Origin of the sequence: Gemmobacter sp. (assembly GCF_046292685.1) — a bacterium.
Lineage (GTDB): Bacteria > Pseudomonadota > Alphaproteobacteria > Rhodobacterales > Rhodobacteraceae > Wagnerdoeblera.
On the sequence record NZ_JBKBQM010000005.1, the window covers coordinates 1 to 94,466 of the forward strand.

The 94,466-nt window shown below is 69.9% G+C and carries 82 protein-coding genes, 1 tRNA gene and 5 pseudogenes; 40 read left to right on the forward strand and 48 right to left on the reverse strand.

Features of this window, described 5'->3' with window-relative positions:
* Nucleotides 1–152 precede the first annotated feature (152 nt).
* Entirely contained in the window at nt 153–416 is a 264-nt protein-coding gene (locus ACK4S2_RS02255; protein ID WP_409619900.1) for a M24 family metallopeptidase, read from the forward strand.
* On the opposite strand, the gene ACK4S2_RS02260 is transcribed toward ACK4S2_RS02255, so the two are convergent.
* From ACK4S2_RS02260 to ACK4S2_RS02285, 6 genes are read right to left on the reverse strand one after another with little or no spacing between them, the layout of a single operon-like run.
* Nucleotides 413–634: a formate dehydrogenase subunit delta gene (locus ACK4S2_RS02260; RefSeq protein WP_409619902.1), complete on the reverse strand. Its 222-nt coding sequence runs from the start codon at nt 632–634 to the stop codon at nt 413–415. The two genes, ACK4S2_RS02255 and ACK4S2_RS02260, sit on opposite strands and share 4 nt — an antisense overlap.
* Nucleotides 624–1,424 (reverse strand): formate dehydrogenase accessory sulfurtransferase FdhD, encoded by an 801-nt coding sequence (gene fdhD / locus ACK4S2_RS02265; RefSeq protein ID WP_409619904.1) that lies wholly within the window; start codon nt 1,422–1,424, stop codon nt 624–626. The genes ACK4S2_RS02260 and fdhD overlap by 11 nt, the downstream gene beginning before the upstream one ends.
* Complete coding sequence (gene fdhF, locus ACK4S2_RS02270; protein ID WP_409619906.1) at nt 1,424–4,315, reverse strand: formate dehydrogenase subunit alpha; 2,892 nt, start codon at nt 4,313–4,315, stop codon at nt 1,424–1,426. Before fdhF ends, fdhD begins: the two co-directional genes overlap by 1 nt.
* Nucleotides 4,312–5,832: an NADH-ubiquinone oxidoreductase-F iron-sulfur binding region domain-containing protein gene (locus tag ACK4S2_RS02275; protein ID WP_409620052.1), complete on the reverse strand. Its 1,521-nt coding sequence runs from the start codon at nt 5,830–5,832 to the stop codon at nt 4,312–4,314. Before ACK4S2_RS02275 ends, fdhF begins: the two co-directional genes overlap by 4 nt.
* Complete coding sequence (locus ACK4S2_RS02280) at nt 5,832–6,311, reverse strand: formate dehydrogenase subunit gamma (protein ID WP_409619908.1); 480 nt, start codon at nt 6,309–6,311, stop codon at nt 5,832–5,834. Before ACK4S2_RS02280 ends, ACK4S2_RS02275 begins: the two co-directional genes overlap by 1 nt.
* 46 nt (nt 6,312–6,357) lie before the next feature.
* Entirely contained in the window at nt 6,358–7,296 is a 939-nt protein-coding gene (locus ACK4S2_RS02285; RefSeq protein WP_409619910.1) for a LysR substrate-binding domain-containing protein, read from the reverse strand.
* Nucleotides 7,297–7,408: 112 nt separating this feature from the next.
* Between ACK4S2_RS02285 and ACK4S2_RS02290 the strand changes: the two genes are divergently transcribed.
* On the forward strand, nt 7,409–7,789 hold the full coding sequence (locus ACK4S2_RS02290) for a hypothetical protein (RefSeq protein WP_409619912.1): 381 nt from the start codon (nt 7,409–7,411) through the stop codon (nt 7,787–7,789).
* Here the strand turns inward: ACK4S2_RS02290 and ACK4S2_RS02295 are convergent.
* Genes ACK4S2_RS02295 through ACK4S2_RS02330 form a run of 8 tightly spaced genes read right to left on the reverse strand, consistent with a single transcriptional unit; the run spans nt 7,780 to nt 14,212 of the window.
* A complete protein-coding gene (locus ACK4S2_RS02295) occupies nt 7,780–8,085 on the reverse strand; it encodes a hypothetical protein (RefSeq protein ID WP_409619913.1) in 306 nt (101 codons plus the stop codon). The two genes, ACK4S2_RS02290 and ACK4S2_RS02295, sit on opposite strands and share 10 nt — an antisense overlap.
* A 55-nt stretch (nt 8,086–8,140) precedes the next feature.
* Nucleotides 8,141–9,400 (reverse strand): ABC transporter substrate-binding protein, encoded by a 1,260-nt coding sequence (locus ACK4S2_RS02300; RefSeq protein WP_409619915.1) that lies wholly within the window; start codon nt 9,398–9,400, stop codon nt 8,141–8,143.
* Entirely contained in the window at nt 9,397–10,377 is a 981-nt protein-coding gene (locus tag ACK4S2_RS02305; RefSeq protein ID WP_409619917.1) for a branched-chain amino acid ABC transporter permease, read from the reverse strand. Before ACK4S2_RS02305 ends, ACK4S2_RS02300 begins: the two co-directional genes overlap by 4 nt.
* The gene (locus ACK4S2_RS02310) at nt 10,374–11,288 is read right to left on the reverse strand and encodes a branched-chain amino acid ABC transporter permease (protein ID WP_409619919.1); all 915 of its coding nucleotides are present in this window, start codon (nt 11,286–11,288) and stop codon (nt 10,374–10,376) included. The genes ACK4S2_RS02305 and ACK4S2_RS02310 overlap by 4 nt, the downstream gene beginning before the upstream one ends.
* Nucleotides 11,285–12,010 (reverse strand): ABC transporter ATP-binding protein, encoded by a 726-nt coding sequence (locus ACK4S2_RS02315; protein ID WP_409619921.1) that lies wholly within the window; start codon nt 12,008–12,010, stop codon nt 11,285–11,287. The genes ACK4S2_RS02310 and ACK4S2_RS02315 overlap by 4 nt, the downstream gene beginning before the upstream one ends.
* Nucleotides 12,007–12,774: an ABC transporter ATP-binding protein gene (locus ACK4S2_RS02320; protein WP_409619923.1), complete on the reverse strand. Its 768-nt coding sequence runs from the start codon at nt 12,772–12,774 to the stop codon at nt 12,007–12,009. The genes ACK4S2_RS02315 and ACK4S2_RS02320 overlap by 4 nt, the downstream gene beginning before the upstream one ends.
* Complete coding sequence (locus ACK4S2_RS02325) at nt 12,771–13,844, reverse strand: aldo/keto reductase (RefSeq protein ID WP_409619925.1); 1,074 nt, start codon at nt 13,842–13,844, stop codon at nt 12,771–12,773. The genes ACK4S2_RS02320 and ACK4S2_RS02325 overlap by 4 nt, the downstream gene beginning before the upstream one ends.
* A complete protein-coding gene (locus ACK4S2_RS02330; RefSeq protein WP_409619927.1) occupies nt 13,841–14,212 on the reverse strand; it encodes a TIGR04076 family protein in 372 nt (123 codons plus the stop codon). Before ACK4S2_RS02330 ends, ACK4S2_RS02325 begins: the two co-directional genes overlap by 4 nt.
* Nucleotides 14,213–14,296: 84 nt before the next feature.
* Here ACK4S2_RS02330 and ACK4S2_RS02335 point away from each other — a divergent pair, with 84 nt between their 5' ends.
* Both ACK4S2_RS02335 and ACK4S2_RS02340 read left to right on the forward strand, forming a co-directional pair.
* Nucleotides 14,297–14,950 (forward strand): GntR family transcriptional regulator, encoded by a 654-nt coding sequence (locus tag ACK4S2_RS02335; RefSeq protein ID WP_409619929.1) that lies wholly within the window; start codon nt 14,297–14,299, stop codon nt 14,948–14,950.
* A gap of 3 nt (nt 14,951–14,953) precedes the next feature.
* The gene (locus tag ACK4S2_RS02340) at nt 14,954–16,399 is read left to right on the forward strand and encodes an aldo/keto reductase (RefSeq protein ID WP_409619931.1); all 1,446 of its coding nucleotides are present in this window, start codon (nt 14,954–14,956) and stop codon (nt 16,397–16,399) included.
* Nucleotides 16,400–16,408: 9 nt separating this feature from the next.
* Here ACK4S2_RS02340 and mdoH read toward each other — a convergent pair whose 3' ends face one another.
* The 3 genes from mdoH to ACK4S2_RS02355 are packed head-to-tail and all read right to left on the reverse strand — an operon-like array spanning nt 16,409 to nt 19,907.
* On the reverse strand, nt 16,409–18,118 hold the full coding sequence (gene mdoH, locus ACK4S2_RS02345; protein WP_409619932.1) for a glucans biosynthesis glucosyltransferase MdoH: 1,710 nt from the start codon (nt 18,116–18,118) through the stop codon (nt 16,409–16,411).
* 29 nt (nt 18,119–18,147) lie between these two features.
* Entirely contained in the window at nt 18,148–18,330 is a 183-nt protein-coding gene (locus ACK4S2_RS02350) for a hypothetical protein (RefSeq protein ID WP_409619934.1), read from the reverse strand.
* Nucleotides 18,327–19,907: a glucan biosynthesis protein gene (locus ACK4S2_RS02355; RefSeq protein WP_409619936.1), complete on the reverse strand. Its 1,581-nt coding sequence runs from the start codon at nt 19,905–19,907 to the stop codon at nt 18,327–18,329. Before ACK4S2_RS02355 ends, ACK4S2_RS02350 begins: the two co-directional genes overlap by 4 nt.
* Before the next feature lie 438 nt (nt 19,908–20,345).
* Here ACK4S2_RS02355 and ACK4S2_RS02360 point away from each other — a divergent pair.
* Nucleotides 20,346–20,817 (forward strand): annotated as a pseudogene (locus ACK4S2_RS02360) (ParA family protein); the annotation flags it as partial.
* A 1,196-nt stretch (nt 20,818–22,013) separates the two neighbouring features.
* Here ACK4S2_RS02360 and ACK4S2_RS02365 read toward each other — a convergent pair.
* From ACK4S2_RS02365 to ilvD, 4 genes are all read right to left on the reverse strand, one after another.
* A complete protein-coding gene (locus ACK4S2_RS02365) occupies nt 22,014–22,940 on the reverse strand; it encodes a sugar kinase (RefSeq protein WP_409619938.1) in 927 nt (308 codons plus the stop codon).
* Complete coding sequence (locus ACK4S2_RS02370) at nt 22,940–24,427, reverse strand: UxaA family hydrolase (RefSeq protein WP_409619940.1); 1,488 nt, start codon at nt 24,425–24,427, stop codon at nt 22,940–22,942. Before ACK4S2_RS02370 ends, ACK4S2_RS02365 begins: the two co-directional genes overlap by 1 nt.
* Nucleotides 24,428–24,430: 3 nt before the next feature.
* Nucleotides 24,431–25,645 (reverse strand): mannonate dehydratase, encoded by a 1,215-nt coding sequence (gene uxuA, locus ACK4S2_RS02375; protein ID WP_409619942.1) that lies wholly within the window; start codon nt 25,643–25,645, stop codon nt 24,431–24,433.
* A 160-nt stretch (nt 25,646–25,805) separates the two neighbouring features.
* Nucleotides 25,806–27,644: a dihydroxy-acid dehydratase gene (gene ilvD, locus ACK4S2_RS02380; protein WP_409619944.1), complete on the reverse strand. Its 1,839-nt coding sequence runs from the start codon at nt 27,642–27,644 to the stop codon at nt 25,806–25,808.
* Nucleotides 27,645–27,811: 167 nt separating this feature from the next.
* Between ilvD and ACK4S2_RS02385 the strand changes: the two genes are divergently transcribed.
* From ACK4S2_RS02385 to ACK4S2_RS02395, 3 genes are read left to right on the forward strand one after another with little or no spacing between them, the layout of a single operon-like run.
* Nucleotides 27,812–28,858, forward strand: a complete 1,047-nt coding sequence (locus ACK4S2_RS02385) for a TRAP transporter substrate-binding protein (RefSeq protein ID WP_409619946.1) — start codon at nt 27,812–27,814, stop codon at nt 28,856–28,858.
* A 53-nt stretch (nt 28,859–28,911) separates the two neighbouring features.
* Nucleotides 28,912–29,436 carry a TRAP transporter small permease gene (locus tag ACK4S2_RS02390; RefSeq protein ID WP_409619948.1) on the forward strand — a complete coding sequence of 175 codons (525 nt, stop codon included), beginning with the start codon at nt 28,912–28,914 and terminating at the stop codon, nt 29,434–29,436.
* Complete coding sequence (locus tag ACK4S2_RS02395; protein WP_409619950.1) at nt 29,433–30,743, forward strand: TRAP transporter large permease; 1,311 nt, start codon at nt 29,433–29,435, stop codon at nt 30,741–30,743. Before ACK4S2_RS02390 ends, ACK4S2_RS02395 begins: the two co-directional genes overlap by 4 nt.
* Before the next feature lie 144 nt (nt 30,744–30,887).
* On the opposite strand, the gene ACK4S2_RS02400 is transcribed toward ACK4S2_RS02395, so the two are convergent.
* Nucleotides 30,888–32,147 (reverse strand): flavin-dependent oxidoreductase, encoded by a 1,260-nt coding sequence (locus tag ACK4S2_RS02400; RefSeq protein WP_409620054.1) that lies wholly within the window; start codon nt 32,145–32,147, stop codon nt 30,888–30,890.
* 219 nt (nt 32,148–32,366) lie between these two features.
* Nucleotides 32,367–32,900: pseudogene (locus tag ACK4S2_RS02405) on the reverse strand (NADH:flavin oxidoreductase/NADH oxidase); the annotation flags it as partial.
* A 263-nt stretch (nt 32,901–33,163) separates the two neighbouring features.
* Here ACK4S2_RS02405 and ACK4S2_RS02410 point away from each other — a divergent pair.
* The 8 genes from ACK4S2_RS02410 to ACK4S2_RS02445 all read left to right on the forward strand — a co-directional run bounded on the left by ACK4S2_RS02410 (nt 33,164) and on the right by ACK4S2_RS02445 (nt 41,833).
* The gene (locus ACK4S2_RS02410) at nt 33,164–35,455 is read left to right on the forward strand and encodes a DUF6044 family protein (RefSeq protein WP_409619952.1); all 2,292 of its coding nucleotides are present in this window, start codon (nt 33,164–33,166) and stop codon (nt 35,453–35,455) included.
* Between the two features lie 72 nt (nt 35,456–35,527).
* Entirely contained in the window at nt 35,528–36,583 is a 1,056-nt protein-coding gene (rfbG, locus tag ACK4S2_RS02415; protein ID WP_409619954.1) for a CDP-glucose 4,6-dehydratase, read from the forward strand.
* Nucleotides 36,580–37,665, forward strand: a complete 1,086-nt coding sequence (locus tag ACK4S2_RS02420) for a Gfo/Idh/MocA family oxidoreductase (protein WP_409619956.1) — start codon at nt 36,580–36,582, stop codon at nt 37,663–37,665. Before rfbG ends, ACK4S2_RS02420 begins: the two co-directional genes overlap by 4 nt.
* A gap of 30 nt (nt 37,666–37,695) precedes the next feature.
* Nucleotides 37,696–38,955: a class I SAM-dependent methyltransferase gene (locus tag ACK4S2_RS02425; protein ID WP_409619958.1), complete on the forward strand. Its 1,260-nt coding sequence runs from the start codon at nt 37,696–37,698 to the stop codon at nt 38,953–38,955.
* Between the two features lie 3 nt (nt 38,956–38,958).
* Nucleotides 38,959–39,933 (forward strand): glycosyltransferase family 2 protein, encoded by a 975-nt coding sequence (locus ACK4S2_RS02430; RefSeq protein WP_409619960.1) that lies wholly within the window; start codon nt 38,959–38,961, stop codon nt 39,931–39,933.
* Nucleotides 39,930–40,703, forward strand: coding sequence for a glucose-1-phosphate cytidylyltransferase (gene rfbF / locus ACK4S2_RS02435; protein ID WP_409619961.1), 774 nt, complete (start codon nt 39,930–39,932; stop codon nt 40,701–40,703). Before ACK4S2_RS02430 ends, rfbF begins: the two co-directional genes overlap by 4 nt.
* A gap of 1 nt (nt 40,704) precedes the next feature.
* On the forward strand, nt 40,705–41,415 hold the full coding sequence (locus tag ACK4S2_RS02440; RefSeq protein WP_409619963.1) for a class I SAM-dependent methyltransferase: 711 nt from the start codon (nt 40,705–40,707) through the stop codon (nt 41,413–41,415).
* Nucleotides 41,408–41,833 (forward strand): GtrA family protein, encoded by a 426-nt coding sequence (locus tag ACK4S2_RS02445; protein WP_409619965.1) that lies wholly within the window; start codon nt 41,408–41,410, stop codon nt 41,831–41,833. Before ACK4S2_RS02440 ends, ACK4S2_RS02445 begins: the two co-directional genes overlap by 8 nt.
* 23 nt (nt 41,834–41,856) lie before the next feature.
* Here ACK4S2_RS02445 and ACK4S2_RS02450 read toward each other — a convergent pair.
* The 9 genes from ACK4S2_RS02450 to ACK4S2_RS02490 form a co-directional block, all read right to left on the reverse strand.
* A tRNA-Ser gene (locus ACK4S2_RS02450) sits at nt 41,857–41,944 on the reverse strand.
* A gap of 367 nt (nt 41,945–42,311) precedes the next feature.
* On the reverse strand, nt 42,312–43,409 hold the full coding sequence (locus ACK4S2_RS02455; protein WP_409619967.1) for an FAD-dependent oxidoreductase: 1,098 nt from the start codon (nt 43,407–43,409) through the stop codon (nt 42,312–42,314).
* On the reverse strand, nt 43,393–44,052 hold the full coding sequence (locus ACK4S2_RS02460; protein WP_409619969.1) for an ATP-binding cassette domain-containing protein: 660 nt from the start codon (nt 44,050–44,052) through the stop codon (nt 43,393–43,395). The genes ACK4S2_RS02455 and ACK4S2_RS02460 overlap by 17 nt, the downstream gene beginning before the upstream one ends.
* The gene (locus ACK4S2_RS02465) at nt 44,049–45,761 is read right to left on the reverse strand and encodes an ABC transporter permease (protein ID WP_409619971.1); all 1,713 of its coding nucleotides are present in this window, start codon (nt 45,759–45,761) and stop codon (nt 44,049–44,051) included. Before ACK4S2_RS02465 ends, ACK4S2_RS02460 begins: the two co-directional genes overlap by 4 nt.
* Nucleotides 45,758–46,954 (reverse strand): ABC transporter substrate-binding protein, encoded by a 1,197-nt coding sequence (locus ACK4S2_RS02470; protein ID WP_409619973.1) that lies wholly within the window; start codon nt 46,952–46,954, stop codon nt 45,758–45,760. Before ACK4S2_RS02470 ends, ACK4S2_RS02465 begins: the two co-directional genes overlap by 4 nt.
* Nucleotides 46,955–46,985: 31 nt before the next feature.
* Nucleotides 46,986–47,609 (reverse strand): CDP-alcohol phosphatidyltransferase family protein, encoded by a 624-nt coding sequence (locus tag ACK4S2_RS02475; RefSeq protein WP_409619975.1) that lies wholly within the window; start codon nt 47,607–47,609, stop codon nt 46,986–46,988.
* Nucleotides 47,606–49,771 carry an FAD-dependent oxidoreductase gene (locus ACK4S2_RS02480; protein ID WP_409619976.1) on the reverse strand — a complete coding sequence of 722 codons (2,166 nt, stop codon included), beginning with the start codon at nt 49,769–49,771 and terminating at the stop codon, nt 47,606–47,608. The genes ACK4S2_RS02475 and ACK4S2_RS02480 overlap by 4 nt, the downstream gene beginning before the upstream one ends.
* Nucleotides 49,772–49,894: 123 nt before the next feature.
* Nucleotides 49,895–51,346, reverse strand: coding sequence for an amidohydrolase family protein (locus ACK4S2_RS02485; protein WP_409619978.1), 1,452 nt, complete (start codon nt 51,344–51,346; stop codon nt 49,895–49,897).
* A complete protein-coding gene (locus tag ACK4S2_RS02490; RefSeq protein ID WP_409620056.1) occupies nt 51,343–51,639 on the reverse strand; it encodes an FCD domain-containing protein in 297 nt (98 codons plus the stop codon). The genes ACK4S2_RS02485 and ACK4S2_RS02490 overlap by 4 nt, the downstream gene beginning before the upstream one ends.
* Between ACK4S2_RS02490 and ACK4S2_RS02495 the strand changes: the two are divergent.
* The 10 genes and pseudogenes from ACK4S2_RS02495 to pcaF form a co-directional block, all read left to right on the forward strand.
* Nucleotides 51,600–52,256 (forward strand): annotated as a pseudogene (locus ACK4S2_RS02495) (ABC transporter substrate-binding protein); the annotation flags it as partial. The gene ACK4S2_RS02490 and the pseudogene ACK4S2_RS02495 overlap by 40 nt on opposite strands.
* Before the next feature lie 330 nt (nt 52,257–52,586).
* Entirely contained in the window at nt 52,587–53,570 is a 984-nt protein-coding gene (locus ACK4S2_RS02500; protein ID WP_409620058.1) for an ABC transporter permease, read from the forward strand.
* 12 nt (nt 53,571–53,582) lie between these two features.
* On the forward strand, nt 53,583–54,500 hold the full coding sequence (locus tag ACK4S2_RS02505; protein WP_409619980.1) for an ABC transporter permease: 918 nt from the start codon (nt 53,583–53,585) through the stop codon (nt 54,498–54,500).
* Between the two features lie 4 nt (nt 54,501–54,504).
* Nucleotides 54,505–55,473 (forward strand): ABC transporter ATP-binding protein, encoded by a 969-nt coding sequence (locus ACK4S2_RS02510; RefSeq protein ID WP_409619982.1) that lies wholly within the window; start codon nt 54,505–54,507, stop codon nt 55,471–55,473.
* Nucleotides 55,470–56,489: an ABC transporter ATP-binding protein gene (locus tag ACK4S2_RS02515; protein WP_409619984.1), complete on the forward strand. Its 1,020-nt coding sequence runs from the start codon at nt 55,470–55,472 to the stop codon at nt 56,487–56,489. Before ACK4S2_RS02510 ends, ACK4S2_RS02515 begins: the two co-directional genes overlap by 4 nt.
* Complete coding sequence (locus tag ACK4S2_RS02520; RefSeq protein ID WP_409619986.1) at nt 56,486–57,136, forward strand: flavin reductase family protein; 651 nt, start codon at nt 56,486–56,488, stop codon at nt 57,134–57,136. The genes ACK4S2_RS02515 and ACK4S2_RS02520 overlap by 4 nt, the downstream gene beginning before the upstream one ends.
* Nucleotides 57,136–57,861, forward strand: coding sequence for an aspartate/glutamate racemase family protein (locus ACK4S2_RS02525; RefSeq protein WP_409619988.1), 726 nt, complete (start codon nt 57,136–57,138; stop codon nt 57,859–57,861). The genes ACK4S2_RS02520 and ACK4S2_RS02525 overlap by 1 nt, the downstream gene beginning before the upstream one ends.
* Nucleotides 57,861–59,054, forward strand: a complete 1,194-nt coding sequence (locus tag ACK4S2_RS02530) for an amidohydrolase family protein (RefSeq protein ID WP_409619990.1) — start codon at nt 57,861–57,863, stop codon at nt 59,052–59,054. Before ACK4S2_RS02525 ends, ACK4S2_RS02530 begins: the two co-directional genes overlap by 1 nt.
* A gap of 1 nt (nt 59,055) precedes the next feature.
* Nucleotides 59,056–60,528 carry an amidohydrolase family protein gene (locus ACK4S2_RS02535; RefSeq protein ID WP_409619992.1) on the forward strand — a complete coding sequence of 491 codons (1,473 nt, stop codon included), beginning with the start codon at nt 59,056–59,058 and terminating at the stop codon, nt 60,526–60,528.
* Between the two features lie 86 nt (nt 60,529–60,614).
* On the forward strand, nt 60,615–61,814 hold the full coding sequence (gene pcaF / locus ACK4S2_RS02540; protein WP_409619994.1) for a 3-oxoadipyl-CoA thiolase: 1,200 nt from the start codon (nt 60,615–60,617) through the stop codon (nt 61,812–61,814).
* Between the two features lie 4 nt (nt 61,815–61,818).
* Here the strand turns inward: pcaF and ACK4S2_RS02545 are convergent, their stop codons facing one another.
* Entirely contained in the window at nt 61,819–62,502 is a 684-nt protein-coding gene (locus tag ACK4S2_RS02545; RefSeq protein ID WP_409619996.1) for a DnaA N-terminal domain-containing protein, read from the reverse strand.
* Between the two features lie 435 nt (nt 62,503–62,937).
* Here ACK4S2_RS02545 and ACK4S2_RS02550 point away from each other — a divergent pair, with 435 nt between their 5' ends.
* The 4 genes from ACK4S2_RS02550 to ACK4S2_RS02565 all read left to right on the forward strand — a co-directional run bounded on the left by ACK4S2_RS02550 (nt 62,938) and on the right by ACK4S2_RS02565 (nt 68,119).
* A complete protein-coding gene (locus ACK4S2_RS02550) occupies nt 62,938–64,245 on the forward strand; it encodes an AAA family ATPase (RefSeq protein ID WP_409619998.1) in 1,308 nt (435 codons plus the stop codon).
* On the forward strand, nt 64,242–65,321 hold the full coding sequence (locus ACK4S2_RS02555; RefSeq protein WP_409620000.1) for a ParB/RepB/Spo0J family partition protein: 1,080 nt from the start codon (nt 64,242–64,244) through the stop codon (nt 65,319–65,321). Before ACK4S2_RS02550 ends, ACK4S2_RS02555 begins: the two co-directional genes overlap by 4 nt.
* 176 nt (nt 65,322–65,497) lie before the next feature.
* Nucleotides 65,498–66,115, forward strand: a complete 618-nt coding sequence (locus ACK4S2_RS02560; RefSeq protein ID WP_409620002.1) for a heme NO-binding domain-containing protein — start codon at nt 65,498–65,500, stop codon at nt 66,113–66,115.
* Between the two features lie 3 nt (nt 66,116–66,118).
* Nucleotides 66,119–68,119: a putative bifunctional diguanylate cyclase/phosphodiesterase gene (locus ACK4S2_RS02565; protein ID WP_409620004.1), complete on the forward strand. Its 2,001-nt coding sequence runs from the start codon at nt 66,119–66,121 to the stop codon at nt 68,117–68,119.
* Nucleotides 68,120–68,126: 7 nt separating this feature from the next.
* Here the strand turns inward: ACK4S2_RS02565 and ACK4S2_RS02570 are convergent, their stop codons facing one another.
* Together ACK4S2_RS02570 and ACK4S2_RS02575 are read right to left on the reverse strand one after the other, a co-directional pair.
* On the reverse strand, nt 68,127–68,519 hold the full coding sequence (locus ACK4S2_RS02570) for a diacylglycerol kinase (protein ID WP_409620006.1): 393 nt from the start codon (nt 68,517–68,519) through the stop codon (nt 68,127–68,129).
* Nucleotides 68,519–70,168 carry a phosphoethanolamine transferase gene (locus ACK4S2_RS02575; RefSeq protein WP_409620008.1) on the reverse strand — a complete coding sequence of 550 codons (1,650 nt, stop codon included), beginning with the start codon at nt 70,166–70,168 and terminating at the stop codon, nt 68,519–68,521. Before ACK4S2_RS02575 ends, ACK4S2_RS02570 begins: the two co-directional genes overlap by 1 nt.
* A 132-nt stretch (nt 70,169–70,300) precedes the next feature.
* On the opposite strand from ACK4S2_RS02575, the gene ACK4S2_RS02580 reads away from it, so the two are divergent.
* Together ACK4S2_RS02580 and ACK4S2_RS02585 are read left to right on the forward strand one after the other, a co-directional pair.
* Entirely contained in the window at nt 70,301–70,954 is a 654-nt protein-coding gene (locus ACK4S2_RS02580; protein ID WP_409620010.1) for a response regulator transcription factor, read from the forward strand.
* Entirely contained in the window at nt 70,951–72,198 is a 1,248-nt protein-coding gene (locus ACK4S2_RS02585; RefSeq protein WP_409620012.1) for a histidine kinase dimerization/phospho-acceptor domain-containing protein, read from the forward strand. Before ACK4S2_RS02580 ends, ACK4S2_RS02585 begins: the two co-directional genes overlap by 4 nt.
* On the opposite strand, the gene ACK4S2_RS02590 is transcribed toward ACK4S2_RS02585, so the two are convergent.
* The 5 genes from ACK4S2_RS02590 to ACK4S2_RS02610 all read right to left on the reverse strand — a co-directional run bounded on the left by ACK4S2_RS02590 (nt 72,195) and on the right by ACK4S2_RS02610 (nt 77,050).
* On the reverse strand, nt 72,195–73,118 hold the full coding sequence (locus ACK4S2_RS02590) for a dihydrodipicolinate synthase family protein (protein WP_409620014.1): 924 nt from the start codon (nt 73,116–73,118) through the stop codon (nt 72,195–72,197). The two genes, ACK4S2_RS02585 and ACK4S2_RS02590, sit on opposite strands and share 4 nt — an antisense overlap.
* Nucleotides 73,119–73,162: 44 nt before the next feature.
* Entirely contained in the window at nt 73,163–73,552 is a 390-nt protein-coding gene (locus ACK4S2_RS02595) for a VOC family protein (protein ID WP_409620016.1), read from the reverse strand.
* A gap of 186 nt (nt 73,553–73,738) precedes the next feature.
* On the reverse strand, nt 73,739–75,319 hold the full coding sequence (locus tag ACK4S2_RS02600) for a TRAP transporter large permease subunit (RefSeq protein WP_409620018.1): 1,581 nt from the start codon (nt 75,317–75,319) through the stop codon (nt 73,739–73,741).
* The gene (locus ACK4S2_RS02605; RefSeq protein ID WP_409620020.1) at nt 75,316–75,861 is read right to left on the reverse strand and encodes a TRAP transporter small permease subunit; all 546 of its coding nucleotides are present in this window, start codon (nt 75,859–75,861) and stop codon (nt 75,316–75,318) included. The genes ACK4S2_RS02600 and ACK4S2_RS02605 overlap by 4 nt, the downstream gene beginning before the upstream one ends.
* A gap of 76 nt (nt 75,862–75,937) precedes the next feature.
* On the reverse strand, nt 75,938–77,050 hold the full coding sequence (locus ACK4S2_RS02610) for a TRAP transporter substrate-binding protein (protein ID WP_409620022.1): 1,113 nt from the start codon (nt 77,048–77,050) through the stop codon (nt 75,938–75,940).
* Nucleotides 77,051–77,278: 228 nt separating this feature from the next.
* Here ACK4S2_RS02610 and ACK4S2_RS02615 point away from each other — a divergent pair, with 228 nt between their 5' ends.
* Nucleotides 77,279–78,052 carry a class II aldolase/adducin family protein gene (locus ACK4S2_RS02615; RefSeq protein WP_409620024.1) on the forward strand — a complete coding sequence of 258 codons (774 nt, stop codon included), beginning with the start codon at nt 77,279–77,281 and terminating at the stop codon, nt 78,050–78,052.
* Here ACK4S2_RS02615 and ACK4S2_RS02620 read toward each other — a convergent pair.
* Together ACK4S2_RS02620 and ACK4S2_RS02625 are read right to left on the reverse strand one after the other, a co-directional pair.
* Nucleotides 78,040–78,972 (reverse strand): ketopantoate reductase family protein, encoded by a 933-nt coding sequence (locus tag ACK4S2_RS02620; protein WP_409620026.1) that lies wholly within the window; start codon nt 78,970–78,972, stop codon nt 78,040–78,042. The genes ACK4S2_RS02615 and ACK4S2_RS02620 overlap by 13 nt on opposite strands.
* Complete coding sequence (locus tag ACK4S2_RS02625; protein WP_409620028.1) at nt 78,969–80,534, reverse strand: class I adenylate-forming enzyme family protein; 1,566 nt, start codon at nt 80,532–80,534, stop codon at nt 78,969–78,971. The genes ACK4S2_RS02620 and ACK4S2_RS02625 overlap by 4 nt, the downstream gene beginning before the upstream one ends.
* Nucleotides 80,535–80,668: 134 nt before the next feature.
* On the opposite strand from ACK4S2_RS02625, the gene ACK4S2_RS02630 reads away from it, so the two are divergent.
* Genes ACK4S2_RS02630 through ACK4S2_RS02650 form a run of 5 tightly spaced genes read left to right on the forward strand, consistent with a single transcriptional unit; the run spans nt 80,669 to nt 87,017 of the window.
* Nucleotides 80,669–81,910, forward strand: a complete 1,242-nt coding sequence (locus tag ACK4S2_RS02630) for a cytochrome P450 (RefSeq protein WP_409620030.1) — start codon at nt 80,669–80,671, stop codon at nt 81,908–81,910.
* Nucleotides 81,911–81,920: 10 nt separating this feature from the next.
* Complete coding sequence (locus tag ACK4S2_RS02635) at nt 81,921–83,099, forward strand: thiolase family protein (RefSeq protein ID WP_409620032.1); 1,179 nt, start codon at nt 81,921–81,923, stop codon at nt 83,097–83,099.
* 3 nt (nt 83,100–83,102) lie between these two features.
* A complete protein-coding gene (locus tag ACK4S2_RS02640) occupies nt 83,103–84,773 on the forward strand; it encodes an AMP-binding protein (protein WP_409620034.1) in 1,671 nt (556 codons plus the stop codon).
* Nucleotides 84,770–85,753: a zinc-dependent alcohol dehydrogenase family protein gene (locus tag ACK4S2_RS02645; protein ID WP_409620036.1), complete on the forward strand. Its 984-nt coding sequence runs from the start codon at nt 84,770–84,772 to the stop codon at nt 85,751–85,753. Before ACK4S2_RS02640 ends, ACK4S2_RS02645 begins: the two co-directional genes overlap by 4 nt.
* A 4-nt stretch (nt 85,754–85,757) precedes the next feature.
* A complete protein-coding gene (locus ACK4S2_RS02650; protein ID WP_409620038.1) occupies nt 85,758–87,017 on the forward strand; it encodes a thiolase family protein in 1,260 nt (419 codons plus the stop codon).
* Nucleotides 87,018–87,742: 725 nt separating this feature from the next.
* Here ACK4S2_RS02650 and ACK4S2_RS02655 read toward each other — a convergent pair.
* Nucleotides 87,743–88,546 carry an enoyl-CoA hydratase/isomerase family protein gene (locus tag ACK4S2_RS02655; protein WP_409620040.1) on the reverse strand — a complete coding sequence of 268 codons (804 nt, stop codon included), beginning with the start codon at nt 88,544–88,546 and terminating at the stop codon, nt 87,743–87,745.
* A gap of 180 nt (nt 88,547–88,726) precedes the next feature.
* Between ACK4S2_RS02655 and ACK4S2_RS02660 the strand changes: the two genes are divergently transcribed.
* A complete protein-coding gene (locus tag ACK4S2_RS02660) occupies nt 88,727–89,296 on the forward strand; it encodes a TetR/AcrR family transcriptional regulator (protein ID WP_409620042.1) in 570 nt (189 codons plus the stop codon).
* Here ACK4S2_RS02660 and ACK4S2_RS02665 read toward each other — a convergent pair.
* The 5 genes and pseudogenes from ACK4S2_RS02665 to ACK4S2_RS02685 all read right to left on the reverse strand — a co-directional run.
* Nucleotides 89,293–89,574, reverse strand: a complete 282-nt coding sequence (locus ACK4S2_RS02665; protein ID WP_409620044.1) for a hypothetical protein — start codon at nt 89,572–89,574, stop codon at nt 89,293–89,295. The two genes, ACK4S2_RS02660 and ACK4S2_RS02665, sit on opposite strands and share 4 nt — an antisense overlap.
* 173 nt (nt 89,575–89,747) lie before the next feature.
* Entirely contained in the window at nt 89,748–90,188 is a 441-nt protein-coding gene (locus tag ACK4S2_RS02670; RefSeq protein ID WP_409620046.1) for an exopolysaccharide biosynthesis protein, read from the reverse strand.
* A gap of 69 nt (nt 90,189–90,257) precedes the next feature.
* Nucleotides 90,258–92,888: a protein translocase subunit SecD gene (gene secD, locus ACK4S2_RS02675; RefSeq protein ID WP_409620048.1), complete on the reverse strand. Its 2,631-nt coding sequence runs from the start codon at nt 92,886–92,888 to the stop codon at nt 90,258–90,260.
* Between the two features lie 189 nt (nt 92,889–93,077).
* Complete coding sequence (locus ACK4S2_RS02680) at nt 93,078–93,305, reverse strand: hypothetical protein (RefSeq protein WP_409620050.1); 228 nt, start codon at nt 93,303–93,305, stop codon at nt 93,078–93,080.
* Nucleotides 93,306–93,570: 265 nt separating this feature from the next.
* Nucleotides 93,571–93,720, reverse strand: a pseudogene (locus ACK4S2_RS02685) (putative 2-aminoethylphosphonate ABC transporter ATP-binding protein); the annotation flags it as partial.
* A 370-nt stretch (nt 93,721–94,090) separates the two neighbouring features.
* On the opposite strand from ACK4S2_RS02685, the pseudogene ACK4S2_RS02690 reads away from it, so the two are divergent.
* Nucleotides 94,091–94,243 (forward strand): annotated as a pseudogene (locus ACK4S2_RS02690) (IS481 family transposase); the annotation flags it as partial.
* Nucleotides 94,244–94,466: the final 223 nt, after the last annotated feature.

The window sequence follows — 94,466 nt, forward strand, 5'->3', positions numbered from 1 at the left end:
GCCGGCCGAGAAGGACAGGGTCGTGCCGCTGTCGGCACAGAACCCGATCATGGAGACGGCGGCACTGAACCGGACCCCTTCGGCCGCAAACGGCACATCCGAAAACGCAGCCAGCGACACGATGCCCGCGCGGCCCGATGCGATGCAGCGCAATGCGCAACCCCCGGGCGGCGGGGCTGGCAGGCGACAGCCGCGGGCACTTCGGCCACGGGCTCGGCGCGAGCCTTGGCAGCGAGGATTGGCCGTTCATTTCCGCCCCGACCGACGTCTTGGCCGAACCCGGCATGATGCTGGCCTTCGAATGCCCGTTCTACGCCACCGGCCTTGGCGGGTTCTTCATCGAGGACATGGTTCTGGTCACCGAAACCGGCGCCGAAACCCTGAACCGCCTGCCCACCGATTTCGTCTGCCGCTAGGCGGTTTGCGGCCGGCGGATCTGCCCGGCAGCCCGCACCACCAGCGGGCGCAGCCCCGCGCCGCCGGCATCCAGCACGGCGAACAGCTGGGCGCGCATGCGGGGTTCCCAGAAGTCGTTGATGTGGCTTGCCAACCCGGCCAGCGCCTCGGCCTCGGGCTTGCTTTCCATGAAGGTGGCGATCTGGTTCGCCATGCGGACGATCTTGTCAGCGGACATGCGGCACCTGCGCTTCGATGCGGTCGGAATGGGTGAAAAGCTCGAACCTGTCGGGCCGGGCAAGGGCCATCAGCGTGATGCCCAGCCGGTCGGCCAGCGCCACGGCATCGGCGGTGGGGGCCGAAACGGCGATCAGCACAGGCTGGCCCATCGCCGCCACCTTCTGCACGAGGTCGATGGAAACCCGGCTGGTCAGCACCACGGCCCCTTGCCCCTGCGGGTGCCGCGCCAGATGGCCGGCCAGCTTGTCCAGCGCGTTGTGGCGGCCCACATCCTCGCGCACCGCAACCATGCGGCCGCCTTGCCAGAACCCGGCGCAATGCGCAGCACGGGTGGCATCGTGCAAGGGCTGATGCGCGGGCAACCCGGACACCGCCGCCATCACCTGCGCCGGCGTCATGCGAAACCCCGAGGGCGGCACCGGCGCCATGTCGCGCAGCGCCTGGTCGATGCTGTCGATGCCGCACAAGCCGCACCCCACCGGGCCGGCCATCGTGCGCCGCCGCGCGGCCAGCCGGTCGGCCGCACCGGGCACCAGCCAGGCCTGCACGTCGATGCCGCGCCCTTGCGGCACGATGGCCAGAGACTCGACCTCCTCGGGCGCCGCGATGCCTTCGGTCAGCGCAAAGCCATAGGCGAAATCCTCCAGATCCGCGGGGGTCGCCATCATCACCGCCTGGGCGCTGCCGTTGAACGACAGCGCCACGGCGGTTTCCTCGGGCAGCACGCGTTCGCCCGGCTGGGGCCGGGCGCCGAAGGCCAGCCGCGGGGTGGCCCGCGCGCCCTGCATCACTCGGCCGCCGGCAGGATGCGGCGGGCAAGCTCGGCCTGGGCGGCATAGTCCTGCTGCCACTGGCTCGGCCCGTTCGACGGGCTGACCTGCACCGCCGTCACCTTGTATTCCGGGCAGTTGGTGGCCCAGTCGGAATAGTCGGTGGTGACGACGTTCGCCTGCGTATCGGGGTGGTGGAAGGTGGTATAGACCACGCCCGGCGGCACCCGATCGGTGATTTCGGCGCGCAAGGACGTTTCGCCCGACCGGCTGGCCAGCCGCACCCAGTCGCCCTGGCGGATGCCGCGCTGTTCGGCATCGTGCGGGTGGATCTCCAGCACATCCTCGTCATGCCAGACCACATTCGCCGTGCGCCGCGTCTGCGCGCCGACGTTGTACTGGCTGAGGATGCGCCCCGTGGTCAGCAACAGCGGGAAACGCGGGCCGGTGCGTTCGTCGGTGGCGACGTATTCGGTGCGGATGAACTTGCCCCGCCCGCGCACGAACCCGTCGATGTGCATCATCGGCGTGCCTTCGGGCGCCTTGTCGTTGCACGGCCACTGGACCGAGCCCAGCTCCTCCAGCCGTTCGTAGCTGACGCCGGCAAAGCTGGGGGTGGTGGCGGCGATTTCATCCATGATCTGCGAAGGATGCGTATAGGCCCAGCCGGCCCCCATCGCGTTGGCCAGCATCTGGGTCACTTCCCAGTCGGCATAACCCTGCCTGGGCGCCATCACCTTGCGCACGCGGTTGATGCGGCGTTCGGCGTTGGTGAAGGTGCCGTCCTTTTCCAGAAAGCTCGATCCCGGCAGGAACACATGGGCGTAATTGGCGGTTTCGTTCAGGAACAGGTCATGCACGATGACGCATTCCATCGCCGCCAGCCCGGCCGCCACGTGCTTGGTATCGGGGTCGGATTGCAGGATATCCTCGCCCTGGCAATACAGGCCCTTGAACGTGCCTTCGACCGCGGCATCCAGCATGTTGGGGATGCGCAGGCCGGGTTCGGGGTCGATCTCCACCCCCCAGACCCGTTCGAAGATGGCGCGCACCTCGGGGTTCTTCACATGGCGATAGCCCGGCAGCTCGTGCGGGAACGACCCCATGTCGCAAGACCCTTGCACGTTGTTCTGCCCGCGCAGCGGGTTCACGCCCACGCCGGGGCGGCCGATGTTGCCCGTCAGCATGGCCAGGTTCGCAATGGCAATGACGGTGGTGGAGCCCTGGCTATGCTCGGTCACGCCCAGCCCGTAATAGATCGCCGCATTGCCGCCGGTGGCATAAAGCCGGGCAGCCGCGCGCAGCTCCTCGGCCGGGACGCCGGTGACGAGCTGCACCGCCTCGGGGCTGTGGCGCGGGTCCGAGATGAACTCGGCATAGTCCTGGAACTCGTCCCAGTCGCAACGCGCGCGGATGAAGGCCTCGTTGTAAAGCCCTTCGGTCACGATCACATGCGCCATCGCCGACACCACGGCCACGTTGGTGCCCGGGGTCAGCGCCAGATGATGCGCGGCCTTGTAATGCGGGCCCTGCACGGTTTCGGTCCGGCGCGGGTCCACCACGATCAGCTTTGCCCCCTGGCGCAGCCGCCTCTTCAGCCGGCTGGCGAACACCGGGTGCCCGGCGTGCGGGTTGGCGCCGATCACCATCGCCACATCGCAATGTTCCACCGAGTCGAAATCCTGCGTGCCCGCGCTGGTGCCGAAGGTTTGCCCCAGGCCATAGCCGGTGGGCGAATGGCAGACGCGCGCGCAGGTATCGGTGTTGTTGTTGCGGAATACCGCCCGGGCCAGTTTCTGGACCAGATAGGTTTCCTCGTTCGTGCAGCGGCTGGAGGTGATGACCCCCAGCGACCGCCGCCCGTATTTCGCCTGGATGGCCTGCATCCGGCGGGCGGCAAAGGCCATCGCCTCGGCCCAGCCGACTTCGCGCCACGGCTCGGTGATCGCCTCGCGGATCATCGGTTTCAGGATGCGGTCGGGGTGGGTGGCATAGCCATAGGCGAACCGGCCCTTGACGCAGCTGTGCCCGCGGTTGGCCTTGCCGTGCTTGTAAGGCGTCATGCGCACCAGCTCGTCGCCGCGCATCTCGGCCTTGAAACTGCACCCCACGCCGCAATAGGCGCAGGTGGTGATGACGGCGCGGTCGGGGGTGCCGATCTCGATCACCGATTTTTCCTGCAAGGTGGCGGTCGGGCAGGCCTGCACGCAGGCACCGCAAGACACGCAGTCCGAGGTCAGGGCAGTATCCGTTTTCGCACCGAACGACACCCGGCTGTCGAAACCGCGGCCCTCGATCGTCAGCGCAAAGGTGCCTTGCACCTCCTCGCAGGCCCGCACGCAGCGCGAACAGACGATGCACTTGGCCGGATCGTAGGTGAAATAGGGGTTGCTGTCGTCCTTGGGGATGTATTGCGGGTTGGGCCCGGAATTGTTTCGCGCGCGAAAATGTGTTGCCAGTTCGTTACCGGGCGCCGGCCGATAGCGCACGTCGCGCAGGCCCACGGCCCCGGCCATGTCCTGCAATTCGCAATCGCCGTTGGCCGAACAGGTCAGGCAATCCAGCGGATGATCCGAGATATACAGCTCCATCACCCCGCGGCGCAGCTGTTTCAGCCTTGCGGTCTGGGTGTGCACTTTCAGCCCCGGCGCCACGGGCGTGGTGCAGCTGGCCGGGGTGCCGTTGCGGCCTTCGATTTCCACCAGGCACAGCCGGCAGGATCCGAAGGCATCGAGGCTGTCGGTGGCGCACAGCCTGGGCACCGGAATGCCCGCTTGGGCCGCGGCGCGCATGATGCTGGTGCCCTCGGGCACCGTCACCGCGAACCCGTCGATTTCCAGCGTCACCATCGTTTTCGCGCGGGACGCGGGCGTGCCGTAATCGGCGTCGGGGATGATGAAGTCCTTCATTCGGCGGCCTCCTTCCGGCAGGCGAAGTCGTCGGGGAAATGGGTCAGCGCGCTGAGCACCGGATAGGGCGTGAACCCCCCCAGCGCGCAAAGCGAGCCGGATTTCATCGTGGCGCACAGGTCGGTCAGCAGCGGCACGGCGGCGCCGTCGCCTGCCGCGATGCGGTCGATGGTTTCCACCCCGCGCACCGCACCGATGCGGCAGGGGGTGCACTTGCCGCAGCTTTCGATGGCGCAGAACTCCATCGCAAAGCGCGCCATGCGCAGCATGTCGATGCTGTCGTCGGCCACCGTCAGCCCGGCATGGCCGATCAGCCCGTCGCGGGCGGCGAATTCCTCGTATCCGAAAGGCGTGTCGAACAGCGCGGGCGGGAACCAGGCCCCCAGCGGCCCGCCGACCTGCACCGCCTTGACCGGCCGGCCCGAGGCGGTGCCGCCGCCGATGTCGTTGACGATTTCGCCCAAGGTAAGGCCGAAGGCGCATTCGAACAGCCCGCCGTGGCGCACGTTGCCGGCAATCTGCAACGGCATCGTCCCGCGTGAGCGGCCCAGGCCGAAGCCCGCGTAATGCGCCGCGCCCTTTTCCAGGATCACCGGCACCGTCGCCAGCGAAATCACGTTGTTGACCACCGTGGGCCGGCCCATGAACCCCTGCAGCGCCGGCAGCGGCGGCTTGGCGCGCACCACGCCGCGCTTGCCTTCCAGACTGTTGAGCAGGCTGGTTTCCTCGCCGCAGACATAGGCGCCCGCCCCCATCCGCAATTCGATGTCGAAGGCCGGACCCTGCCCCAGCACCGCGCCGCCCAGCACCCCGGCCTCGCGGGCGATCCGCAAGGCGGCGGTCAGCACCGCGGCCGCATCGGGGTATTCGCTGCGCAGGTAGATGAAGCCCTTGGTCGCGCCCACGGCCAGCCCGGCAATCGCCATGCCTTCGATCAGGCAGAAGGGGTCGCCTTCCATCAGCATGCGGTCGGCAAAGGTGGCGCTGTCGCCTTCGTCGGCGTTGCAGACGATGTATTTCTGCGGCCCCGGCGCGTCGTGCACGGTTTTCCACTTGATCCCGGTGGGAAAGCCTGCGCCGCCCCGGCCGCGCAAGCCGCTGGCGGTGACTTCGGCCACCACCTCGGCCGGGGTCATGGCCAGCGCGCGGCGCAGGCCGGCCAGCCCGCCATGCGCCTCATACTCGGCCAGCGACAAGGGGTCGGTCACGCCGACGCGGGCGAAGGTCAGCCGGGTCTGCCGCGCCATCCAGGGCAAATCCTCGGTCGGGCCCAGGTGCAGCGGCGAGGATCCCTCCAGAATGTCGGGCACATCGGCGGCGGTGGCAGGGCCGTAGGCGTGGCGCACGCCGCCCCGCTCCACCTCGACCAGCGGTTCCAGCCAGATCATCCCGCGCGAGCCGTTGCGGGTCAGCGCCACCTCCTGCCCGCTGGCCCTTGCGCAGGCCTGCACGGCTGCTGCGACGGCATCGGCGCCCAGTGCACGTGCCGCCGCATCGCGCGGAACCCAGACCCGGATCATGCCGCACCCCCAGCCAGAATCGCATCCAGCCGCGCCGCATCCAGCCGGCCCACCGGCTGCCCGTCGACCAGCGCCGCCGGCCCGCAGGCGCACAGGCCCAGGCAGAACACCGGCTCCAGCGTCAGGGCGCCGTCGGCGGTGGTGCCGTGCCAGTCGAGCCCCGTGCGCGCGCGGGCGTGGTCGGCCAGCGCATCGGCGCCCACCGCCTGGCACGCCTCGGCCCGGCACAGCTTCAGCACGCGGCGCCCGGCCGGTTCTTCGCGGAAGTCGTGGTAGAACGTCATCACGCCATGCGCTTCGGCCTTGCTGATGTTCTGGTCGGCGGCGATCAGCGGCAGCGCATCGGCCGGCACATGGCCGAATTCGGCCTGCACCGCGTGCAGGATCGGCAGCAAGGCCCCTTCCACCCCGCGGTGATCGGCAAGGATTTCGTGAATGCGGGCGCGACCGGCATCGGACAAGGGCTTGGCTGACATGGGCTCCTCCTGGCGCGAAAAGCCTAGGGGAAGGCGGGCGCCAGGATCAAATTGATTGTTCCGTTGCCTGATTGGCGCGGCCTATCGCCACCACCGAGGCCACGAAGCGTTCCAGCAGCAGCGACCGCCGCCCCTCGACCGGCAGGATCAGCGCGAACTGCGGCATCCGCAAGGCGCCATCGTCGCCCTCGATCGGGGTCGCCACCAGCCCGGGGGCGCGGGTGAACTCGGCCGCCGCCCGCACCGGCAAGATGGTCGCCAGCCCCGCCGCCGCCCCCCCGGCGCGCACATGGCCCACAAGGGCCACGATGGAATTGGCCTCGATCACCGGGTCGGGCAGCAGGCCGGCGCGGGTCATCAGCCGGTCGATGATCTTGCGGTTCTGCATGTCGCGCGTCAGCAGGCACAGCCGCATCCCGGCCAGATCGCCCCAGCCGACCCGCGGCGGATAGGGCCCGCCTGCCGCCGCCCGCACCAGCGCATAGCGCTCGCGGTAGAGCGGCAGCGATTCCATGCCGGGCGGCAGCGTCAGGTCCAGATCCTCGGCCGAATAGCTGAACCCGGCGTCGAGGTCGAAATCAAAGAGCGAGGTCACGATATCCTGGCTGGTCATCGACCGCAGATGCAGCCGCAACCCCGGGTTCTGCGCCAGAAACGGGCCGGTATAGCCATGCACCGTGGCCATCGCGGTGGGAATCACCCCCAGCCGCAACCACCCGCTCAGCCCGCTGCGCGCCTGGTCCAGATCGGTCTGGATCGCGCGCGCCTCGGCCACGATCACGCGGGCGCGGGCCAGCACCCGTTCGCCTTCGGGCGTCAGGCCGATGTAACGCGACCCGCGATGCACCAGCTGCGCGCCGAAATGTTCCTCCAGCGCCTTGATGGCCGAAGACAACGTCGGCTGGGTCACGTGGCAGGCCTCGGCGGCGCGGCCGAAGTGGCGTTCGCGTTCCAGCGCGATCAGCATTTCCAGCTTGTCGATCATCGGCGCCCCCCCTTCCATCCTTGGCCTAAGCCAGAGGGGCGCGCAATTCCAGCGCCACTTGCATTCGCCGCCCCCGGGCGGCACCTTCGGGCGCCAGAATAGGAAACCCGCCATGCGCCATGCTGCCCCCGATGCCACCCCCCCGTTGCGCGTGCTGCTGCTGGGCGCCTCGGGCCCCGGCTGGTATGCCGCCTCGGACCGGGACCGCCAGGCGGTGATCCTGCCGCGGCTGATGGCGGTGTGCGCGCAGTGGCTGGACATGGGCGCGCGGCTGGTCACCACGCTGGACGACGACATCCTGAAGGTCGGGCAACCGGCCGATACCGACCACACCTGGTATCTGGTCTACGAGGTGCCGTCGCTGCAAACGGTATCCGACATGCTGCACCTGTTCCGGGTCGAGGAAAACGGCGCCCGGCTGGACCGCTGGTTCCGGCTGGAGGCCAAGGTCTGCCGGCCATTCTTTCCGGTCGAGGCGCTGTCTCAGCCGTAACGCAGCCAGCCGCCGCGCCGTTCCAGCGCCGCGATGATCGCCTGCGCCACCGGGTGCGGGCCGTTGCCGAAGCGCACTTCGGTTTCGATGGTCTGGCCGGGCATGGCGAACGAGGCGCGGATCACGTGGGGCCCGCCATCCTCGGTGCAGCGGAGCGCGATGGTGGTGGCCTCGATCCCGGGGCCGCACAGCGCGGCCGCGGTGGCGGAGTTCGGATGGTCGGGGAACAGCTCTGCCGCCTGCGCCAGCGGCCCGGCAAAGATCGGGCCGGGTTCGATCAGGTTGACCGCTGTCATGGCCATCCCCCCGCAACAGCCCGGCCACCCCCTGGGGCAGCCGGGCCGCCGATCCTTACTTCAGCGATGCGATGAAGGCGCCCACTTCCTCCAGCGGGATGTAGCGCTTTTCCTCGACCCCGCTGGCACCGAAGGTCCAGGACACCGCCGGGGCCGACACATCGCCATACGGGTCGAAGGACACCGCGCCGGTGCCGCCCTGGATCGAGACGGCCTTGCCTTCCTTCAGCAGCGCCATCGCCTTTTTCAGCCCTTCGACATCGACGCCCACCTTTTCGCCGTTGGGGTCGGTCACCATCGGCACCTTGGCGGCGATTTCCGCCCCCGTGGCGCCACGCCCCGCAGCATGATAGGCCAGCAGCGAAATGGCCGCGGCATCGAAGCTGTTGGGCAGGCCCGGGCCGCTCGGCGGCTTGCCGAACCTGGCCTCATAGGCGGCCTTGAAGCTGCTGGCGCTGTCGGTGCGCGGGGTCGAGGTATCGGTGCCGATGAAATCGGCCAGATACTGCATCCCCACCGCATCGCGGAACTCGTCGGATTTCAGCGAGTTGGCGCCGATCATCTTCGTCGTGCCGCCCAGGCTCAGCCATTCGCGCACGACCGAGATGCCCTCTTTCGGATAGAGCGGCAGATACAGCGCATCGGGCTCGCTGGCCAGCGCCTGGGTCACCTCGGCGCGGTAGCTGGGCTGCGCATCGGTGATGGCGATCGAGGCCGCAACCTCGATGCCCGAACCCTGGAAGGCCTCGGTCGCAAGGCGGGCGATGTCCTGGCCCCAGTCGTCGTTCTTGTAAAGGATCGTGACCTTCCTGTAGCCCTGTTCCCTGGCCACCATCGCCGCGACCGCAGCCTGCACCCGGCTGGTGGCAAAGGTGCGGAACCACAGCCCCTTGAGCTGGCCATCCGCCGCAAGCCCGGTGATGCGGGTCGAGGACGAGCAGCAGGAAATCTGCATCACCCCGGCCGGCACCGTCACCGAGGTGAGAATCGGGATGGTCACGCCCGACGACACGGCACCCATCAGCAGTTGCACCTTGTCCAGGTCCACCAGCGCCTTGGCGGCATCGACGCCCACCTTGGCATCGTTCTGGTCGTCGCGCAAAATCGCCTCGACCTTGCAGCCATCGACGCCGCCGGCCTCGTTCACCATGTCGGCGACCCACAGTGCGGTTTCGGCAATCGGCTTGCCCCAGTCCACCGACGTGGGCAGCACCACGCCCACCTTCACCGAACAGTCCTGCGCGGCGGCAAGCCCCGCCTGCGCCATCAGGGCCATCGCCGCGGCGGCGGCGAAGCCTGCGAATTTGCGTGTCATCCCGTTACTCCCTTGCTGGTGGTTCCGGCCCTGGCGGCCGGTTTGAAAAACCCTGCGATGCGTTCGGGCAGCAGCCCCTGCGGCCGCCACAGCAGCATCCCCACGATCACCGACCCGATCAGAATGTATTGAATCGAGCCGGTGTAAAGCTGCATCGACTGCGGCGCGAACTTCGACAGGGCAAAGCCGCTGGCCGTCCAGGCCGCCCAGATCAGAAAGGCGCCCAGAACCGCGCCGCGGTTGTTGCCCGCCCCGCCGACGATCAGCATCGCCCAGACCTGAAAGGTCAGGATCGGCGCCAGATCCTGCGGGCTGACAAAGGCATAGAAGGCCACATACAGCCCGCCCGCCAACCCCATGATGGCCGAACCGATGACAAAGCTTTGCAGCCGCAGCCGCGCGGGGTTCTTGCCCAGGCTGCGCGCCGCCGTCTCGTCCTCGCGGATGGCGCGCAAGGCACGGCCATAAGGTGAATGCACCAGCCGCTCCAGCCCCCAGAACACCGCCAGCAGAACCGCCAGCACCATCGCCAGAAAGACCAGGCCATAGACGAAGGTGTTGCCGATGGCCGCCTCCAGCGGGCGGGGAAAGCCGCGCAGGCCCTTGGCACCGCCGGTCAGCCATTCGGCGTTGCGGGTCACACTTTCGAACGCGACCGCGACGCCGAAGGTGGCAATCGCCAGGTAATCGTGCCGCAGCCGCAGCGTCAGCAACCCCACGATCCAGGCCACCAGCGCCGCCAGCGCCACCCCCCCCGCCAGCGCCAGCAGAAAGGGCCATTCGAACCCGCCGAACTGCCCCGGTTCGGGCCGCCCGCCCAGCAGCATGGTGCCATAGGCCCCGGCCCCGAAAAACGCCACCACCCCGCCGTTGAACAGCCCGGTGTAGCCCCATTGCAGGTTCAGCCCCAGAACCACGATGGCCAGGATCCCCGCCATGGTGGCAAAGAACGCCAGATAGGAAATCAGCCCGATCATGACTGGTCTTCTCCGAACAGCCCGTGCGGGCGCACCAGCAGCACGGCCAGGATGATGACAAAGGGCATCGCCGGCGCGTAACCCGACGGCAGCACCATCAGCGCCAGCCCCGAGGCGATGCCCACGATGAACCCGCCCAGCACCGCGCCATGCACGCTGCCGATGCCGCCCACGATGGTGGCCGCAAACACCGGCAGCAGGAAGTTGTGCCCCAGCACCGGCGACAGGTGGTTGGTCATGGCATAGAACACCCCCGCCGCCGCCGACAGTGCGCCGCCGATCATCCAGACGGCGGTAATCATCGTGCTCAGCCGCACGCCCGACACCTGCGCCAGCGCCGGGTTTTCCGCCACCGCGCGCAAGGCAAAGCCGAAGGTGGTGCGCGTCAGCACCAGATGGAACAGCCCCATCAACGCCAGCGCCGCCACCAGCACGAAGACCTGATCGGGCTTTATCAGCAGCAAGGGGTCGCGGCTCAGCACCACGGCAAAGGCGATGTCTTGCGAATAGAGCTGCGCCTTGTGGCCGAAGGCCAGCGTCAGAACGTTGCGCACGATCAGCGCCACCCCGAAGCTGGCGAACACCATCGACAGCGTGTCGGCCTTGGCGCGGATGCGCCTGAAGACCAGCCAGTCGATCGCCACCGCCGAGGCGCCGGTCAGCACCATCGCCACCAGCGTGGCCAGCGCCAGCGAGGCGGTCAGCGTCAGCGGCTTGAAGGCGGTGGCCAGCACCGGCGCCAGCCCGGAAAACAGCGCGTCGAACACCAGCGCGGCATAGGCGCCGATGGCCAGCAACTCGGCATAGGCAAAGTTGGCAAAGCGCAGCATGTGCATGACCATCGTCAACCCGATGGCCCCCAGCGAGATGATGGCCCCGGTGAGAACTCCGTCCACGATACTCTGGATCATGCTGCCCCCACGCGCTTGCCGCCCAGGTAGATTTCGCCCACCACCGGGTCCGAAAGGATGTCGGCCGCCGGCCCGTCGATCCGGTTGCGCCCTTCGGCCAGGATCCAGCAGTGGTCGGCCACCCGCAGCGCCTGCTTGACGTTCTGTTCCACCAGCAGCACGGTCACCCCTTGCCCGGTCAGGCTGCGCGCCAGGTCCAGCACCTCGGCCGCGATCTTGGGCGACAGGCCGGCCGAAGGTTCGTCCATCAGCACCAGGCGCGGGCGGTTGGCCAGCGCCATTGCCACCGCCAGCATCTGCCGCTGCCCGCCCGACAGCGCCCCGGCGCGGTCCTTGTGCTTGGCGGCCAGCGGCGGGAACAGCGCATAAAGCTCGTCCAGCCGCTGCGCACGGTCGGGCAGGCGGCACAGCACCAGGGACAGATTCTCGCGGATGCTCAGGTGGCGAAAGATGTTGTCGGTCTGCGGCACATAGGCCAGCCCCAGCGCGCCCATCTGGTCGGGGCGGATGCCGGTGATCTCGGCCCCGTCCAGCACCACCCGCCCGGCGCTGACCGGCACAAGCCCGGCAATCGCCTTGATAAGCGTGGATTTTCCCGCGCCGTTCGGCCCGATGATTACCGTCAGGCTCGCGCGTTCCACCGACAGGCGCACCTGGCGCAGGATGGGCAGGTCGCGCACATAGCCTGCCTCCAGCCCTTCGACGGTCAGGATCGCGCTCATGCCGGCGCCCCCAGATAGGCATCGAGCAGCAAGGGGTTCGCCCGTGCCGCGTCGGCCGTGCCCTGGAACACGACGCGCCCTTCGGCCAGCGCCACCACCGGGTCGCAGTGGCGCATGACGAAATCCATGTCGTGCTCGATGATGACAAAGGTGGTGCCTTGCCGGTTCAATTCCTCGATGCGCTCGATCAGCGTGCGGGTCAGCGAAGGGTTCACCCCTGCCGCAGGCTCGTCCAGCAGGATCACTGCCGGGTCGCCCATCAGCGCGCGCGCCAGTTCCAGCAGTTTCATCTGCCCGCCGGAAATCTTGCCTGCCGGGTGGTCGGCCAGCTTGCCCAGCGTCATGAAATCCAGGATGCCGCGCGCCTTGTCGCGCAACCGCGCTTCCTCGGCCGCCACCCGGCCGCGGCGGAACAGCGCCCCCAGCACCGTTTCGCCCACCTGCGCCGGCGGGGCCAGCAGCACGTTGTCCAGCACGCTCATGCGCCGGAACGGCCGCGGGATCTGGAAGGTGCGCGCCAGCCCGCGGGAAAACAGCGCCTCGGACGGCAGGCCGGTGATGTCCTGCCCGTTCAGGCTGACGCTGCCGGCCGTGGGTTTCAGCGTGCCGGCCACCATGTTGAACAGCGTGGTCTTGCCCGCGCCGTTCGGCCCGATCAACCCGGTGATCGACCCGCGCCGGATGTCGAGCGTCACGGAATCGACCGCGCGGAACGGGCCGAAATCCCGCGTCAACCCGCGCAAGGACAGAACCGCCTCGCTCATGCCCCGTGCACCTTGTCGTCGGGGTTGGTGTTGAGGTTGTATTTCATGATCCGCCCGTGCCGCCCGCTCCGGTCGCCTTCCAGCCCGTAGACCGGCCCCCCCGGCCCGCGCGCCTGCGCCAGCACCGCGGCGATGGCGGCATGGTCGTCGGCATCCAGAGCCAGGCGGAACGCCTCCAGCGTCTTGGGCAGATGGCGGGCATAGCGCGCGCCGACGATGGCGGCTGCCACCTGCGGCTGGTCCAGCACCCATCGCGTCGCCACCGACGACAGCGCCACCCCATGCCGCTTGCCGATGGTGTCGAGCGTTTCCAGCAGCGTCTGGAACAGATCCCAGGGCCCGAACTCGTCGATGATGAGGCGGTATTTCACCAGGCTGCGGTTGTCGAACCGGAACCCCGGGTCGGGCCGGCCCAGCCAGGCATCGGTCAGGAACCCGCCGGCCAGCGTGCCATAGCACAGGATCTGGACGTTGCGCCGCGCGCCCCAGGCCGCCATCGTGGCCGCCGGGCGGCGGTCCAGCAGCGAATACTGCACCTGCGCCGACACCACGTCGAACCCGGCGTCGATGAAGCGGTCCATCACCGGCGTGTCCCAGTTGGTGGTGCCGAGGTTGGCGATCTTGCCCTGACGCTGGCAGTCCTTCAGCACCTCCAGCGCCTCCACGGCATTGCCAAGCGTCATGTCCCACCAGAAGAACTGCACCAGCGGAATCCGCTCGATCTGCAAGCGCTGCAAGGATCGGTCGATGATGGCCACCACCTCGTCGGGGCGCAGATCGGCCAGCCGGCCCAGGTCGGGCACCAGCTTGGTATGGACGACGACGCGGTTCGCCACCTCGGCCCCGCGGCGGCGGCGGACATCGGCGATGAAGGTGCCGATCATCTCCTCCACGCCCTTGTAGATGTCGGCGCAGTCGAAGGTGGTGATGCCGGCGTCCAGAAACGCCTCCATGTCGGCGATGGCCTCGGCGGGGCGCACCTCGCCGTGGTCGCCGGCCAGTTGCCAACCGCCCTTGATGATGCGCGAAATGCGGTGGCCGGGGCGCAGGTCGGCGGTTTCCACGGTCATGGCGTGTCCTTCCAGTAGGGGGTGCCGCGGGCATCGGGCAATCCGGTGGTGGCGGCGTGCGAAAACCACCGCCGCCCTTCGCGCGTGATGCGGAACCGCCCGCCGCAATGCGGGTCGGCGCAGGCGATCTCGCTGTCGGTGCTCATCCAGTCGTCGGGGTCGGTCTCGCGCTGGCGGGCCGGCAGATGCGGCAAGACCCCGATCAGCGCATACATCGACACGCTTTGCGGCCCGTCGAACACCAGGTTTTCGCCCACCACGCGGAAATACTCTCCCTCCACATGGCGGCAGACCGGCGTTCGCCCCTCCAGCACGCATTCCACCCGCAGATCGTAAAGCCAGAAGCCCCGTTCGCCGTTCCGTTCCATCGATGCGCCTTTCCGGGCTTGACCGACTCTCGTGTGATCTGTGATATTTTATCAATGATACATCGTGAGCCTGTCAATAGTCCCATGACCAGCCCCGCCATCGCCCGCCTCGACCCGGTGAAACTGCGCGAGAATGCCTATTTCGCGCTCCGCGATGCCTTTACCCGCGGCGCCTTTGCGCCCGGCGATGTGCTGAGCCTGCGAACCCTGGCCGAACAGCTGGGCGTCTCGATGACCCCGGTGCGCGAGGCGGTGCGCCGCCTTGTGGCCGAAGGCGCGCTGATCGACACGCCGTCGCGCACGCTGATGGTGCCGGTATTCGATGCCCGCCGCGCCGCCGACCTGATGGCCGCGCGCCTGGCGCTGGAACACCTGATCCTCGATCAGGCGATGGACCGGATCGACCCCGAGGGCATCGACCAGATCGACGCCATCCTGTCGCGCGCCAAAGACGGGCCCGACCACCTGCCCGACCTGGTGGCCAACCACGACTTCCACTTCACGCTTTATCGCTTCAGCGGGTCCGAGGTGCTGTTGCCGCTGATCGAGGCGCTTTGGCTGCAATACGGCGCCTACCTCAACCTCATCATCAACCGGCCGCAAGCCGGGCAGATCGCCGAACACGCCCACCACCGCGAAATCGTCGCCGCCTTGCGCGCCGGCAACCGGCCGGCCGCGCACGCGGCCTTGCAGGCCGACATCACCCGGTCCTTCCGTTTCCTCATTCCCGAAAGCTGAGCCATGCCCAACCGCCCCGACCGCCTGCGCCTGACCGACCGGCTGGAAATCTCGCGCGCCCTCACCGGCCTGTGGCAGGTGGCCGACATCGAAAGGAACGGCACCACCATCGACCCCGACACCGGCGCCGACTGGCTGGCCGCCTATGCCGCCGCCGGGTTCGACACCTTCGACATGGCCGACCACTACGGCAGCGCCGAGATCATTGCCGGGCGGCTGCTGGCGCGGGGCACGCGCGCGCTGGCCTTGACCAAATGGTGCCCCGCACCGGGCCCGATGACGCCGCAGGTGGTGCGCGCCGGCGTGACCGAGCGGTTGCAGCGGCTGGGGGTCGAACGGGTGGACCTGCTGCAATTCCACTGGTGGACCTTCGAGCACCCGGCCTGGCTGGACGCGCTGCACGAACTGGCGCGGCTGCGCGACGAAGGGCTGATCGGAGAGCTCGGGGTAACGAACTTCGACGCGGCGCATTTCAACCTTGCGCTGTCCGACGGCGTGCCGCTGCGCACCAACCAGGTCAGCTTTTCGCTGATGGACCGGCGCGCCGCCGGCGACCTGGCGGCGGTGTGCGAACGGCACGGGGCCTGGATCCTTGGCTATGGCACGCTGAACGGCGGCTTCCTGGCGGACAAATGGGTAGGCCAGCCCGAACCCGCCCGGATCGACGACTGGTCCAAGATGAAATACCGCCGCTTCATCGACGCGGCCGGGGGCTGGGCGGCGTTTCAGGCGGTGCTGGGCGCCGCCGCGCAGGTGGCGCGCAAGCACGGGGTTTCGGTTTCCAACGTGGCGACGCGCTGGGTGCTGGAACAGGCGCGCGTCGCCGGCGTCATCATCGGGGCGCGGCTGGGCGAAAACTTCCACGCCGCCGACAACCTGCGGCTGTTCTCCTTTGCGCTCGACGACGAAGACCGCGCCACCCTGGCCGCCGGCTTTGCCGCCACGACCCCCATCCCCGGCGATTGCGGCGACGAATACCGCCGGCCGCCGTTCCTGACCGCCTCGGGCGACCTGTCGCACCACCTGTCCGAAGTGCCCAGGGCCTTCGCGCCCCAGGCGGTGGCGGGCGGCGCGCGCGTGCTGACCGGCTCGAAATGGGAAGACATCGCCGGCTATTGCCGCGCGCAGCGCATCGGCGACCGGATCCTGGTTTCGGGCACCACCGCGGTGGCCGGGCTGGCCCGCGCCGTGGCGCCGGCCGATGCCGGGGCCCAGACGACCTATATCCTCGACCGCATCATCGCCGCCGTCACCTCGCTGGGCGGCCGGGCCGAAGACATCGCGCGCACCCGCATCTACATCACCGACGAAGCCGACGTCATGGCGGTGTCCGCCGCACACGGGCGCGTGTTCGGCGCGGTCAAGCCGGCCAACACGCTGGTGCGCGTGGCCGGGCTGATCGGCGATCACCGGGTGGAAATCGAGGCCGAGGCGATCCTGCGCGGCTGAGGCTGCGGCTCAGCCCGCCGGGGCCTGCCAGCGCGCCAGCCACTCGGCATGGCGCGCCAGCACCGGCGGCACCGCGGTTTCCGCCGGCGTCACGAAGCCGCGCGCCGGCTGCGACGACCACCAGATGATGACCGGCGCCACCAGCATCGGCACCAGCACCGGCGACAACCACGGCACCAGCCCCGGCGAAAGCCCGGCCGCCAGCGCCAGCCCGACCGCGCCCGAGGTCACGATCCAGTGCCCGGCGGCCCAGGCCTCGGCAAAGGTCAGCGACCCGTCGCCGCGCGACTGCGCCGGCCAGCCGCCATCGATGCCCGCCACCACCTGCAACACCGAACGGGTGTTGAACATCAGGAAGACCGGCGCCGCGATGGCGGAAAACACCAGCTCGCGCAGCACCGAGGCCGTGGCCCGCAGCGCCCCGCCAAAGCCGCGCGCCCGCCCGCGCAGCACCGCATCGGCCAGCACCAGCAGCTTGGGCAGGAACAGCAGCCCGAACACCAGCACCGCCAGCGCCAGCGCCTTGGACGCCTCCGACACCGGAATCACCGGAAAGGGCCAACCCTCGATCGGGAAATAGTCGATCGGCGGCGCAAACAGCGGCGCCGCGATCGAGGCCAGCAGAAAGGCCAGCCACAGCACCGGCGACAGATAGGCCAGAATGCCTTGCACGAAGACAAAGCGCGACCAGGGCTTCAGCCCCGGCGCCAGCAGCAGCCGCGAATGCTGAAGGTTGCCCTGGCACCAGCGCCGGTCGCGCTTGGCGTGCAGCACCATGTTTTCCGGGCCTTCCTCGTAGCTGCCGCCCAGGTCGTCATCCACCCGCACCGTCCAGCCGGCCCGCGCCAGCAACGCGGCCTCGACGTAATCGTGGCTCAGGATATGCCCGCCGAAGGGCGGCTTGCCCTTCAGCGCGGGCAGACCGCAGCTTTCGGCAAAGGCGCGCACCCGCACGATGGCATTGTGCCCCCAGAACGGGCCGGTGCGCCCTTGCATCATCGCCAGCCCGCGGCAGAACACCGGCGAATAGAACGCGGCGGCAAACTGCTGGATGCGCCCGAAGCGGGACCGGGCGTTCACGATCACCGGCAGGGTCTGCAACAACCCCAGGTCGGGCGCCCCCGCCATGCGGCGCACCATTTCCACCAGCGTTTCGCCTTCCATCAGGCTGTCGGCATCGAGGATCACCGCATATTCGTAGGCGGCCCCCGACCGGGTGATGAAATCCTCGATGTTGCCGGCCTTGCGGCCGCGGTTGGTGTCGCGCCGGCGGTAAAAGATGCGCCCGTCGCCCCCGGTATCGTCCAGCAGCCGCAAGAACCAGGCGCGTTCGGCCTGGGCCACGGCCTCGTCGCGGGTGTCGGACAGGATGGCAAAGTGAAACCGCTCGCCCTGTCCCGCCGCCTTGACCGAGGCATCCATCGCCGCGATGCGGGCGAACGTGACGGTCGGATCCTCGTTGTAAACCGGCACCAGCACCACGCAGCGCGCCCCCGGCGCGGGTTCGGCGCGCGGCACCGCGGGGGGCCGGGTCGTCAGGCCGGCAACCGCCTGCACCGCGCCCCAGGCCAGCCAGAAGGTCGACACGAAGATCAGCCCGGCACGCACGACATCCATCGCGTCGAACCCGTCGGACAGGCCATAGCGCAGGAACAGCACGAAACCGCCGCAGCCAAAGGCCAGGCTGGCCCCCAGCAGGACCGCGCGGGTGACCAGCACCCGCCACCCCGGCCCTGCCCCGGCCAAGATCAGGCCCCGCGCGACAGCGGCAACCGCAGCAGGCGCAGGGGCGCCGTCAGCCGCTCGGCCCAGCCGTGCGAGGGCCGCTCGAGGCACTGGGTCGGCATCGCCAGCGGCGCATCGGGCAGCACGCCGCGCGCCTGCCCGCTCAGGTCCGGGTCGGGCCGGAATTGCGTCGGGATGTCGGTCATGTCGCGTTGATCCACTGATAGAGCCAGTCTTCGGACAGCTTGCGCCCGAATCCGGCCAGATGCACGGAAAGTTCCACCACCGCGTCGTCGTCGGCGGTCACGTCGATCGCCACGCGCCACACCCCGGTTTCGGCGATGTGCTGCACCGTGGTCGAGACCAGCGCCCCGTTGGACACCGTCACCACGGGTTGCACCGGCGCGCCCGGATCCAGCCGGGCCAGCACGCCGCCGCGGAAATCCACCACGAACTTGCGCAGGTTCTCGGTGCCGCGCAAACCCGAATAGCCGCCATGCCCGGCGCGGGTTTCGGCGACATGCGCGATTTGCGCCTGCGGGTCCAGCGGCAGGTCGCCCCAGTGCAGCCGATAGGCGAATTCCCGCGCCTGCCCGGCCCGGGCGGGCTCGGCCGGCACCCAATAGGCCACGATGTTGTCGTTCGCCTCCTGGTCGGACGGAATCTCGACCAGCCGCACGAAGCCCTGCCCCCAGTCGCCCAGCGGTTCCACATCCAGCGAGGGCCGGCGGTGATACTGCGCCTCGGCATCCTGATAGCTTTCGAACCGCCGGTCGCGCTGATGCAGCCCGAAGCGCCGCGGCGCCGTTTCGGGAAAATAGCTGCCCGTCAGCCGCGGCGGGTTGTTCAGCGGCCGCCAGATCACGCCGCCATCCGCCCGCGCGATCCGCAACCCGTCGCTGTCGTGCACATTGGGGCGGAAATCGTCGAACTCGGCCCGGTTCTTTTCCGAAAACAGGAACATCGAGGTCAGCGGCGCCACGCCCAGCTCCTCGACATCGCGGCGAAAGAACAGCCGCGCGGTCACGTCCATCACCGTTGCGGCACCCGGCCGGATCACGATGCGATAGGCCCCGGTCACGCTGCGGCTTTCCAGCGCGGCGCAGACCGTGGCCTCGGTTGCCCCGCGCTCGATCCAGAACCGGGAAAAGCGCGGAAACTCCTCGCCCGCGGCCGTCGCCGTGTTCACCGCCAGCCCGCGCGCCGACAGGCCATAGGCCGACCCCTGCCCCAACGCCCGGAAATAGCTGGCGCCGATGAAGGCCACCACCTCGTCCATCACGTCGGGCCGGTTCAGCGGGTGATGCAGGCGAAAGCCCGCCACCCCCGGCATGTCGGTCAAAGGCGGAATCCGGGTGCCCAGATCGTTCAGGTATTCGAAATCCTCGGTGGTAAAGCGCAGCTCCTGCGCCATCCCGCCCGAAACCTCGAACAGGTGCACCGGCTCCTTGAACAGCCACCCCATCGGAAAGGCGCCCAGCCGGAACGCGCTTTCGGGCTCGGACCAGCGCTGCCGGTCGGGGCGGAACTGCACCAGGCGGTAATCGTCGTAATCCAGGTCGGCCAGAAAGCCCTGCACCTGCGGGCCCGGCGCCCAGGGCTGCGCGGCCAGGGCGCGCATCTCCTCGGTCAGCAGGTCGAAGCTGAATTGCTGCGGCGCAGCATCACCGATGCCGGTTTGCCGGGCACCCGCGCGCAACGGCCACGCCAGCCCGAGCGCTGCCGCCATCGCAAGCACCCTGCGCCGGGGCAGAGAGACGACCGTCGAACCGACCCGAGACATTTCCAGATGAAACCCAAGGCGTTGCCCGCCGCCGCGAAGCCGGCGACTCAACGCGCCATATAGGCTGCCGGCCTGCCGCCCCGCAAGATGCGCGAAAGAATCCCTCGCGTCATGGCAGATGGATCACACCCTTTTGCACAGCTTGCAGGCAGCACCATGCCGCAGGTGCAAATAAAGGCCCCGATCACCCCTGCGCCTCCAGCTCGACCCGCACAGCCGCGCCATATTCCGCACGCAACCCGGCCTCGGTCAGTGGTGCCTGACGCATGCTGCCCCTGCCATCCTGTCTGGTCATTGCCGGCCTGCCGCCGCTTGTCGTTGTCGCCACTGTGACATCATCCGGTTTTTGGTCACCCGGCACCAGACGACGGCATTATCCACAAACACCCGCAACAATCGGAATTTTCCGGTTCAATGGTATCGGGAGACACCTTGCCTGTCACCGAATTGCGCCGCCGCCTGCGCTTTCGCGGCAAGCCGCTGCTGCCCGAACGCCCGCGGGGCCGCGCCTTGCGGGTGGCGGTGTCGAACTTCAAGGGCGGCGTCGGCAAGACCGTGGTGCCGCAGCACCTGGCCAATGCCGCCGCGCTCGACGGCTGCCGCGTGCTGGTGGTCGATTTCGACCCGCAGGCAACGCTGACGCCTTCGATGGGTCTGGTCGAGGTCAAGGCATGGAACAGGGTCTGAGGCATCATGTGCCGCGAGGCCGACCGCATCATGGAAAGCTGCGACGACCCGGCCGATTGCCCCTGCCGCGCCGCCGACGAGCTGCCCAAGGATGTGCAGGAAATCGGCACATGCGCAGGCCGGATTTCATCCGGCGCACCACCGGCCCAGCATCGACATCATCCCCTCCTGCGCCAACGCCGCCTTCGTCAAGTTCGCCAGCGCGCAATACCGTCCGCTGCACACGGTCAAGCGCGCCGATATCCGCTGCTTCGTCGGGCTGATGCAGGCCCTGGGCGATGCGCTGCCCTTTCCCGAGGCGGTGCCGCGCGACCTCGGGGGCGAGGTGGGGCGCCGCCTGGCCGGGCGCGACGGGTTGACCCTGCGTCGTCACCGGCCGGTAACACGGGCGCCGAAAGCAGCCTTGATGGATGCGCAAAACCTGCGCATACTGCACAGCATGGCCCGCACCCCGTTTGCTTCCGACCAGGAGCCCGAGTCCGACGCCGACCTGTGGTTCCTGCCGCCGGCCGAGGATCCGCCCGCCTCGCCCTTGCCGCAATCCGACCGGGCGCGCCTGTTTCCCCATGCCGAATGGCGCGCGGCCGAGGCGGCGCTGGCCCCCGACCTTGCGGCCCTCGCCTTCGATTTCGGCCGGCTGGAAGAACGCCTGCGCCGCGCGGGCCCCGGCGCGCGCCAGCGTCTGGCCTTGCAAGAGGTCGCCAGCCTCGGCTGGTGGACAGGCGACCGCCTGCCGGCCGACCGGCTGGTGCTGTGGCTCGGGCTTCAGATCGGTGCCACGGGGGCCGATGCCCAGGCGCTGGCCCGCGGCGCCTGGGCGGTGCGGCGGCTGACCGGCGGCCCCGCCCCCGTCGGCCCCGACCGCGCGCAGGCGCTGGCCACGCTTCTGGGCCTGGCCGACCCGGGGGCCGCGCGCATTGCCGAACCCTGCGAGGTGCTGGAAACGCTCGACCCGCTGCATCCGGTGGTGCAGGGGGCGGTGATGTTCCACCTCTGGCGCATCGCCGAACCCTCGCCGGCCCGCGATCTGGAGGCCGCGGTGCTGGCCTCGCGGCTGGCGGGGTCGGTCGCCGGCTCGCCGGCCTTCCTGCCGCTGGCGCTGGCCGGCTTCGGTGCGCTGACGGCACAGGGCCCGGCCGACCGGCGCCTTGCCGCCTGGATCGGTGGTGCGCATCAGGCGGTGTTCGCAGCCCTGCTGCACCTCGACCGGCTCGCGTCCTGGGCCGCCCGCGCCGCCGAGGCCACGCGCGACCTGTCGGGCCGGACGCCGCCCGCGCTCTTGCGGCTGCTGGCCGACTGGCCCAGCCTCTCGGCCCCGCTGGCCGAGGCGCAATCGGGCGCCTCGCGCGCGGCGGTGCAACGCAACCTCGACCTGTTCGCGGCGCGCGGGCTGGTGCGCGAAATCACCGGACAGGGGCGCTATCGCGTCTGGGCGGCCAAACTCTGATCCACAGCGCCCGGCACCAGCGCGCCGCGCGCCCCGATCACCCGGGCCGCCACCTGCATCGCCGCCTGCGCCGCATCGGCCAGCGGCCGGCCGCTGGCCAGCCCGGCCAGGAACACGCCGGCAAAGCTGTCGCCTGCCGCCGTGGTATCGACCACCTGCGCCACCGGCATTGCGGGCAAGGTCTCCACGCCGTCGCCGCTGCGCAGCGTCAGCGGCTCGGCGCCGTTCTTCACCGCCACCACCTGCGCGCCAAGTGCGGCATAGCGCGCCGCGGTCGCCTGGGGCGTGGCATCGCCGAACAGGGCGGTTTCCTCGTCGAACGAGGGCAACACCACATCGGCGACCGAGGCGCCAAGCCGCAACCCCGCCTGCATCGCCGCCGTGCCTTCCCACAGCCGCGGCCGCAGGTTGGTGTCAAAGCTGACCAGCGCCCCGCCCGCCCGCGCCTGCGCCAGCGCCGCGCACAGCGTCGCGCGGCCCTCGGGCGGCAGGATGGCCAGCGTGATGCCGGAAAAATGAATGACCCGCCGCCCCGCCAGCACGCCTGCCAGCCAGGCAGGGTCTTCGGCCAGCATCCGCGCCGCCGACTGGCCGCGCCAATAGCTGAAGCTGCGCTCGCCCGCCGCCAGCGTGATGAGATACAGCCCCACCGTCCGGTCTTCGCGCTGGCGGATGCTGCCGGTGCCGATGCCTTCGCCGGCCATGAAATCCAGCATCGCTGCCGAAATCGCATCGCGGCCGACCTGGGTTGCGTAATCCACCGTCCAGCTTGCGGGCAAGGCGCGGCGCGCATACCAGGCGGCGTTGAACGTATCGCCGGCAAAGCCCTGGCGCAGCAGCCCGCCATCGGCCGGGGCCAGTTCCACCATGCATTCGCCAAGCGCCAGAAAGCTGCCCATCACAGCACCGCGCCGACCTGCCAGGGCACGAATTCGTCGTCGCCCAGGCCCTGCGCCTCGGATTTCGTCGCCTCGCCCGAGGCCTGCCGCAACCACATCGCGTAAATCTCGCGCCCCACCGCCTCGATCGAGGCGCCTTCGCCGACGATCCGCCCCGCGTCCAGGTCGATATCGTCGCCTTGCCGGCGGAACAGCTCGGTGTTGCTGGAAATCTTCATCGACGGCGCGGGCTTGGCGCCAAAGGCCGACCCGCGCCCGGTGGTAAACGCGATCAGCGTGCACCCCGAGGCGATCTGCCCGGTGACGCTGGCGGGGTCGTAGCCGGGGCTGTCCATGAACACGAAGCCCCGCGCGGTAATGGGTTCGGCATAGCGATAGACCCCGGTCAGGGGCGAGGTGCCGCCCTTGGCCGCCGCCCCCAGCGACTTTTCCAGAATCGTGGTCAGACCCCCGGCCTTGTTGCCGGGGCTGGGGTTGTTGTCCATGCTGCCGCCGTGGCGGGCGGTGTAATCTTCCCACCAGCGCACCAGCCCGACCAGCCGTTCGCCCACCGCCGGGCTGACGGCCCGCGCCGTCAGCAGGTGTTCGGCGCCGTAGATCTCGGGCGTTTCCGCCAGCACGCCGGTGCCGCCTTGCGCCACCAGCAGGTCGCAGGCATGCCCCAGCGCCGGGTTGGCGGTGATGCCCGAAAGCCCGTCCGACCCGCCGCATTGCAGGCCGACCATCAGGTCCGACACCGGGCAGGGCTCGCGCCGGGCGGCGTTCACCAGCGGCAACATCTCCTCGACGATGCGGATGCCGGCCTCGACCGTGCGCCGCAGGCCGCCCATGTCCTGAATGTTCATGGTGCGGAACAAGGGGCCCGGCGTCAGGCCGTGCGCCTCGATCAGCCAGTCGATCTGCATCATCTCGCAGCCGAGCCCCGCCATCAGCACGCCGCCGACATTGGGGTTGCGGGCATAGCCCCACAGCACCCGCTGCAGGATCTCCAGCCCCGTGCCGTCGCCGCCCATGCCGCAGCCGGTGCCGTGGACAAAGGCCGTGACGCCATCGACATTGGGGTATTCGGCCAGCCGTTCGGGGGTGAAGTGCCGCGCGATCATCCGCGCGGCGGTGGCCGAACAGTTCACGCTGGTCAGCACCGCGATGTGGTTGCGCGTGCCCGCCCGCCCATGCGCCCGCCGGTAGCCCATGAAGGTATCCTGCACCGCCGCCGGCGCCACCGGGCGCAGGTTGCTGGCAAAGCGATGCGCCACCTGCGCGGCGCGGAACCCGAGGTTATGCGTGTGCACATGCTGCCCGGGGGCGATGTCGGCCAGGGCATAGCCGATCACCTGCGCGTATTTGCGCACCGCCTCGCCCTGTGCGATGGGCTCCACCGCCATCTTGTGCCCGCGCGCGATCGCCTCGGCCGCACCGCCCTCGCCCGCGGCCAGCGCCCGGGTGGCCACCGCGACGTTGTCGGCCGCATCCAGCCGCAGCAGCATCGCTCAGCCCCCCTGCACCATCGGATGCGACAGCGCGGTCATGATCCCGCGCAGCTCGGCCAGCCCGCGCATCCGCCCGATGGTTGGATAGCCCGGCTGCCCCTTGCGGCGCAGATCGTCCAGGATGTCCTGCCCGTGGTCGGGGCGGAAGGGGATGTCGGCATCCGCCCGCCCCGCCGCGCGGCGCCGCCGCTCCTCGGCCAGGATCGCGGCGATCACTGCCACCATGTCGGTGCCGCCTTCCAGGTGCATCGCCTCGTAGAACGAATTGCGCAGGTCGCTTCCTTCCAGCGTGACGTTGCGCAGATGCACGAAATGCACCCGGTCGGCCAGCGCGGCCATCATCGCCGGCAGGTCGTTGTCGGGCCGGGCGCCGAAACTGCCGGTGCAGAAGGTCACGCCGTTCGCCGGCACATCCACCGCCTCCAGCACCGCGCGGTAATCGGCCAGCGTGGACATCACCCGCGGCAGACCCAGCAGCGGAAACGGCGGGTCGTCGGGGTGGCAGCACAGCCGCAGGCCCAGGCTTTCGGCCACCGGCGCCACCTCGGCCAGGAAATCCACCAGGTTCGCGCGCAACCGTTCGGCACTGATCCGGTCGTATTCCGCCAGATGCCGGCGCACATCCTCCAGGGTGAAGCTTTCGGCCGCCCCCGGCAGGCCGAACACCACGTTGCGCGCCAGCGCCGCGCGGGCCGCATCGTCCATCGCGGCGAAGCGTTGCGCGGCCAGGTTCTGCAAAGGCTCGGGGTAATCCTCGGCCGCGCCGGGCCGCGCGAGGATATGAATGTCGAAAGCCGCGAAATCCGGCAGATCGAAGCGCATGCAGGTGGCCCCGCTGGGCCGCCGCCAGGCCAGATCGGTGCGCGTCCAGTCCAGCACCGGCATGAAGTTGTAGCACACAACCGGAATGCCCGCCGCCGCCAGATGGTGCAGGCTGGTCTTCCAGTTTGCCAGATGCGCGCGCCAGTCGCCTTTCTGCTTCTTGATGTCTTCCGACACCGGCAGCGATTCCACCACCTCCCACGCGAGGCCCGAAGGCGACCCGTCGGCCTTGCGCGCGATCAGCGCCTGCCGGGCGGCGATCTCCTCCGGGGTCCAGACCGCGCCGGTCGGCACATGGTGCAAGGCGGTCACCACGCCTTCGACCCCGCATTGCAGCATGTCCTCGACCGAGGCCAAGTCCCTGGGCCCGAACCACCGCCAGGTTTGCCGCATGCTGTCCCCCCGCGCCGCGCCCGCCACCGGGCCGATCTTTCGTCCGCGGTTTTACACCAGGGCAGGGCGGTTGACTAGCATATTAGTATATCAGATGCCCGGCCCCCGCGCGAAAACCGGGCCGGCGGCGCGGCCCGGTTGCGCGCGGGGTCACGCCGGCCTACTCCGGCAGGCGGCGCACCGCGCCCTTGTCGGCCGAGGTGGCGAAATACGCATAGGCCTTCAGCGCCGGGGTCACGTTGCGCTTGCGCGGCGCGGCCGGTTGCCAGCCCCTGGCATCCTGTTCGGCGCGGCGCGCGGCCAGTTCGGCCTCGGGCACCGCCAGGCGGATGCTGCGCGCGGGAATGTCGATCTCGATCCGGTCGCCGTCGCGCACCAGGCCGATGGCGCCGCCCGCCGCCGCCTCGGGGCTGACATGCCCGATCGACAGGCCCGAGGTGCCGCCCGAAAACCGCCCGTCGGTGACCAGCGCGCAGGCCTTGCCCAGCCCTTTCGATTTCAGGTAGCTGGTCGGATACAGCATTTCCTGCATCCCCGGCCCGCCTTTCGGCCCTTCATAGCGGATGACCACCACGTCGCCTTCCTTCACCCCGCCGTTCAGGATGCCATAGACCGCGGCATCCTGGCTTTCGAACACCTTGGCCGGGCCGGCAAAGACCAGGATCGATTCGTCCACGCCGGCCGTCTTCACGATGCAGCCGTCCGGCGCCAGGTTGCCCGACAGCACCGCCAGCCCGCCATCCTTGGAGAACGGGGTTTGCGCCGAACGGATCACGCCCTTGGTGCGGTCCAGGTCCAGCGAAGGCCATTTCGACGACTGGCTGAAGGCGGTTTGCGTCGGCACCCCGCCGGGGGCGGCCAGGAACAGCTCTTGCGCAGCGGGGTTGTTGGATTTGGCGATGTCCCACTGGTCGATGGCGGCGCCGATGGTCGGGGCATGCACCGTCGGGCAGTCGCGGTGGATCAGCCCGGCGCGGTCCAGCTCGCCCAGAATGGCCATGATGCCGCCGGCGCGGTGCACGTCCTCGATATGCACATCGGCCTTGTTCGGCGCCACCTTGCACAGGCAGGGCACCCGGCGCGACATGCGGTCGATGTCGGCCATGGTGAAATCGACCCCGCCTTCCTGCGCCGCCGCCAGGATGTGCAGCACCGTGTTGGTGGACCCGCCCATGGCGATGTCCAGCGCGATGGCGTTTTCGAAGGCCTGTTTCGTGGCGATGTTGCGCGGCAGCACCGAGTCGTCGCCTTGCTCGTAATAGCGCTTGCACAGCTCCACCGCGCGGCGCCCGGCCTCCAGGAACAGGGTCTTGCGATAGGCGTGGGTGGCCAGCGTGGACCCGTTGCCCGGCAACGAGAACCCCAGCGCCTCGGTCAGGCAGTTCATCGAGTTGGCGGTGAACATGCCGCTGCACGACCCGCAGGTGGGGCAGGCCGCCTGTTCGATCGCCGCCAGATCCGCATCGGAAACCTTGTCGTCGGCGGCCGCGACCATGGCATCCACCAGGTCGATGGCGATGGTGCGCCCGTCGCCCAGCGTGACCTTGCCCGCCTCCATCGGCCCGCCCGACACGAAGACCGCCGGAATGTTCAGCCGCATCGTTGCCATCAGCATGCCGGGGGTGATCTTGTCGCAGTTGGAAATGCACACCATCGCGTCGGCGCAATGGGCATTGACCATGTATTCCACGCTGTCGGCGATGAGCTCGCGCGAAGGCAGCGAATACAGCATCCCGTCATGGCCCATCGCAATGCCGTCGTCCACCGCGATGGTGTTGAACTCCTTGGCGATCCCGCCCGCCGCCTCGACCTCGCGCGCCACCATCTGGCCCAGATCCTTCAGGTGGACATGCCCCGGCACGAACTGGGTAAAGCTGTTGACGATGGCGATGATCGGCTTGCCGAAATCGCTGTCCTTTACCCCGGTCGCGCGCCACAGGCCGCGGGCGCCGGCCATGTTGCGGCCGTGGGTGGTCGTGCGGGAACGATAGGCTGGCATCGGGTGTCCTCCAGGGATCGGCTGGGCCACCAGATGCCCCCCAATGCGCAGGGAATCAAGCCCGCGCGCGACCTGCGCGCTGTTTTCGCGTTGACCTGCGGGGCGGCGCGGCTAACCTGCGGGTCCGGGCCGCCGGCCCCAACGATCACGCCTTCGGGAGGATGACCATGACCACGACCACCCTGACCCGCCGCGCCCTCGCGGGTGCCGCGGCGCTCGCGCTCTCGCTCGGCCTTGGCGCCACCGCCGCCAGCGCACAGGACTTCGTGCTGAAGCTGCACCAGTTCCTGCCGGCGCAGGCCCCGGTTCCGGCCGGCGTCCTCGTGCCCTGGATGGAAAAGATCGAGAAGGACTCGAACGGCCGCATCAAGTTCGAACATTACCCCGCCATGCAGCTTGGCGGCCGCCCCGGCGAGCTGATCGACCAGGTGATCGACGGCGTGGCCGATGTGGTCTGGACCCTGCCGGGCTACACCCCCGGCCGCTTCCCGCGCACCGAGGTGATGGAACTGCCCTTCATGATGACCAACGCCGAGGCCGCCTCGCGCGCCTTCTGGGAGCTCGGCGCCAAACACATGATGGACACCGAACTGAAGGACGTGAAGGTCATCGGCCTCTGGACCCACGGCCCCGGCCTGATCCACTCCAAGACGCCGATCGTCACCCCCGACGACCTCAAGGGCGTGAAACTGCGCGCCCCCACCCGCGTCACCAACATGATGGCCACCGCGCTGGGGGCCACCGCCGTCGGCATGCCGGTGCCCGCGGTGCCCGAATCGCTGTCCAAGGGCGTGATCGACGCCACCATCCTGCCGTGGGAAGTCACCGGAGCGCTGAAAACTTCGGAACTGGTCAGGAACCACACCGAGTTTCCGGGCGCGCCGCTTTACACCTCGTCCTTCCTGCTGGCGATGAACAAGGCCACCTACGACAAGCTGCCCGACGACCTGAAGGCGGTGATCGACGCCAACTCCGGCGCCGATTTCAGCGCCAATGCCGGCCGCGTCAGCCAGGCCGCCGATGACGGCGCGCGCGACATCGCGGTCAAGCTGGGCAACAACATCATCCAGCTGACCCCCGAACAGATCGCGCTGTGGAAAGCCGGCGCCGCCGGAACCATCGACACCTGGATCGCCGAAAGCGCCAAGGCCGGGTTCGACGGCAAGGCCCTGGTGGACGAGGCCCGCGCCCTGATCGCGCAATACACCAAATGACAGGTCCGGGCGGGCCGCGCCCCGGCCCGCCCGCGCCGCCCCCGGAGCCGCGGATGGATCGCCTCGCCCATACCCTTGCGCGCCTCGCCGCCCTCGCCGGCGGTCTGGTGCTGGCCGTGCTGGTGGTGATGACCTGCCTGTCGATCACCGGCCGCGCCTTCGCCTTTGCCGGGCTCGGCCCCGTGCCCGGCGATTTCGAACTGGTCGAGGCCGGCATCGCCTTTGCCGTCTTTGCCTTCCTGCCCTGGTGCATCCTCAACGCCGGCCATGCCACGGTGGATATCTTCACCAACGGGCTGTCGGTGCAGGTCAACCGCCTGCTGCTGGCATTCTGGGAACTGGTCATGGCCGCGGTCATGGCGCTGCTGGCCTGGCGGCTTTACGAAGGGCTGCTCGGCAAGCTGAAGAACGGCGAAACCACCTTTCTGCTGCAATTCCCGGTCTGGTGGGCCTATGCCGCCTGCCTTGTGCCGGCGGTGCTGGGGGTGCTGGTGGCGCTGTGGTCGGCCTGCGACCGCACCCGCGCCCTGGCCACCCGCCGCGATACCCGCGCCGTCAAGCCCGAGGTGTCGCATTGAGCAACATCGAAATCGGGCTCTGGGCGTTTCCGGTTCTGCTGGGCATGATCTTCCTGCGCGCGCCCATCGGGCTTGCGATGCTGGTCTGCGGGTTGGGGGGCATGTGGCTCATCACCGGCAGCCCCAACATGGTGCTGTCCAAGCTCAAGACCGAAACCTACACCACCTTTTCCAGCTACTCGCTTTCCATCGTGCCGATCTTCCTGCTCATGGGGCACCTGGCGGGCATCGGCGGGCTCAGCCGCGCGCTGTTCAAGGCGGCCGAGGCCTGGCTCGGCCACCTGCGCGGCGGCACGGCGATGGCCTCGGTCGGGGCCTGCGCCGGCTTTGGCGCCATCTGCGGCTCGTCGCTGGCCACCGCGGCGACGATGGCGCAGGTGGCGCTGCCGGAACTCAAGCGCGCTGGCTATGCCGGCGGGCTCTCCACCGCCACGCTGGCGGCCGGGGGCACGCTGGGCATCCTGATCCCGCCGTCGGTGGTGCTGGTGGTCTATGCCACGCTGACCGAACAGAACATCGCCAAGCTGTTTCTGGCCGCCTTCGTGCCGGGGCTGCTGGCGGCACTGGGCTACATGCTGGTCATCGCGCTTTACGTGCGGCTCTACCCCGCGCAGGCGGGCCGCGCGCCGCGCCTGGCCCTTGCCGAACGGCTGGCGGCCACCCTCGCCGTCTGGCCGGTGATCGTGATCTTCGTGGCGGTGGTCGGCGGCATCTACACCGGCATCTTCACCCCCACCGAAGGCGCCAGCGTCGGCGCGCTCGGCACCGGGCTGGTGGCCTGGGCCTCGGGGCAGCTCGACTGGGCGCGGTTCCGCGCCGCCATTCTCGCCACCGCCTCGGGCACGGCGATGATCTTCTTCATCGTGCTGGGGGCGGCGTTCTTCAACGCCTTCCTGGCGCTCAGCCAGGTGCCGCAGGCGATTTCCGCCTGGGTCGTCGAGCAGGGCTTTGCGCCGATGACGGTGCTGTTCCTGGTGCTGCTGATCTACCTCGTGCTCGGCTGCGTGATGGACAGCCTGTCGATGATCCTGCTGACCGTCCCGATCTTCTTTCCGGTGATGACCGCGCTGGATTTCGGCATGTCCACCGAACACATGGCCATCTGGTTCGGCATCCTCGTGCTGATCGTGGTCGAGGTCGGGCTGATAACGCCGCCGGTCGGGCTCAACCTGTTCGTCATCAACGCGATGGATCGCGACACCCCGATCCGCGCCACCTGGGGCGCGGTGCTGTGGTTCGTCGGGTCCGACCTGCTGCGCGTGGTGGTGCTGGCGCTGTTTCCGGGCATCGTGCTGTTTTTGCTCTGACCGGGCGCGGTGGGGCCGCGCGGCGCCGGGCAGGGCAGGGCGCCCCGGGGTGCCAGGGGGGGCCAAAGGTTAAGGCTTCGTGAAAACGCGCCGCCAAGCCCTTGATCTTGCTGGGGTCGGCCTGTGTCCCTCGGGGGGACAGGCTCAGCCCTCCACCGGCCCCAGGATCGGCGGGGCCGCGTTCAGCGCCTCGATGCTGAAGCCCGCCAGCCGCTTGTAATGCTCGGCATGGGCGGCCAGTTCGGCCCGCGGGATCACCGCCTCGATATCGTCGAACACGCCGCCGCAGCGGTCCTCCACCATCTGCATCACCGCGTCCGGCCCCTTGCCCCGGTTGGCCAGCCCCACCGCCGTGGTCCGGGGGCGCACCTGCGCCTCATAGGCCGCCAGCGCCGCCGGGGTGGGGCCAAGGCGGCGGACCTCTGCCCCGATCACCCTTGCATCCACGATCGCCTGGCTCGCCCCGTTCGAGCCGACCGGATAGGTCGGGTGCGCCGCGTCGCCCATCAGGGTCACGCGGCCTTCGGTCCAGCGGGGCAGGGGGTCGCGGTCCACCATCGGGTATTCATAGACCTCCGCCGCCCCGGCGATCAGCGCGGGCACGTCCAGCCAGTCGAAGCGCCAGTCGGCAAAGGCGGGGGCAAAGTCGGCCAGGTCGGCGCGGCGGTTCCAGTCCTCGCGGTTCCAGCCCGCGCCCGGGTCGCGGCGCAGCTCGGCAATCCAGTTCATCGTGACCAGCCCGGTGGCCGGATCGGGGGCCGAGATCGGGTAGGCCACGATGCGCTGGCTGTCGTGCCCCGCCAGCGCCATCGCCGCCCCGCCGAAGAATTCGGGCGCCGGCGTGGTGCCGCGCCACAGGATCGCGCCTTTCCAGATCGGCGGCCCTTCCTCGGGGAACATCTGCGCCCGCAAGGCGGAATGGATGCCGTCGGCCGCCACGATCAGGGCGCCTTCCTCCACCCGCGGGCCGTCCTCGGTGGTCAGGTGCAGCCGGGCGGCATCGGCCCCGGTCTCGAACCGCGCCGCCCGCGCGCCGGTCACCAGGCACCCTGTGCCCGCCCGCGCCACCAGCGTTTCGGCCAGCAGCATCTGCAGCCGCCCGCGGTGGATCGAATACTGCGGCCAGCGATAGCCCGCCGCCAGCCCGCGCGGTTCTTCCCAGATCGGCCGGCCGGTCCTGGAATAGAACCCGTATTGCCGGGTGCGCACCCCGATCCGGTCCAGATCGGGCCCAAGCCCCAGGTCCAGCAGCTCGCGCACCGCGTTGGGTTGCAGGTTGATCCCCACGCCCAGCGGCCGCAAGGCGCGCACCGCCTCGAACACCCGGAAGGGCACGCCGACCTGGTGCAGCGTCAGCCCCAGCGTCAGCCCGGCGATTCCGGCCCCGGCGATCAGAACGGTCATGGCAAGCCCTCCTCCTCGGTCCCGGCGGCAGGTTAGGCGATGGCGCCCGGTCTGGCCAGCGCCGCCCTTGCCCCCGCGTTCATCCGCGCAGCAAGGCCGCGCGCCGCGCCGGCCACCAGCCGTGCTGCGGCGGCCAGGGCGCGTAATCCTCGCCCTCCAGCGTGCGGCGGGCATGCAGCGGCCAGTTCGGGTTTTCCAGCGCGTCGCGGCCGATGCGATGAGGTCGGCCGCGCCGGATTGCAGGATGGCCTCGGCCTGTTCGGCGCCGGGGATCAGGCCGACGGCCATGGTCGGGATGCCCGCCCCTTCGCGCACCGCCTGCGCGTAAGGCACCTGGAACCCCGGCCCGCGCGGCGCAAGGCCGCTGGTCGCGGCGCCGAGGATCCCGCCCGAGGAACAGTCGATCACATCCACCCCCACAGCCTTCGGCGCGCGGGCCAGGGCGACGGTATCGGCCAGCTCCAGCCCGCCGGCGACATGATCCACGGCCGAGACGCGCACGAACAGCGGGCGATCCTCGGGCCAGACGGCGCGGACGGCCGCGGCAACCTCCAGCACGAAACGCATCCGCCTCGCGGCATCGACGAAACCGGCCGCGATGGCGGCAAGGTCGGCGGGCGTCATTTCCAGCGGCACGGGCAGGCCCGGCCCCATCGCCAGCGCCGAGGGCGCCAGCACCGGCCAGGGCGCCTCGGCCCGCGCGGCCACATCGGCAGCGGACAGCGGCTTGCCGCCGTGGAAAGGGCGCTGCATCGACCCATTGCGCCCGGCATGCGCCAGCTGGATGCCGATGGCCGCCCCTTGCGAATGGACGAAATCGACGACCCGGGCCAGGGGGGGCCACCTGCGCCAGCGCGCTTGCGGCGCGGGTGCACAGGTCCAGACTTTGCCCAAAGGAAACCGGCATGAGCTGGAACCCCACGCTTGCCCCCCGGTTGCCCCGACGAGATCGGCACCGACGCCATCGAAACGCTCATCATCCCGCGCGCCCGCACCCGCATGCCGGGCTGGACACGGTGACCTACCTGTATTCCGGGCATTTCCGGCACCGCGACAGTCTGGGCCCCGACCAGATCATCCGCCCCGGCGCGGTGACCTGGATGGTGGCGGGGCGCGGGGTCACGCATTCGGAGCGCTCGACGGCAGAGTCGCACCAGGCGCCGCAATCGCTGCTCGGGACCCGGACCCGGATCGCCTTGCCCGAAAGCGCCGAGGACATGGCCCCCGCGTTCGAGCACCACGGCAAGGACAGCCTGCCGGGGCTGGCGGCCGACGGCGCCAGCGCCCGGTTGATTCTGGGCCGGGCCTGTGGCGCAGCGGCGCCGGCGACGCTGTGTTCCGACGCCTTCTATCTGGCTGTCGTTCTGGTGCCAGGCGTGCGCTTTCCCTTGCCGGACGATCACGAGAGCCGGGGGATTTACGTGGTGCAAGGCGCGGCCACCACCGCCGGCCACAGCTGCAAGACCGGGCGGATGATGGTGTCTCGTCCTGGCGATGCGATTACCGTCGGGGCCGGGCCGCAAGGCGCACGGTTGATGGCGCTGGGGCGAAGGGCCGTTCGACCTGCCGGCCGGAGACCGCGAGGCGATCATTCCGCGGCCAGGCAGCGCGCTTGGCTCTTGTGTTGCGCGGGCGGCGGCGCCACACCGGCAGCCGGAGCCCCGCGACCGAGACCGCCGATGCCGTTTGCCGCCTTGCGCGCCCACCGCCTGTTCCTGCTGCTGCTGGCGGCGCGCTTTGCCGTGCCGCTGGCGCTGTGGGGCAGCATCGCCGCCGGGGTGCACGACAACCTGGATTCCGAGGTGGTGTATTCCGCCGTGATCGGCCGGTTCTGGGCCGCGGGCGCCGACCCGGCGGCGTTTTCGGTGTTTCTGGGCGGTGTGCTGGGCTGGGCCGATTTTGCCCGCACCTTGCAGCCGCTGGGGCTGCTGTATGCGGCCTTTCCGCCAGTCTGGGCCTATGCGCTGACCGAGGCGGGGTTGCTGGTGCTGGCCTATGCCGGCTTTCGGGTGCTGCTGGCCACGCTGGGGCTGCACGGCGGGGCGGCGCTGGCCTGCCTTGCGGCCTTCGGGCTGTCGTATTCCAGCTATGGGGCGGGGCTGGCCGGGGCGCCCTTGATGCTGGCGCTGGTGTTCCGGGCCGGGCGGGTGCGGCCGTGGGAATGGGGCGCGGCGGCGCTGCTGGGGCTGAACAGCGCCTTTGCGCTGCATGCGCTGTTCCTGCCGGTGGCGGCACTGGCACTGGCGGCGATGCTGGGGCGCTGGCCGGGGGCAGGGCGGATCGGGCTGCTTGCGGCCTATCTGGGGGCTGCGCTGGCGGCTTCGGCGGGGTTGGTGCTGTCGGTGCTGTCGGGGGTGCCGTCGCACCGGGCGGACTGGGTGCCGGTGCTGCCAACGGCGCCGCTGGCCGAATGGGTGGCCGGGACGCTGGCCAACCTGGCCACGCTGGGCAGCGCCTACCACGCCATTGTCACGCCGGCGCTGCATGTGCCGGTGATCCTGGTGGCGGCGCTGTGGGCCGGGCGGCGGCGGGCGGCGCTGGTGGTGGCGGGGTTCGTGGCGCTGGCGGTGGCGGTGCGGCTGGCCGAGCCGCTGGCGGCCTTGCACCTGGGGCCGCTGGGGTCGATCCAGTGGCACCGCTTCTTGCTGTTCGCGCCGCTGCTGGTGCTGGTGCTGGCGGCGATGGTGCCGGGGCGGGCGGTGCGGTGGGCGGTGGCAGTCTCGCTGGGGCTGGCGGTGCTGGCGGGCATGGGCTTTGGCCCGGCGGCGCTGAAAGCGGCGGTGCCGGCCGGGCAGGTCGCCGCCATCCGCGCCACGCTGAAGGCGGAGGGCCGCGGTGCGGCCTTGCGGCAGGCGGGGGCGGCGCTGGCTGCGCTTGGCCCGGCGGATCTGGCCCGCGGGGTGGAAACCTGGGGCCGGCACACCCGGCCGGCCGCCTATGCCTGCCTGGCCGCCGCCTTGCCGCCGGGGGCAGGGCGGGTGCTGTCCTATGGCCCCGATCCGATGCTGGCGCCGCTGCACGGCATCGCGGCCATCGACGGGTATCACAACTATTACCCTCTGGCCTACAAGCGCGCCTTCCGCCCGGTGATCGCCGACCGGCTGGCGGCCGACCCCGCGCTTGCGGCCTATTTCGACCTTTGGGGCAGCCGCATCGGCACGCTGGCCGACCGCGGCCCGGATGTGCCGCCCGACTGGGCCGCGGCCACGCGGCTGGGCGCCACCCATGTGATCGCCGACCGCGAGGTGCCGGGCCTGCCGCGGGTGGCCACCTGCGACGGGTTGCAGCTGTACCGCATCGCGCCCTGACGCCGCAGGCGGGATCGCGGCTTGACGCAGCGCGCGACGCGCCCCAGAACGGCCCGAAAGCAGGGGGAAAGCATGGCCAAGGCCGAGTTCTGGCGCGGGCGCCGGGTGTTGGTGACCGGGCACACCGGGTTCAAGGGCGGCTGGCTGGCGCTGTGGCTGGCGCGGATGGGGGCCGAGGTGCATGGCCTGGCCTTGCCGCCCGACACCGCCCCGGCGCTGCACGACCTGGCGCGCGTGGGCGAACGGGTGGCGGGCCGGATGCTGGACATCACCGATGCGCCGGCGCTGGCCCGGACCGTGGCCGAGATCGCCCCCGAGGTGGTGTTTCACCTGGCCGCGCAGCCGCTGGTGCGGCTGTCGCACGACGAACCGCTGCGCACCTTTGCCACCAACGTTATGGGCACCGCCAACCTGCTGGAGGCCTGCCGCGCCGTTGCCCCCTTGCGCGCGGTGGTGGTGGTGACCACCGACAAGGTCTACGAAAACCGCGAATGGGTCTGGCCCTATCGTGAAAGCGACCCGCTGGGCGGCAAGGATCCCTACTCTGCCTCGAAATCGGCGGCGGAAATGGCGGTGCTGGCCTGGCGGCGCAGCTATTTCGAGCGCGCCGGCGTGCCGGTCGTGACCGCGCGCGGCGGCAATGTGATCGGCGGGGGCGATTGGTCGGCCGACCGGCTGGTGCCCGACCTGTTCCGCGCCCTGGCCGCCCGCCGCGCGCTGGAAATCCGCGCCCCTGCCTCGGTCCGGCCCTGGCAGCACGCGCTGGTGCTGTGCCACGGCTATCTGGACCTGGCCGAAGCGGCGATCGACGGCAGGGTGCCGGGCGAAGGGGCCTGGAACTTTGGCCCCCTGCCGCCCGACTGCGTGCCCGTGGCCGCGCTGCTGGACCGTTTCGCCGCCGCAGGCGTGGCGCCGGGGGTGCGCGTGGTACCGGGCGACGGCAAACCCGAAGCGCGGATGCTGGCGCTGGACAGCGCCAGGGCCCGGGCCGAACTGGGCTGGCGCCCGGCGCTGGAGCTGGCCGAGGCGGTGGAATGGACCGCGCGCTGGTATCTGGCCGCCGCCGCCGGGGCCGACATGCAGGCCGAGACGCTGGCCCAGATCGACGCCTACGCGGGCCGGCTGTGAGCGGCGTTGCCATTGTCGGCGGCGGTCGCTGGGCGCGGGTGCTGGGGTCGGTGCTGGCGCGGATCGACCCGGGGCCGGTCTCGGTGTGTTCGCCGGGCAACCCGGCGGCCTGGGCCGACCGCCCGCAAGGCTGGCGGATGGCCGGGCTGGATGCGATCTGGCGCGATGCGGGCATTGCCCATGTGCTGATCGCCCGCCGTGCGCGCGACCATGCCGAAACCGTGCTGGCCGCGCTGGCGGCGGGCAAGGCGGTGCTGGTGGAAAAGCCCTTTTGCCTGACCCGGGCCGAGGCGGATGCCATTCTGGCCGCCGGCGGCACCTGCCGGACCGGCCTTGTGTTTCTGCACGCAGGCTACCTTGCCCGCTTTCGCGCCGCCGTTCTGGCCGCAGGCCGGCCGCAGCACCTGGTGCTGACCTGGTCCGACCCCACGTCCGAGCATCGCCACGGCGCCGCCAAGACGCATGATGCCAGCCTGAACGTGGTGCAGGATGTGCTGCCGCATGCCTGGTCGGTGCTGCGCCCGCTGTTGCCGGCAGACCCGGCGCTGACCGCCGCCGCCATCGCCGATGGCGGTGCGCGGGTGGACCTGACCTGGCAGGCGGGCGATGCAACCGCGGAAATCCGCCTGTGCCGGGGGGCTGCGCAACGCGTGCGGCACCTGGCGCTGAGCGGCGCGGGGCTGGAGGCGGCGCTGGACTTTGCCGCCGAACCCGGCGCCGCCATGCTGAACGGCGCCCCGCTGGACGTGGCCGCCGGCCACGCCAGCCCGCTGGAGGCCGAGTTGCGCGGCTTTCTGGCCGGGGCCATGCACCCGCTGGCCGATGTGGCGCAGGCGGTGCAGGCGCTGGACCTGACGCTGGCGGCAATGGCGCGCATCCGCCCCTTGCAGGCGCAGGCGATCCGGGCCGGCCATGCCGGGGCCTTGCGCGAGGTGGCGCTTGGCGGCATCGCCGGCGACGGCCGCCCGGCCGCGCGCGCCGACATCGCGCGCTGGCTGGGTCTTGCCGAAGACGCGCCTGCCTTCAACGCCGCGTGGACAGCCGCCTTTCCGCCGGATATGAGCGGCGGGAAAGGCCGCTGACCGGCGCGGCACCCATACCCAGAGGCATTCATGGTCGACCACGACGTTTCCCCCGGCAAGCTGTCCCGCTGCCAGATCTGCGGTTGCGAGGATCTGGAACTGGTGCTGGACGTGGGCCATCAGCCGCTGTGCGACAGCCTGCTGACGGCCGACCGGCTGGACATGCCCGAGGTGTTCTACCCCTTGCGGCAATGGCGCTGCCCGCGCTGCACCCTGAACCAGCTGGATCACGTGGTCGATGGCAGCGTGGTCTATGCCCCGGAATACCCCTACCGCTCGGGCATTACCGCCGAGTTGCGGGTGTATCAGGAGGCCTTCGCCGACAGCGTCATCGGCAAGATCGGGCTGGAACCCGGCAGCCTGTGCGTGGACATCGGGTCGAACGACGGCACGCTGCTGACCGGATTTCGCAAGAAGGGCATGGTCGCCCTGGGGGTCGAGCCCACCAACATCGCCCATATCGCCCGCGCCGAAAACGGGATCGAGACGATCCAGAGCTTTTTCACCGAAGCCGTCGCCCGCGACATCGTGGCCGAACGCGGCCATGCAAAGGTTGTCACCACCACCAACGTCTTTGCCCACATGGCACCCCTGGGCGAGGTGATGCGCGGCATCGCGGCGCTGCTGGCCAATGACGGCGTGTTCATCACCGAAAGCCATTACCTGCTGGATGTGCTGAAGGGCGCGCAATACGACACGATCTATCACGAACACATCCGCACCTATTCGCTGAAATCGCTGGTGACGCTGGTGGATTTCTACGGGATGGAGGTGTTCCACGTGCAGCGCGCCGACCGTTACGGCGGCAACATCCGCGCCTATGTCGCCCGCAAGGGCACCCGGCCGATGGACCCTTCGGTGGCCGCGCTGCTGGCGGTGGAAGCCGAAGCCGGGCTGGCCGACGGCGCCATCTACAAGGCGTTTTCCGACAACGCCTATCGCACCCGCGACGACCTGATGGAGTTCGCCTATCGGGCGAAGAAGAACGGGCACTCGTTCGTCGGCAATTCCTGCCCCGGGCGCTGTTCCACGCTGCTGAACTTCTGCGGGATGAAGCCGGAGCTGCTGCCCTATCTGGCCGAGCAGCCCACCTCGCTGAAGCTGGGGATGTATCTGCCTGGCCTGCACCAGCCCATCGTGGAAAACTCGATCCTCATCCGCGAACAGCCCGATTTCGTGCTGCTGCTGGCCTGGCACTATGCCAAGCCGATCAGGGAGCAACTGCGCGCCCGGGGGCTGAAGTCCAGGTTCGTGATGCCGCTGCCGCGCTTCGAAGTGCTGGAGGACTGACGCGTGGAGGACCGTCCGCTGATCTCGGTCATCGTGCCGGTCTTCAACGAGGAAGACAACGTCGAGCGGTGCTATCGCGCGGTGCGCGAGGTCTTTGCCCGCGTGGCGGATGAATACCGGCTGGAGCTGTTCTTTTCCGACAACCACTCCACCGATCGCACGTTCGAGTTGCTGGCCGGGCTGGCCGCGCGTGACCCGGATGTGCGGGTGATCCGGCTGGCGCGCAACTTCGGGTTCCAGCGCTCGGTCCTGACGGCGTTCCGCAACGTCTCGGGCGATGCGGCGGTGCAGATCGACTGCGACCTGCAAGACCCGCCCGAGCTGATCCTGGAGTTTCTCAAGCTCTGGCGGCAGGGGCATGATGTGGTGGTGGGCATCCGGCGCAAGCGGCAAGAGGCTGCGGTGCTGCAACTGGCGCGCAAGGGGTTCTACCGGCTGCTGCGGCGCATTTCCGACGACCAGATGATCGACGACGCCGGCGATTTCCGTCTGGTGGATCGCAGCGTGATCGAACGGTTGCGCGAGGTGCGCGATGCGCGGCCCTATACGCGCGGGCTGGTGTCGGCGCTGTCGGCGCGGCAGACCGGCATCCCGTATGACCGTTCGGCGCGCGAATTCGGCAAATCGAAATTCCCGGTGCGGCGGCTGTTCGGCTTTGCCATGGACGGCATCGTCAATCATTCGCTGGTGCCCTTGCGGCTGGCGACCTGGATAGGGATGGCGGCGTTCCTGGGCGCCTTCCTGATGATCCTGTGGTATGTCGGCCGCTACGCCCTGGGGGGGGCCGACTGGCCGCCCGGCTTTGCCACGCTGGCGGTGCTGCTCTTGGGGTCCATCGGGCTCAATGCCATGCTGATCGGGATTTTGGGCGAATACGTCGGCCGGATCTATGAGGAGGTGCGCGTGCGCCCGCTGACCATCATCGAAACCTCGTTGAACCTGGACCGCGCGCCCGACACGGAAAGGGCGCGGGCATGAAGGCCGTCATCCTGGCCGGCGGGCGCGGCACCCGCATTTCCGAGGAAAGCCACCTGCGCCCCAAGCCGATGGTGGAAATCGGCGACAAGCCGATCCTGTGGCACATCATGAAGATCTATGCCGCCCACGGCATCAACGACTTCGTCATCTGCCTGGGCTATCGCGGCTATGTCATCAAGGAATACTTCGCCAACTACCGGCTGCATTCCAGTGCTGCGGTGACCTTTGACTATGCCACCGGCGACACGGTCTATGAGCAGGGCGGGGGCGAGCCCTGGCGCGTGACGCTGGTGGAAACGGGCCTCGATACCCAGACCGGCGGGCGGCTGCGGCGGATCCGGCCCTGGGTCGCGGGGGACGAGGCGTTCTGCATGACCTATGGCGACGGGCTGTCGGATGTGGACATCACCGCCAGCATCGACCACCACCGGGCGCAAGGCCGCCTTGCCACGGTGACAACGGTGGTGCCCCCTGGCCGGTTCGGCGTGATCCAGACCCGGGGGTCGGCGGTCACCGCCTTTACCGAAAAGCCGGCGGGCGATGGCACCCAGATCAACGGCGGCTTCTTCGTGCTGTCGCCCAAGGTGCTGGACCTGATCGAAGGCGATGCGACGGTGTGGGAAAAGGAGCCCCTGCAGCGGCTCGCCGAAACCGGGCAGCTGACGGCCTTTGCGCATGCCGGGTTCTGGCAACCGATGGACACCTTGCGCGAGCGCGACCTGTTGCACGGGCTGTGGGAAACCGGGCGCGCGCCGTGGAAGCGGTGGTGACATGGCGGGCAAGTCGGTCAACGAGGAGATCTTCGACGGGGTGGCCGGGCGCTATTCGGAAACCATCGACGCAAGCCTTGGCCGCTTCGGTGCCAGTCACGATTTCTTTACCCGTCACAAGGCAAGGCTGATCGCGCGGTTGCTGGCGGCGCGCGGCCGAAGCCCGGCCGACATGGACCTGCTGGACGTGGGCTGCGGCATCGGGCAAATCCACGACCTGATCGGGCCATCGTTTCGCAGCGTGACGGGGGTGGATGTATCTTCGGCCTCGATCGACCAGGCGAAGGCGCGCTTTCCCGATTACCGCTACATGGCCTATGGCGGCGACCGCCTGCCGTTCGACGACGCCGGTTTCGACATGGCGATGGCGATCTGCGTGTTCCACCACGTGCCCCCGGCCCAGTGGCAGGCGCTGGCCGCCGACATGCTGCGCGTGCTGCGCCCGGGCGGGCTGGCGCTGGTGATCGAGCACAACCCCTGGAATCCGGTCACCCGCCGCATTGTCAACACCTGCCCAATCGACCGCGACGCGGTGCTGTTGACCCGAGGGCAGACGGTGGAGCTGTTCCGCAAGGCCGGCGCCACGCAGGTGATCGCGCGTTCGGTGCTGTCGATCCCGCCGCAGACCGAGACGCTGATGACCGTGGACGGCTGGTTCGGCCGGCTGCCGTTCGGCGCGCAATACTGGTGCCTGGCGGTGAAGGGTGGTTAGGCCGCTGGAGTGGCTGGCAAGGTCGCAGGCGCTGCCGGCCCGGATGATCCGCTTCGGCATCGTGGGCGGGGCGACCAGTGCCGCCTACGCGCTGGTGGTGGCGGGTCTGGTGCACCCGGTTTCCGAACCCGTGGCGGCGGCGCTGGCCTATCTGGTCTTGCTGCCGGTCAACTACCTTGGCCACCGCCGCGCCACCTTCCGTTCGCGCGCGCCCGGGGGGCCGGAGCTGCTGCGTTACCTTGCGGTGCATGGCCTGACGCTGCTGGCCTGCATGGCGGTAATGCAGGGGGTCACCGCCGGCCTGGGCGCAAGCCACTGGGCCGGGTCTGCGGCGATCGTGGTGATGGCGCCGGTGCTGAACTTCGTGCTGATGCACCTGTGGGTGTTCCGCCGGGAAACGGCCGGGCCGGGGCGCTGAGCCCGGGGCGATCCTGGCGGCGCTGGCGGAAGAGGTGGGATTCGAACCCACGGATGGTTGCCCATCGGCGGTTTTCAAGACCGCTGCCTTAAACCACTCGGCCACTCTTCCCTGCGGCGGCCCGTTCGTGCGCTGCCGCATGGTGTTAGGCACAAGCGCCCGTCATTGCAAGCGCCTGCCCGGGTGCCCGGCCGGTCGCCAGCCGGGCGATTGCGGCCCTGGAGGGCTTTCGACCATGATTTGCAATCTTGCAACACTGTTTGAAACGGTCGTTTGAAAGAAGATGCAACCGCGTTGCCGCCAGCCCGAACGCCATGTTTTCCTTTCCCATGCCGGGCCGGGCACGCGACCGTGGCAGCCAATCCGGCGCGAGGCGCGCCCGCCGTCGCGTCGCCGACGTCAAAAGGCGAAGTAGCGTTCGAAATCGCAGCATTTTGCAGATCGCAGCGATCTTCCCCAACCACCGAACGCCCTCGGCTCAGTGCCCCAGCCGCGCCATGAAGCCGCGGTCGATCCGGTCCTTAAGCCGCCACAGCCAGCGGCCCTGCAGCGTCAGCCCGCGCCATTCGGCCACCGCCGCGCGTTCGCCCAAGGTGACCAGCTTCAGGAAATCGTCCTGCGGCGCATAGGGCACCAGCGGCGCGCCGCGCGCCAGCGCCACGATGTTGCGCGCAAGGATCGGCGCCTGTCGCACGGCGTAGACGCCGGCCTTGGGCCGCGGCGCGTGTGACATGGCAGCGCAGTCGCCGGCGGCAAACAGGGTGCCGCGCCCTTGCACCTGCAAGGTCGGGTCCACCCGCACGAAACCGCGTTCGTCCACCGGCAGGCAGCCGGCCAGCCATTCGGCCGCGCGCGCCCCCGCCGCGCCGATCACCAGCCGCGCCGGAATGCGGGGGTCCCCGGCCAGCTCCACGCCTTCGGCCGAAACCGCCTGCACCCGCGCCCCTGCGGCCACCGTAACGCCTTGCGCCTGCAACCGCCGTTCCAGCAGCGCCACGCTGCGCGGCGCCAGCCCGCGGCCGATGGTCGGCCCGGCCTCGATCAGCGTGACCCGGGCGGCATGGCGATGCACCAGCGCCAGCGCGATTTCCACGCCCGCGACCCCGGCGCCGATCACCGCCACCGGCAAGCCCTGCTGCGCCTCCAGCAGCGGCCCGACGCGCGCAACGAAGCCGCCCAGCGGCTTGACCGCGACGGCATGCGCCTCGAACCCCGCAACCTCCGGCATCCGCGCATGGCTGCCGATATCGAGCGAGGCCAGATCGAACCCCACCCGGCGGTGCCCGGCCGGCCCCGCCAGCTCCAGCGCGCCATCGCCGACCGCAACCGCAGCGGCCTGCATCACCTCGATCCCGTGGCGGCGGGCAAAACCCGTCAGATCCACCGATGCATCGCGCAGCCTGTAATGCCCGGCCAACACCCCCGGCAACATCCCCGAATAGGTCGCCGCCGGCGCCGGATCGACCAACAGGATGCGCGCCTGCGGCAGGCCCGCCCGAATCGCCGGCACCGCCAGCAGATGCGCATGCCCCGCCCCGACCAGCACGATGTGCGGGCGCTCAGACCCCGGCGGCATGGGGGCCTCCGGTCGTCAGGTGCACAACCGCGCCGCCGGCGGCCTCGGCATCGGCGGGGTCGTGGGTGACCAGCAGCGCCGGAATGCCCCGGCTGCGGACATGGCCGAAGACAAAGCGCCGCATGTCGGCGCGCAAGGCAGCGTCCAGGCTGGAAAAGGGCTCGTCCAGCAACAGTGCCGCCGGTTCGGCCAGCAAGGTGCGCATCAGCGCCGCGCGCGACCGCTGCCCCCCCGACAGGCTGGCCGGGTCGCGGTCGTGCAGGCCGCCAAGCCCGGCCTGTTCCAGCGCCGCCGCCACCGCCGCCCGCCGCGCCGCGCGCCCGCGCACCCGCGCCGGCAGGCCGAAGCCCAGGTTGTCGCCCAGGCTCAGATGCGCAAACAGCACCGGCTGCTGCATCATCAGCCCCACCTTGCGCGCCTCGGGCGCCAGCCCGGCCAGGTCGCACCCGTTCAGCCGGATGCGCCCCGCCAGCCGGAACCCCGGTGCCAGATGCCCGGCAATCGCGTCCAGCAGGGTCGATTTCCCGGCGCCCGAGGCGCCCATCACCGTGGCAACCGCGCCGGGCGCGATGCGCAGGTCCAGCGGGGCGAACAGCGCGCCCGCGGGCGCGACGATCTGCACCCGCTCCAGCTCCAGGCTCATCGCGCGCCCCCCTGCATCCCGGCCCGGTTGCGCCAGACGAGCGCGGGCACCAGCACCGCCGCCAGATAGCCCGCCAGCGGCACCAGCGCCTGCAAGCTGGCCATCGCCGCCGTCACCCGCCGGTCGCTGCCCGAAGCCAGGGCCACCGCCTCGGTCGTCAGGGTGGCGATGCGGCCCCCGCCCATGAACAGCACCGGCAGATACAGCGCCACCGAAACCGCCACCCCGATGGCCGCCGCCGTCAGCACGGGCGCCAGCAACATCGGCAACTTCACCCGCCACAGGCGCCGCCACGGCCCCAGGCCCATCGAGGCCGCCACCCGCGTCAGGCGCGGGTCCAGCCCCCGCCAGGGGCCGCGCAAGGCGATCAGCACATAGGGAAACACGAACACCACCTGCGCCCAGATCACCGCCCCAAGACCGCTGCCCAGCCCCAGCCGCAGCAGCAGCACGTTCAACCCATACAGAAACCCGACCTGCGGCACCAGCAGCGGCAGGCCGATCGCCAGTTCCAGCCACGGGCGGGGCGGGCGGCCGGCGCGGTCGTCGGCCTCCAGCCACAACACCGCCGCCCCCAGCGCCAGCGCGGTGCTGGCCCCCGCCAGCAGCAGCGTCTGCCCCAGCGCCGGCCCCAGCCCGGCCGACCGCCAGGCCACCAGCGACCATTGCACCGGCCACACCTCGGGCCAGGGCCAGCGCCAGGCCACCGACCACAGCGCCAGCGCGGCCAGCGCCAGCGCGCCCAGCAGCAGCACCCCGGCCACCGCAACCGCCAGCACGCGGGCCAGCGCCGCCAGAACCACGCCGCCGCCCGCGCCGCGCCGCAGCCACCACAGGCCCAGCCGCGCCGCCACCCTTTCGGCGCCCCGGACCAGCACGAGGCCAAGCACGACCAAACCCACCTGCACCACCGCCCCGGCCGAGGCCGGCAGCACCTGCGCCAGATCGGGCGCCACGTAAAGCCGCGTCACCAGCACGGCCAACACCGGCGGGGTCGAAGGGCCCAGGATCAGCGCCATGTCCACCACCGACAGGCCATAGGCCAACACCACCAGCACCGGCAGCCGGATCAGCGGCCAAAGCTGCGGCACGATGGCCCAGAGCCAGACCTCGGCCGGCCGGCGGCCCAGCGACCGGCCCGCCTGCATCTGCGCCTGCACCGGCAGCTGCCCCAGCGCCGCCAGCATCACCAGCAGCAGAAACGGCAGTTCCTTGACCACCAACCCCAGGATCAACGCCAGACCCAGCGGGTCGCCCACCAGCCCGGAGGCCGGCGGCTGCACCCAACCGGCCACCGGGGCCACCAGCCGCATCAGCCAGCCCGAAGGCGCCAGCACGAAGGCCAGCCCGATCGCCACCGCCGCATGCGGCGCCGCCAGCAGCGGCACCAGCCAGCGCGCCGCCAGCCGCGGCGACAGCCGCCCGTGCAGCCAGGCGCCGAGCCCCAGCGCCAGGCCCACCGCCAGCCCGGTCGAGGCAAGGCCGGTCCACAGGCTCAGCCCCACCGCACGCGCGCACCCGGGCACCGCCACCAGGTCGCGCCAGGCCCCAAGCCCCGGCTGCACCAGCCCCAGCCCCGGCATCACCCCGAAGGCCGCGCGCAACGTCTCGGCCAGTCCGGCGGCAATCGGCGCCAGCAGGCCAAACCCCAGCACCACCAGCAGCGCGGCGCGCAAGGCCGGGGCGCGGGCGGGCGGCGGCACGTTCACCGGGTATAGCGCCGCGCCCAGTCCTCGGTCAGGCGCGTCATCCAGCTGGCATGCGGCTCGGGGCGCGAGGGGCCCAGCTCCTCCAGCGTCGGCAAGGCAGGCGCCGTGGGCAAGGCGGCAAAGGCGGCGCGCCCCGCCGCGTCCAGCCGCGCGGGGTCCAGCACCGAAAAGGCGCCCAGAACCTCGATGTTCTGCATATGCGCCTGCACCGCCGGATCCAGCAGGAAATTGGCCACCACCCGCGCCCCTTCCTTGTGGGCCGCGTTGAAGGGAATCGCCACGAAGCTCACATTGCCCAGCGTGCCGCCTTCGGTCACGAAAACGCGCGCGGTGTCGGGCAGCAGCCCTTGCGCGATGGCGGCCGCGGTCGAGGCCGGATCGAACGACATGGCGATGTCGATTTCGCCATCGTTCAGCAACTGCTGCTGCACCGATTCGTTTTCCGGGTAAGCCGCGCCGCCGCGCCACAGGTTCGGGCGCAGCGCATCGTACCAGGCCCACAGCGGCGCGGTGGCGGCGGCATAGGCGGCGTCATCGGCCGGGGCCAGCAACACCGCCGGATCGGGCGCCAGCTCTACCAGCGCCTGCTTCAGGAACGTCGCCCCCATGAAGTTCGACGGGTTCGGATGCGTCAGCCGCCCCGGGTTGGCCGCCGCCCAGGCCACGAAATCGGCCATGCGGGCCGGCGGTTGCGGCACCCGCGCGCTGTCGTGCACAAAGACGAACCGCGCCAGCCGCCAGGGGCTTTCCATCCCTTCGACCGGCACGGTGAAATCCAGCGCGGCCGGCGCACCCGGCGACAGGTCCAGGAACCTTGCATTGGGCAGGTCGGCCACAAAGGGGCCGTGCAGCAGGCCCTGTTCCTTCATCGCCAGGAAATTCGGCCCGTTGATCCAGATCAGGTCCACGCTGCCGCCTTCGGTCCGCCCGGCGGCCTTTTCGGCCAGCACCCGCGTCACCGCCTCGGCCGTGTCCGACAGCTTGACCTGTTGCACCCGCACGCCGTAACGCGCCGTCGTCTGCTGCGACACCCAGTCGATGAAGGCGTTGGTGCGCGCATCGCCCCCCCAGGCGTTCCAGTAAACCGTCTGGCCCCGCGCGGCTTCCAGCGTTGCCGGCCAATCCGGCTGGGCCCGCGCGGGCGGCGCAGTCAGCGACAAGGCGGCAAGGGCGGCGGCAAGGGCAAGGCGCATGGCAGGCTTTCCGGGTGTCAGGGGCGGTGTGTCAAGGACGGTCAGAGGGGCCGAAACTGCGCCAGCCTTGCAGCCAGCGCGTCACCGTGGTGATGGCGCAGGCGGCGGCAAAGACAAGGGCCAGCGGCACGAAAGCTTGCGGAAACAGGCAAATCGCCACGAACAGCACGATGGTTTCGGCCCCTTCGGTCAAACCGCCAAGGTAATAGATGCCCTTGGTGGGGTAGGCATCGGGCCGCATGCCGCGCTTCCCGGCGATGACCGCAAAGGCCAGGAACGACGACCCGGTACCGACGAAAGCCGCGATCAGCACCGCCGCGGCCAGCGCATTGGCCCCCGGATCGGCCAGCGCAAAGCCCAATGGCACCAGCGCGTAGAACGCAAAGTCCAGCGCGATGTCCAGAAAGGCGCCGCGGTCGCTGCCGCCGCCGCGGTGCCGCGCCACCGCCCCATCCAGCCCGTCGCACAGCCGGTTGAGCAGAATGGCCGCCAGCGCCCAGCCGAACAACCCCAGCGCCAGCGCCGGCACCGCCAGAACCCCGATGGCAAAGCCCGCCAGCGTCAGATGGTCGGCCTGCACGCCGCGCGCCGCCAGCGCGGCGGCCACCGGCGCCAGCATCCGGCGCTGCACGGGGATCAGCGCGGCGTCGATCATCCGCGCCTCCGGTCGTGAAACCAGCGCAGCAGCCGCAACAGCCGCGGGTCCAGATGCGCCCGCCGCCAGGCCCCGGCGGCGAACTTGTTGGCCTCGGCCAGGGTCGGGTAGATGTGAATGGTGCCCAGAACGCGGTTCAGCCCCAGCCCGTGCTTCATCGCCAGCACGTATTCCGCAATCAGCTCGCCCGCCTGCGGGCCGACGATGGTGACCCCCAGGATGCGATCCTTGCCGGGCACGGTCAGCACCTTGACGAAGCCTGTGGCGGTGCTGTCGGCGATGGCGCGGTCAAGGTCCGCAAGGTCGTAGCGCGTCACCTCGAAGGCAACCCCCCGGTCCACCGCCTCGGATTCCGAAAGCCCGACGCGGGCCACCTCGGGGTCGGTAAAGGTGGCCTGCGGTATGACCCGGTTATCGGCGCGGAACCGGCGCAGGTCGCCGAACAGCGCGTTCACCGCCGCATACCAGGCCTGATGCGCGGCCACATGGGTAAACTGCCAGGGCCCTGCCACATCGCCGGCCGCCAGGATGTTGGGATACAGCGTTTCCAGCCAGGCGTTGGTTTCCACCACCCGCCCCGCCGGGATCCCCAGTTCCTCCAGCCCAAAGCCGGTAAGGCGCGCCGCACGGCCCGTGGCCACCAGAAGCGCATCGAAACCCAGGCGCTGCACGGCGCCGTCCTGGCCTGCAACCTCGATCCAGCCTTCGCCGCCGTCCTGCCCGCAGCGCAGCGCGCGGTGCCCGGTCAGCACCCGCACCCCGTCGGCCTGCAAGGCCGCCTGCACCAGCGCCGAAACCTCGGGGTCTTCGCGCGCCAGCAACCGCGGCGCCTGTTCCACCTGCACCACCGCCGAGCCCAGCCGGGCAAAGGCCTGCGCCAGCTCCGACCCGATCGGCCCGCCGCCCAGCACCACCAGCCGCGCCGGCGGGCGGGGCTGGCCCTTCAGCCGCTCCCACAGGGTTTCCGAGGTCAGGTAGTCCACCGCCTCCAGCCCCGGCAGATCGGGCACCAGCGGCCGCGCGCCGGTGGCGATGACGATGGCGCGGGTGGTCAGCCGCTGCGTGCCGCCGCCGTTCAGAGCCACCTCGACCGTCCAGGGATCGACGATGCGGGCGTGGCCGGCCAGCACCTCCACGCCAAGCGCGGTATACCGCTCCACGCTGTCGTGCGGGGCGATGTCCGCGACCACCTGCTGCACCCGCGCCATCACCCGGTCGAAGGCGACTACGGGTTCCGCCGGCGCCAGACCCAGCCGGTCGGCATGGCGCATCTGATGCGCCGCCCGCGCGCTGGCGATCAAGGCCTTCGAAGGCACGCAGCCGGTGTTCAGGCAATCGCCGCCCATCGCGCCGCTTTCCACCAGCGTCACCCTGGCCTGCGCCGCCGCCGCGACATAGGCCGACACCAGCCCCGCCGCCCCGGCCCCGATCACCACCAGGTTGCGGTCGAACCGCGCCGGGCGGCGATACCCGGCATAGACCCGGCGCCGCCGGACCCAGGCCACCGCGCCGCGCGCCGCAAGCGGAAACAGCCCCAGCAGCGCAAACGACACCAGCATCCCCGGCGACAGGATGCCCGACAGGCTGTCGAGCTGCGCCAGCTGCGTGCCGGCATTCACGTAAACGGCCGTGCCCGCCAGCATCCCTGCCTGGCTGACGAGGTAAAAGGTTGCCGTGCGCATCGCCGTCAGCCCCATCACGAGGTTCACGGCAAAGAACGGCACCAGCGGCACCAGGCGCAAGGCAAACAGGTAGAACGCCCCGTCGCGCGCCAACCCCGCCTCGATGCCTTGCATCCGCGCGCCGAACCTGCGGCGCACCGCATCGCGCAAGAGATACCGCGCCGCAAGAAATGCCAGCGTGGCGCCCAGGCTGGCCGCGAAGGACACCAGCAGCAACCCCCACCAGAACCCGAACAGCGCCCCGGCCGCCAGCGTCATCCACACCGCCACCGGCAGCGACAGCGCCGTCACCCCGACATAGCCGGCAAAGACCAGCGCCCACAGCAACACCGGGTGCGCCTGACGCCACTGGTCCAGCGCGGCCACATGGCCGCGCAAGGCGGCCAGGTCGGGCACCTGACCGCGCAGCACCAGCCAACCCGCCGCCATGGCGGCAACCGCCACCGCCAGGAACAGCGCCCTTGCGCCTGTCGGCCTCACCTTGCCCGGTTCTCCGCCTTGCGGCGCATCGCGTTGCCTCCTTCGTCCGCCAGCCATATTCCCGGTTCTGCCCGGCGCGACAAGCCACGAACATGTGTGCCGCCGATGCCCGCCGGCAAGGGGTCAGGGTTCGCCCGAGGGGCGAAAGGGCGCCGCAGCGCGGCGGGCGCGGCGCCACAGGTCGGGCGATTCCTGCCGGGCATCGGGCCGGCCGATGGCCGCGAACATCGCATCGGCCATCGCCTGCGCCTCGTCCAGGATGGCGCCGGCATCCAGGTGCCGGACCTGCCGCGCCTCCACCAGCACCCGGCCGTTCACCACCACCGTATCGACATCGGCGGCATTGGCGAAATGGGTCACCCGGTTCAGCACCATCACCGGCGGCCACAGATGGGCCTTGCGGCCATCCAGCAGCACGATGTCGGCCTTCTTGCCCACCTCGAGCGACCCCAGCGCGCGCTCCAGCCCCAGCGCGCGGGCAGCGTCGATGGTGCACATCTCCAGCGCCTTGCCTTCGGGCGGCACGGCGGCATCGCGGAAATGCCGGCGGTGGTAATGCATCGCCTGCGCCATGTGGCGGAACATGTCGAAGCCACGGTCGGGCGCGCCGGCATCGGACCCGATGCAGACGTTCACCCCGGCCTCGATCAGCTCGGGCACCGGGCAGCGCCCGGAAATCGACATGATCGCACTGGGGTTGTGAATGATGCTGGCCCCCGTGCGCTGCAAGGCGGCGACATCCGCCCCGGTCAGCTCGATGCCGTGGCCAAGCGCCGCACGCGGCGACAGCAGGCCCAGCTCCTCGGCCAGCGCGATGCTGCCCGATCGGTGGCCATCCTGGGTGAACAGCGCGCCGGTCCGGGCCTGCAGATCGGCCATCGCCAGTGCCATCGCACGGATTTCGGCACCATCGGCGGCCATGTGCGCTGGCAGATAGTGCGCTGGCAGATAGACCGGCAGGATCAGCGCAATGCCGGTGCCGCGGCCCAGCACATCGTCATGCCGGGCGAACAGGTCGGCGGCGACCTCCATCTGCCGGGCAAAGCCCACCGGGCGACGGTCGGGGCCGAACCCGCGCGGAAACGGCAGCCGCCCCGGCCCCACCGCCAGAATGGTGCGCAAGCCGGTTTCGCGGCTGGCGGCGCAATGCGCATCGCCCGCCGCGGGCGTATCGGTGCGGTAAACGTCGGCCCCGCCCCCCAGCAAGGCGACCGCCGTCGTCACCCCGCCCATCAGCCGCTCCAGCCCGGCCAGCCGCGCCTCGGCGGCCCAGAAAGCCGGCGTGGCGGCCTCGGCGTAAATCGCCGCGCAAATGTCGAACCAGGCGTCGCCGTCGCCGGCGCCGGCCGCGCGCACCAGCCCGTGCCCGGCGTGGGAATGCGCGTCGATCAGCCCGGGCAACGCGATCAGCCCCGGCCGGTCGATCACCCGCGCGGCCTGCGGCGCGGGCCCGGTGCCGATCCCGGCGATCCGGTCGCCGGTGACGGCGATCCAGCCATCCTCGATCACCCGCCGGTCGGGGTCGACGGTGACAACGCTGGCGCAGCGGATCAGCAGGTCGGCCGGCGGGGTCATTGCAGCAAATCCTTCAGGTCGGTCTGGCGGGCGCTGTCGTCATCCAGATCCAGCGTGCCCTCCAGATGGTCCATGTGATGGTCCATCAACGCCATCGCCTGCGCCGCGTCGCCGGCCGCAATCGCCGCCACGATGTCCGCGTGTTCGTCGGGGCCGCAATCCACCTGCGACCGGCGCTGATACATCACCACGATCAGCGAGGTGCGCGACACCAGATCGCGCAGCACATCGCCCAGATACCCCGGCCCACAACCTGACCCGCATCGAACATTCGCCCATCGCCTCGGCCGCAACCCGCGTGGCCGCGCTGCTGTCGGGCGAAATCGACCTGATCGAACCCGCGCCCTTGCAGGATGCCGCGCGCATCGACGCCGCCCCCGGCGTGCGCATGCTGGAAAACCCCGGCCTGCGCAGCATCATGATGGGCATCAACATGGGCCCCGAGCTGGTCGACGGCAACACGCCCGGCAAGAACCCCCTGGCCGATCTGCGGGTGCGCCAGGCGCTGTATCACGCGATCAACATGGACCTGATCCGCGACCGCATCATGCGCGGCAAGTCGCGCGTCACCGGCTCGCTGATCGCGCCCGAGGTCAAGGGCTATACCGCGGCGATGGACGAACGCCTGCCCTATGACCCGGCCCGCGCCAAGGCGCTGCTGGCCGAGGCGGGCTACCCCGACGGCTTCGCCTTCAACCTCAACTGCCCCAACGACCGCTACGTGAACGACGAGGCGATCTGCCAGGCGATGGCCGCGATGCTGACGCAGGCCGGGTTCCAGCCGCGTCTGGTCACCGAACCACGCCAGATCCACTTCCAGAAGGTCGACGAGCACAAGGTGGACGTGTTCATGCTGGGCTGGGCCACGCTGCCCATGCTCGACGGCTTCTCGGTGCTGTCGGCGATGCTGGCCAGCAAGGAAGGCAGCTACGGCACCTTCACCCCCGCGGGCTATTCCAACCCGAAGGTCGATGAACTGACCAAGGCCATCGCCGTGGAAATGGACGAGGACAAGCGCGTGGCCATGATGGTCGAGGCGCTGATGCTGGCCAAGGCCGATATCGCCTGGCTGCCGGTGCACCAGCAGCCGCTGTCCTGGGCCGCGAGCGACAAGGTCGAGCTGCCGCAGGCCGCCGACGACCTCGTCCGCCTGTGGTATGCTCAGGTCAAGCGCCGACCCCGCGGGCCGCGCCGGCAACGGCGCGGCCCCCTTTCCATTCCCGGCAGAGGGAGGAGAACCATGCTCGGGTTTCTGGTCCGCCGCATCGTGCAATCGGTCTTCGTGATGCTGGCCGTGGCGCTGATCGCCTTCATGATGTTCCGCTTCATGGGCGATCCGGTGAATTCCATGGTCGCCGAAAATGCCACCGTGGCCGAACGCGAGGACGTGCGCGCGCGCCTTGGCCTCGACCAGCCGCTGTATGTGCAATACGCCCGTTTCGTGACCCGGGCGGCGCAAGGCGACTTCGGGCTTTCGTGGCGCAACGCCCGGCCGGTTTCCAACCTGCTGGCCGAACGTCTCCCGGCCACGGCGGAACTGGTGCTGGTGGCGGCCGGCCTGTCGCTGGTGCTGGGCATCCCGCTGGGCATCCTCACGGCGCTGCGACCCCGCGCCTTCAGCACGCAGGCGCTGCAATTCCTGTCGCTGGTCGGCATTTCGCTGCCGACCTTCGTGACCGGCATCCTGCTGATCCTGGTGTTTTCGGTCTGGCTGGGGTGGCTGCCCTCCTACGGGCGCGGCACGGTGGTGGATGTGGGCTGGTGGTCCACCGGCTTTCTGACCGTGACCGGGCTCAAGGCACTGATCCTGCCGTCGATCATGCTGTGCCTGTTCCAGCTGACGCTAATCATGCGTCTGGTCCGGGCCGAGATGATGGAGGTGCTGCGCACCGACTGCATCAAGTTCGCCCGCGCCCGCGGCCTGTCGGACCGCGCCATCCACTTTCGCCACGCGCTGAAGAACACGCTGATCCCGGTCATCACCATCTTCGGGCTGCAACTGGGCGGGCTGATCGCCTTCGCCATCATCACCGAAACCGTGTTCCAGTGGCCGGGCATGGGGGCGCTGTTCATCCAGGCGGTCGGCTTCGGCGATGTGCCGGTGATGGCGGCCTATCTGGTGCTGGTCAGCCTGATCTTCGTGACCATCAACACCATCGTCGATCTGCTCTACGTCGTGCTCGACCCGCGCCTGCGCGTCGAAGGCACCCGTTCCGCACATTGAAAGGAACCGGACATGGCAACCTCGACCCTTTCCCGCGCGCTGTCCGGCGACGTGGCCTGGAGTTTCCGCCGCTCGTGGTCGGCGCGGATTTCGGCGCTGGTGCTGATCGTGCTGTTCGCGGCCGCGATCCTGGCCCCCCTGCTGGCCAACCAGAACCCCTATGACATCGGCCAGCTCAACCTGTTCGACAGCGAATTGCCCCCCGCCTGGGTCCAGGGCGGCGACCCGCGCTATTGGCTGGGCACCGACAGCCAGGCCCGCGACGTCTATTCCAGCATCCTCTACGGCCTGCGGCTTTCGCTGATCGTAGGGTTTGCCAGCGTGGCGCTGGCGGCGGTGGTCGGCATCTCGCTGGGGCTGCTGGGCGGCTACGTGGGCGGCATTGTGGACGGGGCGATCATGCGCTTTGCCGATGTGCTGCTGTCGTTTCCCACCATCCTCGTGGCGCTGCTGGTCAACGGCATCGTGCGCGGCGCGCTGCCGCCGGCGCAGCACCAGCAGGCGGCCATCTGGGTGCTGATCCTGGCCATCGGGCTGACCAACTGGGTGCAGTATGCCCGCACCGTGCGCAGCTCCACGATGGTGGAACGCAACAAGGAATACGTGCAGGCCGCGCGCATCAACGGCGTGTCGCGCACCGGCATCATGGTGCAGCACATCCTGCCCAACGTGCTGGGCCCGGTGCTGGTGATCGCCACCATCAACCTCGGCATGGCCGTGCTGACCGAGGCGACGCTGTCCTTCCTGGGCGTCGGCATGCCGGCCACGCAACCCAGCCTCGGCACGCTGATCCGCATCGGCAACGAGTTCCTGTTTTCCGGCATCTGGTGGGTGGTGATCTTTCCCTCCTTCGTGCTGGTGGCCCTTGTTCTGTCGGTGAACCTGCTGGGCGACTGGCTGCGCGATGCGCTCAACCCGAAACTGAGGTAACGTCATGGCCTTGCTCACCGTCGAAAACCTGACCGTGACCTTTCCCAGCCGTCACGGCGCCACCAACGCCATCGAGAACGTGTCGATCCATGTCGAACCCGGCGAAATCCTGGGCATGGTCGGCGAAAGCGGCGCGGGCAAGTCGATGACCGGCGCCGCCATCATCGGCCTGCTGGAACCGCCCGGCTACATCAGCCAGGGCGAAATCCGGCTGGAGGGGGAGCGCATCGACACCCTGCCCCCCGCCGCCATGCGCAGGATCCGCGGCCGCAAGATCGGCGCGATCTTCCAGGATCCGCTGACCAGCCTGAACCCGGTGCTGACCGTGGGCGACCAGCTGATCGAAACCATCCGCACCCACCTGCCGCTGACGCGCGAACAGGCCCGGGAACGCGCGATCGACTGGTTGCGCCGCGTGGGCATCCCCGCCCCGGAAAAGCGGATCGACACCTACCCCCACCAGTATTCCGGCGGGATGCGGCAGCGCGTGGTGATTGCGCTGGCCCTGTGCGCGGAACCACGCCTCATCATCGCGGATGAGCCGACGACGGCGCTGGATGTTTCGGTGCAGGCGCAGATCATCGCGCTCCTGCGGCGTCTCGCGCGCGAAACCGGGGCGGCGGTCATTCTGGTCACGCATGACATGGGCGTCATCGCCGAAACCGCCGACCGCGTGGCGGTGATGTATGCCGGCCGCATCGTCGAGGTCGGGCCGGTGGCCCAGGTGCTGACCCGCCCGCAGCACCCCTATACCGCGGGGCTCATGGCCTCGATCCCGCGCATCGGGCCGCGCCCCGAGGTGCTGCCCCAGATCGAAGGTGCCATGCCCCGCCCGGCCGCCCGGCCCGCCGGCTGCGCCTTTGCCCCCCGCTGCCCGCACCGCATGAGCCGCTGCACTGCCGAACGCCCCGCCCTGCGCGGCGAAGGCCCGGCCCAGGTCGCCTGCCATCTGGCGCAAGGAGTGCCCGCATGACCCAAGCCCTGATCCAGGTCGCCGGCCTGAAAAAGACCTTCGACCTGTCGCGCCCGTTCCTCAGCCGCATGCTGGACCGCAGCCCCCGGCAATTCGTCCATGCCGTCGACGGGGTGGATTTCAGCATCGCCCGCGGCCAGACGCTCAGCCTCGTGGGCGAATCCGGTTGCGGCAAGTCCACCGTGGCCAAGCTGCTGATGGGGCTGACGCGCCCCAGTGGCGGCAGCATCCGGTTCGACGGCGTGGAACTGGCCGGCCGCCCCGCCGGCAGCCCGCCCGAAACCCGGCGGCGGATGCAGATGATCTTTCAGGATCCCTACGCCAGCCTCAACCCGCGCTGGCGCGTGGCGCGCATCATCGGCGAACCGATGAAATCCTTCGGCACCCACCCCGACCCGGCGGCACGCCGCCGCGAGGTGGACCGCCTGCTGGAGTTCGTGGGCCTTTCGGCGGCAGATGGCGAAAAGTTCCCGCACGAGTTTTCCGGCGGCCAGCGCCAGCGCATTTCCATCGCACGCGCCATTTCCACCAGGCCCGAGTTTCTGGTCTGCGACGAACCCACCAGCGCGCTGGACGTCAGCGTGCAGGCGCAGATCCTGAACCTGATGCGCGACTTGCAGCGCGAACTTGGCCTGACCTACCTGTTCATCAGCCACGACCTGGCGGTGGTCAACTACATCTCGGACTGGATCGGGGTGATGTATCTGGGCCGGCTGGTGGAACTTGCGCCGGCGGCCGACATCTTTGCCCGCCCGCAGCACCCCTATACCCGGCTGTTGCTGGACACGATCCCCGACATCGGCATGAAGAACCGCGACATCGACCGCCCCGCCGGCGAGGTGCCCAACCCCATCATCCCGCCGCCGGGGTGCCACTTCCACCCGCGCTGCCCGCTGGCCGACGCGCGCTGCCGCAGCGAAACGCCGCTTTTCCTGGCTAAGGGGGCCGCGCAGGTGCGTTGCCACGCGGTGCAGGAAGGGCGCAAACAGGCGGAACCGCTGCGAAAGGCCGGATGATGAACTTCGACTTTACCGCCCTGCCCGCGCAGGACCGTTACCGCCTGCTCACCAACTTCATCGGGCCGCGCCCCATCGCGCTGGTCACCACACGGGCGGCGGCGGGCCACACCAACGCCGCCCCGATGAGCTTTTTCAACGTCTTCGCGCATGAACCGCCCATCGTCATCATCGGCTTCAGCGCCCGCCCCGACGGCAGCGAAAAGGACACGCTGGTCAACATTCGCCGCACCGGGCAATTCTGCGTCAACATGGTGGACCTCGCGCTGTCCGAGGCGATGATCCTGTGCGGCGTCAACTTTGCCGGCGATGTCGACGAAACCGTGTTTGCCGGGCTCGACACCAGCCCCTGCCGGCAGATCGACGCACGCTTCGTCAGCCGCACGCCTTGCGCGATGGAATGCCGGCTGGACCGGATCATCGACTATCCGCGCCGCGCCATCGTGATGGGCGAGGTGGTGGAAATGACCGTGCGCGACGATTGTCTGGACGAACGGGGCCGGTATGTGAACCCCGATGTCTACCAGCCGCTGGCCCGCCTGCACGCCGACAACTACATCGTTGCCGACCGCCAGTTCGAATTGAAGAAACCCGCCGGCATGGCCGCGCTGGAAGTGGCGCAAACCCCCGCAAAGGAACCCCGCTGATGCGCCTGCATCTGGTCAACCCGAACTCCACCCGCGCAATGACCGAACTGGCCGGGCGCGCCGCCGCCCGCGTGGCCGCCCCCGGCACGGTGATCGACCTGTGGACCCCCGCCGATACCCCGGCCTCGATCGAAGGCTACGCCGACGAGGCGATGGCCGTGCCCGCCTTGCTGGCCGCGATCCGCGCTGCCGAGGCGCGAGGCGCGCAGGCCCATGTCATCGCCTGTTTCGACGACCCCGGCCTGAACGCCGCGCGCGAGGTGGCGGTCGGCCCGGTCATCGGCATCTGCCAGGCGGCGGTGCAGGTGGCCATGACGCTGGCGGCGCGGTTTTCCATCGTCACCACCCTGCCCCGCTCGGTGCCGATCATCGAAGACCTCGTCGATGCCTATGGCGCCGGCCGCCGCTGCCGGCGGGTGCGCGCCATCGACCTGCCGGTGCTGGCGCTGGACGAAGACCCCGAAACCGCCTTTCGCCTGCTGGTGGCCGAAATCCGCGCCGCCCGCACCCAGGACAGCGCCGAGGCGGTGGTGCTGGGCTGCGCCGGCATGGCCGACCTGTGCAGCCGGCTGACCGCCGCCACCGGCGTTCCGGTGATCGACGGGGTGACGGCGGCGGTGAAACAGGCCGAAGCCATCGTCGGCATGGGCTACCGCACCGCCAAGACCGGCGCCTACGACTGGCCGCGCGGGAAACGCGGCGGCCTGTGCTGCGAGGTGGCGTGATGTCCGACCTTCTGCTGCGCAACGTCCGCCCGATGGGCGGCGCCCCGTCCGACATCCTGATCCGCGCCGGCCGCATCGCCGAAATCGGCCCTGCCCTGTCGGCCCCCGGCCTGCCGGTCGAAGACGGCGGCGGCGCCATCGCCATTCCCGGCCTGGTCGAGGCGCATACCCACCTCGACAAGACCGTGATGGGCATGGACTGGTACGAAAACGCCGTCGGCGCCGACCTGCGCGCGATGATCGACAACGAGCGCGCCGCCCGCGCCGCCCTTGGCCTCGACCCGCACCGCCAGTCGATGCGGCACGCGCTGGCGCTGATCGGGGCCGGCACCACCCATATCCGCAGCCATGTCGATATCGACACCGACCACGGCCTGGACATGCTGCACGGGCTGCTGCAAACCCGCGCCGCCCTGGCCGGTCAGGTCGACATCGAAATCGTCGCCTTTCCGCAATCGGGGCTGCTCTGCCGCCCCGGCACGGTGGAACTGCTGGATGCAGCCCTGCGCGAAGGCGCCGATCTGGTCGGCGGGCTCGACCCCTGCGGCATCGACCGCGACCCCAAGGGCCACCTCGACGCCATCTTTGCCCTGGCCGACCGCCACGGCAAGGGCATCGACATTCACCTGCACGAACCGGGCGATCTGGGCGCCTTTTCGCTGGACCTGATCCTCGAACGCACCCGCGCGCTGGGGATGCAGGGGCGCGTCGCGGTCAGCCATGCCTTCTGCCTCGGGATGCCCGACTGGCCGCGCACCGAAGCCATGCTGGCGGCTCTGGCCGATCAGGACGTGGCGATCCTCACCACCGGCGCGCCCTCGCGCGAGGTGCCGCAGGTGAAACGCCTGGTTGCGGCCGGCCTGCGCATGGGCGCCGGCTGCGACGGCGTGCGCGATACCTGGAACCCCTGGAACCGCCCCGACATGCTGGACCGAGCCCGCATCATCGCCTTGCGCAACAACCTGCGCGCCGATGCCGATGTGGACCTGGCGCTGTCGGTCTGCACCACGGGCGGGGCGGTGGTGATGAGGGTGCAGGGCTATGGCCTGACCCCCGGCTGCACCGCCGACCTGACGCTGCTTGCGGGGCGCACCCTGGCCGAAGCGGTGGTCGACGGCGCGCCCCGCGTGCTTGTGCTGAAATCCGGCCGCGTCACCGCGCGGCATGGCCAATCGCTGACGAAGGCCCCGTAAGATGCTGGAATCGCTGACCCTCGGTGCCCGCCCGCAAGGGCGCACCGCGCTTGCCGCCCGCTGGATCGTCGCGCATCACGGCGGCAGCCACCGCCTGCTGGAACACGGCGAGATCGTGCTGGAGGCCGACCGCATCCTTTATGTCGGCCCGCGTTTCCCCGGCGAGGTCGCCCGCCGCTTCGACCTGGGCGAGGTGCTGGTTTCGCCCGGCTTCATCGACCTCGACGCGCTGTCCGACCTCGATACCACCCTGCTCGGCGTGGATTGCGGCCCGGCCTGGGCCAAGGGGCGCGTCTGGCCGCAAAGCTACATCGACCGCGGCCCCTACGAGATGTACACGCCCGAGGAACTGGCGTTTCAGAAACGCTTCGCCTTTGCGCAGCTTCTGTGCAACGGCATCACCTCGGCCTTGCCCATCGCCTCGCTGTTCTACCGCGCCTGGGGCGAAACCGTGGCCGAGTTCGAGGCCGCGGCCGAGGCGGCGGGCGAGCTGGGCCTGCGCGTCTGGCTGGGGCCGGCCTACCGCTCGGGCGGGATGGTCTGCACCGCCCCCGGCGTGCTGGAACCGCGCTTCGACGAGGCGCGCGGGTTGCAAGGGCTCGACGATGCCATCGCCTTCGTCCGGGCGCAGGCCGGCCGCTTCGGCGGGCTGGTCCAGGGCATGCTGGCGCCCGACCGGGTGGAAACCTGCACCCAAACCCTGCTGACCCGAACGATGGCCGCCGCCGCCGACCTCGACATCCCTGTCCGGCTGCACATGGCGCAAGGGCTGATGGAACGCCAGGCGATGGCCCGCCTGCACGGCAGCACCGCGCCGCAATGGCTGGCGTCCTTCGGCGCGCTCAACGACCGGCTGATCGCCCCCCATGCGGTGCAGGCCACCGCCGAGGATCTGGCCCTTTACGCTGCGCATGGCGTGACGGTGGCGCATTGCCCGCTGGTCTTTGCCCGCTCGGGGGCGGCGCTGAACTCGCTGGCGAAACTGCGTCAGCTCGGGGTTCGGGTGGGCATGGGCACCGATACCGCACCGCCCGACATGGTGCTGAACATGGCCGTGGGCGTGATGGCCGCGCGCCTCATGGGCGACAGCCTGACCGAAACCGCCCCCGAACACCTGTTCGACGCCGCCACCCTGGGCGGGGCCGATGCGCTGCGCCGCGCCGACCTCGGCCGCCTGATGCCCGGCGCCAAGGCCGACATCGCGGTGTTCGACATGGCCGACCCGCTGATCGCCCCCCGCGTCGATCCGGTGCGCAGCCTCATTCTGGGCGCCACCGGCCGGGTCACGCGGGCGGTCTTCGTCGATGGCCGCCTGTCGATGCGCGAAGGCCAGGTGCCGGGGCTCGACATGGCCACCGCGCGCGCCCGCGCCCAGGCGCAATTCGACCGGCTGGTGGCAAAATACCCCGACCGCACCTGGGGCCACCCGCCGGTGGGCACGATCTTTCCGCCGGCCTACCCGCCCCTGCCCTGACCGGCGCCTGCGCACCATCAGGGTTGCCACCGCCCGGCAGGGCTGTAGAAATCGGGGCGAACCGACCCTGCCGGAGGCCGCCCGCCATGACCGATGTCTTCATCTGCGACTATATCCGCACGCCCGTCGGGCGCTATGGCGGCAGCCTGTCGTCGGTGCGCACCGACGACCTCGCGGCCGTGCCCCTGCGGGCACTGATGGCGCGCCACCCCGGGGTGGACTGGGCCGCGGTCGATGATGTGGTGATGGGCTGCGCCAACCAGGCCGGCGAAGACAACCGCAACGTCGCGCGCATGGCGCTGCTGCTGGCGGGCCTGCCGATGTCGGTGTCGGGCACCACGGTCAACCGGCTGTGCGGCTCGGGCATGGATGCGGTGCTGATCGCCGCGCGCCAGATCGCCTGCGGCCAGGCCGAGCTGATGATCGCCGGCGGCGTCGAAAGCATGAGCCGCGCGCCCTTCGTCATGCCCAAGGCCGACAGCGCCTTTTCGCGCAGCGCCGCGATTTACGACACCACCATCGGCTGGCGGCTGGTGAACCCGGCGATGCAGGCCGCCTATGGCACCGATTCCATGCCGCAGACCGGCCAGAACGTCGCCGACGCCTACGGCATCAGCCGCGAGGCGCAGGATGCCATGGCGCTGGCCAGCCAGGCCAAGGCCTCGGCCGCGCAGGCCAACGGGCGCCTTGCCGCCGAAATCGCCCCGGTGACCATTCCGCAGCGCAAGGGCGACGCGCTGGTGGTGGACCGCGACGAACACCCCCGCGCCACCTCGATGGAGGCCTTGGGCAAGCTCAAGCCGCTGTTCGCCGGCGGTTCGGTCACCCCCGGCAACGCCAGCGGCGTGAACGACGGCGCGGCGGCGCTGATCCTGGCATCGGCGGCGGCGGCGCGGGCGCATGGCCTGACCCCCATCGCCCGGGTGCTGGGCGGCACCACCGCCGGGGTCGAGCCGCGCATCATGGGCATCGGCCCTGCCCCCGCCAGCCAGAAGCTGATGGCCCGCCTGGGCCTGACCCCGGCCGATTTCGACGTGATCGAACTGAACGAGGCCTTTGCCGCGCAAGGCATCGCCACCCTGCGGCTGCTGGGGCTGGCCGACGACGACGCCCGCGTCAACCCCAACGGCGGCGCCATCGCGCTGGGGCACCCGCTGGGCATGACCGGGGCGCGCATCACCGGCACCGCCGCGCTGCAACTGAAATTCGGCGGTGGGCGCCGGTCGCTTTCGACCATGTGCATCGGCGTCGGCCAGGGCATCGCCATCGCGCTGGAACGGGTCTGACCGCTCAGGCGCTGACCGTCACGCCCCCCAGGCCAAGCCCCTGGTCGCGCAAGGCCGCGGCCAGGCGCCCCAGGTGGTGCGTGGCCACGAAACTGGCGTGAAACCGGCTGGGCGCCACCAGATCCACCGCGCCGCCTTCGGCTTCGCGCAGGCGCAAGGGCGCGAACCAGGCGGCAAAGATCGCGCTGTCCTCGGCCTGCAACCGGGCGCGGGCGCGGTCCCAGCCGCTGGCGCCGGGCGGCATCTCGGGCACGGCGGCGCGCGGAAAGGCCACCACGTTCGGCGCCGCCGGCGCAGCCCCCTGCCCGCCCATCCGGGCGGCAAAATCCGGGCCGACCGCACCCCAGGCCGGTTCGGTCACCGCGCGCACCGCTTCGATGTCCAGCCCGTGCACCGCCACCCGGCCCCGCGCCGCCGGCCGCTTGACCACCAGCCAGCCCATATCGCGCAGGCGCGCCATCTCGCGCTTGACGGTGCGTTCGTCCACCGCCCACAGGGCTGCGATTTCCGCCTGACCCACGGCAAGCTCGTCGGCCAGCCAGTTGTAACGCGCCACGATCAGCGTGATGAAGCGCAGGACCAACCGTTGCAGGTGCTTGTCGCCGGCACAGGCAAAGGCGCCGAGCGCCGTGAGGATGTCGTATTTGCGCGCCGCTGCATGCGGACCCGCGGGCCGTGCCAGTTTCATCGCCTGCTCCTTGCCCCAGGGGTCGGGGCGGGGGCTCTGCCGGCCCCTTGGTTGACCCGGGATCACAACGTTAATCCCGAACATGCGCCTATTTGCGTCCTGCTTTCCGATTCTGTCAAGCCCAAGCCACAGCCGGGGCGTTTTCCGCCCTGCATCCGATCGGAACGAAAGGTTCAATGGTATTGGGGGACATGCTGGCTGACACCCAAAGGGCCGGAAATGTCCCCTCAACCCGATGGGGTCCGCGCTGCATGTCCCCCCAAATCCTGTGGCGCCTCGGCGCCCCGACCGAATCGCCCTTGGCCTTGCCCGCGTCCTTTGGCGCAAGGCCGGGCATTTCCCCGCGGGGAAATCCGGGTGCAGTATATTTGCATTTGCGCCGATTGCAAAATCCACGTATTTTCTGATCGATGCAGAAATAACGCCGAGGCTTCGATGTTCACTCACAAGGATCTGCTGCAACTGCGCGACACCTCGCTGAAGATGCAGGGCTGGATCCGCAAGCAGACCTTCTCGCCCGAGATGGAAAAGACCCTTCGCCGCTTCTCCAGCTGGGAGGTGGCGGAGCTGATCTTCAAGGTCAACCAGTCCACCTTTCGCGGCCGCCTGGCCGCCGAACCCGGCCTGCCCGATGGCGAGGTCGAGGAAGATGGCCGCCAGCGCTGGTTCAGCCTGGACGAGATCAACGAGATGCGGCGCAAGATGAAGATCAACCGCAAGAGCCTGCTGCCCTATCGCCCGGCCGGCAAGCGCGCGATCCGCGCCGCCATCGCCAACTTCAAGGGCGGTGCCGGCAAATCCACCGTGGCGCTGCATCTGGCCCATGCGGCGGCGCTGGATGGCTACCGGGTGCTGTGCATCGACTTCGACCCCCAGGCGACGCTCAGCCACTCGATGGGCCTCAACGACGTGGCCGAGGAACACACCGTCTGGGGCATCATGGCGCGCGACCTGATCCGCGAGACCGACCGGATGAACCGCAGCGCGCAAGGTGCCGAATCGGGTGCCGCCCTGCCGCGCCGCCGCCTGCCCGCGCAGATCACAGGCATGGGCCTTGGCGACCTGCGCGCCCCCGACTTCATCAAGCCGACCTGCTGGTCCACCATCGACCTGGTGCCAAGCTGCGCCAACGCCGCCTTCGTCGAATTCGCCAGCGCGCAATACCGCCACCTCAACCCGGACTGGAGCTTTTTCGCCGCCGTCTCGCGCTGGCTGGACCAGCTGCCCGACGATGCCTACGACCTCATCCTGTTCGATTGCCCGCCGGCCATCGGCTATCAGTCGATGAACGCGGTGTTTGCGGCCGATGTGCTTTATATCCCCTCCGGCCCCGGCTACTGGGAATACGACAGCACCACCAGCTTCATCGGCCAGCTGGCCGAAGCGCTGGAGGACTTGTCCGCCGGCTTTGCCGATTTCCCCGCGGGGAAATCGACCCTGCCCAAGGCGTTTCTCGACATCCGCTTCCTGCTCACCCGTTACGAGCCCGGCAACGACCTGCACCGTGCGATGCTGGAAGCCTTTCGCAAGGTTTTTGGCGACAGGGTGGCACAGCACCCGATCGAACACACCCGCGCGGTGGAACAGTCGGGGCGCTTTCTGAGCTCTGTCTATGAAATCGACTACCGCGACATGACCCGCGAAACCTGGCGCCGCGCCCGCGCCACCTTCGACAAGGCGTATGAAGAATTCCGCACGAACATCTGTGCGGCCTGGGATCGGCTGGAGGACACCGGCGCATGAGCAAGAAACGCCGCATCTTCGACATGGACCTGCCCGAGGACGAGCCGCCGGCCCCCGCGCCGGAAACGCCCGTCCGCCGCGGCCCGATGGCCACCGCCATCGGCGAAAACGCCGAATCGCTGCGCCGCCGGCAAGAGCAGGAGGCCGCGATCCGGGCCGAGAACGATGCCCTGGCCCACGAATTCGTGCGGCTGAAAAAGCTGGGCCTGGTCACCGACCTGATCCCGCTCGACAGCATTTCTACCAGCAAGCTGGTGCGCGACCGCTCGCGGCGGCTGGACCCGGAACTGGACGACCTGAAACAGTCGATCCGCGACCTTGGCCTGTCGAACCCGATCCGGGTGGAGCCACGCGAGGATGGCGGGTTCGAGCTGGTGCAGGGCTGGCGGCGGCTGTCGGCCTATCGTGCGCTGCACGCGGAAACCGGCGACGACCGCTATGCCCGCATCCCGGCCGGCATCATGGCGCGCGGCGAAACGCTGGAATCGCTCTACCGCCGGATGGTGGACGAAAACCTGGTGCGCAAGGATATTTCCTGGGCCGAAATGGCGCGGCTGGCGCGCAGCTATGCCGACGACCCCGATACCGGCTGCCCCGATCTGGACACGGCGGTGAACCGGCTGTTCGCTACCGCCTCGCCGCAAAAGCGCAGCTACATCCGCCGTTTCGCGGCGCTGATGCAGGCGCTGGAAAAGGTGCTGGAACACCCCGAGGCCATCCCTCGCGCCCTGGGGCTGGAGGTCGCCGCCCGGCTGGAGGCCGACCCGATGGCACAGGCGCGGCTGGCCCGCCTGCTGGCCGCCGCCCCCCGCCGCAGCGCCGAGAAAGAGCTGGAGATCCTGCGCGGCTTCGTTGCCGGGGCCGCGCCGGCCCCCGCGATTTCCCCGCGGGGAAATGCCCGCGGCCGCCCCGTCGGGCGAGGCAAGCAGGTGCTGCGCCTGCCGCTGAGCGAGGGCGAGGTGAAATGCACCGCCACCGCCGGCCGGCTGGAGCTGCAGACCGCGCGCGATTTTTCCACCGTCGGGCGCGACCGGCTGGAGGCCGCGATCGCCGCCTTTTTCGCCGCGCTGGATTGACCGGCGCGGCACTGGCCTCCCGGTCCTGCGCATTTTGATGCGATTTTGCGCGCCATCGTAGCGGCGCGCCATGTTTGAGCCATTTCCACGGCCTTCCCCGCCCTGCGTTCGCGTTCACGATTTCTTGGCATCTGCCGTGCCAGGATGCCCCCCGTGCCGGATGCAAAGGGGCGGCGATGATCGGGATCATCCAGAAGACGTTGACCGAATGCCTGCTTCAGGCCGGGGGCGAACCGTTGCGGCTTGCCGTGTTCCGCGAAGCCGGCGTGCCGCCCGACCGCGTGTTCCGCATGGACCAGAACTATGCCGATGAGGAGATGGGCCGCCTGCTGGCCGCCACCCAGCGCGTGACCGGCCTTGGCGCGGACGAGCTGCATGACCTGTTTTCCCGCACCTTCGTCGAGGTGGTGAAACAGGTGTTCCCGCAATTCATCTCGATGTCGGCCAATTCCGAGGAACTGGTGCGCATGCAGGCCAAGATCCACGCCCTGATCGGCGCCGGCATGCGCTCCAAGATCGAACGCGACACCACCGCCGACAAGTTCCACCTGGAAGATCACGGTCCCCACCATGTCGCGGTGCGCTACAGGTCGCAGTTGCAGCTGTGCGGGCTTTACAAAAGCCTGGTGTGCGCGATGGCGGCCGAATTCGGCGACGTTGTGGATATCGAGATGCTGCGCTGCCGCAAGGCCGGGGCCGAGGCCTGCGGTTTTGCGGTGCGCTGGCTGGCGATTGCCGGCCGGCCCACCGGCATGTCCCCCCGCCCGGCGACGCCGGCGCCGGCCGAGGGTTGAGGCATGGCGGTGCGTCGCGCCCGGCCTGCCTTCCCGCAGGAACCCGCTGACGAAAGCCGGCTGGATGCCGAGGTTGCCGCCGCGATGGCCGAGGCCCCGCCGGCGCGCCGGCTGTCGGAGCTGATGCGCCCGATGACCCCGACCGATGCGATGGTGGCCTCCATCGGCGACCAGTTGTGCGCCATCGTCAAGGACAACTACGACATCACCGTTTCGGTCGATACCGACACCGACAACATCCACATCCAGAAACTGACGCTGCTGATCAATTCGTTGCTGGAAAACGTGCGCCGCAACATCCGCGGGCTTTCGGCACTGGCCGACGACCTCGAATCCAAGGTGCGCGAACGCACGCTGCGGCTGGATCTGGTGGTGCAAGGCGCGAATGACGGGGTCTGGATCTGGGACCTGGTGCGCGGCTCGGCCGAGTTTTCGCCGCGCTGGCGGCAGTTGCTGGGGCTGGAAACCGAAACCCTGGGCCAGATCGAGGATTGGCTCGGCCGTGTCCACCCCGACGATGTGCAACGCCTGCGCGCGGCGCTGCGGGCGCATCTGCAAGGCACCAGCCAGTTCCTGCACGAGGATTACCGCATCCGCCATGCCGACGGCACCTGGCGCTGGATGTGGTGCCGCGGCAAATGCGCCCGCGACGAAACCGGCCGCGCCACGCTGATGGCCGGCACGCAGACCGACGTGCACGACCTGCGCACCATCGATTCCGCCACCGGCCTGCCCAACGAGGCCACCATCCTGGCGCAGATCGAAACCCTGATCCGGGCCGGCGTGCCGTTTCGCGCGATGGTGCTGGGCGTGCCGCGCGTGGTGTCGATGAAGGAGGATCTGGGCACAGGCGAGATCGAGGCGCTGCGCGCCTCGATCGCCGAACGGTTGTCGGCGTGCCTGCCCTTCGGTGCCGATCTGGCGCGGCTGTCGGGCGATTTTTATGCCGCATTGCTGCCGGCCGACCGCGTCGGTTCCTGCGATGTGGCCACCGTGGCCGAGGCGCTGGCCCGCGCCTTTGCCCGCCCGTTTCAGGCCGGCGGCCGCAGCATCTGGCTGGAAGTCTGGGCTGGCGCCACCATGCCGGTCGAAGGCGCGGGCGTGACGACCTCGGACGTGATGCGTGACGCCTGGAGTTCCTATCGCATCGCGCGCACCGAGGGCCGGCCGATGAACCTTTTGTCGCCCGAACAGGCGGCGGCGGCGCGCGACCGGGCCCAGATGGGGCAAGAGGTGCGGGCCGCGCTGAACAACGGCTGGTTCGTGCCGTATCTGCAACCCATCGTCGACATGCGCAGCGGCGTGACCCGCGGTTTCGAAACCCTGGTGCGGATGAACCACCCCAAGCTGGGGCTGGTGCCGCCCGGCCGCTTCATCCCTGTGGCCGAGGAAATCGGCGTGATGGGCGAGGTTTCGCAGCAGATGCTGCTGCGCGCGGTCGAGATTCTGGCCGGATGGGCCAGGTCCGACGGGCCGCAGCGCGACCTGTTCCTGTCGGTCAACCTCGATGCCGCGCGGGTCATGCAGCCGGCCTTCGTGCCCGAACTGGCCGATTTGCTGGCGCGCCAGCGGGTGAACCCGGCCAACCTGAAGATCGAGATCGTGGAAAGCTCGGTCATCGGCAATTTCGCCGCCGCCGCGCGCCAGATCGGGCGGTTGCGCGACCTGGGTGTGCGCGTGGCGCTGGACGATTTCGGCACCGGCTATTCGTCGCTGGAATATCTCAACCAGCTCAGTTTCGACCTCATCAAGATCGACCGCGCCTTTGTGGACGGGGTGCAGGCCGATACGCGCAAGCAGTCGATGGTGCGCATGATGTGCGTGTTGTCCGACCTTCTGGGGGCGGATGTCTGCGTCGAAGGGATCGAGGACGAGGCGCAGGCCGCTTTCGTGCGCGGGTTGAACGTGGCGTTTGGCCAAGGCTACCTGTTCGCGCGCCCCTTGCCGCTGGAGGCCGCGCTGGCGCATGCCGCGGCCTTGCCGGCAGGGCAGGGGGCAGGCTGAGCCGGGGTCAGACCGCCCCGGTCACCACCAGCACCACGAACCCGCCCGCCAGCACCAGCAACAGCCCCACGGCAAGCGAGCCCAGATCCTTGGCATCCTTGGCCATCTGCGACCATTCCGGCGACAGCCGGTCGGTCAGCACCTCGATGGCGGTGTTCAGCGCCTCGACCGCCAGCACCAACGCCAGCAGCGCCGCGCCGACCAGCCAGTGCCAAAGCGCCGCCCCCGCCCACCAGAACGCCAGCGCTGCCAGCGCCGCGCCCAGAATCTCCAGCCGGGCGGCGGTTTCGGCCCAGAGCCGGCGGAACCCCGCCAGCGAATAGCCGGCCGCATCGATCACGTGCAGCAGGCCGCCGCGAGGCCGCACCACCTGGCGCGGCGACGATTCCGGTGTGCTCATCAGCCGGTCTCCGCCGTGCGGCACGCGGCCGTCAGGTCAAGGCCCGGGTCGCGCACCGAAGTTGTCACATCCAGCAAGCCTAGCACGCTGTGGAACAGGTTGTCATGGCTGGCCGGCGCCCGGGCGGCGGCTTGCAGGCAGGTGTCGTCCAGCGCCATCGTCTGCCGGAAGGCGGGCGAAAGCCACATCACGAAGGGCACCTTGGTCTGCACGTCGGGCGCCATGAAGCTGGGGGCGGCGTGCAGGTACAGCCCGTCCTCGCCCAGCGATTCGCCGTGGTCGGACATGTAGATCATCGCCGGCACCACCCGGTCCGCCGCGGCCAGCATGTCGATGCTGCGCGACAGCACGTAATCGGTTTGCAGGATGGTGTTGTCGTAGGTGTTGACGATCTGTTCGACCGTGCAGGCCGAAAACTCCGAGGTCTTGCATTCGGGCTGATAGACTGCGCGTTCCTGTGGATAGCGCAGGTAATAGGCCGGGCCGTGGCTGCCGATCATGTGCAGCACCAGAACGGTGTTGCGGGTCATGGTGGCCATCGTCTGTTCGATCAGCGGCAGGAACACCTCGTCGGTGCATTCCACCTTGCAGGCCGCGGGGTCCAGCGTCGCATCCACCTGGGACCAGCCGGTGCGGGTGGCGATGCGCTGGTCGCCGGTGTTGTTGTCGTGCCACTGCACATCCATGCCGGTGCGGGCCAGCACGTCGAGCAGGTTTTCCTGCCCGAGGAAGGCCGCGCGCGAATAGTCGGCCTGCGGCAGGGCCGAGAACATGCAAGGCAGCGACACGGCGGTAGAGGTGCCGCAGGCCCGGGTATCGGCAAAGTTGATGACCCCGCGTTCGCGCAGGCCCGGCGTGGTGTCGCGGGCATAGCCGTTCAGGCCGAAGTTCTGCGCCCGGGCGGTTTCACCGGCCCAGATCACCAGCAGCACGGGCTTTTGCGCCGCCGCAAGCCGCGGGCCGGGGCGGGCATCGGTGCCGATGGGGCGCACGACCGTATCGGCGGTGCGCCACTGTTCCTTGCCGTATTTCGCCAGTGCGGCAATGGTGGCGCCGGGCTGGTAGGTGGCGGTCAGTTCGGATTGCGCGCGGATCGCGGCCGAAAACGCCTTGAATTGCGAGAACAGCGCCCCCGCCAGCAGCGCAAAGGCCAGGGCCACGCCCAGCGGCCAGCGCCAGAGCTGGTGCCAGGGGCCCAGCCGCTGCACCCGCGGCCAGAACACCAGCGCGGCGGGCAAGGCGCCCGTCAGGCCGATCTGCCAGATGCTGCCCGAGGTGACCAGGTGCCGCGATTCGGCAAAGGTGGTCTGGAACACGTTGCGCACCATCTCGCGGTCGATCACCACGCCGAAGTTGCGTTCGTAATATTGCGCCCCCGCCGCCATCAGGATCAGAAGCGCCGCCACCGGCTTTTGCAGCCGCCAGGGGCCGAAGAATTCCAGCGTCAGCACCGTCAGCGCCCAGAAGGCCAGCCCGAACACCGCCATCTGCAAGGGCGAATCGTCGAACACCCGTGCGACATGGCCCCAGAACCCGAGGTTGAGCACAAGCATGATGTAGGTGGCGACGATCAGCGTCAGCGTCGTCTGGCGCAGGACCGGGCGGGTCAGGCGCAGGGGAGTGGCGGGTCGGTTCAGGGCTTCGGTCATGGTCTTCTTGCGGTCGTTTCGGGCGTTGGTGCCGCGGCTGCCTTGACCTGCCCAGCTTGCGCCAGGCTTACAGCGGCGAGGCTCGCGCAAATTTTCCGTCGCCCCGGGGCGGGCGGGGCGCTATGCAGGGGCATGAGGTTGCTGTTCGTCGAAGATAACCCCGAGCTTGCCCAGTCGGCCCTTCGCTTTCTGCAGGCCGAAGGGCACGTCGTGGATCATGCCCCCGATGCCGCCACTGCGCGGGCGGCGCGCGACGTGGCGGAGTATGCCTGCGTGGTGCTGGATCTGGGCCTGCCCGACGGCAGCGGCCTGTCGGTGCTGCGCGGCTGGCGCGCGGCGGGGGACCGCACGCCGGTCATCATCGCCACTGCGCGCGAACAGATCAGCGACCGCATTGCCGGGCTGGACGCGGGCGCCGACGATTACGTGCTCAAGCCTTACGACCTGCACGAACTGGCCGCGCGCATCCGCGCCCATGCGCGGCGCGGGCAGGGGGCACCGGAGGCGCGGTTGCAGGTGGCCGGGCTGGAGGTGGACCGCGCGGCGGCGCGGCTGTGGCGCGACGGGGCCGAGGTGCGGCTGACCGCGCGGGAATGGGCGCTGTTCGATGCGCTGCTGGGCGCGCGCGGCCGCGTGCTGTCGAAAGCCGCGCTGGAGGAAGCCTTGTCGAGCTTCGATGCCGCCATCGAAGGCAATGCGGTCGAGGTCTATGTCTCGCGCCTGCGCCAGAAGCTGGGCGCCAGCGTCATCGAGACGCGCCGCGGCCTGGGCTATGTGCTGCCATGACCGCCGCCGCCCGGCCCTGGTCGCTGCGTCGCCGGCTGGCGGGTCGGGTGCTGGGGCTGGTGGTCGGCGCCTGGCTGGCGACGATCGCGCTGTCGATGGTGCTGCTGGACTACGAGTTGAACGAGATGTTCGACGAGGAACTGCAGGCGCTGGTCGAAACCACGGTGCTGTTTCTGGATGCGGCCGAAGGAAACGTGTTTCCGCGCAATCTGGGCGTGGAAACCCGCGACGGCGAGCGCATCCTGCGCGTGGTGCCCGAAGGCGGCGTGGTGCCGCCCGCACCCTGGCCGCCGCTGACGCAGGACGGGTTTCACGACGTGGCCGGCTGGCGCATCCTGCGCCGCAGCGCCGAGCGCGCGGTGATCGAGGCGGCCCACGCCCGCAGCTGGCGCCGCGAGGAAATGCTGGAGGCGGCTTCGGCCTTTCTGGTGCTGGCCTTGCCGCTGATTGCGGGCTTGCTGTGGGGCCTGCGCCGGACCACGGCCGAAACGGTGGCGCCGGTGCAGGCGCTGGCCCAGGCGGTGGCGGCGCGGCGGCCCGACGACCTGTCGCCCGTGGCGGTGGGCGACCTGCCGGCCGAGCTGCAACCGCTGGCGCTGGCCTTCGGCGGCTATCTGGGCCGGATCGGCAACATGCGCGAGGCCGAGCGCGATTTCGTGGCCAATGCCGCGCACGAGCTGCGCACGCCCTTGGCCACCATCCGCGCGCGGCTGGAGCTTTCGGCCGACCCCGACGCGGCGGCGGCGGTCGGGCTGGTCGATGCGCTGGCGCGGCGGGTGGAACGGTTGTTGCAGCTGGCGCGGTCCGAGGCCGGGGTGGGCATCGGGCGCGGGCCGGCGGACCTGCTGCGCATCCTGCGCCTGCTGATCGATGAATTGCGCCCCGTCTGCCGCCACCCGATCCGGTTCGACGACAGCGACCTGGAAAGCCTGATGGTCGCGGCCGACCCCGACGCGCTGGCGATCCTGCTGCGCAACCTGCTGGAAAACGCCGCCGAACACGGCACCGGCGACATCCGCATCCGCCTGACCCCGGATGCCCGGCTGAGCATCGAGAACCCGGCCGCCGACCCTGTGCTGGCCGAGGGCCGCTTTGCCAATGGCAGCGGGTCGGGCGGCATGGGGCTGGGCCTGTCGATCGTGCAGGCGCTGGCCCGCGCGATGGGGGTCGCGGTGGCGCAGCGGGTCGCCCCGGGGCAGGTGCGGTTCGACCTGGCCTTCGTGCCGGCCGCGGCGGCGGCCTAGCCCAGTTCGGCCAGGCGGCGGGCGAGGCGGGCCATCAGCCGGTCCACCTCGGCGCGCGAGGCGGCCGACAGCGCGGCGCCGGGGCGGCGCTGGGTGTCGTGCGCGATGATCCCGCGGCGCATCATCACATGTTTGCGCACCGCAAGGCCAAGGCCCGGCTGCTGTTCGAACCGCGCCAGCGGCAGGTAGGCATCGAACAGATCCTGCGCGCGGTCGGGGTCGCCCGCGGCCATCAGGCGCGTCACGTCCACCATCATCTCGGGGTAGGCAAAGCCGGTCATCGCGCCATCGGCGCCGCGGGCCATTTCCTCGGGCAGGAAGACCCCGCCGTTGCCGCACAGGATGGAGATGCGCCGGTCCAGCCGCCCCGGCGCGCGCAAGGCGCTGATCTTGTCCAGCCCCGGCCAGTCCTCGTGCTTGAGGCAGACGCAGGTGGGCAGGTCGGCCACGATGCGCGCAATCACCGGCACGCTGATCTGCACGCCGGTCACCAGAGGAAAATCCTGCAACACGAAAGGCGTGTCGCCGATGAACTCGGCCGCGTTGCGATAATAGGCGACGATCTGGTCGTCGGTGCGCAAGGAGCCGGGCGGGGCGATCATCACGCCGGCGGCGCCGGCATCCATCGCGGCGGCCGAAAGCTCGGTCATCGCCGCGAAGCCGGGCGAGGAGACGCCCACCACCACCGGCACCCGGCCCGCCACCCGGGCCAGCACCCGCGCCACCACCGCCTGCGATTCCGCCGCCGTCAGCTTGGGCGCCTCGCCCATGATGCCAAGGATGGTAAGGCCGGTGGCCCCGGCTTCGAGGTAGAACTCGGTCATCCGGTCGAGGCTGTCGTAATCCAGCGCGCCATCGGGCAGGAAGGGTGTCGCGGCAATGACGAACACGCCGGCGGCAGAGGTGGTCAGGCGGGTCATGGGCTGTCCTTTCGGGGTGGTGCGGTGCAGGAGGGCGGGCGGCGTCAGCCCGGCACCGCCTGCACTTCGATCTGATAGCCTTCGGGGTCGTTGAACACGAAGGCGCGGATGCCGAGTTCGGGCGAATTGCGCGGTGCCGTCAGGCCGGCCACGCCTTGCGCGGCCGCCCAGGCGTGCCAGGCATCGACATCGGGCACCCGGAGGCACAGTTGCACCGGCTTGGGGTCGGCGGCGCGGTGCATGCCGCGGGTTTCGTCCACCAGCCCGACATGCGCCTGCCCGGCGATGCGATAGATGCGCGACCAGCCCTGGTCGATCGCCAGTTTCAGCCCCAGCACCCGTTCGTAAAAGGCGCAAGCCCGCGGCAGGTCTTGGTAGTAGAAAAAGGTGATCGCCAGGTCGACCGGGCCGGGCGGGGCAGGGGGAGGGGTCATCGCGGGCCTGTGGCTTGGGGCTTGGGCGCCAACCCTAGGCACAGGCGTGGCGGTGTCAATGCCGGCCGGCCTTTGGCAGCGGGCCCCGACGGCCGGGCACGTGCTGGCCGCGCCGGGGTCGGGCCGCCGGGTGCCCATGCTGCGCAGCGCCGACATGGCCCGCCGGCCGGCGCTGCAAGGGCCGGACTAGCGGAACAGCAGGTGCGGCAGGCCGGTGGCCAGCACCGGGAACAGCGCAATCACCACCAGCATCAGGATCTGGATGGCGACGAAGGGGATGATCCCGGCATAGATCTGCGGCGTGGTCACCGAAGGCGGCGCCACCCCGCGCAGGAAGAACAGCGCAAAGCCGAAAGGCGGCGTGAGGAAGCTGGTCTGCAGGTTCACCGCGATCATCACCCCCAGCCACACCGGATCGGCCCCGAGCAGGATCAGCGAAGGCCCGACGATCGGCACCAGGATGAACACGATTTCCAGGAAATCGAGGAAGAACCCCATCAGGAACATCAGCGCCATGACAAAGATCATCGCCCCGGTCAGCCCGCCCGGCAGCGACTGCAGCAGGTGGTGCACCGTTTCCTCGCCGCCAAGGCCGCGGAAGGTCAGCGAAAACAGGCTGGCCCCGACCAGGATGGCAAAGATCATGCCGCAGATGCGCGCGGTGGTTTCCACCACCGCCGTCAGCACGCCCAGCCGCAGCACATGCCACAGCGCCAGGCCCACGGCCAGGGCCATCACCGCCACCAGCCCGAAGGAAAGCCACAGCATCGCGGTTTCGGTGGGGCTGAAATCCTCGCGCAGGATCAAGAGGTTGAAGAAGCCGTTGATGACCATGAGCCCGATGGCCGCGGCCACGCCCGCCAGCATCAGCCCGACACCGCGCCCCGACGCCGCCCGGATCCCTGCCAGCAGCGTGGCCCCGATGGCGCCCACGGCCGCAGCCTCGGTCGGGGTGGCGATGCCGCCGAGGATCGAGCCCAGCACCGCCACCACCAGCGCGCCGGGGGCCACGAGCCCGCCCCAGAACATCGCCCAGCGTTGGCCGCGCGTCAGGTCGGCGGCGCCCGCTTGTTCGACCATCGCGGGGGCAGAGGCGGGGCGCATCCAGGCCAGCACCACGACATGAAGCGCATAGGCCAGCACCAGCAGCAGCCCCGGCACCAGCGAGCCGGCGAACAGGTCGCCCACGCCTACCGAAACGCCGCTGGCCTTGCCGGCCTTCAGGTTGGCCTGCTGGTTGGCATAGGTCAGGATATCGCCCAGGAACACCAGCACGATGGAGGGCGGGATGATCTGCCCCAGCGTGCCCGAGGCGCAGATGACGCCGGTGGCAAGGCGCGGGTCGTAGCCCTGTTTCAGCATCACCGGCAGCGCGATCAGCCCCATCGTCACCACCGTGGCGCCGACGATGCCGGTGGAGGCCGCCATCAGCATGCCCACCAGCACCACCGACAGCGCCAGCCCCCCGCGCAGGCCGCGGAACAGCCGCGTCATGGTCAGCAGCAGGTCTTCGGCGACGCGGGACTTTTCCAGCATCAGCCCCATGAAGATGAACAGCGGCGCGGCGATCAGCACCTCGTTCGACATGATGCCGAAGATGCGCTGCGGCAGGAAGTTGAGCTGCCGGAACTGGAAGATGCCGAACCACTGGCCGATCACCGCAAAGATCAGTGCGGTGCCCGCCAGCGTGAAGGCCACCGGAAAGCCCAGCATCATCAGGACGATGGCCGTAAGGAACAGGCCGATTTCAAGGTATTCGTGAATCACCGCGTGCCCTCTGCCGGAACGGTCGGGGCGTCTTCGCGCCCGGTCAACAGGATGCGCAGGTTGCGCAGCGCGAAAGCCACACCCTGCACCGCCAGCACCGCGACGAAGACGAGGAGGAAGGACTTGAGCAGGTAGACATAGGGCAGGCCCGCCACGTCGGACGAGGTTTCCTTGAGCCGCCAGGACCGCTGCACATAAGGATAGCTCGCGTTCCAGATCACCCACAGCACCGGCGCCAGCAAGAGCAGGCTGCCGCCCAGGTCGATCGCGGCGCGGGTGCGCGGGGGCTTCTTGCCATAGAGGATGTCGATGCGGACGTGTTCGTTGCGCATCAGCGTCCAGCCGCCGGTGGCCGCCATGACGATGGCAAAGGCATAGAGCACCGTTTCGATCATGGCGATGTTGGCGATGCCGTACATGTAGCGCAGCACCACGTTCACGAAGGTCATCAGCACCATGTAAAGCACCAGCCACGACACCATCCGCCCGATCAGCGCGGTGATGCCGTCGAGCACGGCGATGGTCAGGTCCAGCAGACGCAAGGCGATACTCCCGAGGCGGCAGGCAGAAACCCCGGCCGGCAAGGGGCCGGCCGGGGGTGGCAGAGGCGGCGCGCGATCAGGCGCCGTTTTCGAACGCCAGCTTGCGCGCGCGGTAGGTCGGGTAATCCACCAGCGCCGAATACTGGATCGCCTCGTCGCGATAGGCCTTCCAGCTGGCGTAGGTTTCCTTGGCGTAGTCGTCGGTCTGGCCCAGTTCGGCCATCACCTCTTGCGAGGTCTTGGCCAGCGCGATCAGCACGTCGTCGGGATAGCTGCGCACATCGACCTTGTGTTCGGTGCGCAGGGTTTCCATCGCCTTGGCGTTGAAATACGGCCATTCGCCGATGTTCATCGAGTTGGCCGATTGCGCCGCGTGCTGCATGATCTTCTTCTGCAGCGGGGTGAAGCTGTCGAACAGGTCGGCGTTGATGCCGATTTCGCCGGCGCTGTTCACCTCTTGCCAGCCGGGGGTGTAGTAATACTTGGTGTGCTGGTGGAAGCCGTTGGCGATGTCGAGCCAGGCGCAGCACAGTTCGGTCGCGTCGATCGCGCCCGATTGCAGCGATGTGAAGATTTCCTGCGGCGGAATCATCACCGCGCTGGCGCCGACGCGGCGCATCACCTCGCCCGCGATGCCCGAGCTGCGCATCTTGACGCCCTGGAAGTCGGTGAGGCTGTTGATTTCCTTGTTGAACCAGCCCGCCATCTGCGTGCCGGTCTGGCCGCAGGTGAAGGGGATGAGGTTGAACATGTCGCGGTAGATCTTCTGCTGAAGCTCCTGCCCGCCGCCGTAATACATCCAGCCGCAGTGCTCCGTGACGTTCAGCCCGAAGGGCACGAGCCCGTAGAAGGCGCAAGGCTGCCACTTGGAGGCCAGGAAGCTGACCGAGCTGTGGTAGACGTCGGCCGTGCCTTGGCCCACGGCATCGAACACCTCGAGCGCGCCGACCAGTTCGCCGGCCGCGTTCACCTTGATGGTGATCTGGCCGTCGGACAGTTCCTCGACGAACTTCGCGAAATTGTAGGCGATGGAGGCAAGGCCGGGGAAATTGTGCGGCCAGGCCATGACCATCGTCAGTTCCCGCTTGCCCTGGGCCAGGGCCGGCGTGGCCAGCCCGACGGCGGTTGCCGCGGCACCGGCCCCGGCAACGGCGCTGTGCCTGATGAAGCTACGGCGGTTCAGTGTCATCCTTTCCTCCCCTTGGATGCACCAGCCGGCAGCGGCGGTCTTGTCCGGCCGGTCGGCAGTTGTTGCGTCGGATCGGCGGGTCGCGTTCGACACGAGACTCTTTTGCCAAACAAACACCTGTTCAAATTGCGGGAAAATGCGTAGTCTCGCAAGCATAATTATCGCGTGCCGGAACCGGGCTGCGAGGAGGCGGCGGTTCGGGCGAAAAACCCCGAGGGAGGAGATGCCATGACTGCCGCAACCGATTTTCGCGCCGCGAAACCGGCCGGAATGGACGATGCCGAATGGGCCACGCGCGTGGATCTGGCCGCGTTCTATCGCCTGGTGGCGCATTTCGGCATGGACGACCTGATCTACAACCACATCTCGGCCCGGGTGCCGGGCCCCGAGGAGCATTTCCTGCTGAACCCGTTCGGCCTGATGTATGACGAGGTGAAGGCCTCGAACCTGGTCAAGGTGGACCTGGACGGCAACATCATCGGCGACACGACGCATCGCATCAACCCGGCGGGCTATGTGATTCATTCCTGCGTGCATCGCGGGCGGCACGACCTGCTGTGCGTGGCGCATACCCATACGCCGGCGGGGGCGGGGGTTTCGGCGCAGGCCGGGGGGTTGCTGCCGATCAGCCAGACGGCGCTGCTCTACAAGGATCTGATCCGCTATCACGATTACGAGGGCCTGGCGCTGAACATGGACGAGCAGAAGCGCCTGCTGGCCGATCTGGGGCCGACGGGGCAAATCATGTTCCTGCGTAACCACGGCATCCTGGCCTGCGGCCGGACCATCCCGGAATGTTTCGTGATGCTGTATTACGCCGAGGAAGCCTGCCGCATCCAGGTGGCCGCGCAGGCGGGCGGTGCCGTGGTGACTCCGCCGCAGGCGGTGCAGGATCTGACCCATGCCCAGGCCATGCGCGGTTTCGGCGCGGGCCTGGGGGTGATGGAGTTCACCGCGCTGAAGCGGCGGCTGGACCGGATGGGGGCGGACTACGCCACCTGACCCGCCTGATGGGGCATGAGCAGCGCGCGCCCCATTTCCAGCACCGGCACGGGCACGCCCTTGCGGCGCGCCTGTGCCACCAGCCAGCCGATGGTGGCCTCCATTTCCAGCGGGCGGCCGCGTTCCAGATCGTCGAGCATCGAGGCACGGGTGCGCGGGTCGGCGGTGTTGCGGCTGAAGTCGAGGTTGCGTTGCACCACGCCTTCGGGCAGCGCCACGCCAAGCGCGGTGGCGATGGCGGCGACCTCCTCCATCGCGCGGGCATAGACCCGATACGTCTCCTCCACCCCCACCCAAGCCCCCAGCGGCAGGCGCGTCAGCCCGCTGACCAGGTGAAAGGCGGCCTGGATGATGAACTTGGCCCAGATGTCGGGCATCGGGTCGTCGCGCAGCTGCATGTCGAGCCCCGCCGCGGTGCCAAGCGCGGCCAGGCCCTGCGCCGCGGCGGGCATCGGCCCCGACAGCGGGCCGAACACGAAGCGCCGCATCGGGCCGGTGTGCCGCACCTGCCCGGGTTCGGGCACGGTGGCGGGCACGTAGGTTACCCCGGCCAGCACCTGTGCGGCGCCGAAGCGGTCGGCCATGTGTTCCACCCCGGCCAGCCCGTTCTGAAAGCTGAGCATCCGGGTTTCTGGCCCGACCATCGGCGCCATCGCGGCGGCGGCGGCCACACTGTCCTGCCCCTTGACGGTGAACAGGATCAGGTCCACCGGCCCGATGTCTGCGGCCGCGGCCGCCACCTGCGCCGGGCGCACGTGAAAGCTGCCCGAATCGTCGGTCAGCGTCAGCCCGTGGTCGCGCCAGGCCGCCAGCGTGGCACCGCGCGCCAGCACATGCACCGACCCGCCTGCGCGGGTCAGATGCGCGGTCAGAAAGCCGCCGATCGCCCCGGCCCCCACCACGCCGATTCGCAGGGTCATGTCCGCACGCCTTGCCAATAGGGTTCGCGCAACAGCCGCCGCAGCACCTTGCCAAGCGCGTTGCGCGGAAACTCGTCCCGCAGTTCCACGCCGACCAGCCGCTGATGCTTGGCCAGCCGTGCGTTGGCCCAGTCGCGCAAGGCGGCGCAATCGGGCGTGGTGCCGGGCCTGGGGATGACCAGCGCCAGGCAGCTTTCGCCCCACTTGTCGTGCGGCACCCCGATGACGGTGACGTCGAACACCTCGGGGTGCTGGCCCACCACAGCCTCGACATCGGCGGGGAACACGTTGAAGCCGCCGGAAATCACCATGTCCTTCTTGCGGTCGAGGATGTGCAGGTAGCCGTCGGCATCGAGCATGCCGATATCGCCCGAGCGCATGAAGCTGCGGCCGCGTTCGTCGCGCCAGATCAGCTCGGCGGTTGCGTCGGGGCGGTTGTGATAACCCTTCATCATGCCCGCACCATAGCCGGCGATTTCGCCCGGCGTGCCGGGCGGGCATTCGGCGCCGGCGTCATCGACGATGCGCACGTCGAAGCCCAGCACCGGGGTGCCGACCGAGGCGAACTTTTCCGGCGGGGCGCCGGGCTTGAGCATGGTGGAGAAGCCTTCGGAAAAGCCATACATCTCGATCAGATGGGGCGAGATGCGGGCCATGATCTCGCGCTTGACGTCGCGGCGCAGCGCCGATCCGGCCGACAGCATGCAGCGCAGCGACGACAGGTCGGCGGTGGCCAGGCCCGGATGGGCCAGCACCATCTGGTATTGCGTGGGCACCATGAAGGTGTGGGTGATGCCTTCGCGCGGGACGATCTCCAGGAAGGCGCCGGGGTCGAAGGCGGGCATGGCCACCAGCGTGCCCCCGGCAAACAGCACCGGCAGCATCATCAGCCAGGTGCCGTTGGAATACAGCGCCGTGGTGGTCAGCGCGCGGGACTGGTCGGTAAAGCCCATTTCCACCGCGTTGGAAAACGCCCAGTGCAGCCGCGCGCGGTGGGTCTGCACGATGCCCTTGGGCAGGCCCGTGGTGCCCGAGGAGTAGATGATGTTGAAATCGTCGGTCAGCGCGTAGCGCACATCGGGCACGGTGGCGGGCTGGCCGGCGGTGAAATCTTCCAGCCTGCGCCAGCCGTCGCCGGCAAAGCCGGCAGAAATCCAGCCGGTCGGCGGCACCTGCGGCAGGCGCGGGCGGATCGCCTGCGCGGCCGGGTGGAAGGCGGCCGACACGATCACCCGCACCGCGCCGCTGTCGGCGATCAGGTGCGCGAGCTGGTCGGGCGTAAGCAGGCCCGACAGCGGCACCACCACGCCCCCGGCGCGCACCACGCCGAAGGTGCATTCCAGCATCTCGACCGAGTTCGCCATCAACAGCGCGACCCTTTCGCCCTTTTGCACGCCATCGGCCAGCAGGGCATGGGCAACGCGGCTGATGCCGGCATCGAAATCGCCCCAGGTGCGGCGCACCTCGCCGCAGATCACCGCCTCCTTGCGGGGGTGAAAGCGGGCGTGGGTGGCGAACAGGTCGGGCAGAAAGACCTGCGGGTCGTCCAGCGTGTCGGTCATTCCTCACTCCTTGCGAAGGCGGGCGGATGGCTTGGCGCCCACAACGGGCTTGTGCGGCGGGGGCGGCTGGCTTAATGCTAAACAAACATCTGTTTGGTAGCAATGCCCGCCTTCCCGCGATGGAGCACCGGAACATGCACAACGCCGCCCCGGCCGAGGCCCTAGTCTATGACCCCTCCGACCCGGCGGTGATGGCGGACCCGTTCCCCGTCTATGCCCGCCTGCGCGAGGAAGACCCGCTGCACTGGAGCCCCTCGCTCAAGTCCTGGATCGTGACGCGCTATACCGACGTGCGCGACCTGCTGCTGTCGGATCACCTGTCGGTCAACCGGCTGACGGCGTTTTACGAATCGCTGCCGCCGCAGGACGCGGAGCTGTTGCGCGACGTGGTGCATTACCTGAACCTGTGGCTGGCCTTCCGCGACCCGCCCGACCACACGCGGTTGCGCCGCATCCTGCGCCATGCCTTTACCCCGGCCGCAATCGATGCGATGCGCCCGCGGATCGAGTCGATTGCCGACCTGCTGCTGGACCGGATGCAGGCGCGGGGCGAAAACCGCATCGACCTGATCCGCGACTATGCGCTGCAACTGCCGGCCTTTGTCATCATGGATCTGCTGGACGTGCCGCGCGACATGCTGGACGATTTCAAGCAGTGGTCCGACGACATGGCGGTGTTCATCGGCGGGGCGCGCAATTCGGGCGACAAATACGAACGCGCGGCGCGGGGCTGCCGGCTGATGGCGGACTATTTCCGCAAGCTGATCCTGGAACGCAGCGCCGATCCGCGCCCGGGCTTTCTGATGGATCTGATCGACGCGCGCGACGAAGGCGATGCGCTGAGCACCGACGAACTGGTGGCAACCTGCATCCTGGTGCTGTTCGCCGGGCACGAGACCACCACCAACCTGATCGGCAATGCCACGCTGCTGCTGCTGCGCCACCCCGAACAGCTGGCGATGCTGCGCGCCGACCCGGCGCTGATCGAACCGGCCATCGAGGAGGTGTTGCGCTTCGACGGGCCGACCAACGCGCTGGTGCGCGTGGTGGCCCGGGATCACCGCCTGCACGGCAAGACGCTGCGCGCGGGCGAGCGGGTGTTCGTGATGGTCAATTCCGCCAACCGCGACCCGCGCATCTTCGACGCGCCCGACACCTTCGACATCACGCGGCGCACCAACCGGCATCTGACCTTCGGCCAGGGCATTCACCTGTGCCTGGGCGCGCGGCTGGCGCGGGTGGAAGGGCACATTGCGGTGCAAAAGCTGTTCGCGCGGTTTCCCGCGCTGGCGCTGGACCCGCAGGAGGCGCCGGAATGGCTGGATGCGATGGTGCCGCGCGGAACCCGGCGTCTGCCGGTGCGGTTGAACGGATAGGGGCAGGATCATGGGCGAAATCGTCATCACCGCGGGCACGCGCACACCGATGGGCAATTACGGCGGGTCGCTGAAAGGCGTGGGCCTGACCGACATGGCCGGCCATGCGGCGCGGGCCTGCGTGGCCCGGTCGGGCATCGCGGCCGAGGCCATCGACCACATGGTGTTCACCACCACCGTTCCGACCGACCGCGACACGCTGTTTGCCGCCCGGGTGGTCGGCATCAAGTCCGGCATCCCGGAATCCGCCGGGGCGCTGGCGGTGGTGCGGGCCTGCGCCTCGGGGCTTCAGGCGATTCTGTCGGCCGGGCAACAGGTGGAAAGCGGGCATTCCCGGCTGGCGCTGGCCGGCGGGGCCGAGTGTTACTCGCGTGCGCCGCATGCGGTGGCAGGGGCGCGCTGGGGGCTGGGCCGCGGCCCGGCGGCGCTGGAGGATACGCTGGACTGGGCCTATCGCTGCCCCTTCAGCCAGGAATACATGGGCGAGACGGCCGAGAATCTGGCCGAAGACTTCGGCCACAGCCGCGAGGCGATGGACGAATGGGGCGCCATGAGCCAGGCGCGCGCGGCGGCGGCCATCGATTCGGGGTTCCTTGCCCGCCAGATCGTGCCCATCGAGGTGCCCGACGGCCGCGGCACCCGCAGCTTTGCGGTGGACGAATTCCCCCGCCGCGACGCCACGCCCGAAAAGCTGGCGCGGCTGCGCCCCGCCTTCCGCGAAGGCGGCAAGGTCACGGCGGGCAATTCCAGCGGCGTGACCGATGGCGCGGGCTTCGTCATCGTGGGCGACCGCGCGGCGATGGAGGCCGCGGGCGGCACGCCCCAGGCCCGGCTGGTGGATTGGCACGTGGTCGGCGTGCCGGCGCGGATCATGGGGCACGGGCCGGTGCCCGCCATCCGAGGTCTTCTGGAAAAGCGCGGGCTGAAGGTTTCGGACATCGACTATTTCGAGATCAACGAAGCCTTCGCCGTGGTGAACATCCATGCCGAGCGCGAGCTGGGCATCCCGCGCGACCTGCACAACCTTTACGGCGGCGGCATCTCGCTGGGCCATCCGCCGGGGCTGACAGGCGTGCGCATGTGCATGACCGCCATCGAGCATCTGCGCGTCACCGGCGGGCGCTATGCCGTGCTGTCGATGTGCCTGGGCGCCGGGCAGGGCATGGCCATGCTGATCGAGCGGGTCTGACCCATGCGCCCCCTCCCGCCCCTGATCGACGGAGCCCCGGCGCAGACCGCGGCCGAGGCGCTGGCCGCGCGTTGCGCCACGGTCTACGAGGCCTTTGCCATCGCTGCCGCCACGCACCCCGACCTGCCGTTCCTGTGCGTGCCGCCGCGCGCCGGGCGGGCCTATGCACCCGAAGGCGCGGAATACAGCTATGGTCGCGCGCTGACCGAGGTGACGGCCCGCACCGTCGCGCTGCACGCGGCCGGCTACCGCGCCGGGCACCGCGTGGCGCTGATGCTGGACAACCGGCCCGAGCACACCTTCACCCAGCTGGCGCTCTACGCGCTGGGGGCGACGCAGGTGCCGGTGAACCCCGACTATCTGGACCACGAACTGGCCTGGCTGCTGGAACATTCCGAGGCCGACCTGGCCATCGGCCTGCCGCACAACATCGCGCAGCTGCGGCGCGTGGCCGAGGCGGCGGGGGTGCCGGTCGCGCTGGCCGGGGCGCCGCTGCCCGGCCCGCGTGCTGCCCCGCGCCCCGCGCGGGCCGGGCGGCAGGCCGAGGCCGCGCTGATCTATACCTCGGGCACCACCGGGCGGCCCAAGGGCTGCGTCATCGACCATGAATACCACTTTGCCGTCGGCCTGTCCTATGCGCGGCTTGGCGGGCGGCTGGCCTTGCAGCACCGGGCGGACCGGGTCTATGTGCCCTTGCCGGTGTTCCACGTGAACGCCGGCATCAACACGCTGACCGCGCTGATCCTGACCGGCAACTGCCTGATCCTGCCCGACCGTTTCCACCCGGCCACCTGGTGGGCCGATCTGGTGGCCACGCGCGCCACCGCCATGCACTATCTGGGGATCATCCCGCCGATCCTGATGAAGCGCCCGCCCGAGCTGGCGGAAACCGCCCATACCGTGCGCTTCGGCCTGGGCGCGGGGCTGGACCCGCAGATCCATCAGGAGTTCGAGCAGCGCTTCGGCATTCCGATGGTCGAGGTCTGGGGCATGACGGAAACCGGCCGGTTCCTGGGCGATGTGCACGAGCCGCGCCGCATCCACACCCGCGCCTTCGGCAAGCCGAGCGCCGACATGGACGCCCGCGTGGTGGATGATGCAGGCGCCCCCGTGCCCCCCGGCACCGAAGGCGAACTGGTGGTGCGCGCGCATGGCCCCGACCCGCGGCAGGGCTTCTTCCGCGAATATCTCAAGAACCCCGAGGCCACGGCCGAAGCCTGGCGTTCGGGCTGGTTCCACACCGGGGATGTGGTGGTGCAGGAACCCGACGGGATGCTGCACTTCGTGGAGCGGCGCAAGAACATCATCCGCCGCTCGGGCGAAAACATCTCGGCCGCCGAGGTGGAAAACGCCCTGATCGGCCACCCGGCGGTGGAGGCGGTCGCGGTGATCGGCGTGGCCGACGAGATGCGCGACGAGGAAGTGATGGCCTGCATACTGCCCGTTGCCGGCTGGGCGCGCGATGCGGCCACCGCAAGGGCGGTGTTCGACCATGCCCGCGCGCTGATCGCCTATTACAAGTTGCCGGGCTGGGTCGCCTTTGTCGACGATCTGCCGCGCACCGGCACGCAGAAGGTGCGCAAGGGGCTGATCTTTCCGGGGCTGGACGACCCGCGCAAGGCGCCCGGCATCGTCGATCTGCGGCAGCTGAAGAAACGCGAGGTCAAGGCATGAAGCGCGCCCTGTTCCGCCGGCACGGCGACCCGTCCCGGGTGATCGAGGTGGTCCAGGAACCGGACCCCACCCCCGGCCCTGGTCAGGTGCGGGTGCGGCTGAAGGTGATGACGATCAACCCCGCCGACCTGTTGTCGATCGAAGGTCGCTATGGCGCCGAGCCGCTGGCCTTGCCGGCCACGCCCGGCGTGGGCGCCTGGGGCATCGTCGATGCGGTGGGCGAAGGGGTGTCGCGCCTTGCGGTGGGCGATGCGGTGCTGCCGGTGGGCGGGGGCCTCTGGGCCGATACGGTGGTGTTGGCCGAACGCATGGCCCCCAAGGCGCCCGCGGGGGCCGACCCCGAACAGGCCGCGATGATGCGCGCCAACCCCGCCACCGCCGAACTGATGCTGACCGACATCGTGCCCCTGGCGGCCGGCGACTGGGTGGTGCAGAACGCCGCCAATTCCGCCGTGGGTCGGCTGGTGGCGCGGTTTGCCCGCGACAAGGGGTTGAAGACGGTGAACATCGTGCGCCGCGACGGGCTGGAGGCGGGCTTGCACGCCGACGGGGCCGATGCGGTGATCGTGGACCGGGGCGGCGATCTGGCCGCGGCCATCCTGGCGGCCACCGGGGGCGTGGCGCCGAAACTGGCGCTCGATGCCATCGGCGGTGCGGCCACGGCGGCGCTGGCGGCGGCGGTGGCCCCGGGCGGCACGGTTTCGGTCTATGGCCTGCTGTCGGGCGCGCCGCCGCAGGTCGAGGCGCGGGATCTGGTGTTCCGCGACGTGCGCCTGCGCGGGTTCTGGCTGGCGCAATGGTATGCCACCGCCAGCGCCGACCGGATGCGGGCCTTGCAGGGCATCCTGAACGAACGGCTGGCGCAGGGCCTGTCGCATCAGGCCGTCGCGGCACGCTATCCGCTGGACCGCGTGGCCGAGGCGCTGGCCCATGCCGGCCAGGGCGGGCGCGACGGCAAGATCATCCTGACGGCGGAGTGAACCCATGCGCGATGTCTGGATCCTGGGCTCGGCCTCGACCGCCTTCGGCAAGCGGCCGGACGACACCTTCAAGGCGCTGACCGCCGAGGTCTACCGCGCCGTGCTGGCCGATGCCGGCTGGGAAACCGGCGCCGCGCTGGAACAGGCGTGGTTCGGCAACTGCGGCATGGGCACGTTCGGCCAGCGCAACATCCGCGGGCAGGTCTGCTTTACCCCGCTGGTGCGCGACGGGCTGTTTCCCGAACGCGCGCCCATCATCAACGTCGAAGGGGGCTGCGCCACCGCCTCGATGGCGTTCCACGGCGCGTGGAAGGATGTCGCCTCGGGCGACATGGAGGCAAGCCTCGCCATCGGCGTGGAAAAGACGTTCTTCCCCGGCGATGCCGCGCGCACGCTGGAAATCTTCGAAGGCGGGATCGACCAGTTCGACCCGGCGGAATGGCAGGCCTATTACACCGCCCGCGGGCAGGAATCGGGCAAGCCCTTCGTGCCGAACGCCGGGGGCGGCACGCTGTTCATGGATACCTATGCCATGCAGGCCGCCTGGCACATGAGGCACCACGGCACCACCCGCGAACAGATCGCCTTTGCCAGCTCCAAGAACCACTGGCACGGGTCGATGAACCCCAAGGCGCAGTATCGTTTCGAGGTGCCGGTGCAGCAGGTGCTGGCCGACCGCGAGATTTCCTGGCCGCTGACCCGGTCGATGTGCGCGCCGATCGGCGACGGGGCGGCGGCGGCGATTCTGGTGTCGGGCGCGCTGCTGGCGCGCCAGCCGGCCGAGGTGCGGGCGCGCGCGGTCAAGGTGCGCGCCTCGGTGCTGACGGGGGGCAAGTATCGCGCCCCCGACGAGCCGGGCCTGAGCCGCGTGGCCGCGCAGCGCGCCTATGCCAAGGCCGGCCTGACCCCGGCGGATGTGGACCTGGCCGAGGTCCACGACGCGACCTCGTTCTGCGAGATTTTCCAGCTGGAGATGCTGGGCTTTGCCGAGGCGGGGCAAGGCGGGCCGATGGTGGCCAGCGGTGCGACGCGGCTGGGCGGGCGGCTGCCGGTGAACCTGTCGGGGGGGCTGGTGTCGAAGGGGCACCCGGTGGGCGCGACGGGGCTTTCGATGGTGGACGAGCTGGTGTTGCAGCTGCGCGGCGAGGCCGGCCCGCGCCAGACCGACCGCGCCCGCATCGCGCTGGCCGAGAACGGCGGCGGGGTGATCGGGTTCGACGAAGCCGCCTGTTCGGTGATCCTGCTGGAGGCGCCTGGGGGCTGAGCGCGCCGCGCCCGGCGCCGCCCGGCCGGAGCGCCCGGGCCGCCGTCCCTGCGAGGGACATTCAGGCGAGCCAATGAAATCAATAGGTTGCGCGGCGATTTTCACGAAGTGTTAACACATGCGCGCCCAGCGGCGGCAAGGTCGCAGAGCGGGGCCTGCCCCGAGGTCTTGCGCGGGGCGGCCGGAGTCCGGGGGCGCTGCCCCCGGCCCCCCGGGATATTTGCGGCAAGGTGAAAGGGGGGCGGCGCGCGGGCGCGGCAGGGGGGTGGCGGTGAAGGCGCGGGCGGCCCTGGGGGGGCGTGTCGCGGCGGTCTGGTCCGGTGGCCGGCGGACTGCGATGCGGGGATGCCGGACGAGGCGCGGGCCGGCCCCGTTCGGCCTGAGTTTGCGCCGGGGTCGGCCGCGCGGACGACGTCGCGCGCAGACGCGCTGGCCTGCCGGCGGGCAGTATCCTGCGCCAGGGCCGGCCGCCATCTGCCCTCGCGCCGGCTTTCGGCGGAGCGTGCTGGCCGACCGGCCGATCTTTCGCCCTCTTGCGCGCCCCTCGGCGGGGCGCGGCAAGGGTCGCCGCCTGCGCTGCACGGGCCGGATGCAGCCCCCGCCGTTCCGTCGCCCCCGCCGCCACACCGGCGGTGCTGCGGTTGGTTCGGGAGGATGCGAAGGGTTGACGACCGGGCGAGGGGCGTGCGGGGCAGGGGCGCCGGCGCGGGCCGCGCTGCGGGGCGTCAGGGCTCGTCGGTGATGGTGCGCGTGCCGGCGGCGCCTTCGGCCAGCAGGCGCGCGGCGTCGGGTTGCACCATCAGGTCGCAGAACAGCGTGCGTTCTGCCGCCAGCAGCACCGGGTCGGCGGCGGCGGCCCGGCGCACGAGCGACTTGATGTGCCCCAGCGCCCGTGCCGGCTTGTTGGCCAGCCGCCGGGCCAGGGCCAGGGCCGCGGCCTCGGCATCGTCGGTGCAGGTCACAGCCAGGCCGCAGGCGACCATGCCGGGGCCATCCAGCGTGTCGCCCGTCAGGGTCATGGCCAGCGCCCGCGACAACCCCACCAGTTGCGGCAACCGCTGCGTGCCGCCGGCGCCGGGCAGGATGCCGAGGTTGATTTCCGGCAGGCCATACCGATGCGCGCCGGTCTGGGCGATGCGCAGGTCGCAGGCCAGCGCCAGTTCGAACCCGCCGCCCATTGCCGTGCCGTTCAGCGCCGCAACATAGATCGCGCGCCCCTGTTCCATCTGGCGCATGGCGGTGTGGATGCTGCCTTCGCGCACGGGGCGGTCTTCGGCAAACGCCATGCCGCGCGCGATCATGCCGGCCGATTGCGGGGCCAGAACCTTGAGATCGTAGTGGCGGATGAACACGCCGGGGGTTTCGCCGACCAGCACGCAGACGCGGATGGCGGGGTCGGCCTCGACCCGTTCCACCGCGGCCAGCAGCTCTGCCTCCATCGCGCGGTCCATGAACCCCTGGTCGGGGTTCGAAAAGGCGATCCGGGCCACCGGCCCGTCGACCGTCAGATGTGCCTGCCCTTGTCGCATTCCGATGCTCCTGCGGTATCGTCGGCATCATCCTGCTTGTTTTTCGGTGATTTTCAAACAAACATTCGGTAGAAGCCAACCAGAGACAGCACAGGAACCCGCGATTTGCCCAAGACCCGGACCGAACCCGCCGCATCGGCGCCGAAACCCAGGGCCGCGCGCCCCAGCAAGCGCCAAAAGGTGCTGGACAAGGCGGCCGAGCTGATCGCGCGCCGGGGCTTCGACGGCACGTCGATGCGCGACATCGCGGCCGCGGTCGACATGCTGCCGGGGTCGCTTTACTATCATTTCGCGTCCAAGGAAGACCTGCTGCTGGATATTCACGAGCGGGTCGTGACCAGCATGACCGACCAGGTCCGTGCCGCGCTGGACGGCGTGACCGACCCCTGGGCTCGCATCGAGGCAGCGGCGGTGGCGCATCTGCAGGCGCTGTTGGGCAGCGGCAGCCTGGTGACCATCGTGTCGCCGAACTTTCCCAAGGACCGCGACGAGTTGAACACCAGGCTCAAGGCGCACCGGAACGGTTACGAAACCCTGTTTCACGACCTGTTCGCCGCGGTGGACCTGCGCCCCGGCACCGACCGGCGCCTGCTGCGGCTGCAACTGCTGGGGGCCTTGAACTGGGTGCCGGTCTGGTTCAACCCCAAGGGCAAGACTACCCCGGCCGAAATCGCGCAGAGCTTTGTGCGCGCGATCCGGCTGGGCTGCGCGCCGGAGGCTGCCGCCGGGGCACCCGGCGCGGGCCGCTAGCGCGGCGCCGGCGGCCACATGCGCTGAAACACGCCGTCGCGCAGGATGACCGCGTGCAGGAAGGCGGCGCCGAAGTGCAGGGCCTTGGCGGCTTCGGCCAGGGCCTCGGAGCGCGGCACCAGCGCGGGCAGGCCCATTGCATCGAGCGCCTCGACGGGAAAGCCGCCGGCCCGCACCCGGACATAGCCCGCCACCGGCAGCACCAGCAGCAGCACATGGAGCGCGCCGTGGGTCAGCTGCGCCATGCGGGCCAGAAGCGGTTGCAGATGCGCGGGCAAGGGCGGCGGCGGGTGGCGATGGCGGTGCAGGGGATCGAGTCGGTGACCATGCTGAGGGCCGACCACGGCTATGCCGTGCCTTCGCAGACCTATATCGCCACGCCCGAAAGCCTGGCCAACCGGCGGACCGAACTGGTGGCGCTGATGCGCGGCGAGGTGCGCGGGTGGGAGGCTTACCGCGTCGTTACCGATGCCGCGGCCGGGTTGACCTTGCGCATGTTCCCCGATGCCGGGCTGGATGCGCCGTCCCAGCGGTTGCGCGGCATCCCGCGCGCGCCGATCGCCTGCGGCAGCCAGGGCAGGCGCCCCTGCATCAACTGCACCGCCAGATACAGCAGCGGCAGACCCGAAACCCCGGGCGGCGCGGGCAGCACATCGGGCGCGGCGAACAGCAGGATCAGCGCTGCCCGCCCTCGGCCGCCCAGAAGCGCGATGAGCTCGGCGATGGCCAGGAACGCGCGCATCGGATCGGCGGCGATGTCGGACAGGATTTCGGACAGGGGCTTGCGCCGCGGCGGCGGTGGCGGCGGCCGGGCCGCTGGGCCGGGGCGGTCGGGCGCAAGGGCGGCAGGCGTCGGCGCATCGGCGCCGGCGGGCAGAGGCGCGTGCAGCATGATCGGACAGACCCTGAAAACCGGCAGCGGTGCCGGGAACCCGCAAGGCGCGCGGGTTCCCGGCCGAGATCAGGCGTCGATATGCGCGAACGCGTGGTCGGGCTTGCGCCGCACCTTTTCGCTGCGGTCGACGCCAAGGAACAGCACGATGTTCTTGGCGACATACAGCGTGGACCAGGTGCCGAGGATCACCCCCAGCAGCATCGCCAGCACGAAGCCGCGGATCACGTCGCCGCCGAAGGCCAGCAGCGCCACCAGCGCGATCAGCGTGGTCGTCGCCGTCATCAGCGTGCGCCCCAGCGTTTCGTTGGCCGACAGGTTCATCAGGTCGCGCAGCGGCGTGGTCTTGAACTTGGCCAGGTTTTCCCGCAGCCGGTCGAAGATGACGACGGTATCGTTGACCGAATAGCCGAGGATGGTCAGCAGCGCCGCCACGATGGTCAGGTCGAACTTCAACCCGAAGGCCGCAAAGATGCCGACGGTGACCACCACGTCATGCACCAGCGCCGCCACCGTTCCGACCGCGAACTGCCATTCGAACCGCATCCAGACATAGATCAGGATGCCCGCCGCCCCCGCGCCCACGGCGGCCAGCGCCAGCCAGATCAGCTCGGCCGAAACCTTGGGGCCGACCGATTCCACCGCGGTAAAGGCAACGGCCGGGTCCACCTGCCGCAGGGCCGATTCCACCTGGCCCACCACGGCGGGTGCCAGCGCCTCGGACCCGTCCTGCGCCTCGATGCGGATGCTGGCCACGTGCTGATCGGGGCGGAAGGCGGGATCGAACGCCTCGGTGATCGACACGTCGCCCAGGGACAGCCCGTTGAGGGCGCCGCGATAGGCGCCGACGTCGATGGCATGGGTGCTTTCGGCGCGGATGGAGGTGCCGCCCTTGAAGTCGATCCCGAAGTTCAGCCCCATCGTCGCCACCAGCAGCAGCGAGCCCACGACCGCCGCCGCCGACATGCCGAAGGTCAGCCACTGGAAGCGGAAGAAGTCGATGGCGGTCTTTTCCGGTGCCAGCCGCAGCAGGCCGCGCAAGGCGATGGTTTTCGGCCGTTTCCAGCGCATCCAGGTTTCGACGATCAGCCGCGTGACGTAGACGGCGGTGAACATCGAGGTGAGGATCCCCAGCCCCAGGGTCACGGCAAAGCCGCGCACGGGCCCCGAGCCGATGGCGAACATGATGATCGCGGTCAGCAGGCCGGTGATGTTGCTGTCGACGATGGCCGAAAGCGCCTTGTCGAAACCGATGTCGATGGCGCGGGCGGCGGGGCGGCCGGCGCGCAACTCCTCGCGGATCCGCTCGAAGATCAGCACGTTGGCATCCACCGCCATGCCCATCGTCAGCACGATGCCCGCGATGCCCGGCAGGGTCAGCGTGGCGCCCATCGCCGACAGCGCCGCCAGCAGCAGCCCCATGTTCAGCGCCAGCGCCAGGTTGGCCATCAGCCCGAAGCCGCCATAGCAGGCCACCATGAAGGCCACGACCGCCGCCATGCCGATCGCCGCGGCGCGCTGGCCGGCCTCGATGCTGTCCTTGCCGAGTTCGGGGCCGATGGTGCGTTCTTCCAGAAAGTCCATACCGGCGGGCAAGGCCCCGGCGCGCAGCAGCACGGCAAGCTCGGTGCTGTCCTGCAGGGTGAATTGCCCGGTGATGATGCCCGAGCCGCCGGGAATGTGGCTCTGGATCACCGGGGCCGAGATCACCTTGCCGTCGAGCACGATGGCAAAGGGCTTGCCGATGTTGGCGGCGGTGTAGTCGCCGAACACCCGCGCCCCGGCCGGGTCGAAGCGGAAGCTGACGGCGGGGCGCTTGTTCTGGTCGAAGGATGGTTGCGCATCGACCAGGTCTTCGCCGGTGACGACCGGGGTGCGGTCGAGCGCATAGAACACGCCCGGTTCGTTCGCCGAAGGCAGCACGAGGTCGCCGGGCTTGCCGGCGCCCTGTTCGCTGGTTGCCCGGCCCAGCACGGGGTGGAAGGTCAGCTTGGCCGTGGTGCCGATCAGCGCCTTGAGTTCTGCCGCCGAACCCAGACCGGGCACCTCGATCAGGATGCGGTCGGCGCCCTGGCGCATGATGGTGGGTTCGCGGGTGCCGACCTCGTCCACGCGGCGGCGGATGATTTCCAGCGATTGCTGGAGGGTGCGTTCGTCCAGCGCGCGCCGTTCGGCCTCGGTCAGGGTGATGACCAGCGTGTTGCCCTCGGCGCTGACCGCGAGGCTGGACTGGCCGATGCCCGTGAGGCCGGAAACCGGCGTGGCCAGCGCGCGCACGGCCTGCAAGGCCGCGGCCATGCCGGCGGGATTTCCCACCTCGACCCGCAACCGGTCGGGGGCCGAGGGCTGGCGCCGCACGGCACCGACCTGATCCTGAAGCGCGCGCAAGGCATCGCGCACCTCGGGCCAGAGCGATTCCATCCGGGCGGCGTGAACCTCCCTGACCCGGACTTCGGCCAGAAGATGCGCCCCGCCGCGCAGGTCGAGGCCGAGGTTGACCAGGCTGGCCGGCATCCAGGCCGGCCAGCCGGCCAGATCGGCGGCGCGATCGGGCGGCAGGGTGCCGGTTTCGGCCAGGATGGCCGCGGCATCGTTGTGCCGTTCCACCTGCGGGTAGAAGGCATTGGGCAGGGCAAAAAGCAGCCCCCAGATACAGACGCCCCAGATGAGAAGGCGTTTCCACAGAACGGTTCGCGACATGAGCGGTCCTTTGTGCCGGCGCCTGCGGCGCGAGGACGCAAGGGCAGGGCCGGCCGGATGCGGCAAGGGACCGGAGCCTTTGCCGCAGGCGCCGGACCGCAGCGGTCCGGTCGGGCAGGGTCCGGCGGGTTTGCAAGGCAAGGGAGCGGGCCGCAAGACCGGCGCAAGGCGCCGCGCCGCAAGGCCCCGTCAGGCCAGCGGGGGTGCCCTTGGTTCGGGCCGCAGCGGCTGATGCGCCGCGGGCAGGACCGCAGCGGCCCGGGCGCGTTGTACGCCCGCAGGCGACGGCGCGACCAGCGCAAGGCCCGCAGGCGGCAGGTCGGCCACCGGGTCGCCATCGGCGCGCTGTTCGACAGGGCGTTGCGATTTGGTCGCCGGGGAAAGCGTTGCGGTTTCGTCCGGCGACAGGGCGGCCACGATCTGCGCCGGGCCAGGCGCAGGCGTCGCGCCGGGCCGCGCAGTGGCGCCGATTCAGCTGAGCAGCAGCGACAGCGTGACGAGTGCGGCAACCCACACCCGCTGCAACTGTCCGTCTGTGTGCCGCGCCCGGTTCATGCACGGCAATTTCGCATTGTGCGGCGCGCGGCGCAATGGGGCCGATGCCGCCACGCGGCGGCACGGCAAGGCATCGGCGGAAAAGCGGCGCCGATGCCCCCGGTGTCGTGTCGTGCAGGGGCCCCCGTCATGCGGCCACGAATGCGCGCACGAAAGGCGTTGCCGGCTGCGCGCGAAGGTGCTGCGGCTTGCCGAACTGCTCGATCCGGCCCATCGACATCACGACCACGAGGTCGGCCAGCTGCATCGCCTCGTCCTGGTCATGCGCGAGCGTCACGCGGTGAACGGGCGGGATTCAACGTCTGGATCGACATGGCCTTGCCGGGTTCGACCGACCCGGGTCTTTGGCGCGCTTTGCCGTTGCCGAAACCCGCGTCCCGGAACGGCCCCGGCATGCCGGCGGCGGCGATGGCAGCCGGATCGTCCATGCGGCGAAATTCGGCCGGGAGCTTGCCCAGCGGCGCGTCAACCGGGGGGCGCAGAGCCCGGGCTCGACCCCCTTGAACCAACAGGGGGTCATCACAGAAAACGGAAAAATCGCACGTCACGGCCTGCGACGGCCTTGACCTGGCAACAGTGCAACGCGGCGATCAGCAGGCAGGGGGCTTTCTCGACAGCCCCCCGGGGGATCGTTTCCCTGCTGAACGTTGACGCCGGCGCAGGACGCCGTGGCGATGGCGCTGCGCGAGGCGCTGCCGGTCTCGCTCGATGATCCGCCGGCCGTGGTGCGGGCGTTCCGGAACCCGCAGGTCTCGCGCTCGGGTCTGGACCGCTGCCTGCATCGGCATGGCGTGGGCAGCGCACTTCGCGCCTGCCTCGTGCTCGACCAGGATGCCGATGATCTGCTCGTCCATGAATCTCGTTCGCCTCATTGGCCGTCCCTTCCTTGGGCCGGACTCTAACAGGCTGCTGAAGAAGTCAGCCCTCGACCCGGAGTTAGGAACATGATTCACCCTTTGCACGACAACGGTGGGGGTGATGATGCGCGGGACGGACGAGGCGAGCGGGTCGCTGTTCAGCTAT

Bases quoted from the DNA above. Each gene is read 5' to 3' on its own strand.
- ACK4S2_RS02255 (WP_409619900.1), top strand. From the start codon at position 153: ATGCGCAACCCCCGGGCGGCGGGGCTGGCAGGCGACAGCCGCGGGCAC.
- ACK4S2_RS02260 (WP_409619902.1), bottom strand. From the start codon at position 634: ATGTCCGCTGACAAGATCGTCCGCATGGCGAACCAGATCGCCACCTTC.
- fdhD (WP_409619904.1), bottom strand. From the start codon at position 1,424: ATGCAGGGCGCGCGGGCCACCCCGCGGCTGGCCTTCGGCGCCCGGCCC.
- fdhF (WP_409619906.1), bottom strand. From the start codon at position 4,315: ATGAAGGACTTCATCATCCCCGACGCCGATTACGGCACGCCCGCGTCC.
- ACK4S2_RS02280 (WP_409619908.1), bottom strand. From the start codon at position 6,311: ATGTCAGCCAAGCCCTTGTCCGATGCCGGTCGCGCCCGCATTCACGAA.
- ACK4S2_RS02285 (WP_409619910.1), bottom strand. From the start codon at position 7,296: ATGATCGACAAGCTGGAAATGCTGATCGCGCTGGAACGCGAACGCCAC.
- ACK4S2_RS02290 (WP_409619912.1), top strand. From the start codon at position 7,409: ATGCGCCATGCTGCCCCCGATGCCACCCCCCCGTTGCGCGTGCTGCTG.
- ACK4S2_RS02295 (WP_409619913.1), bottom strand. From the start codon at position 8,085: ATGACAGCGGTCAACCTGATCGAACCCGGCCCGATCTTTGCCGGGCCG.
- ACK4S2_RS02300 (WP_409619915.1), bottom strand. From the start codon at position 9,400: ATGACACGCAAATTCGCAGGCTTCGCCGCCGCCGCGGCGATGGCCCTG.
- ACK4S2_RS02305 (WP_409619917.1), bottom strand. From the start codon at position 10,377: ATGATCGGGCTGATTTCCTATCTGGCGTTCTTTGCCACCATGGCGGGG.
- ACK4S2_RS02310 (WP_409619919.1), bottom strand. From the start codon at position 11,288: ATGATCCAGAGTATCGTGGACGGAGTTCTCACCGGGGCCATCATCTCG.
- ACK4S2_RS02315 (WP_409619921.1), bottom strand. From the start codon at position 12,010: ATGAGCGCGATCCTGACCGTCGAAGGGCTGGAGGCAGGCTATGTGCGC.
- ACK4S2_RS02320 (WP_409619923.1), bottom strand. From the start codon at position 12,774: ATGAGCGAGGCGGTTCTGTCCTTGCGCGGGTTGACGCGGGATTTCGGC.
- ACK4S2_RS02325 (WP_409619925.1), bottom strand. From the start codon at position 13,844: ATGACCGTGGAAACCGCCGACCTGCGCCCCGGCCACCGCATTTCGCGC.
- ACK4S2_RS02330 (WP_409619927.1), bottom strand. From the start codon at position 14,212: ATGGAACGGAACGGCGAACGGGGCTTCTGGCTTTACGATCTGCGGGTG.
- ACK4S2_RS02335 (WP_409619929.1), top strand. From the start codon at position 14,297: ATGACCAGCCCCGCCATCGCCCGCCTCGACCCGGTGAAACTGCGCGAG.
- ACK4S2_RS02340 (WP_409619931.1), top strand. From the start codon at position 14,954: ATGCCCAACCGCCCCGACCGCCTGCGCCTGACCGACCGGCTGGAAATC.
- ACK4S2_RS02350 (WP_409619934.1), bottom strand. From the start codon at position 18,330: ATGACCGACATCCCGACGCAATTCCGGCCCGACCCGGACCTGAGCGGG.
- ACK4S2_RS02355 (WP_409619936.1), bottom strand. From the start codon at position 19,907: ATGTCTCGGGTCGGTTCGACGGTCGTCTCTCTGCCCCGGCGCAGGGTG.
- ACK4S2_RS02365 (WP_409619938.1), bottom strand. From the start codon at position 22,940: ATGGGCAGCTTTCTGGCGCTTGGCGAATGCATGGTGGAACTGGCCCCG.
- ACK4S2_RS02370 (WP_409619940.1), bottom strand. From the start codon at position 24,427: ATGCTGCTGCGGCTGGATGCGGCCGACAACGTCGCGGTGGCCACCCGG.
- uxuA (WP_409619942.1), bottom strand. From the start codon at position 25,645: ATGCGGCAAACCTGGCGGTGGTTCGGGCCCAGGGACTTGGCCTCGGTC.
- ilvD (WP_409619944.1), bottom strand. From the start codon at position 27,644: ATGCCAGCCTATCGTTCCCGCACGACCACCCACGGCCGCAACATGGCC.
- ACK4S2_RS02385 (WP_409619946.1), top strand. From the start codon at position 27,812: ATGACCACGACCACCCTGACCCGCCGCGCCCTCGCGGGTGCCGCGGCG.
- ACK4S2_RS02390 (WP_409619948.1), top strand. From the start codon at position 28,912: ATGGATCGCCTCGCCCATACCCTTGCGCGCCTCGCCGCCCTCGCCGGC.
- ACK4S2_RS02400 (WP_409620054.1), bottom strand. From the start codon at position 32,147: ATGACCGTTCTGATCGCCGGGGCCGGAATCGCCGGGCTGACGCTGGGG.
- rfbG (WP_409619954.1), top strand. From the start codon at position 35,528: ATGGCCAAGGCCGAGTTCTGGCGCGGGCGCCGGGTGTTGGTGACCGGG.
- ACK4S2_RS02425 (WP_409619958.1), top strand. From the start codon at position 37,696: ATGGTCGACCACGACGTTTCCCCCGGCAAGCTGTCCCGCTGCCAGATC.
- rfbF (WP_409619961.1), top strand. From the start codon at position 39,930: ATGAAGGCCGTCATCCTGGCCGGCGGGCGCGGCACCCGCATTTCCGAG.
- ACK4S2_RS02440 (WP_409619963.1), top strand. From the start codon at position 40,705: ATGGCGGGCAAGTCGGTCAACGAGGAGATCTTCGACGGGGTGGCCGGG.
- ACK4S2_RS02455 (WP_409619967.1), bottom strand. From the start codon at position 43,409: ATGCCGCCGGGGTCTGAGCGCCCGCACATCGTGCTGGTCGGGGCGGGG.
- ACK4S2_RS02460 (WP_409619969.1), bottom strand. From the start codon at position 44,052: ATGAGCCTGGAGCTGGAGCGGGTGCAGATCGTCGCGCCCGCGGGCGCG.
- ACK4S2_RS02470 (WP_409619973.1), bottom strand. From the start codon at position 46,954: ATGCGCCTTGCCCTTGCCGCCGCCCTTGCCGCCTTGTCGCTGACTGCG.
- ACK4S2_RS02475 (WP_409619975.1), bottom strand. From the start codon at position 47,609: ATGATCGACGCCGCGCTGATCCCCGTGCAGCGCCGGATGCTGGCGCCG.
- ACK4S2_RS02485 (WP_409619978.1), bottom strand. From the start codon at position 51,346: ATGACCCCGCCGGCCGACCTGCTGATCCGCTGCGCCAGCGTTGTCACC.
- ACK4S2_RS02500 (WP_409620058.1), top strand. From the start codon at position 52,587: ATGCTCGGGTTTCTGGTCCGCCGCATCGTGCAATCGGTCTTCGTGATG.
- ACK4S2_RS02505 (WP_409619980.1), top strand. From the start codon at position 53,583: ATGGCAACCTCGACCCTTTCCCGCGCGCTGTCCGGCGACGTGGCCTGG.
- ACK4S2_RS02510 (WP_409619982.1), top strand. From the start codon at position 54,505: ATGGCCTTGCTCACCGTCGAAAACCTGACCGTGACCTTTCCCAGCCGT.
- ACK4S2_RS02515 (WP_409619984.1), top strand. From the start codon at position 55,470: ATGACCCAAGCCCTGATCCAGGTCGCCGGCCTGAAAAAGACCTTCGAC.
- ACK4S2_RS02520 (WP_409619986.1), top strand. From the start codon at position 56,486: ATGATGAACTTCGACTTTACCGCCCTGCCCGCGCAGGACCGTTACCGC.
- ACK4S2_RS02525 (WP_409619988.1), top strand. From the start codon at position 57,136: ATGCGCCTGCATCTGGTCAACCCGAACTCCACCCGCGCAATGACCGAA.
- ACK4S2_RS02530 (WP_409619990.1), top strand. From the start codon at position 57,861: ATGTCCGACCTTCTGCTGCGCAACGTCCGCCCGATGGGCGGCGCCCCG.
- ACK4S2_RS02535 (WP_409619992.1), top strand. From the start codon at position 59,056: ATGCTGGAATCGCTGACCCTCGGTGCCCGCCCGCAAGGGCGCACCGCG.
- pcaF (WP_409619994.1), top strand. From the start codon at position 60,615: ATGACCGATGTCTTCATCTGCGACTATATCCGCACGCCCGTCGGGCGC.
- ACK4S2_RS02545 (WP_409619996.1), bottom strand. From the start codon at position 62,502: ATGAAACTGGCACGGCCCGCGGGTCCGCATGCAGCGGCGCGCAAATAC.
- ACK4S2_RS02550 (WP_409619998.1), top strand. From the start codon at position 62,938: ATGTTCACTCACAAGGATCTGCTGCAACTGCGCGACACCTCGCTGAAG.
- ACK4S2_RS02555 (WP_409620000.1), top strand. From the start codon at position 64,242: ATGAGCAAGAAACGCCGCATCTTCGACATGGACCTGCCCGAGGACGAG.
- ACK4S2_RS02560 (WP_409620002.1), top strand. From the start codon at position 65,498: ATGATCGGGATCATCCAGAAGACGTTGACCGAATGCCTGCTTCAGGCC.
- ACK4S2_RS02565 (WP_409620004.1), top strand. From the start codon at position 66,119: ATGGCGGTGCGTCGCGCCCGGCCTGCCTTCCCGCAGGAACCCGCTGAC.
- ACK4S2_RS02570 (WP_409620006.1), bottom strand. From the start codon at position 68,519: ATGAGCACACCGGAATCGTCGCCGCGCCAGGTGGTGCGGCCTCGCGGC.
- ACK4S2_RS02575 (WP_409620008.1), bottom strand. From the start codon at position 70,168: ATGACCGAAGCCCTGAACCGACCCGCCACTCCCCTGCGCCTGACCCGC.
- ACK4S2_RS02580 (WP_409620010.1), top strand. From the start codon at position 70,301: ATGAGGTTGCTGTTCGTCGAAGATAACCCCGAGCTTGCCCAGTCGGCC.
- ACK4S2_RS02585 (WP_409620012.1), top strand. From the start codon at position 70,951: ATGACCGCCGCCGCCCGGCCCTGGTCGCTGCGTCGCCGGCTGGCGGGT.
- ACK4S2_RS02590 (WP_409620014.1), bottom strand. From the start codon at position 73,118: ATGACCCGCCTGACCACCTCTGCCGCCGGCGTGTTCGTCATTGCCGCG.
- ACK4S2_RS02595 (WP_409620016.1), bottom strand. From the start codon at position 73,552: ATGACCCCTCCCCCTGCCCCGCCCGGCCCGGTCGACCTGGCGATCACC.
- ACK4S2_RS02610 (WP_409620022.1), bottom strand. From the start codon at position 77,050: ATGACACTGAACCGCCGTAGCTTCATCAGGCACAGCGCCGTTGCCGGG.
- ACK4S2_RS02615 (WP_409620024.1), top strand. From the start codon at position 77,279: ATGACTGCCGCAACCGATTTTCGCGCCGCGAAACCGGCCGGAATGGAC.
- ACK4S2_RS02620 (WP_409620026.1), bottom strand. From the start codon at position 78,972: ATGACCCTGCGAATCGGCGTGGTGGGGGCCGGGGCGATCGGCGGCTTT.
- ACK4S2_RS02625 (WP_409620028.1), bottom strand. From the start codon at position 80,534: ATGACCGACACGCTGGACGACCCGCAGGTCTTTCTGCCCGACCTGTTC.
- ACK4S2_RS02630 (WP_409620030.1), top strand. From the start codon at position 80,669: ATGCACAACGCCGCCCCGGCCGAGGCCCTAGTCTATGACCCCTCCGAC.
- ACK4S2_RS02635 (WP_409620032.1), top strand. From the start codon at position 81,921: ATGGGCGAAATCGTCATCACCGCGGGCACGCGCACACCGATGGGCAAT.
- ACK4S2_RS02640 (WP_409620034.1), top strand. From the start codon at position 83,103: ATGCGCCCCCTCCCGCCCCTGATCGACGGAGCCCCGGCGCAGACCGCG.
- ACK4S2_RS02645 (WP_409620036.1), top strand. From the start codon at position 84,770: ATGAAGCGCGCCCTGTTCCGCCGGCACGGCGACCCGTCCCGGGTGATC.
- ACK4S2_RS02650 (WP_409620038.1), top strand. From the start codon at position 85,758: ATGCGCGATGTCTGGATCCTGGGCTCGGCCTCGACCGCCTTCGGCAAG.
- ACK4S2_RS02655 (WP_409620040.1), bottom strand. From the start codon at position 88,546: ATGCGACAAGGGCAGGCACATCTGACGGTCGACGGGCCGGTGGCCCGG.
- ACK4S2_RS02670 (WP_409620046.1), bottom strand. From the start codon at position 90,188: ATGCTGCACGCGCCTCTGCCCGCCGGCGCCGATGCGCCGACGCCTGCC.
- secD (WP_409620048.1), bottom strand. From the start codon at position 92,888: ATGTCGCGAACCGTTCTGTGGAAACGCCTTCTCATCTGGGGCGTCTGT.